General features: G+C 74.5%; 102 protein-coding genes, 7 tRNA genes and 1 riboswitch (1 of these 110 cut by a window edge). Of the genes, 68 read left to right on the top strand and 41 right to left on the bottom strand.

The genetic code is table 11. The features are described 5' to 3' along the window. The first annotated feature begins 169 nt into the window (after window positions 1-169). Window positions 170-2,092, top strand: a complete 1,923-nt coding sequence (gene dxs, locus BXA05_RS10750; RefSeq protein ID WP_076404952.1) for a 1-deoxy-D-xylulose-5-phosphate synthase — start codon at window positions 170-172, stop codon at window positions 2,090-2,092. 90 nt (window positions 2,093-2,182) lie between these two features. Here the strand turns inward: dxs and BXA05_RS10745 are convergent, their stop codons facing one another. Further along, a complete protein-coding gene (locus BXA05_RS10745) occupies window positions 2,183-3,280 on the bottom strand; it encodes a carboxylate-amine ligase (RefSeq protein WP_076404951.1) in 1,098 nt (365 codons plus the stop codon). A gap of 378 nt (window positions 3,281-3,658) precedes the next feature. On the opposite strand from BXA05_RS10745, the gene pflB reads away from it, so the two are divergent. From pflB to BXA05_RS10710, 7 genes are all read left to right on the top strand, one after another. Further along, window positions 3,659-5,974, top strand: a complete 2,316-nt coding sequence (gene pflB / locus BXA05_RS10740) for a formate C-acetyltransferase (RefSeq protein ID WP_061268197.1) — start codon at window positions 3,659-3,661, stop codon at window positions 5,972-5,974. 20 nt (window positions 5,975-5,994) lie between these two features. Beyond that, window positions 5,995-6,987, top strand: coding sequence for a pyruvate formate-lyase-activating protein (gene pflA / locus BXA05_RS10735; protein WP_083711793.1), 993 nt, complete (start codon window positions 5,995-5,997; stop codon window positions 6,985-6,987). 131 nt (window positions 6,988-7,118) lie between these two features. Beyond that, window positions 7,119-7,742 carry a GrpB family protein gene (locus BXA05_RS10730; RefSeq protein ID WP_076404950.1) on the top strand — a complete coding sequence of 208 codons (624 nt, stop codon included), beginning with the start codon at window positions 7,119-7,121 and terminating at the stop codon, window positions 7,740-7,742. A gap of 60 nt (window positions 7,743-7,802) precedes the next feature. Continuing rightward, on the top strand, window positions 7,803-8,000 hold the full coding sequence (locus tag BXA05_RS10725; protein ID WP_108047630.1) for a CopG family transcriptional regulator: 198 nt from the start codon (window positions 7,803-7,805) through the stop codon (window positions 7,998-8,000). Window positions 8,001-8,002: 2 nt separating this feature from the next. Continuing rightward, complete coding sequence (locus BXA05_RS10720) at window positions 8,003-8,389, top strand: type II toxin-antitoxin system death-on-curing family toxin (protein WP_076404949.1); 387 nt, start codon at window positions 8,003-8,005, stop codon at window positions 8,387-8,389. Next, window positions 8,386-10,599, top strand: a complete 2,214-nt coding sequence (locus tag BXA05_RS10715; RefSeq protein ID WP_076404948.1) for a DEAD/DEAH box helicase — start codon at window positions 8,386-8,388, stop codon at window positions 10,597-10,599. The genes BXA05_RS10720 and BXA05_RS10715 overlap by 4 nt, the downstream gene beginning before the upstream one ends. 60 nt (window positions 10,600-10,659) lie before the next feature. Then, complete coding sequence (locus BXA05_RS10710) at window positions 10,660-11,415, top strand: PIG-L deacetylase family protein (protein ID WP_076404947.1); 756 nt, start codon at window positions 10,660-10,662, stop codon at window positions 11,413-11,415. 97 nt (window positions 11,416-11,512) lie between these two features. Here BXA05_RS10710 and BXA05_RS10705 read toward each other — a convergent pair whose 3' ends face one another. The 5 genes from BXA05_RS10705 to BXA05_RS10685 form a co-directional block, all read right to left on the bottom strand. Beyond that, entirely contained in the window at window positions 11,513-13,675 is a 2,163-nt protein-coding gene (locus BXA05_RS10705) for a 3-hydroxyacyl-CoA dehydrogenase NAD-binding domain-containing protein (protein ID WP_076404946.1), read from the bottom strand. 2 nt (window positions 13,676-13,677) lie between these two features. Further along, the gene (locus tag BXA05_RS10700; RefSeq protein WP_051028501.1) at window positions 13,678-14,973 is read right to left on the bottom strand and encodes a thiolase family protein; all 1,296 of its coding nucleotides are present in this window, start codon (window positions 14,971-14,973) and stop codon (window positions 13,678-13,680) included. 189 nt (window positions 14,974-15,162) lie between these two features. Then, window positions 15,163-16,206, bottom strand: coding sequence for a lipid II:glycine glycyltransferase FemX (locus BXA05_RS10695; RefSeq protein WP_228485323.1), 1,044 nt, complete (start codon window positions 16,204-16,206; stop codon window positions 15,163-15,165). 21 nt (window positions 16,207-16,227) lie between these two features. Beyond that, window positions 16,228-17,502, bottom strand: a complete 1,275-nt coding sequence (locus BXA05_RS10690; RefSeq protein ID WP_061268193.1) for an HRDC domain-containing protein — start codon at window positions 17,500-17,502, stop codon at window positions 16,228-16,230. Then, window positions 17,499-18,119 carry a DUF3000 domain-containing protein gene (locus BXA05_RS10685; RefSeq protein WP_034655857.1) on the bottom strand — a complete coding sequence of 207 codons (621 nt, stop codon included), beginning with the start codon at window positions 18,117-18,119 and terminating at the stop codon, window positions 17,499-17,501. The genes BXA05_RS10690 and BXA05_RS10685 overlap by 4 nt, the downstream gene beginning before the upstream one ends. A gap of 258 nt (window positions 18,120-18,377) precedes the next feature. Here BXA05_RS10685 and gndA point away from each other — a divergent pair, with 258 nt between their 5' ends. Then, window positions 18,378-19,814, top strand: a complete 1,437-nt coding sequence (gene gndA / locus BXA05_RS10680) for an NADP-dependent phosphogluconate dehydrogenase (RefSeq protein ID WP_061268192.1) — start codon at window positions 18,378-18,380, stop codon at window positions 19,812-19,814. Between the two features lie 223 nt (window positions 19,815-20,037). Next, complete coding sequence (locus tag BXA05_RS10675; protein ID WP_076404945.1) at window positions 20,038-21,207, top strand: DegT/DnrJ/EryC1/StrS family aminotransferase; 1,170 nt, start codon at window positions 20,038-20,040, stop codon at window positions 21,205-21,207. 102 nt (window positions 21,208-21,309) lie between these two features. Here BXA05_RS10675 and BXA05_RS10670 read toward each other — a convergent pair whose 3' ends face one another. Then, window positions 21,310-22,542, bottom strand: coding sequence for a carboxylate--amine ligase (locus tag BXA05_RS10670; protein WP_076404944.1), 1,233 nt, complete (start codon window positions 22,540-22,542; stop codon window positions 21,310-21,312). 100 nt (window positions 22,543-22,642) lie between these two features. Here BXA05_RS10670 and cuyB point away from each other — a divergent pair, with 100 nt between their 5' ends. After that, window positions 22,643-23,383, top strand: coding sequence for a cysteate racemase (cuyB, locus tag BXA05_RS10665; protein WP_076404943.1), 741 nt, complete (start codon window positions 22,643-22,645; stop codon window positions 23,381-23,383). A gap of 61 nt (window positions 23,384-23,444) precedes the next feature. Here the strand turns inward: cuyB and BXA05_RS10660 are convergent, their stop codons facing one another. Both BXA05_RS10660 and BXA05_RS10655 read right to left on the bottom strand, forming a co-directional pair. After that, window positions 23,445-23,930, bottom strand: a complete 486-nt coding sequence (locus BXA05_RS10660) for a putative universal stress family protein (protein WP_061268189.1) — start codon at window positions 23,928-23,930, stop codon at window positions 23,445-23,447. Window positions 23,931-23,935: 5 nt separating this feature from the next. Continuing rightward, complete coding sequence (locus tag BXA05_RS10655; RefSeq protein WP_076404942.1) at window positions 23,936-24,787, bottom strand: dihydrofolate reductase family protein; 852 nt, start codon at window positions 24,785-24,787, stop codon at window positions 23,936-23,938. 37 nt (window positions 24,788-24,824) lie between these two features. Here BXA05_RS10655 and zapE point away from each other — a divergent pair, with 37 nt between their 5' ends. Beyond that, window positions 24,825-25,946, top strand: coding sequence for a cell division protein ZapE (zapE, locus tag BXA05_RS10650; RefSeq protein ID WP_061268187.1), 1,122 nt, complete (start codon window positions 24,825-24,827; stop codon window positions 25,944-25,946). A 3-nt stretch (window positions 25,947-25,949) separates the two neighbouring features. Here the strand turns inward: zapE and BXA05_RS10645 are convergent, their stop codons facing one another. The 4 genes from BXA05_RS10645 to glgX are packed head-to-tail and all read right to left on the bottom strand — an operon-like array spanning window position 25,950 to window position 33,599. Next, window positions 25,950-26,837, bottom strand: coding sequence for a polyphosphate kinase 2 family protein (locus BXA05_RS10645; protein ID WP_061268186.1), 888 nt, complete (start codon window positions 26,835-26,837; stop codon window positions 25,950-25,952). A gap of 14 nt (window positions 26,838-26,851) precedes the next feature. Further along, the gene (gene treZ / locus BXA05_RS10640; protein WP_076404941.1) at window positions 26,852-28,747 is read right to left on the bottom strand and encodes a malto-oligosyltrehalose trehalohydrolase; all 1,896 of its coding nucleotides are present in this window, start codon (window positions 28,745-28,747) and stop codon (window positions 26,852-26,854) included. Next, entirely contained in the window at window positions 28,744-31,395 is a 2,652-nt protein-coding gene (gene treY, locus BXA05_RS10635) for a malto-oligosyltrehalose synthase (RefSeq protein WP_076404940.1), read from the bottom strand. The genes treZ and treY overlap by 4 nt, the downstream gene beginning before the upstream one ends. After that, the gene (gene glgX / locus BXA05_RS10630) at window positions 31,392-33,599 is read right to left on the bottom strand and encodes a glycogen debranching protein GlgX (protein ID WP_076404939.1); all 2,208 of its coding nucleotides are present in this window, start codon (window positions 33,597-33,599) and stop codon (window positions 31,392-31,394) included. Before glgX ends, treY begins: the two co-directional genes overlap by 4 nt. A gap of 214 nt (window positions 33,600-33,813) precedes the next feature. Between glgX and BXA05_RS10625 the strand changes: the two genes are divergently transcribed. Continuing rightward, window positions 33,814-34,029, top strand: a complete 216-nt coding sequence (locus BXA05_RS10625; protein WP_021482368.1) for a hypothetical protein — start codon at window positions 33,814-33,816, stop codon at window positions 34,027-34,029. A gap of 19 nt (window positions 34,030-34,048) precedes the next feature. Here BXA05_RS10625 and BXA05_RS10620 read toward each other — a convergent pair whose 3' ends face one another. The 9 genes from BXA05_RS10620 to BXA05_RS10580 form a co-directional block, all read right to left on the bottom strand. Beyond that, complete coding sequence (locus BXA05_RS10620) at window positions 34,049-34,363, bottom strand: hypothetical protein (protein ID WP_306303318.1); 315 nt, start codon at window positions 34,361-34,363, stop codon at window positions 34,049-34,051. Window positions 34,364-34,419: 56 nt separating this feature from the next. Further along, entirely contained in the window at window positions 34,420-34,743 is a 324-nt protein-coding gene (locus tag BXA05_RS10615) for a DUF2277 domain-containing protein (RefSeq protein ID WP_034653086.1), read from the bottom strand. A 45-nt stretch (window positions 34,744-34,788) separates the two neighbouring features. Continuing rightward, a complete protein-coding gene (locus BXA05_RS20065) occupies window positions 34,789-35,673 on the bottom strand; it encodes a hypothetical protein (protein ID WP_076404938.1) in 885 nt (294 codons plus the stop codon). Between the two features lie 51 nt (window positions 35,674-35,724). Continuing rightward, a tRNA-Val gene (locus BXA05_RS10605) sits at window positions 35,725-35,799 on the bottom strand. Between the two features lie 14 nt (window positions 35,800-35,813). Continuing rightward, window positions 35,814-35,884, bottom strand: a tRNA-Cys gene (locus BXA05_RS10600). 54 nt (window positions 35,885-35,938) lie between these two features. Continuing rightward, window positions 35,939-36,011 (bottom strand) — tRNA-Gly (locus BXA05_RS10595). Between the two features lie 159 nt (window positions 36,012-36,170). Next, window positions 36,171-36,242 (bottom strand) — tRNA-Val (locus tag BXA05_RS10590). A gap of 21 nt (window positions 36,243-36,263) precedes the next feature. Beyond that, window positions 36,264-36,334: transfer RNA gene (locus BXA05_RS10585), tRNA-Cys, on the bottom strand. 48 nt (window positions 36,335-36,382) lie between these two features. Further along, a tRNA-Gly gene (locus tag BXA05_RS10580) sits at window positions 36,383-36,455 on the bottom strand. Between the two features lie 173 nt (window positions 36,456-36,628). On the opposite strand from BXA05_RS10580, the gene BXA05_RS10575 reads away from it, so the two are divergent. The 3 genes from BXA05_RS10575 (at window position 36,629) to BXA05_RS10565 (ending at window position 38,783) form a co-directional block, all read left to right on the top strand. Beyond that, window positions 36,629-37,738, top strand: coding sequence for a chorismate-binding protein (locus BXA05_RS10575; RefSeq protein ID WP_076404937.1), 1,110 nt, complete (start codon window positions 36,629-36,631; stop codon window positions 37,736-37,738). Continuing rightward, window positions 37,735-38,655 (top strand): aminotransferase class IV, encoded by a 921-nt coding sequence (locus BXA05_RS10570; protein WP_240949322.1) that lies wholly within the window; start codon window positions 37,735-37,737, stop codon window positions 38,653-38,655. Before BXA05_RS10575 ends, BXA05_RS10570 begins: the two co-directional genes overlap by 4 nt. 56 nt (window positions 38,656-38,711) lie before the next feature. Continuing rightward, window positions 38,712-38,783 (top strand) — tRNA-Val (locus tag BXA05_RS10565). A gap of 169 nt (window positions 38,784-38,952) precedes the next feature. On the opposite strand, the gene BXA05_RS10560 is transcribed toward BXA05_RS10565, so the two are convergent. Next, window positions 38,953-39,861: a hypothetical protein gene (locus BXA05_RS10560; RefSeq protein ID WP_076404935.1), complete on the bottom strand. Its 909-nt coding sequence runs from the start codon at window positions 39,859-39,861 to the stop codon at window positions 38,953-38,955. 139 nt (window positions 39,862-40,000) lie between these two features. Here BXA05_RS10560 and BXA05_RS10555 point away from each other — a divergent pair, with 139 nt between their 5' ends. Next, window positions 40,001-40,267 carry a helix-turn-helix domain-containing protein gene (locus BXA05_RS10555; protein WP_163187800.1) on the top strand — a complete coding sequence of 89 codons (267 nt, stop codon included), beginning with the start codon at window positions 40,001-40,003 and terminating at the stop codon, window positions 40,265-40,267. 355 nt (window positions 40,268-40,622) lie between these two features. On the opposite strand, the gene BXA05_RS10550 is transcribed toward BXA05_RS10555, so the two are convergent. Continuing rightward, window positions 40,623-41,168 carry an arsenate reductase/protein-tyrosine-phosphatase family protein gene (locus BXA05_RS10550; protein ID WP_076404934.1) on the bottom strand — a complete coding sequence of 182 codons (546 nt, stop codon included), beginning with the start codon at window positions 41,166-41,168 and terminating at the stop codon, window positions 40,623-40,625. Between the two features lie 238 nt (window positions 41,169-41,406). Here BXA05_RS10550 and BXA05_RS10545 point away from each other — a divergent pair, with 238 nt between their 5' ends. From BXA05_RS10545 to BXA05_RS10505, 9 genes are all read left to right on the top strand, one after another. Then, entirely contained in the window at window positions 41,407-43,155 is a 1,749-nt protein-coding gene (locus tag BXA05_RS10545; RefSeq protein ID WP_170963167.1) for a DUF4012 domain-containing protein, read from the top strand. Window positions 43,156-43,265: 110 nt separating this feature from the next. After that, window positions 43,266-43,844 (top strand): hypothetical protein, encoded by a 579-nt coding sequence (locus tag BXA05_RS10540; protein ID WP_061267232.1) that lies wholly within the window; start codon window positions 43,266-43,268, stop codon window positions 43,842-43,844. Window positions 43,845-44,040: 196 nt separating this feature from the next. Then, window positions 44,041-45,564: a sugar transferase gene (locus BXA05_RS10535; protein WP_083711792.1), complete on the top strand. Its 1,524-nt coding sequence runs from the start codon at window positions 44,041-44,043 to the stop codon at window positions 45,562-45,564. After that, the gene (locus tag BXA05_RS10530) at window positions 45,548-46,678 is read left to right on the top strand and encodes a glycosyltransferase (protein ID WP_076404932.1); all 1,131 of its coding nucleotides are present in this window, start codon (window positions 45,548-45,550) and stop codon (window positions 46,676-46,678) included. The genes BXA05_RS10535 and BXA05_RS10530 overlap by 17 nt, the downstream gene beginning before the upstream one ends. Beyond that, the gene (locus BXA05_RS10525; RefSeq protein ID WP_076404931.1) at window positions 46,675-47,778 is read left to right on the top strand and encodes a glycosyltransferase family 4 protein; all 1,104 of its coding nucleotides are present in this window, start codon (window positions 46,675-46,677) and stop codon (window positions 47,776-47,778) included. The genes BXA05_RS10530 and BXA05_RS10525 overlap by 4 nt, the downstream gene beginning before the upstream one ends. After that, complete coding sequence (locus BXA05_RS10520; protein ID WP_076404930.1) at window positions 47,775-48,716, top strand: polysaccharide pyruvyl transferase family protein; 942 nt, start codon at window positions 47,775-47,777, stop codon at window positions 48,714-48,716. Before BXA05_RS10525 ends, BXA05_RS10520 begins: the two co-directional genes overlap by 4 nt. Then, window positions 48,713-49,066, top strand: a complete 354-nt coding sequence (locus tag BXA05_RS10515) for a hypothetical protein (protein ID WP_061267236.1) — start codon at window positions 48,713-48,715, stop codon at window positions 49,064-49,066. Before BXA05_RS10520 ends, BXA05_RS10515 begins: the two co-directional genes overlap by 4 nt. Then, on the top strand, window positions 49,053-50,279 hold the full coding sequence (locus BXA05_RS10510) for a hypothetical protein (protein ID WP_143311122.1): 1,227 nt from the start codon (window positions 49,053-49,055) through the stop codon (window positions 50,277-50,279). The genes BXA05_RS10515 and BXA05_RS10510 overlap by 14 nt, the downstream gene beginning before the upstream one ends. Before the next feature lie 285 nt (window positions 50,280-50,564). Further along, window positions 50,565-51,893, top strand: coding sequence for an O-antigen ligase family protein (locus tag BXA05_RS10505; RefSeq protein ID WP_076404928.1), 1,329 nt, complete (start codon window positions 50,565-50,567; stop codon window positions 51,891-51,893). On the opposite strand, the gene BXA05_RS10500 is transcribed toward BXA05_RS10505, so the two are convergent. Further along, window positions 51,881-53,011 carry a glycosyltransferase gene (locus BXA05_RS10500; RefSeq protein ID WP_244550437.1) on the bottom strand — a complete coding sequence of 377 codons (1,131 nt, stop codon included), beginning with the start codon at window positions 53,009-53,011 and terminating at the stop codon, window positions 51,881-51,883. The genes BXA05_RS10505 and BXA05_RS10500 overlap by 13 nt on opposite strands. A gap of 1 nt (window position 53,012) precedes the next feature. Continuing rightward, window positions 53,013-53,486, bottom strand: coding sequence for an LbetaH domain-containing protein (locus BXA05_RS10495; protein ID WP_009863918.1), 474 nt, complete (start codon window positions 53,484-53,486; stop codon window positions 53,013-53,015). Window positions 53,487-53,623: 137 nt separating this feature from the next. Between BXA05_RS10495 and BXA05_RS10490 the strand changes: the two genes are divergently transcribed. The 6 genes from BXA05_RS10490 to BXA05_RS10465 all read left to right on the top strand — a co-directional run bounded on the left by BXA05_RS10490 (window position 53,624) and on the right by BXA05_RS10465 (window position 60,929). After that, window positions 53,624-55,075 (top strand): glycosyltransferase, encoded by a 1,452-nt coding sequence (locus BXA05_RS10490; protein WP_076404927.1) that lies wholly within the window; start codon window positions 53,624-53,626, stop codon window positions 55,073-55,075. A 41-nt stretch (window positions 55,076-55,116) separates the two neighbouring features. Continuing rightward, window positions 55,117-56,145 (top strand): GDP-mannose 4,6-dehydratase, encoded by a 1,029-nt coding sequence (gene gmd, locus BXA05_RS10485; RefSeq protein WP_076404926.1) that lies wholly within the window; start codon window positions 55,117-55,119, stop codon window positions 56,143-56,145. Continuing rightward, window positions 56,142-57,122: a GDP-L-fucose synthase family protein gene (locus BXA05_RS10480; protein ID WP_241005789.1), complete on the top strand. Its 981-nt coding sequence runs from the start codon at window positions 56,142-56,144 to the stop codon at window positions 57,120-57,122. The genes gmd and BXA05_RS10480 overlap by 4 nt, the downstream gene beginning before the upstream one ends. Window positions 57,123-57,216: 94 nt before the next feature. Next, on the top strand, window positions 57,217-58,926 hold the full coding sequence (locus tag BXA05_RS10475; protein WP_240696604.1) for a polysaccharide biosynthesis tyrosine autokinase: 1,710 nt from the start codon (window positions 57,217-57,219) through the stop codon (window positions 58,924-58,926). Window positions 58,927-59,010: 84 nt separating this feature from the next. Further along, a complete protein-coding gene (locus tag BXA05_RS10470) occupies window positions 59,011-60,327 on the top strand; it encodes a UDP-glucose dehydrogenase family protein (protein WP_061267319.1) in 1,317 nt (438 codons plus the stop codon). Between the two features lie 71 nt (window positions 60,328-60,398). After that, window positions 60,399-60,929 (top strand): CAP domain-containing protein, encoded by a 531-nt coding sequence (locus tag BXA05_RS10465; RefSeq protein WP_168945196.1) that lies wholly within the window; start codon window positions 60,399-60,401, stop codon window positions 60,927-60,929. Between the two features lie 135 nt (window positions 60,930-61,064). On the opposite strand, the gene BXA05_RS10460 is transcribed toward BXA05_RS10465, so the two are convergent. From BXA05_RS10460 to BXA05_RS10450, 3 genes are read right to left on the bottom strand one after another with little or no spacing between them, the layout of a single operon-like run. Continuing rightward, window positions 61,065-62,153 carry a hypothetical protein gene (locus tag BXA05_RS10460; protein ID WP_076404922.1) on the bottom strand — a complete coding sequence of 363 codons (1,089 nt, stop codon included), beginning with the start codon at window positions 62,151-62,153 and terminating at the stop codon, window positions 61,065-61,067. Next, window positions 62,150-62,560: a hypothetical protein gene (locus BXA05_RS10455; RefSeq protein WP_076404921.1), complete on the bottom strand. Its 411-nt coding sequence runs from the start codon at window positions 62,558-62,560 to the stop codon at window positions 62,150-62,152. Before BXA05_RS10455 ends, BXA05_RS10460 begins: the two co-directional genes overlap by 4 nt. Next, complete coding sequence (locus tag BXA05_RS10450; protein WP_061267245.1) at window positions 62,553-63,020, bottom strand: hypothetical protein; 468 nt, start codon at window positions 63,018-63,020, stop codon at window positions 62,553-62,555. Before BXA05_RS10450 ends, BXA05_RS10455 begins: the two co-directional genes overlap by 8 nt. 182 nt (window positions 63,021-63,202) lie before the next feature. Here BXA05_RS10450 and BXA05_RS10445 point away from each other — a divergent pair, with 182 nt between their 5' ends. The 9 genes from BXA05_RS10445 (at window position 63,203) to BXA05_RS10405 (ending at window position 71,480) form a co-directional block, all read left to right on the top strand. Further along, window positions 63,203-63,418 (top strand): hypothetical protein, encoded by a 216-nt coding sequence (locus BXA05_RS10445; RefSeq protein ID WP_031316353.1) that lies wholly within the window; start codon window positions 63,203-63,205, stop codon window positions 63,416-63,418. Window positions 63,419-63,545: 127 nt separating this feature from the next. Then, a complete protein-coding gene (thrS, locus tag BXA05_RS10440; protein ID WP_083711789.1) occupies window positions 63,546-65,576 on the top strand; it encodes a threonine--tRNA ligase in 2,031 nt (676 codons plus the stop codon). A 6-nt stretch (window positions 65,577-65,582) separates the two neighbouring features. Beyond that, complete coding sequence (locus BXA05_RS10435; RefSeq protein WP_425291921.1) at window positions 65,583-66,221, top strand: HIT family protein; 639 nt, start codon at window positions 65,583-65,585, stop codon at window positions 66,219-66,221. Further along, entirely contained in the window at window positions 66,221-66,889 is a 669-nt protein-coding gene (gene pgsA / locus BXA05_RS10430; protein ID WP_061267246.1) for a phosphatidylinositol phosphate synthase, read from the top strand. Before BXA05_RS10435 ends, pgsA begins: the two co-directional genes overlap by 1 nt. After that, window positions 66,889-67,869, top strand: coding sequence for a phosphatidylinositol mannoside acyltransferase (locus tag BXA05_RS10425; RefSeq protein ID WP_076404920.1), 981 nt, complete (start codon window positions 66,889-66,891; stop codon window positions 67,867-67,869). The genes pgsA and BXA05_RS10425 overlap by 1 nt, the downstream gene beginning before the upstream one ends. Before the next feature lie 2 nt (window positions 67,870-67,871). Next, entirely contained in the window at window positions 67,872-69,077 is a 1,206-nt protein-coding gene (locus tag BXA05_RS10420; protein ID WP_170963169.1) for a glycosyltransferase family 4 protein, read from the top strand. After that, a complete protein-coding gene (locus BXA05_RS10415; RefSeq protein WP_061267249.1) occupies window positions 69,074-69,724 on the top strand; it encodes a hypothetical protein in 651 nt (216 codons plus the stop codon). Before BXA05_RS10420 ends, BXA05_RS10415 begins: the two co-directional genes overlap by 4 nt. Before the next feature lie 191 nt (window positions 69,725-69,915). Beyond that, window positions 69,916-70,857, top strand: a complete 942-nt coding sequence (pdxS, locus tag BXA05_RS10410) for a pyridoxal 5'-phosphate synthase lyase subunit PdxS (RefSeq protein ID WP_076405046.1) — start codon at window positions 69,916-69,918, stop codon at window positions 70,855-70,857. Between the two features lie 59 nt (window positions 70,858-70,916). After that, window positions 70,917-71,480 carry an NUDIX hydrolase gene (locus BXA05_RS10405; protein WP_061267250.1) on the top strand — a complete coding sequence of 188 codons (564 nt, stop codon included), beginning with the start codon at window positions 70,917-70,919 and terminating at the stop codon, window positions 71,478-71,480. Window positions 71,481-71,484: 4 nt separating this feature from the next. On the opposite strand, the gene BXA05_RS10400 is transcribed toward BXA05_RS10405, so the two are convergent. Further along, entirely contained in the window at window positions 71,485-72,156 is a 672-nt protein-coding gene (locus tag BXA05_RS10400; RefSeq protein WP_076404918.1) for a hypothetical protein, read from the bottom strand. 83 nt (window positions 72,157-72,239) lie between these two features. Here BXA05_RS10400 and pdxT point away from each other — a divergent pair, with 83 nt between their 5' ends. The 11 genes from pdxT (at window position 72,240) to BXA05_RS10345 (ending at window position 84,417) form a co-directional block, all read left to right on the top strand. Continuing rightward, the gene (pdxT, locus tag BXA05_RS10395; protein WP_076404917.1) at window positions 72,240-72,902 is read left to right on the top strand and encodes a pyridoxal 5'-phosphate synthase glutaminase subunit PdxT; all 663 of its coding nucleotides are present in this window, start codon (window positions 72,240-72,242) and stop codon (window positions 72,900-72,902) included. Window positions 72,903-72,908: 6 nt separating this feature from the next. Further along, the gene (locus BXA05_RS10390; protein ID WP_034654766.1) at window positions 72,909-73,670 is read left to right on the top strand and encodes a YebC/PmpR family DNA-binding transcriptional regulator; all 762 of its coding nucleotides are present in this window, start codon (window positions 72,909-72,911) and stop codon (window positions 73,668-73,670) included. 223 nt (window positions 73,671-73,893) lie between these two features. Then, entirely contained in the window at window positions 73,894-74,463 is a 570-nt protein-coding gene (ruvC, locus tag BXA05_RS10385; protein ID WP_034654762.1) for a crossover junction endodeoxyribonuclease RuvC, read from the top strand. 198 nt (window positions 74,464-74,661) lie between these two features. Then, complete coding sequence (ruvA, locus tag BXA05_RS10380; protein ID WP_043651863.1) at window positions 74,662-75,297, top strand: Holliday junction branch migration protein RuvA; 636 nt, start codon at window positions 74,662-74,664, stop codon at window positions 75,295-75,297. A 2-nt stretch (window positions 75,298-75,299) separates the two neighbouring features. Beyond that, entirely contained in the window at window positions 75,300-76,376 is a 1,077-nt protein-coding gene (gene ruvB, locus BXA05_RS10375) for a Holliday junction branch migration DNA helicase RuvB (RefSeq protein WP_061267253.1), read from the top strand. 189 nt (window positions 76,377-76,565) lie between these two features. Further along, window positions 76,566-77,024, top strand: coding sequence for a preprotein translocase subunit YajC (gene yajC, locus BXA05_RS10370; protein ID WP_021483634.1), 459 nt, complete (start codon window positions 76,566-76,568; stop codon window positions 77,022-77,024). An 81-nt stretch (window positions 77,025-77,105) separates the two neighbouring features. Further along, window positions 77,106-79,103, top strand: a complete 1,998-nt coding sequence (gene secD, locus BXA05_RS10365; protein ID WP_076404916.1) for a protein translocase subunit SecD — start codon at window positions 77,106-77,108, stop codon at window positions 79,101-79,103. Next, window positions 79,103-80,221 carry a protein translocase subunit SecF gene (gene secF / locus BXA05_RS10360; RefSeq protein ID WP_034654760.1) on the top strand — a complete coding sequence of 373 codons (1,119 nt, stop codon included), beginning with the start codon at window positions 79,103-79,105 and terminating at the stop codon, window positions 80,219-80,221. The genes secD and secF overlap by 1 nt, the downstream gene beginning before the upstream one ends. Further along, the gene (locus BXA05_RS10355) at window positions 80,218-80,823 is read left to right on the top strand and encodes an adenine phosphoribosyltransferase (protein WP_081895974.1); all 606 of its coding nucleotides are present in this window, start codon (window positions 80,218-80,220) and stop codon (window positions 80,821-80,823) included. The genes secF and BXA05_RS10355 overlap by 4 nt, the downstream gene beginning before the upstream one ends. Before the next feature lie 74 nt (window positions 80,824-80,897). Beyond that, window positions 80,898-83,240, top strand: coding sequence for a RelA/SpoT family protein (locus tag BXA05_RS10350; RefSeq protein WP_043651895.1), 2,343 nt, complete (start codon window positions 80,898-80,900; stop codon window positions 83,238-83,240). Between the two features lie 70 nt (window positions 83,241-83,310). Beyond that, complete coding sequence (locus BXA05_RS10345) at window positions 83,311-84,417, top strand: ATP-dependent DNA ligase (RefSeq protein WP_076404915.1); 1,107 nt, start codon at window positions 83,311-83,313, stop codon at window positions 84,415-84,417. Between the two features lie 47 nt (window positions 84,418-84,464). Here BXA05_RS10345 and ligD read toward each other — a convergent pair whose 3' ends face one another. From ligD to BXA05_RS10325, 4 genes are all read right to left on the bottom strand, one after another. After that, window positions 84,465-85,541 (bottom strand): non-homologous end-joining DNA ligase, encoded by a 1,077-nt coding sequence (gene ligD, locus BXA05_RS10340; RefSeq protein ID WP_034654755.1) that lies wholly within the window; start codon window positions 85,539-85,541, stop codon window positions 84,465-84,467. Window positions 85,542-85,551: 10 nt separating this feature from the next. Continuing rightward, on the bottom strand, window positions 85,552-86,205 hold the full coding sequence (locus BXA05_RS10335; RefSeq protein ID WP_076404914.1) for a hypothetical protein: 654 nt from the start codon (window positions 86,203-86,205) through the stop codon (window positions 85,552-85,554). Between the two features lie 91 nt (window positions 86,206-86,296). Continuing rightward, complete coding sequence (locus tag BXA05_RS10330) at window positions 86,297-88,171, bottom strand: DUF349 domain-containing protein (RefSeq protein ID WP_244550436.1); 1,875 nt, start codon at window positions 88,169-88,171, stop codon at window positions 86,297-86,299. Then, window positions 88,168-88,917 (bottom strand): peptidylprolyl isomerase, encoded by a 750-nt coding sequence (locus tag BXA05_RS10325; protein WP_076404913.1) that lies wholly within the window; start codon window positions 88,915-88,917, stop codon window positions 88,168-88,170. Before BXA05_RS10325 ends, BXA05_RS10330 begins: the two co-directional genes overlap by 4 nt. 290 nt (window positions 88,918-89,207) lie before the next feature. Between BXA05_RS10325 and BXA05_RS10320 the strand changes: the two genes are divergently transcribed. The 3 genes from BXA05_RS10320 to BXA05_RS10310 all read left to right on the top strand — a co-directional run bounded on the left by BXA05_RS10320 (window position 89,208) and on the right by BXA05_RS10310 (window position 92,069). Beyond that, on the top strand, window positions 89,208-89,912 hold the full coding sequence (locus BXA05_RS10320; RefSeq protein ID WP_083711816.1) for an MBL fold metallo-hydrolase: 705 nt from the start codon (window positions 89,208-89,210) through the stop codon (window positions 89,910-89,912). A gap of 61 nt (window positions 89,913-89,973) precedes the next feature. Continuing rightward, entirely contained in the window at window positions 89,974-91,371 is a 1,398-nt protein-coding gene (gene hisS, locus BXA05_RS10315) for a histidine--tRNA ligase (RefSeq protein WP_076404911.1), read from the top strand. 29 nt (window positions 91,372-91,400) lie between these two features. Continuing rightward, window positions 91,401-92,069: a M23 family metallopeptidase gene (locus tag BXA05_RS10310; RefSeq protein WP_076404910.1), complete on the top strand. Its 669-nt coding sequence runs from the start codon at window positions 91,401-91,403 to the stop codon at window positions 92,067-92,069. A 17-nt stretch (window positions 92,070-92,086) separates the two neighbouring features. Here BXA05_RS10310 and BXA05_RS10305 read toward each other — a convergent pair whose 3' ends face one another. The 3 genes from BXA05_RS10305 to BXA05_RS10295 are packed head-to-tail and all read right to left on the bottom strand — an operon-like array spanning window position 92,087 to window position 95,434. Next, entirely contained in the window at window positions 92,087-92,875 is a 789-nt protein-coding gene (locus BXA05_RS10305) for an energy-coupling factor transporter transmembrane component T family protein (RefSeq protein WP_076404909.1), read from the bottom strand. Beyond that, window positions 92,872-94,728, bottom strand: coding sequence for an ABC transporter ATP-binding protein (locus tag BXA05_RS10300; protein ID WP_076404908.1), 1,857 nt, complete (start codon window positions 94,726-94,728; stop codon window positions 92,872-92,874). The genes BXA05_RS10305 and BXA05_RS10300 overlap by 4 nt, the downstream gene beginning before the upstream one ends. Beyond that, a complete protein-coding gene (locus BXA05_RS10295) occupies window positions 94,721-95,434 on the bottom strand; it encodes an ECF transporter S component (RefSeq protein ID WP_083711788.1) in 714 nt (237 codons plus the stop codon). The genes BXA05_RS10300 and BXA05_RS10295 overlap by 8 nt, the downstream gene beginning before the upstream one ends. Before the next feature lie 105 nt (window positions 95,435-95,539). After that, a riboswitch (TPP riboswitch) is annotated at window positions 95,540-95,659 on the bottom strand. A gap of 145 nt (window positions 95,660-95,804) precedes the next feature. Between BXA05_RS10295 and BXA05_RS10290 the strand changes: the two genes are divergently transcribed. Together BXA05_RS10290 and BXA05_RS10285 are read left to right on the top strand one after the other, a co-directional pair. After that, window positions 95,805-96,242: a hypothetical protein gene (locus tag BXA05_RS10290; protein ID WP_076404907.1), complete on the top strand. Its 438-nt coding sequence runs from the start codon at window positions 95,805-95,807 to the stop codon at window positions 96,240-96,242. A gap of 43 nt (window positions 96,243-96,285) precedes the next feature. Continuing rightward, entirely contained in the window at window positions 96,286-97,941 is a 1,656-nt protein-coding gene (locus BXA05_RS10285) for an Rv2578c family radical SAM protein (protein ID WP_076404906.1), read from the top strand. 6 nt (window positions 97,942-97,947) lie between these two features. Here BXA05_RS10285 and BXA05_RS10280 read toward each other — a convergent pair whose 3' ends face one another. Further along, window positions 97,948-98,415, bottom strand: coding sequence for a PPOX class F420-dependent oxidoreductase (locus BXA05_RS10280; protein WP_043660852.1), 468 nt, complete (start codon window positions 98,413-98,415; stop codon window positions 97,948-97,950). Window positions 98,416-98,696: 281 nt separating this feature from the next. Here BXA05_RS10280 and aspS point away from each other — a divergent pair, with 281 nt between their 5' ends. The 3 genes from aspS (at window position 98,697) to BXA05_RS10265 (ending at window position 102,628) form a co-directional block, all read left to right on the top strand. Further along, window positions 98,697-100,532, top strand: coding sequence for an aspartate--tRNA ligase (gene aspS / locus BXA05_RS10275; RefSeq protein ID WP_082774340.1), 1,836 nt, complete (start codon window positions 98,697-98,699; stop codon window positions 100,530-100,532). A 219-nt stretch (window positions 100,533-100,751) separates the two neighbouring features. Further along, window positions 100,752-102,239, top strand: a complete 1,488-nt coding sequence (locus BXA05_RS10270; protein WP_240949321.1) for a glycosyltransferase family 2 protein — start codon at window positions 100,752-100,754, stop codon at window positions 102,237-102,239. Then, window positions 102,236-102,628 (top strand): hypothetical protein, encoded by a 393-nt coding sequence (locus BXA05_RS10265; protein ID WP_076404904.1) that lies wholly within the window; start codon window positions 102,236-102,238, stop codon window positions 102,626-102,628. The genes BXA05_RS10270 and BXA05_RS10265 overlap by 4 nt, the downstream gene beginning before the upstream one ends. On the opposite strand, the gene BXA05_RS10260 is transcribed toward BXA05_RS10265, so the two are convergent. After that, complete coding sequence (locus BXA05_RS10260) at window positions 102,604-103,362, bottom strand: response regulator transcription factor (protein ID WP_076404903.1); 759 nt, start codon at window positions 103,360-103,362, stop codon at window positions 102,604-102,606. The two genes, BXA05_RS10265 and BXA05_RS10260, sit on opposite strands and share 25 nt — an antisense overlap. A gap of 90 nt (window positions 103,363-103,452) precedes the next feature. Further along, complete coding sequence (locus BXA05_RS10255) at window positions 103,453-105,711, bottom strand: MMPL family transporter (RefSeq protein ID WP_076404902.1); 2,259 nt, start codon at window positions 105,709-105,711, stop codon at window positions 103,453-103,455. A gap of 109 nt (window positions 105,712-105,820) precedes the next feature. On the opposite strand from BXA05_RS10255, the gene BXA05_RS10250 reads away from it, so the two are divergent. The 8 genes from BXA05_RS10250 to BXA05_RS10215 all read left to right on the top strand — a co-directional run bounded on the left by BXA05_RS10250 (window position 105,821) and on the right by BXA05_RS10215 (window position 114,459). Beyond that, entirely contained in the window at window positions 105,821-107,314 is a 1,494-nt protein-coding gene (locus BXA05_RS10250; RefSeq protein ID WP_061267269.1) for a replication-associated recombination protein A, read from the top strand. A 197-nt stretch (window positions 107,315-107,511) separates the two neighbouring features. Then, complete coding sequence (rpsD, locus tag BXA05_RS10245; protein ID WP_021483439.1) at window positions 107,512-108,138, top strand: 30S ribosomal protein S4; 627 nt, start codon at window positions 107,512-107,514, stop codon at window positions 108,136-108,138. A 247-nt stretch (window positions 108,139-108,385) separates the two neighbouring features. Continuing rightward, window positions 108,386-108,784, top strand: a complete 399-nt coding sequence (locus BXA05_RS10240) for a DUF948 domain-containing protein (RefSeq protein WP_076404901.1) — start codon at window positions 108,386-108,388, stop codon at window positions 108,782-108,784. Then, window positions 108,784-109,143, top strand: coding sequence for a hypothetical protein (locus BXA05_RS10235; RefSeq protein WP_076404900.1), 360 nt, complete (start codon window positions 108,784-108,786; stop codon window positions 109,141-109,143). The genes BXA05_RS10240 and BXA05_RS10235 overlap by 1 nt, the downstream gene beginning before the upstream one ends. A 66-nt stretch (window positions 109,144-109,209) precedes the next feature. Continuing rightward, window positions 109,210-111,897, top strand: a complete 2,688-nt coding sequence (gene alaS, locus BXA05_RS10230; protein ID WP_076404899.1) for an alanine--tRNA ligase — start codon at window positions 109,210-109,212, stop codon at window positions 111,895-111,897. Beyond that, complete coding sequence (gene ruvX / locus BXA05_RS10225) at window positions 111,894-112,430, top strand: Holliday junction resolvase RuvX (protein WP_228485331.1); 537 nt, start codon at window positions 111,894-111,896, stop codon at window positions 112,428-112,430. The genes alaS and ruvX overlap by 4 nt, the downstream gene beginning before the upstream one ends. After that, window positions 112,427-113,584, top strand: coding sequence for an endolytic transglycosylase MltG (gene mltG, locus BXA05_RS10220; RefSeq protein WP_076404898.1), 1,158 nt, complete (start codon window positions 112,427-112,429; stop codon window positions 113,582-113,584). Before ruvX ends, mltG begins: the two co-directional genes overlap by 4 nt. Further along, window positions 113,581-114,459, top strand: coding sequence for a shikimate dehydrogenase (locus tag BXA05_RS10215; protein ID WP_076404897.1), 879 nt, complete (start codon window positions 113,581-113,583; stop codon window positions 114,457-114,459). Before mltG ends, BXA05_RS10215 begins: the two co-directional genes overlap by 4 nt. Before the next feature lie 14 nt (window positions 114,460-114,473). Here the strand turns inward: BXA05_RS10215 and BXA05_RS10210 are convergent, their stop codons facing one another. Beyond that, a protein-coding gene (locus BXA05_RS10210) for a prepilin peptidase (RefSeq protein WP_170963166.1) crosses the window boundary here: on the bottom strand, window positions 114,474-114,747 show its 3' portion. The gene runs 437 nt beyond the window's last position; only the last 274 of its 711 coding nucleotides appear in the window; its start codon lies beyond the right edge, outside the window — the gene reads right to left on this strand; it ends in the stop codon at window positions 114,474-114,476.

The raw sequence follows: 114,747 nt of genomic DNA, 5'->3' as shown, positions 1-114,747 counted from the left end.
CCGCACTGCGGAAGGAGAATTCCACGAACGTCGCGTCCGTGCGTCCGCGGCGCGAGTGTGCGTCAATGACGTGAAGGTCCCGTCGCCCGGCGCACCGCGGCGCAGGTCATCGGCCCGGACGGCCTAGAGTTGTCGGGCTGGTCGCACGGGAACGGAACGGAGCATCTGCATGAGCCTGCTTGGCACGATCACCTCGCCCGAGGACGTGCAACGGCTGACCCCGGGGCAGGCGCGCGAGCTCGCCGCGGAGATCCGGGCGTTCCTCGTCGACTCCGTCTCCCGCACGGGCGGCCACCTCGGCCCGAACCTCGGGGTCGTGGAGCTGACCATCGCGATGCACCGCGTGTTCTCCTCGCCCACGGACACCTTCGTGTTCGACACGGGCCACCAGTCCTACGTGCACAAGCTCCTCACGGGGCGCCAGGACTTCTCTGCGCTGCGCAAGCAGGGCGGGCTGTCCGGGTACCCGTCGCGCGCCGAGTCCGAGCACGACGTCGTCGAGAACTCGCACGCGTCCACCGCGCTCTCGTGGGGCGACGGCATCGCGAAGGCGAACGTCGTGCGCGGCCTCACCGACCGGCACGTCGTCGCGGTCATCGGCGACGGCGCGCTCACCGGCGGCATGGCCTGGGAGGCGCTCAACAACATCGCGGAGAGCCAGGACCGCCGGCTCGTGGTCGTCGTCAACGACAACGGGCGCTCGTACTCGCCCACGATCGGCGGCCTCGCGCACCACCTGTCGACGCTGCGCACCACGCACGGCTACGAGAGCTTCCTGCAGTGGGGCAAGCGCACCCTCAACCGGTCCGGCGCGCCCGGGCGGTTCGCCTACGAGTGGCTGCACGGCCTGAAGAAGGGCCTCAAGGACGTCGTCGCGCCGCAGGGCATGTTCGAGGACCTCGGCATCAAGTACGTCGGGCCGGTCGACGGCCACGACGTCGAGGCCATGGAGCACGCGCTGCGCCGTGCGAAGGCGTACGGCGCGCCCGTGATCGTGCACGCGCTCACCGAGAAGGGCCGCGGCTACACGCCCGCCGAGCAGGACGTCGCCGACCGCTTCCACGCCGTGGGCAAGATCCACCCGGAGACCGGGCTCCCGGTCGCACCCTCGCGCTTCGGCTGGACGAGCGTCTTCGCCGACGAGATCGTCCAGATCGGGCGGCGGCGGTCCGACGTCGTCGCGATCACCGCGGCGATGCTCGAGCCGGTCGGTCTCAAGCCGTTCTCGCAGGCGTTCCCCGAGCGCACGTTCGACGTCGGGATCGCGGAGCAGCACGCCGCGACGTCCGCGGCCGGCATGGCGTTCGCCGGGCTGCACCCGGTGGTCGCGGTGTACGCGACGTTCCTCAACCGCGCGTTCGACCAGGTGCTCATGGACGTCGCGCTGCACAAGGCCGGCGTGACGTTCGTGCTCGACCGCGCGGGCATCACGGGCGACGACGGCGCGAGCCACAACGGCATGTGGGACATGGCGATGCTGCGCATCGTGCCGGGCCTGCGCCTGGCCGCGCCGCGCGACGAGGAGACCCTGCGGACCGCGCTGCGCGAGGCCGTCGACGTCGACGACGCCCCGACGGTCGTGCGGTACCCGAAGGGCGCGCTCTCGGACGCGCTGCCCTCCGTCGAGTCCGTCGACGGCGTGGACCTGCTCGCCGTGCCCGCGGTCGCGGGCGACGAGGCCGCCCCCGCCGCGGCGGCGCCGGGTGGTCCGCGCCGCGTCCTGCTCGTCGGCCTGGGCTCGATGGCCCGCGTCGCGCTCGACGCCGGGGAGTCGCTCACCGCGCACGGCGTCGACGTCACGGTCGCGTCGCCCACGTGGGTGCTCCCGATGCCGAGCGCGCTCGTCAAGCTCGCCGGGGAGCACGACCTCGTCGTGACGGTGGAGGACGGCGTCGCGGACGGCGGTGTCGGCGCGCTGCTGGCCCAGCGGGCGCTGGAGTCGGGCGTGCGCACGCCCGTGCACCCGATCGGTCTCCCGGCGCAGTTCCTCGACCACGCCACGCGCGACCAGGTCGTGTCCGCGTACCGCCTCACCGGGGCGGACGTCGCGCGCGACGTGCTGGACGCGCTCGCGGCGCTCGCACGCGGCTGACGACCCCTGCCGCGCACCCGGCTCCCGGGTGCGCGGCCCCGGACACGCGGACGGCCCGCGGCGCAGGTGCGCCGCGGGCCGTCGCGTCGGTCAGGAGTGGGTGACCTCGACCGCCTGCTCGACGACGGCGCGCAGGTCGCCGCCGGACGCCGCGTGCCACGCGCGCTGCCGGGCGGCACCGTTGCCCCCCGACCACAGGCGCCCGAGCAGCTCGGTCACCGCGTCCAGGTCACCGGCGTCGACGAGCGCGTCGCGCACGTGCGCGACGAGCTGGCCCACGACGTCGTGCGCGGGGGCCGGGCGCCAGGTGAGGGGCGAGACGAGGTCCTCCTCGAGGCCCGAGCGGCCGGCGCGCCAGGACGCGGTGCGCAGGATCTCGGGCCGCAGCTCGGGCGCGGGCGCGCCGTCGGCGGCCTCGCGGGCCGCCGTCTCGACGAGACCCCGGGCGAGCGCCGCGAGCAGCGTCGCGGTGTCCGGGTCGAGGCACACGTCCGCGACGCGGATCTCGACCGTGGGGTAGCGCGAGGACAGGCGGGCGTCGAAGTAGACCATGTTCTCGTCGAGGATCGTGCCGGTCGCGACGAGGCCGTCGACCGCCGCGCGGTACGCCTCGGGCGAGCCGAACGCGCGCGTCGGGCCCGAGGTGGGCCAGCGCGACCAGACCTGCGACCGGAAGCTCGCGTACCCGCTGTCCTGGCCCTGCCAGAAGGGCGAGTTCGTGCTCAGCGCGAGGAGCGTCGCGAGCCACGGCCCGATGCGGTCGAGCACCGCGACGCCCTCGGTGTCGTCCGCGACGGCGACGTGCACGTGGCAGCCGCTCGTGAGCTGCTCGCGCGCGGTGAGGCCGAACGCGGCGCGCGCCTCGAGGTAGCGCAGGCGCGACACGGTCGTGCCCTCGAACGGCAGGGGAGACGTCGAGAGCGCGGCGACCCGGGCCCCGACGCGGTCCGCGGCCTCCTGGGCGCGACGCCGGCCCTCGCGGATCTCGGTCGCGAGCTCGTCGATCTCGCGGCGCGGGTGCGTCGCGGTCTCGAGCTGCTCCTCCATGAACTCCGACTCCAGCGAGCCGGTGCCTCCGCCCTTGTCGTCGGTGCCGGAGGCCTCGAGGGCCTCGGCCGCGCGGGCGACGGGCTGCCCGTCGTCGCCGACGAGCAGGAACTCTTCCTCGACCCCTACGGTGCGTTTCACCCGGGCAGTCTCACACGGATGCGCGCGGCACGTCCGGCGAGCGTGTGACCCGCGCCCGTGTCGTGCGTCACGACGGCGGCGCGGGGTCCCCAGGGTGAGGGCCGGAGGGCTTGTGAAGGTCATCACAAGACCTCCTCGGCAGGGGTGTTGCGGGGGCGAGGAACCGCGGAATCTCGCCGTTCCTGCCGGGTCCCGCCCGCCTCGGGACCTAGGTCCCCAGGCGGTCCCGAACGCCTCCGCGGCGGGCTCCGGGAACCTAGCCTGGAGGTGGCGAAGGAGCCCGTCGGAACCTCGGCCGAGGGCCCCACCCGGGACCTCGCGAGGCCGGCGGGTCCGGCCGGCGCGCGGACCCGCGCGTCAGGCACGAGGGAGGTCCAGATGACCAGCGTTTCCGAGGCAACCGGCACGACGAGCGGCGGCCGCGCGACGGGGGCGGGCGCCGTCGACCCGCAGCGCGACACCGCGCACGTCCCTGCGTGGGAGGGCTTCACCGACGGCCCGTGGCGCGACACGGTCGACGTGCGCGACTTCATCCAGCGCAACTACCGCCCGTACACGGGCGACGCGTCGTTCCTCGCCGGCCCCACGGAACGCACGACGGGCATCTGGAGCACGCTGTCCGCCATGTTCCCGGAGGAGCGGGAGATGGGGATCTACGACGTGGACACCCGCACGCCCGCCGGCATCACGGCGCACGCGCCGGGCTACATCGACAAGGCGCACGAGGTGATCGTCGGTCTGCAGACCGACGCCCCGCTCAAGCGCGCGATCATGCCGAACGGCGGCTGGCGCATGGTCGAGGGCGCGCTGGAGACGTACGGCTACGAGGTCGACGAGACCCTGCGGAAGGTCTTCACCGAGTACCGCAAGACGCACAACCAGGGCGTGTTCGACGTCTACCCGCCGAACGTGCGCGCGGCCCGCAGCTCGCACATCATCACCGGCCTGCCCGACGCCTACGGCCGCGGCCGGATCATCGGCGACTACCGCCGCGTCGCGCTCTACGGCGTCGACGCCCTGATCGCCGCGAAGAAGCTCGACAAGCTCGGTCTCGACACGCAGCCCTTCAGCGAGAAGGTCGTGCGCGAGCGCGAGGAGCACGCGGAGCAGATCCGCGCGCTGGGCGAGCTCAAGGAGATGGCGGCCTCGTACGGCTACGACATCTCCGGCCCGGCGACGACGGCCCGCGAGGCCGTGCAGTGGCTCTACTTCGCCTACCTCGCCGCGGTGAAGGAGCAGAACGGCGCCGCGATGTCGCTCGGCCGCACGTCGACGTTCCTCGACGTGTTCATCGACCGCGACCTCGAGGCCGGCCGCATCACGGAGTCCGAGGCGCAGGAGATCATCGACGACTTCGTCATCAAGCTCCGCATCGTGCGGTTCCTGCGCACACCCGAGTACGACGCCCTGTTCTCCGGCGACCCGACGTGGGTCACCGAGACGATCGGCGGCATGGGCGAGGACGGGCGCCCGCTCGTCACGAAGAACTCGTTCCGGTTCCTCCAGACGCTCTACAACCTCGGGCCGGCCCCCGAGCCGAACATGACGGTCTTCTGGAGCCCGGAGCTGCCGCAGGGCTTCAAGGACTACTGCGCGCAGGTCTCGATCGACACCTCGGCCGTGCAGTACGAGTCGGACGAGCTCATCCGCCAGCACTGGGGCGACGACGCGGCGATCGCGTGCTGCGTGTCCCCGATGCGGGTCGGCAAGCAGATGCAGTTCTTCGGCGCTCGCGTGAACCTCGCCAAGACGCTGCTCTACGCGATCAACGGCGGCCGCGACGAGATCTCCGGCAAGCAGGTCTCGCCCGTGGCGGCGCCCGTCGAGGGCGACGTGCTCGACTTCGACGACGTCATGGCGAAGTTCGACGCGACGATGGACTGGCTGGCCGCGACGTACGTCGAGGCGCTCAACTGCATCCACTGGTCGCACGACAAGTACGCGTACGAGCGCATCGAGATGGCGCTGCACGACAAGGACGTGCTGCGGACCATGGCGTGCGGCATCGCGGGCCTGTCCGTCGCGGCGGACTCGCTGTCGGCGATCAAGCACGCGAAGGTCTCCGTCGTCCGCGACGAGCGCGGCCTCGTCGTCGACTACGTCACCGAGGGCGAGTACCCGACGTTCGGCAACGACGACGACCGGGCCGACGCGATCGCCGTCGACCTCGTCGAGCGGTTCATGGCGAAGGTCCGCACGCACCCGACGTACCGTGACGCGGTGCCCACGCAGTCGGTCCTGACGATCACGTCGAACGTCGTGTACGGGAAGGCGACGGGCAACACGCCTGACGGCCGCCGCGCCGGCGAGCCGTTCGCCCCGGGTGCCAACCCGATGAACGGGCGCGACACGCACGGCATGCTCGCCTCGGCGCTGTCGGTGGCCAAGCTGCCGTACGACGAGGCGCAGGACGGCATCTCGCTGACCAACACGGTCGTGCCGAGCGGCCTCGGGCGCACCAAGGAGGAGCAGGTCACCAACCTCGCCGGCCTCCTGGACGCCTACATCGGGTCCGAGGGGTACCACATGAACGTCAACGTGCTGAACCGCGAGACGCTCCTGGACGCCATGGACCACCCGGAGAACTACCCGCAGCTGACGATCCGCGTGTCCGGGTACGCGGTGAACTTCGTCCGCCTGACGCGCGAGCAGCAGCTGGACGTGCTCTCGCGCACCTTCCACGGCGCGCTCTGACGAGCGCTGAGGAGCCAGCCATGACCGTCACCCTTCCCGGCCCCGCCGTCCGCCCGTCGCGCGGGTGCGGCGTCGCCGGGGGCACCCTGCCCGACGACGCCACGCGCCTCGAGGTCCCGGGCGTCCCGACCTCCGCGGCCGAGCCCGCGGCGTCGGGCACGCCCGTGGGCCACGCGCGCCGGGCCGGCGCGGGCCTGGACGGGCTGACGGTCGCGGACGTGGACCGGGCCGACAAGCTCGCGGCGATGCGCGCGGGCGAGCTCGGCTCGGTCCACTCCTGGGAGCTCGTCACCGCCGTGGACGGGCCGGGGACCCGGCTCACCGTGTTCCTCAACGGGTGCCCGCTGCGGTGCCTGTACTGCCACAACCCCGACACGTTCGCGATGAAGGACGGCAGGCCCGTCACGGCGGACGAGCTCCTCGGGCGCGTCCGGCGCTACCTGCCCGTGTTCCGGGCGACGCACGGGGGGCTCACGCTCTCCGGCGGCGAGGTGCTCATGCAGCCCGCGTTCGCGGCGCGCGTCCTGCGCGGTGCGAAGGCGATGGGCGTGCACACCGCGCTCGACACGTCGGGCTTCCTCGGCGCCAACGCGACCGACGCGATGCTCGACGACACCGACCTCGTGCTGCTCGACGTGAAGTCCGGCGACCCGGAGACCTACACGAAGGTCACGAGCCGCGACCTCGAGCCGACCCTGCGGTTCGGGCGACGGATCGCCGAGCGCGGGCTCACTGGCCACGCGCCCGAGGTCTGGGTGCGCTTCGTGCTCGTCCCGGGCCTCACCGACGACCCGGACAACGTCGAGAAGGTCGCCGCGTACGCGGCGTCGCTCAACGCGATCCGGCCCGGCACGGTGACGCGCGTCGAGGTGCTGCCCTTCCACCAGATGGGCCGTGACAAGTGGGACGCGCTCGGGCGCACCTACGAGCTCGACGACACGCCTGCGCCGTCGGCCGAGCTCACCGAGCGCGTGCGCGGCCAGTTCCGCGCCCACGGCCTGACGACGTACTGACCCGACCCGCTGACGAGCGCCCGCTCGCCGAGACGTGAGAAGTGGCCCGGACCGCCGTGCTCCCGGGGCCACTTCTCCCGTCTCGGCGGGTGCGCGCTCCCCGGGGCGGGGTCGGGTCGTAGGGTGCGCGGGTGCCTGCAGCGACCGTCGACGCCCACGACCCCCGATGGACCGAATGCGGGAGGCGGTGGACCGAGCGCGCCGCCGGCGCGCTCGCCGACCTCGCGAGCCCCGACGGCACGAGCCCGGTCGTGGTCGAGCACATCGGGTCGACGGCGGTCCCCGGGCTCGCGGCGAAGCCGATCATCGACCTCCAGGTGCGCGTCGCGCCGCTGCCCTCCGAGGCGGAGCTCGACGCCGCGCTCGGGCCGCTCGGGTTCTCGATCGAGCGCGGCGCGCGCCCGGACTCGCCCGGCGTCTACCGGGACGTCCCGCGCCCGGGCGCCGACCCCGCCCCCGAGCTCTACGCCAAGCGACTGCTCACCCGCCCCGGCGACGAGGACGAGCCGCCCGTGATCCTGCACGTCCGCCGCCTCGACTCGCCGTTCGCGGCGTACGTCGTCGCGTTCCGCGACTGGCTGCGTGCCGTCCCCGCCGAGGCCGCGGCGTACGAGGCGACGAAGCGCGACCTCGCCGCGCGCCACGCGGACGCCGACGACTACGACGACTACACGCGCGACAAGACGGCGTTCCTCGACGCGGCGCAGTCCCGGATGGAGCGCTGGCTCGCCGAGCGCGCGAACGGTCCTGCCTGATCCCTGCACGGTGCCGCCCGAGCGCTGATACCGTGGTGGTACCAAACGAGAGGAGCTCACGTGGCTATGACCTTGCGGCTCGACGACGACGCGCAGGCGGCGCTGGAGCGTATCGCCCGCCGCGAGGGCGTCTCCGCGAACACAGCCGTCGCACGCGCCGTCGTGGAGTACGACGCGAAGCGGCGCGAGATGCGTGACCGGCTGCTCGCCGACATCGTGGCGGAGGACCAGGAGCTGCTCGACCGGCTCGCGCAGTAGCCGTGGTCGTCTACCTCGACGAGGACGACCTCGTCGCCGCCGCCACGGCGTTCCTCGGGCACCCGCCCGCCGTCCGCGACTTCGGGCTCCTGTCGTCCGCACTGGCGCGTCCGGCCGCGTCGATGTACGGCGTCGAGGCCTACCCCGCCCTCGACGAGAAGGCAGCGGCGCTGCTTCTCTCCGTCACGAAGAACCACGCGCTGATCGACGGGAACAAGCGACTGGGCTGGGTCGCGGTCAGACTCTTCTACGCGCTCAACGGGGTGCGGCTCGCCGTGCCGCAGGACACTGCGTACGCGCTCGTCGTCGGTGTCGCAGCCGGTGAGATCGACGACGTCGAGACCGTGGCGGGGAAGCTCGCGGAGCACGTCGTGCGCCGCGAGTCGTGACCGCCGCGAGCGGCGCGCTGCCCGACGTCGCCACCGCTCGGGCGGTCGTCGCGGACGCGGACGCCCTCGCCGCGCTGATCGCGACCCTCTCCGCCGCGCCCGGGACGGCCCGCGAGCAGGTGCGCGCCGCGTTCGGCGACAGCCGCGAGGAGAAGGTCCTGGCGCGCCTCGACACCGTCGACGTCGCGTCGCTGCGCGACGTCACGCGCGAGCGCCTGCGGCTCGGGGCGCTCGCGGACGCGGGCGTGCGGACGGTCGGCGAGGTCGCGCGGCTCGGGCGCGACGGGCTGGAGAAGCTCCCCGAGATCGGCCCCCAGACGGCGACGCACCTGCTCGCCGCCGCCGAGCAGGTGGCGCGCGCCGTGCGCGAGAGCCTGCGCTTCCGGATCGACCTCACGCCGACGGACCCGGTCGCGACCGCGCTCGTTCAGGCGCTGCACACGCTCGACCAGGCCGACGCCGCCGTCGCGCGCTACGGCGACCAGGTGCGGGCCGCGCTCGCGGAGCACGAGCGCGTGCGCGCCGACGCACTGGTCGCCGCGAGCGGGCCGCGCCGCCTGCTCGCGTGGGGCGGGCGGCGGCGTCGGGCCTCAGCCGCGATCACGGTGCTCGCCGCGGTCGTCGAGCGGGCGCGGGCCACCGGGCTCGCCGAGGAGGCGCGGCGCGTCGTCGGGCTGCTCGCCGAGCCCGCGCGCCCGTACGACGTCTGGGAGGACTTCCGGCGGCGGTCCGCGGCGTACTACGCGCTGCTCGACGGCGTCGCCCCCACGGGCCGCGACGTCGCCGCCGCGGCCGGGCACCTGCCCACCGAGCTCGTGGACCGCGTGCAGACGCAGGCGCTCGACGAGTCGCTGCTGACCGTCTCGCTGCGCGGGTACCAGGCGTTCGGGGCCCGCTTCGCGCTCGCCCAGCGCCGCGTCGTCCTGGGCGACGAGATGGGCCTGGGCAAGACGGTGCAGGCCGTCGCCGTCGTCGCGCACCTGGTCGCCCGCGGTGCGACCCACGCGCTCGTCGTGTGCCCGGCGAGCGTGCTGGAGAACTGGGTGCGCGAGCTGCGCGCGCACGCGAGCCTCCCGGTGCACGCCGTCCACGGCGAGGACCGGGAGGAGGCGGCCGCGGCGTGGCGCGCTGCGGGCGGTGTCGCCGTCGTGACCTTCGCGGGCCTGCGGCGCACGGGGACCGAGGCGTTCGCCGCGGCGGCGCCGGCGGTGCTCGTCGTGGACGAGGCGCACTACGTGAAGAACCCGCTCGCGAAGCGGTCCGTGGCCGTCGCGGCCCTCGCGCGGACGACCGAGCACGTGCTCCTGCTCACCGGCACACCCATGGAGAACCGGGTCGAGGAGTTCCGCACCCTGCTGGGCTACCTCCAGCCCGAGCTCGCGGCACGGCTGGACGCCGCGCACGGCGCCGCCGGCCCCGACGCGTTCCGGCACGCCGTCGCGCCCGCCTATCTGCGCCGCAACGCCGAGGACGTGCTCGAGGAGCTGCCCGAGCTCGTGCAGGTCGACGAGTGGGAGCGGCTCGGCACGGTCGACGGCGCCGCGTACCGGGAGGCGGTCGCGGCGGGGTCGTTCATGGCCATGCGGCGGGCGGCGTTCGCCGTCGAGCACCCCGAGGACTCGGCGAAGCTGCGCCGGCTCGTCGAGATCGCGCGCGAGGCGGCCGAGAACGGGCGCAAGGTCGTGGTGTTCTCGTATTTCCGGGACGTCGTGGACGTGGTCGTGCGCGCGCTCGGCGACCTCGCCCTCCCGCCCCTCACCGGCTCCGTGCCCGCCCGCACGCGCCAGACGATCGTCGACGACTTCACCGCGGCCGAGGACCCGCGCGTGCTCGTCAGCCAGATCGACGTCGGGGGAGTGGGTCTCAACCTCCAGGCGGCGTCCGTCGTGGTCCTGTGCGAGCCGCAGACCAAGCCGACGACCGAGGCGCAGGCCGTCGCGCGCGCCCACCGCATGGGGCAGGTCGAGACCGTCCAGGTGCACCGCCTGCTCACCGTCGACAGCGTCGACGAGCACCTCGTGCGCCTCCTCGGCACCAAGGCCCGGCTGTTCGACGCCTATGCGCGCCGCAGCGCGCTCGCCGAGGAGGTCGCGGGCGCGGTCGACGTGTCCGAGGCGTCGCTCGCGCGCGCGGTGGTCGACGCCGAGCGCGCCCGCCTGTTCGTCGACCCGGCCGTGACGTCGGTCGAGGACGCGCCCGTCGAGCGCTGACGGGGCCCGGGTCCGCGCCGTCGTCGCGCTCGGCGCCGGGACGCGGCATAGCGTGGCGTCATGACCGAGACGGAAACCTTGCCCCCGCTCACCCCGCTGCGAGAGGACTGGTCGACGGCGCTCGCGGTCGTCGCGCACCCGGACGACATGGAGTTCGGCGCGGCCGCCGCCGTCGCGCGGTGGACCGCGCAGGGCAAGCGGGTCGTGTACTGCATGGTCACGAGCGGCGAGGCGGGGATCGACGGGATGGACCCGGACGAGGCGCGCCGCGTGCGGGAGGCGGAGGAGGTCGAGTCGGCACGGATCGTCGGCGTCGACGAGGTCGAGTTCCTCGGGCTGCCCGACGGCGTCCTCGAGTACGGCCTGCCGCTGCGGCGCGCGATCGCGGGGGCGATCCGGCGCCACCGGCCCGACGTCGTGATCACCGGGAACTATCGCGAGACGTTCCCGGGCGGGATGCTCAACCAGGCGGACCACGTCGCGACGGGGCGGGCCGTCGTGGACGCCGTGCGCGACGCGGGGAACCGGTGGGTGTTCCGCGAGCAGGTCGAGTCGGACGGGATCGAGCCGTGGGGCGGCGTGCGCCAGGTGTGGGTCGCCGCGTCGCCCGACGCCCGGCACGGCGTGGACGTCAGCGCGACCTTCGACGCGGGCGTGGCGTCCCTGCGCGCGCACGCCGCCTACCTCGACGGCCTCGGCTGGGAGGACTTCGACCCGGCGGCGTTCCTCGCGTCGATGAGCGCCCCGACGGGCGAGCGGATGGGCGTGGCGCACGCCGTGGCGTTCGAGCTCCTGCTCATGAACGGAGAGGACTGACTCACCCCCTCCGACGGCCGCCGAGCAGGCGGTCGTGGCTCGTCCTGCACTCGGGACGGGCCACGACCACCTGCTCGGCGGAGGAGGAGGGGTTTGGTCAGACGCGCGATGTCGCCGGGACGTTCGCGACGCCGTCGGGCAGGAAGCGGCGGCCCAGGACCTTCTCGCTGTAGCCCGTGCGGTCGAGGTACGGCGTGATGCCGCCCAGGTGGAAGCCCCACCCCGCGCCGAGGATCATGCACAGGTCGATCTGCGACGGGCTCGCGACCACGCCCTCGTCGAGCATGAGCCCGATCTCCTGCGTGAGCGCCGTGAGCACGGAGTCGAGGACGCCGGCCTCGTCCAGCGCCCCGTCGCCGCCCGCCTCGCCCGTGCCGAAGACCCGCTGGATCGCGGGGTCGACGGGCTTGGGCAGGCCCTTCGGCGCGTCGAGGACGACGGGGATCTGCTCGTCCACGATGCGCTGCAGGCCGGGGGACTCGGGGAACCGGTCGCCCAGGTCCTCGCGCAGCGACGTGAGGACGTGCAGGCCGACGGCCGGGCCGACGAGGTCGAACAGCGCGAACGGCGGCATCGGCAGGCCGAGCGGTGCGACGGCGCGGTCCGCGACCTCGACCGACGTGCCGTTCTCGACCGCCTCGACGATCTTGCCCATGAGCAGGATGAGCAGGCGGTTGACGACGAACCCGGGGCGGTCGGCGACGAGCACGGCCGTCTTGCGGAGCTTCTTCGTCATGGCGAACGCGGTCGCGAGGGCCGCGTCGTCGGTCTTCGCCGCATGGATGATCTCGACGAGCGGCATCTGGGCGACGGGGTTGAAGAAGTGCATCCCGACGACGCGCTCGGGGTGCTGCAGGTCGGCCGCCATCTCGGTGATCGACAGCGCGGACGTGTTGGTCAGCAGCACGGCCTCGGGCGACAGGACGCCCTCGAGCTCGGCGAAGACCTTCTTCTTGAGCCCGAGGATCTCCGTGACTGCCTCGATCACGACGTCGCAGCCCGCGAAGTCGCCGAGCTCGGTCGTGCCGTGCACGGAGCCGACGATGCGCGCGCCGGTGTCGGCGGACATGCGGCCCGAGCGTACGAGCTTCTCGACGGTGGAGCGGACGTAGCCGAGGCCCTTGTCGACGCGCTCCTGGTCGAGGTCGCGCATGACGACCGGCACCTGGAGGCGCTGCGCGAACAGCAGCGCGATCTGCGCGGCCATGAGCCCAGCGCCCACGATCCCCACGCGGGTGACGGGGCGGGCGAGCTTCGCGTCCGGCGCGCCCTGGGGCCGCTTGCCCTTCGAGACGAGCTGGAACGCGTAGACGCTCGCGCGCATCTCGTCGCTCATGATGAGGTCCGCGAGGGCTTCGTCCTCGGCGGCGAACGCCTCCTCGCGCGACGCGGTGCGCGCGGCGGCGACGAGGTCGAGCGCGCGGTACGGGGCGGGGCGCGAGCCCGCGACCACGGCGTCGAGGCGCTGACGCGTCCCGGCGACGACGGCGTCCCACACGGGCTGCGGGTCGAGCTCGCGCCGCTCGACGACGATCTCGCCGCGCAGCACGGCCTCGGCCCAGCGCAGCGAGGACTCGAGGAAGTCGGGCGCCTCGAAGAGCGCGTCGACGAGCCCGATCTCGTACGCCTCCTTCGCCTTGAACGGCTTGTTCGCGGCCGGGCGGGCGAGGATGACGTCCATCGCCTTCTCGACGCCGAGCAGGCGCGGCACGAGGAAGGCGCCGCCCCAGCCGGGGACCAGGCCCAGGCCGACCTCGGGCAGTGCGAGCGCGCCGGCGTCGGACGCGACGGTGCGGTACGTGCAGTTCAGCGCGACCTCGAGGCCGCCGCCGAGCGCGACGCCGTTGACGAACGCGAACGTCGGCACGCCCATGTCCTGGAGCAGCGTGTACGCGGCGTGGCCGGCGCGCCCGAGGGCGAGCGCGTCGTCGCGCACCTGGACGGCCGCGGCCTGCGTGAGGTCCGCGCCGGCGGCGAGGAAGTACGGCTTGCCCGTGATCGCGACGGCGACGATCTCGCCGTCCGCGGCCCGGCGCCGCAGCGTCTCGAGGGCCGCGTGCAGCTCCGCGAGGCCCTCGGGGCCGAGCGTCGTCGGCTTGGTGTGGTCGAGCCCGTTGTCGAGCGTGACGAGGGCGAGCGTGCCAGTCCCGCCGGGGAGCGCGACGTCGCGCACGAGCGAGTGCGTGACGCGCTCCCCGCGCGCGGCGTCCTTCGTCGCGTCCGCGGAGGTGGTGGGCGTGGTGTCGGTCGGTGCGCTCATCGTCAGTTCTCCGCGGTCTCGAAGGTGTGGCCGGAGTAGTCGGCGTGGTGCGGGTTCTCCCAGATGACGGTCCCGCCCATGCCGAGGCCGACGCACATGGTCGTCAGGCCGTAGCGCACCTCGGGGTGCTGCTCGAACTGGCGCGCGAGCTGCGTCATGAGGCGCACGCCCGACGACGCGAGCGGGTGGCCCATGGCGATGGCGCCGCCGTACTGGTTGACGCGCTCGTCGTCGTCCGCGATGCCGAAGTGGTCGAGGAACGCGAGCACCTGGACCGCGAACGCCTCGTTGATCTCGAACAGGCCGATGTCGTCGATCGTCAGGCCCGCGGACGCGAGCGCGCGCTCGGTCGCGGGGACCGGCCCGATGCCCATGACCTCCGGGTCGACGCCCGCGTACGCGTACGCGACGAGGCGCATGCGCGCCGGGAGCCCGAGCTCGTCGGCGACGTCGCCCGCGGCGAGCAGGCACGCCGTCGCGCCGTCGGTCAGCGGCGAGGCGTTGCCCGCGGTGACCTTCCCGCCGGGGCGGAACGGGGTCTTGAGGTCGCGGATCGAGTCGACCGTGGTGCCGGGGCGGGGGAGCTCGTCGGCCGTGGCCAGGCCCCACCCGAGCTCGGTCGACCGGGTCGCGACCGGCACGAGGTCGGGGGAGATGTCGCCGTTCGCGAGGGCCTTGGCGTACTTGGCCTGGCTCGCGACGGCGTACGCGTCGGCACGCTCCTTGGTGAGGTGCGGGTACCGGTCGTGCAGGTTCTCGGCCGTCGCGCCCATGACGAGCGCGGAGGAGTCGACGAGGCGCTCGGCGACGAACCGCGGGTTCGGGTCCGACCCCTCGCCCATGGGGTGGTGGCCCATGTGCTCGACGCCGCCCGCGACGACGACGTCCTGCGCGCCCACGGCGACGTTCGCCGCGGTGGTCGTGACCGCGGTCATCGCACCCGCGCACATGCGGTCGATCGCGAAGCCGGGCACCGACTTGGGCAGCCCGGCCAGCACGGCGACGCTGCGGCCGAGGGTGAGGCCCTGGTCGCCGGTCTGCGTCGTCGCGGCGAGCGCGAGCTCGTCGATCCGCTCCACGGGCAGCTCGGGGCGGCGGCGCAGGAGCTCGCGGACCGTCTTCACGGCGAGGTCGTCCGCGCGGGTCTCGGCGTAGATCCCGTCGGGGCGTGCCTTGCCGAACGGGCTGCGGACGCCCTCGACGAAGACGACGTCGCGCACGGGGCGTCGGCGCGAGCGCTGGGTAGCCGCCTGGGTGGGTGCCGAGGTGGGAGAGGGGGCCTCGTTGGCCACGGTCATGGCATCTCCATCCGATGCAGATGGTCGGGACGGCGGTGTCCGGAGCGGCACCGCTCGGGGGTCGTACTGCGATACACGCTACCGCGGGTATCGGGAAAGCACGAGACCGATGCTACGACATGAAGAGACCCGGTATCGCATCGCGCGATACCGGGTCTCTCCGAGGTTCGGGGTGGTCGGGAGCCCGCGTCAGCGGCTCCCGCGGAGCTTGCGCACGACCTTCTTCGCGGTCGGCAGGCCCTTGTTCCACGCGGAGTACCACATCGAGAACGGCACGTCGACGCTGTGCACGAGCTCGTCGTCGTGCTGGGCGAAGCTGCGCTTGAACTCGCTGATCCCGTCGTTGAGCAGACCGTTCATGTCGTACCGGACCAGACCGGCCTGCTGCGCGAGGGTGATCGCGTGCCACTTCACCGGCGCGTTCGCGCGGAGCTTGCGGCCCGCGTCGTTGATGCCGCCGTAGAGCTCGAACGACGTCGTCGCCGACGACACGCACCACACGAACGACACCGGGGCGCCCTCGGAGAACGCGGCGACGAGCACCGAGTGCTCGCCGAGCTCGCGGTGGATCGCGAGGTAGTACTCGTCGTCGTGCAGCGCGAAGCCCGCTCGCTCGGCGGTCTCGTGGTAGACGTCGAGCACCTGGCGCACCTCGGCCTCGTCCGTCACGCGCCGCACCTCGAGGCCGGTGCGCGCCGCCTTGCGGATGTCGTACCGCGTCGACTTGCCCATGGCCTTCGTCAGCTCGTCCTCGGACTTCGTGAGATCGAGGATCAGGGTCACCGGGTAGAGGATCGGGTTCGCCGCGGGGCGGGCGTCGGGCAGCGCGAGGTGCGTCCCGACCGGCCAGTCGGGCTCGATCGTGACCCCCACGCCGCCCACCGTCGTCTTGCACCACGCGACGACCGCACGGGTCACGGCGTCGCGCGTCGCGTCGTCGCCCACGCCCGGGCCGGCGCCCCAGCCGTCTCCCGCCGGCGCGATCACGGGCCCACGGGGCACGTGGCACAGCGCCTTGAACTGCGCCGGGAGGGACCGCACGAGAACCTGCGCCAGGCCGCGGACGCGGCCGTCGCCGTCCACCGCCTCCACGCGGTGCGGGGTCCAGGCCCCCGTGGCCTTGACCTCGCCCCAGCCCCACAGCTGCAGGGGGTGGCCGCCGAGCTCGTTCACCCGGGCGTCCCAGGAGGCTCGGTCGGTGACTGTCCGGATCGTCAGGTTCGCGTCGTGCACGCGGACGACCCTACCCTCCCGCTACCGCTCGCCGGCGCGCTCGAACGCGTCCGCGAGGGGCTCCGCGACGAGCCCCACCTGCCACTCGCGCGCCCCGCGGCCGCGCAGGAACGCGGCGATCCCCGCCGCGTCGGCGGGCTCCGGCGGCGTCCAGCACAGGCGCCGCAGGGCGTCGGGCTGGAGCACGTTCTCGACGGGCAGCGCGTACCGCTCGGCGAGCTCCTGCACGACGCCGCGCGCCGCGTCGAGCCGTGCCGCGGCGCCCGGGTCGCGGTCCGCCCACGCGCGCGGCGGGGGCGGGGCGTCCGTGCGCGGCCCGCGCGTGGTCGGCAGCGCGCTCGCGGGCAGCGCGAGCGCCGCGTCGACGGCCCGCTGCCAGTACGCCGCGCGACGGCGCGTGCCCTTGCCCGCGAACGGCGGCAGCTCCACGAGCTGGCCGGCCGTGCGCGGCAGCGCCTCCGCCGCGGCGACGATCGCGCGGTCGGGCAGGACGCGCCCGGGAGCGATGTCCCGCGCCCGGGCGGTCGCGTCGCGGGCCTCCCACAGGCTGCGGACCACGGCCAGCCGCCGCGGGTCGCGCAGCGTGTGCGTGCCGGACGTCCGACGCCACGGCTCGGGCCGCGGGGCCGGCGGTCCCGCGGTGCGCACGGCCTCGAACTCCTGCGCCGCCCAGTCCGCCTTGCCCGCCTCGTCGAGCCGCTCCCCGAGCGCGCGGCGCAGCGGGACGAGCACCTCGACGTCGAGCGCCGCGTACCGCAGCCAGTCCTCGGGCAGGGGCCGCGTCGACCAGTCCACCGCCGAGTGCTCCTTGGCGAGGCCGAGCCCGAGCACCTCGGCGACCACCGCCGCGAGGCCGACGCGCTCCATCCCCAGCAGGCGGGCGGCGAGCTCGGTGTCGAACACGCTCGCCGGGACGACCCCGTGCTCCGCGAGCCCCGGCAGGTCCTGGGACGCGGCGTGCAGGACCCACTCGGCGTCCCCGACCGCCTCGCGCAGCGGCGACAGGTCGGGCACGGCGACCGGGTCGACGAGCGCGGTGCCCGCGCCCTCGCGGCGCACCTGCACGAGGTAGGTGCGCTGGCCGTACCGGTAGCCGGACGCGCGCTCGGCGTCGGCGGCCACGGGGCCGCTCGCAGCGGCGAACGCCTCGACGACGCGCGCGAACGCGGCGGGCGTGTCGACGACGGGGCCGACGCCGTCGGACGGCTCCGTCAGCGGGGTGACGACGGTCGGGGCGCGCTCCGCCCCGGGTGCCGGGTCGAGCGGAGGGGGAGCGGGTGCTGCGGTCGAGCTCATGAGCCCACGGTATTGCGTCGCGCGGGGGGTCGAGCACCGAGGGGGGTCACGCCCTCGGGGAGCGGCGGCAGCCCGGCGGCGGTGCACAAGAGCTGCGCCCACGCCGCGAGGTGGTCGCCGAGGTCGGCCGTGCCCGGGCCCGGCGCGACGGGCGTCCACGACGCGCGCATCTCGAGCTCGACGTCGTTGTGCTTGCCGGCCAGCGCCCCGAAGCTCTGGGACAGCACGCGCGTGACCGTGCCGCCCTCCGCGCGCACGACGGCGCCCGTGTCGTGCAGGGCGTCCTCGAGCCACGTCCACGCGACCTCGGCGAGCACGTCCTCCGCCGCCATCTCCGGCTCCAAAGTCGCGCGCACGAGCGTGACGACGCGGAACCGGCCCTCCCACGCCTCCTGGCCTGCCGGGTCGTAGAGGACGATGAAGCGCCCCGACGCGAGCTCGGGGTCGTCGGAGCGCGCCGCCTCGACCTCGCCCGTGAGCGCGACCGACCACGGCGCGATCCGGCGCGGGGCGGGGACTTCGCGCAGCGTCACCTCGGGCCGCAGCCGGCGCGCGCCCAGGGCGTCGAGGACGGCACGGAACTCCGGGGGAGCGTCGGTCCCGTGAGGGGTGGTCACCCCGGCACAGTACGAGCGCGAGGGGCGGGACGGACGCACGCCGCGCGGGTGTCATCGAATCGTGATCCCGACTTCGTCACGATCCCTGCGGGTGACCGGATCGTGGCACCCCCGGGGCTCGACGGCGCCCGAGGACTAGGCTGGCAGCGTATCCATCCCCGGTGCACCCGGCCGCGCGCCCGCGCCCGGCCCGGTTCCGCGCCCTCCCGCGCGCAGCCGTCGTGCGCCGGGACCGACCCTCGAGGAGCAGGGAAGCAGATGTCAGCACGCGCACAGATCGGTGTGACCGGACTCGCCGTCATGGGTCGCAACCTGGCCCGCAACTTCGCCCGGCACGGCTACACGGTCGCGGTGCACAACCGCTCGTACGCCAAGACCGAGTCCCTGATCGCCGAGGCGGGCACCGAGGGCGACTTCGTGCCGTCGGAGTCGATGGCGGACTTCGTGGCCTCGCTCGAGCGCCCGCGCAAGGTCGTCATCATGGTCAAGGCGGGCGCGGCGACCGACGCCGTCATCGACGAGCTCGTGCCGCTGCTGGAGGAGGGCGACATCGTCGTCGACGCCGGCAACGCGCACTTCCCCGACACGATCCGCCGGGAGAAGGCCCTCGCGGCGCTGGGCCTGCACTTCGTCGGCACGGGCGTCTCGGGCGGCGAGGAGGGCGCGCTCAACGGTCCGTCGATCATGCCGGGCGGCACGCGCGAGTCGTACCAGAGCCTCGGCCCGATCCTCGAGGACATCTCGGCGAAGGTCGACGGCGTGCCCTGCTGCACCTACGTCGGGCCCGACGGCGCCGGCCACTTCGTCAAGATGGTGCACAACGGCATCGAGTACGCCGACATGCAGCTCATCGCCGAGGCGTACGACCTGCTCAAGCAGGGGCTCGGCGCGTCCGCGCAGGAGATCGGCGAGATCTTCGCGCAGTGGAACACGGGCGACCTCGAGTCGTTCCTCATCGAGATCACCGCGGACGTGCTCCAGCACGTCGACGCGGAGACCGGCAAGGCGTTCGTCGACGTCGTTCTCGACCAGGCGGAGCAGAAGGGCACCGGCCGCTGGACGGTGCAGAACGGCCTCGACCTCGGCGTGCCGATCACGGGCATCGCCGAGGCGACGTTCGCGCGCGCGCTGTCCGGCTCGGTCCCGCAGCGCGAGGCCGGTCGCGCCGCGCTGCCCGCCGACGCCGCGGCGTGGGACGTGCAGGACCGCGACGCGTTCGTCGAGGACGTGCGCCTCGCGCTCTACGCGTCGAAGGTCGTCGCGTACTCCCAGGGCTTCGACCAGATCGCGGCCGCGTCGGCCGAGTACGGCTGGGACATCGACCGCGGCGCGATGGCCCGCATCTGGCGCGGCGGCTGCATCATCCGCGCGCGCTTCCTCAACCGCATCACCGAGGCGTACGAGCGCGACGCGCAGCTCCCGCTGCTCCTCGCCGACGAGTACTTCACCGGCGCGGTCGGCAACGGCCTCGCGGCGTGGCGTCGCGTGGTGGCGCAGGCCGCCCTCAACGGCGTGCCGACGCCCGCGTTCTCGTCGTCGCTCGCCTACTACGACGGCGTGCGGGCCGAGCGCCTGCCCGCCGCGCTCATCCAGGCGCAGCGCGACTTCTTCGGCGCGCACACCTACCGCCGCGTCGACAAGCCGGGCGTCTTCCACACCGAGTGGTCGGGCGACCGCACCGAGTCCGACGCCTGACGTTTCTCTCCGACGTCCCGACGGCGGTCGTCGCGCTCCGGCGCGGCGGCCGCCGTCGCGCGTCCCGGGCCCGTACCTCGTGTCGCCCGCACGTCCGGTCGCGCGCGGTCGGTCCCCGCGCGTGACGAGCGGCTCGGCCCGGCCGGCCCGCCGACGTGGCAGGCTAGGCGCGCGGGCCGCTGCGTCGGCCCCGACCCCCTGACGCCGGACGACACGGAGAACGATGAGCCGCCACCCGCAGGACGCGACCGCGACGAGGATGCTCGCCGACCGGACGGGCACCGACCCGGCCGACTGGTTCCTCGTCTTCAAGGCCCGCTACGGGATGGAGGTCGTGTTCCGCGCGCTCGCCGAGGCGCGGGGCCCGGGCGACGTGGTCACGCAGGTGTTCACGTGCTCGACGGCGGTCGACCCGGTGCTCGTGGCCGGGCTGCGGCCGGTCTACGCCGAGGTGTCCCCGGCGACGGTCGCGATCGACCCCGACCGGCTCGCCGTCGGCCCGGGCACGCGGGCGGTCGTGCTCCAGAACACGTTCGGGATCGTCGACGAGCCGGCCGCGCGGCGCCTGCGCGACGCCGCGCGCTCCGTCGGGGCGCTGCTCGTCGAGGACAGCGCGCACTGCGTGGGGCGCCTCGCGCGCGACGCCGACGGCACGCCCGTCGCCGACGTCTCGTTCCACTCGTTCGGCGTCGAGAAGCTGCTGCCCACGCGGTTCGGCGGGGCGGTGTGGGTGAGCCCCGCGCTCGACCCGGCGCTGCGCGCGGCGACGGTGGCGGCGCTCGACGCGCTCCCCGCCGTCGGGCCGCGGCTCGACCTCGCCGCGCGCAGCTTTCGCACCCAGGTGCGCGTGCTCAACCGCCTCCCCGGCGCGGCGGCGGGCAAGGTGCGTGGCGCGCTCACGGCCGTCGGGGCGTACGAGCCGGCGATCGCTCCCGTGGAGAACCGGGGCGGCCTCGCGCACCCGCCGCAGCGCCCGTCCGCGTGGGTCGTGGACCGCATGGTCGACGCGCTGCGGTCCAGCGGCGACACCGAGGCGCGCCGCGCCGACACGGTCGCGGAGTACGTGCGCGGGCTGTCGGGCGTCGTCGAGGTCCCGGCCGGGATCGGGGAGCGCGCGCCGCTCGTGCGGTTCCCGTTCTTCGCGCCCGACGCCGCGACCGCCGACCGCCTGGTCGCCGAGCTCACGGCCGCCGGGTTTTACGTCGGCAAGTGGTACCGGCCGGCGCTGTTCCCCGGTCCGGACGACCCCGCGGTCTACGGGTACACCCCGGGCGACCCCGCGCTCGCGACGACGGAGGACCTCGTCGCGCGCGTCGTCAACCTGCCGACCACGGTGGGCGTCGCGACGGCCCGCCGCCTCGTCGAGGCCGTCCGGTCCGCCCTGGGCGCCTGAGCCCCACGACCAGGCGGTCCGTGGCGGCCGACCAGGTGATCCCGGCGCGTCCGCGACACCGGACGGGCCACGACCACCTGGTCGGCGCCGCGACTCCCGCGGTTACGCCGACGGGCGCGAGCGCGCGAACTTCACGTAGTCGAGCGTGTGGTGCAGGTCCACGCGCCACACGTCGAGGCGGCGGCGCAGGCTGCGGTCGGGCGCGTACCGCAGGGTGTGCCACACGCCGTGCTTGCGGGCCTTCTTCACGCGGTGGCGCAGCGACACCGGGACGAGCGCCCGGACGACGGGGTAGGGCACGTTGACCCACAGGCGCGCGTCCGACGTGACCTGCTCGGGCAGCTCGCGCCCGTACACGAGGTCCTCGACGTAGCAGCGCGCGAGGTTGCCGCCGGCGGCCATCGTGTAGAAGCTCGCCGCGCCCTGGCGCAGGTTGACCTCGAGGATCTTGCTCGTGCCGGTGCGGCGGTCGTACATGACGTCCAGGTTCGCGGCGCCGACGTAGCCGAGGCTGTCGAGCAGGTGCCGGACGGACTCCGTGAGCCGGTCGTCCTTCATCGTCACGACGGCGTTGTAGTTCCCGACGAGCTTCGGGTCGTACTCGCCGAGCACGATCTGGGCCGCGGACAGGAACCGCAGGCGGCCGTGACGGTCGGAGTACGTGTTGACCACGCGCATGACCGACTCGTCGCCCGCGAGGTACTCCTGGACGATGAGGTCGTCCGTGTAGCCGGCGGCGTAGATGCGGCGGCCGACGTCGCGCAGCTCGGCCGCGTCCTGGACGAGGTACACCTTCTTCTTGCCCTCGAACCGCAGGCGCGGGTAGGTATCGGTGTCGGCCGGCTTGAGGATGAGCGGGTACGGGAAGGGCAGGTCCTCGCCGAAGCCGGGGGCGTCGACGTCGGCCGCCGTGGCGATCACCGTCTCCGGGTGCGGCACGCCGAGCTCCGCGCACGTGCGCGCGAAGTCCGTCTTGTTCATGAGGCGCGCGGCCAGGTCCTCGCCGACGAGCGGGATGACGTAGAGGTCCTCGAGCTCGGCCCGGTGGGCGACGACGACGTTCGTGTAGAACTCGATGTTCGCGATGAGCAGGCGCTTGCGGCCCGGGAACTCCTCGGCGAGCTCGCGCAGGACGGCGACGATGCGCTCCGGGTCGTCGAAGTCGCGGTAGGTGCGCACGTCGACGATGCGGGAGTCCGCCGTCTCGCGCAGGGGGAAGCGGCCCAGGGCCAGCGTGCGGACGCCGTACGCCTCGTGCAACGACCTCGCGATGTTGTAGGTGTTGAGGTTGGTCCCCAGGACGATGGGGAGGAACTCGGCGTTGCCGTACGTCATCGCGGAGGGTCGTCCGTTTCTCTGTCGGGTCGGCGGGCGTCCGCCATCCTACGGTCCGCACGGCCCGCTCCCCGGGACGCGGGCGCCGTAGGATCCACGGGTGACGTCGCGACCGGACCAGGACCACGCCCAGCCCCTCGTCGGAGTGCTCGGAGGTGTCGGGCCGCTCGCCACGGCCTACTTCCTCCAGCTCCTCGTCGCGCTCACGGAGGCCGAGCGCGACCAGGACCACGTCGACGCCGTCGTGCTCAACCACGCGACGATCCCCGACCGCACGGACTTCATCCTCGGGCGGTCGGACGCGGACCCGGGCCCGGTGCTCGCGCGGGACGCGGAGCGGCTCGAGCGCTTCGGCGCGGACTTCCTCGTCATGCCGTGCAACACCGCGCACTACTTCACGCAGCAGGTGCTCGACGCGATCAGCGTCCCGTTCGTCTCCATCATCGACACGACGGTCGACGCGGCGCGGGCGCGGGTCGACGACCTGCGCGCGGTGGGCCTGCTCGCGACGGCGGGGACCGCGGCGTCGGGCGTGTACCAGGACGCGTTCGCGCGCCACGGGATCGAGGCGCTCGTGCCCGACGACGCCGACCAGGCGCTCGTGTCGCAGATCATCTACGAGCAGGTGAAGGCGGGGCGGCCGGTCGACATCGAGACGTTCCGGGCCGTCGCGGGGCGGCTCGTCGAGCGCGGGGCCCAGGTCATCGTGCTGGGCTGCACGGAGCTGTCCGTGGTCGCCGTCGACCACGATCTGCTCGCCGACCCGCTCTACCTCGACTCGACCGACCAGCTCGCCCGCGCGACGATCCGCCGCGCCGGGCACCGCGTCCGCGGGGCGTGACCCCGCGGGTCCGCCGACCGCCGGACCGGCAGGCGTCCTCGCCGGCCGGACGCCGGGAGGGTCAGCCCAGCTCGCTCGTGCCCGAGTAGAGGTGCAGCACGGGGACGTGCAGCTCCTCGCGCGCGCGGGAGGCCCAGTCGGTGTGGAACGTGTCCTCGACCGCGTGCGGGTACGTCACGACGACGATCTCGCGCGCCCCGCCGGACGCGACGGCCGTGCGCAGCGCCGGCAGCGGGTCGTCGTCGACGACGACGCCGTCCGCCTCGCGGCCCGCCGCGCGGAGCTCGGCCACGCTGCGCTCGAGCTGCTCGCTCGCCTCCGCCTTCGCCGTCGTGGGCGAGGGCTCGCGGCCCAGGACCTCGTCCCACGCCTCCTTGAGCTCGCCCACGCTGAGGTGGTCGATGATCCCCGAGATGACGTTGCGCTCCGTGTCTGCCGGGACCAGCACCCGGTAGGCGAGCTGCTCGTCCTCGTGCAGCGACAGGATGTGCTGCACGTCGGCCGGGTTGAGCGTGTCTTCGGTCAGGACGAGGATCGTGTCGGTCACGCGGGTCAGCCTAGCGGGAGGAGCCAGCGCGCGGCGGTCGTACCGGCGGGCGACCCGGGCCGGTCCTCGGGGGCGTGCAGCAGGTGGGCGAGGCGTGCCCCGCGGGGGAGGGCCGTGGTCGTCCCCGGAGCCGGGGCGCCGCCCACGATCCGTCCCGGTCCGGGCCCCACGAGCGTCGGGGTGGTCGTCACGCACAGCTCGTCGACGAGGTCCGCGGCGAGGAGGTCCGCCAGCAGCGACGGGCCACCCTCGGTGAGCACGCGCGTGAGGCCCCGCCCGGCGAGCGCGGCCAGCCCCGTGGCGAGGTCGAGCGCGTCGTCCGCCGCGTCCTGCCCGACGACGAGCACCCGGTCCGCGGGCACGTCGCCCCGGGCGGTGGCGGCCCCGGCCGGGCCGGTCAGCACGAACGGCGGGCGGTCCGTCCCGGCGAGCGCCGGGGGCACGCGGCCGCTGCGGCTGACGACGGCGAGCTCGAGCGGGGCGTCGTGCAGGTGCCGCAGCCCGCGCGGCCGGCCGAGCGGGGTGTAGCCCTCGGCGCGCGCCGTGCCCGCCCCGACGAGCACCACGTCCGCCAGCGCCCGCAGGACGCGGAACACGCGCCAGTCCGCGTCGTCGTTGATCGACCCCGACCGCTCGTCGGGGCCCCACGCCGCCCCGTCGACGCTCGCGACCATGTTCGCGCGCACGACGCTCGCCCCGCGCACCGGGGACCCGTAGGCGTAGAGCGCGGCGAGCCGGTCCTCGCGCGGGTCGGGCGGGAGGTGCTCCGCGGCGGGCAGGAGCACGTCGAGCGCGGGGAGGTCGGTGCGCCCGCCGGGCGCGACGGGCCCGTCGGGCGGGGTGGTGGTCGAGGTCACAGCGGCCAGGCTAGCCGCAGGCGTAGGCTGGATCCTCGTGACTGCGCCTGCCTCCGGTGGTCCCTCGGCCCCGGCAGCCCTCCCCGGCACCGCCCGCGCGTCGGCCTCCTCGCCGACCCCCGGCGGGCCCGTCCGCGCCCTCGCCGACGTCCGGCCCTCCGTGCCTCCCGCCCGGCTCCTCGCCGACCTCGTGCCGCCGCGGCACTTCGCCGACGCGCGGTTCTCGACCTACCGCGCCAACGCCGCCTACCCCAGCCAGGCGCGCACCGTCGCGCGGCTCGAGGAGGTCGCGGCCGCCGTCGTGAAGCCCGCGCGCAAGGGGCTGTTCGGCGCCCGGAAGCAGACGGCGCCCGCGGTGTACATGGACGGCGGGTTCGGGGTCGGCAAGACGCACCTGCTCACGTCCCTCGCGCACGCGGTGGGCCTCGACGTCAGCGCGTACGGCACGTTCGTCGAGTACACGAACCTCGTCGGCGCGCTCGGCTTCCGGGCGACGGTGGACGCGCTCGCCACGAAGAAGCTCGTGTGCATCGACGAGTTCGAGCTCGACGACCCGGGCGACACCGTCCTCATGTCGCGGCTCCTGCGCGAGCTCGCGGACCGCGGCGTGGCGCTGGCCGCGACGTCGAACACGCTCCCCGAGGCGCTCGGCGAGGGCCGCTTCGCCGCCGAGGACTTCCTGCGCGAGATCCAGGCGCTCGCGGCCCGGTTCGAGGTGCTGCGCGTCGACGGCGAGGACTACCGGCACCGCGCGGTCGTCACGGACTCCGCGCCGCTTCCCGAGGCCGACGTGCGGGCGGCCGTCACCGGCCGGCCCGGCGCGACCCTCGACGTGTTCGACGACCTGCTCGCGCACCTGTCGCAGGTCCACCCCAGCCGGTACCGGGCGCTGCTCGACGGCGTCGAGGTCGTCGCGCTCACGGGCGTGCACCCCGTCACCGAGCAGTCCGCGGCGCTGCGCCTCGTCGTGCTCGTCGACCGCCTCTACGACCGCGACGTGCCCGTGCTCCTCGCCGGGACCGGCGCGTACACGGGGGAGCGGAGCCTGTTCACCGAGGAGATGCTGCGCGGCGGGTATCGCAAGAAGTACTACCGCGCGCTGTCGCGCCTCGGTGCGCTCGCGGAGGACGGCCGCACGGTCGCGCGCGGCGCGGCCTGAGCGTCACGTCGCGGCGAGGCGCGCCTTCTCGACCGCGACGTCGAAGTCGGCCGGGGGCCACCCGAGGTCGAGGCCGCGCAGCGCGTCGAGCAGGAGCTCGCTCACCGCGAGGCGCGCGAACCACTTCCGGTCGGCCGGGACCACGTGCCACGGCGCGACGTCGGTGCTCGTCCGGTCGAGGACGGCCTGGTACGCCTCCTGGTACGCAGGCCACTTCTGGCGCGAGTCGACGTCGTTCGGGTTGTACTTCCAGAACTTGTCCGGGCGCTCGAGCCGCTCCATGAGCCGCGCGCGCTGCTCCTCGTAGGAGACGAGCAGGGCGACCTTGACGATCGTGGTCCCCGCCGCGGCGACCTCGGCCTCGAAGCGGTTGATCTCGTCGTAGCGCGCCTCCCACACCGCGGGCGGCACGAGCGCGTCGACGCGCGCGACGAGCACGTCCTCGTAGTGCGACCGGTCGAAGACGCCGATGTACCCCGGCTCGGGCAGCGCGCGGCGGATCCGCCACAGGTAGTCGTGCCGCCGCTCCTCGGGCGTGGGCACCCCGAACGACCGGTGCGCGACGCCCTGCGGGTCGACGAGCCCGACGACGTGCCGCACGATCCCGCCCTTGCCGGCGGTGTCCATGCCCTGCAGGACGAGGAGCACCGACCGGGACCCGCCCGAGCGGCCCTCGGCGAACAGGCGCTCCTGCAGCTCGGACAGCTCGTCCGCGTGCTGCGCGACGAGGGCCTTCCCGGCGGCCTTGTCGCCCGTGAACCCCGGGGTCGACGCGCGGTCGAACGCCGCGAGGTCGAAGCCCTCCGGCACCCGCAGCGCCTGCTCCGGCGGGACCTCCCAGGCGCCCTCCGCGCCCTTGCCGTGCGTGGCCTTCGTCTTCGTCGTCGCCATGGGCGCGAGCGTAGTCACCCGCGCGCCAGGACGGCGACCGAACGCGCGGGCAGGTCGACGTGGTGCCGGCCTGCCCGGGTCGCCGGGTCCCAGGCGGCGAGCACGCGCGGCGTGCCGCCGAGCGCGAGCCGCAGGCGCCGCGGGGCGTCCCCGAGGTTCACCGCGACCGCGACGGTGCGCCGGTCCACGACGAACGCGGGCCCGCCGTGCGGGGCGGCGCCCGTCGTCTGCTCCTCGCCCGCCGCGTCGTCCTCCGGGCCGCCCGGGCCGTGGACGCGCACGAGCGAGAGGTCGCCCGAGCGCACGTCGGGCCGCGACCGCAGCGCCACCAGGTCCCGGTACCAGGCGAGCAGGCGCGCGTGCTCGCCGCGCTCCCGCTCGGACCAGTCGAGGACGCTCGCGTCCCGCGTCGAGCGGGCCTGCGGGTCGGGCACGGGGTCGCCGCCGCCCCACCCGTGGTCGGCGAACTCGGCCGCCCGGCCCGCGCGGACGGCCTCCGCGAGCTCCGGCTCCGCGTGGTCCGTGAAGAACTGCCACGGCGTGGACGCCCCCCACTCCTCGCCCATGAACAGCATCGGCGTGAACGGCGACACGAGCACGAGCGCCGCGGCCGTCGCGAGACCGCCGCCGTCGAGCGTCGCCGACGTGCGGTCGCCGTGCGCGCGGTTGCCGACCTGGTCGTGGTTCTGCGAGCTCACGACGAACGCGTGGCCGTCGGTCCCGGCGGGGACCGGGTGACCCCACTCGCGCTCCCGGAACGTCGAGTACGTGCCGTCGTGCACGAACACGCCCGTGAGCGCCTTGCGCAGCACCGCGACCGAGCCGAAGTCGACGTAGTAGCCCTGGCGCTCCCCGGTGAGCAGCGCGTGCACGGCGTGGTGGACGTCGTCCGCCCACTGCGCGCGCATCCCGCGCCCGCCCTGCTCCACGCCCGTCACGGTCGCCGGGTCGTTCTCGTCCGACTCGGCGACGAGCGTCAGCGGCCGCCCGAGCTCCTGCTCCACGCGGTCCACGCGCCGCGCCAGCTCCGCGAGGAGGTGCGTCGGGGAGTCGTCGACGAGGGCGTGCACCGCGTCGAGCCGCAGCGCGTCCACGTGGAACTCGACGAACCACCGCTCGGCGTTGTCGATCACCCACTCGCGCACCTCCCGGCTGCCCGGGCGGTCGAGGTTCACGGCCGAGCCCCACGGGGTCGTGTGCGCGTCCGTGAAGTACGGGCCGAACTCCGGCAGGTAGTTCCCCGACGGGCCGAGGTGGTTGTAGACGACGTCGAGCACCACCGCGAGCCCCCGGGCGTGCGCGGCGTCCACGAACCGCTGGAGGGCGCGCGGACCGCCGTACGGCTCGTGCACCGCGTACAGGTGCACGCCGTCGTAGCCCCAGCCCCGCTCGCCGCCGAACGCCGCGACCGGCAGGAGCTCGACCGCGCCGACGCCCAGCGCGACCAGGTGGTCGAGCCGGTCGATCGCCGCGTCGAGCGTGCCCTGCGGCGTGAACGTCCCGACGTGCAGCTCGTAGAGCACCTCGCCACGCACGTCGCGGCCCGGCCACGCGGCGTCCGTCCAGGCGAACGCCGGGTCGAACGTGCGGCTCGGCCCGTGCACCCCGTACGGCTGCCACGGGCTGCGCGGGTCCGGCCGGCCCGGACCGCCGTCGACGGAGTACCCGTAGTCCGTGCCCCACGGCAGCTCGTGGTCGTACCCCCACCAGCCCGGCACGTGCGCCCCCACGAGGCGCAGCGGGAGGCGCTCGGCGCCCTCGAACGTGCCCGAGCCCTGCTCCGGCAGCAGGAGCTCGACGCTGCGCGCCGTCGGCGCCCACACCACGGGCCGCGGCCCCGGCACGGCGAGGAGGGGCGTGGCCTGGGGTGCGGGGACGCGCGGGGGCGGGACCGGGGTGCCCGCCGTCATGATGCGCCCTCGCCCGTCGCCGCGGCGCTCGCGGAGGAGCCCGCCGCGACGAGCAGCGCGACCGGCAGCTCGGTGAGCAGGTCCGCGACGCGGACGGTCCCCGCCGGGTGCTCGCGCCCGGTGAGCACGTCGACCCACGTGCCCGTGCCCGCGGGGAGCGCGACGACGTGGTCGCGCCACCCGCCGAGGCGGTCGACCGTCCCGGCGAGCCGGGTCGCCACCGTGACGACGTGCGCGACGGCCGCGTCGTCCGGGCGGTCGCCACCGGACGCGTCGGCGGTCGCGGGGTCGCCCGTGGGGGTGCCGGCCGGGGCCGTGCGCGCGAACGCGAGCGCGCACGGCGTCGACGACGCGACGGGCGCGTACCCGGCGCCGTCGCCGACGAACGCGGCGGCGAGGGCGCGGCGCACGCGCAGGGCGCGCGCCGTGACGAGCAGCTTCTCGTCCGCGAGCGTCCGCGGGGGTGCCCCGCCGTCGAGCCGCGCGAGGCGCTCGGTGAGGTCGTCGACGTCCACGGGACGGCGGTTGTCCGGGTCGACGAGCGTGGGCGCGTACGACTCGGCGCCCTGGTAGACGTCCGCGACGCCCGGGGCCGTGAGCCGCGTGAGCGTGATCCCGAGGCTCGCGGCGCGCAGCTCCTCGCGGTGCTCGCGCGCCCACCGGGCGAACGCCCCGGTCACGGCGGGGTCGGCGAGCGCGCGGCGGGCGAGCTCGGCCACGGCCTCCTCGTACGCCTCGTCCGGGCTCGTCCACGACGTCGCGACCTTCGCCTCGCGCAGCGCCTTGCGCAGGTAGTCGACGAGCCGGTCGGGAGCGATCGCGGCCTCGGACGTGCCGTCGGTCGCGTCGTCCGGCGTGGTCGCGTCGGGGAGCCAGGTCCCGGCCACGGTCTGCCACAGCAGGTTCTCGGCGAGACCGTCGACGAGGACCCCGCGGTAGGGGGCGGTCGCCGCGCGCACCTCGTCGACGAGCCGCGACCACGCGCCCGCGTCCTCGGACAGCACGCCGAGGGCCGCGCGCGTGTCCTCGCCGCGCTTGGTGTCGTGCGTCGACCCGGCGGTGAGGGCGTGCGGGGTGAGCGCGGCGAACCGCTGCGCGAACGCGTGCCAGTCGTGCACGCCGAGGCTGAACCGGTCCGGCTCGCCCCCGACCTCGCACAGGCTCACGAGCTCGGTCCAGCGGTAGAACGCCGTGTCCTCGACGCCCTTCGCCGTCACGGCACCGCACACCTGCTGGAAGCGCACGACGAGCTCGTCGCGGCGCGCCTCGCGCCGTCGCCCCGCGCTGCCGACCTCGCGGCCGAGCACGAGGTCCACGACGACGGCGAGCGTCTCCGCGCGCTGCGGGTCGAGGTGCGCGCGGGCGCGCTCGGCCGCCTCCTCGACGGCCCGGACCGCCTCGTGCCGCGGCGGGGTGCCCGGCACCACGTACGCGCGGTAGCGGTCGAACGCGACGAGCAGCTCGCGCAGGCACTGGTGCAGGCCGCGCCACGTGTGGTCGCGCAGGCGCGGGTCGTCGTGGCAGACGGCGGCCGCCAGGTCCGTGAGCCGGTGCACCTCCGCGTAGAGGGGGCCGGCGACGACCTCGCGCTTCGCCTCCTCGACGAGCGCGCCGAGGCCGCCGGGAGGCGCGCCCGTGAGGCGCGTCATCACGGCGTCGAGGCCCGACCGGCCGCCCGGGTCGACGAAGAGCTGCTGCAGGCGCCACGCGACGTCGTAGCCGGTCGTCCCGACCGTCGCCCAGTCGGGCGGCACCTGCTCCTCGCCCGCGAGGATCTTCTCGACGACGACCCACGCGCCGTCGGTGCGGTCCGCGAGGCGCTGGAGGTACTGCGCCGGGTCCGCGAGGCCGTCGGGGTGGTCGATGCGCAGGCCGTCGACGACCCCGGACGTGACCAGGTCGAGCACGAGCGCGTGCGTCGCGTCGAACACCTCCTCGTCCTCGACCCGGACCGCGACGAGGGAGCCGACGTCGAAGAACCGGCGGTAGTTGAGCTCCTCGTCGCCTACGCGCCAGTAGGCCAGCCGGTAGTGCTGGCGCTCGACGAGCTCCGCGAGCGGCAGGTCCTCCGTCCCGGCCCGCACCGGGAACACGTGGTCGTAGTAGCGCAGGACGCGCCGGGGCCCGGGCGTGCCCGGGACCTCGACCTCGTCCAGCACGAGCTCGCCCGCCGCGAGCACGTCGCCGAGGCGCGCGCCGAGGACGGGCATGAGGACCGCGCCCTCGCCCGCCGACCAGTCGACGTCGAACCACCGGGCGTACGGGGAGTCGGAGCCCTCCTCCAGGACCGACCACAGCGCACGGTTGTGCCACGCGGGAGTGGGGACCGCCATGTGGTTCGGGACGACGTCGAGCACCATGCCCAGGCCCGCGTCGCGGGCCGCGGCGGCGAGCCGTCCGAGGCCCTCGCGCCCGCCGAGCTCGTCGCTGATCCGCGTGTGGTCGACGACGTCGTACCCGTGGGTCGACCCGGGCGCCGCCTGGAGCACCGGCGAGAGGTAGAGGTGCGTGACGCCGAGGCTCGCGAGGTACGGCACCTGGCGCGCGGCGTCGTCGAACGTGAGGTCGGGGCCGAGCTGGAGCCGGTACGTCGACACCGGGACGCGGGGCGGCGCGCCCGGCGTGCCGGCGGGGGAGACGGCGGTCATCGCAGCGGCGGGCGGGTCAGGACGATGACGCTGCGGCCCGTCACGGACACGGTCTCCCCGGGCTGCAGCACCTCGCCGACGTCGACCGTGCCGTCGGTGTCCAGCACGACGTCCCAGCTCTCCCCGTAGGCCGCCGGCGGCACGGTGAAGTCCAGCTCCTCGGAGTGCGCGTTGAGCAGCAGCAGGAACGAGTCGTCGACGATCGGCTCGCCGCGCCGGTCCTGCTCGGGGATCGCGTCGCCGTTGAGGAACACCATGACGGTGCGCGCGTAGGCGTGGTCCCAGTCCTGCTGGTCCATGCGCGAGCCGGTGATGTCGAGCCACTCGATGTCCGGGAGGTCGTCGGGACCCTCGGGCATGCCCGGCTCCGCGCCGTCCTGCCGGCCCACGAAGAAACGCCGCCGGTGCAGCACGGGGTGGTCGCGGCGCAGCCACACGACCCGGCGCGCGAAGTCGAGGAGCGCGGCCCGCTCGTCGTCGAGGCCCTCCTCGCCGCCCCAGTCCATCCAGGTGATCTCGTTGTCCTGGCAGTAGCCGTTGTTGTTGCCGCGCTGGGTGCGCGCGATCTCGTCGCCGTGCGCGAGCATGGGCACGCCCTGCGAGAGCAGCAGCGTGGCGAAGAAGTTCCGGCGCTGGCGCGCCCGCAGCGACCGCACGTCGGGGTCGTCCGTCGGGCCCTCGACCCCGCAGTTCCAGGACCGGTTGTGGCTCTCGCCGTCGTTGTTGTCCTCGCCGTTCGCCTCGTTGTGCTTCTCGTTGTACGACACGAGGTCGTTGAGCGTGAAGCCGTCGTGCGCGGTGACGAAGTTGATCGACGCGATGGGCTTGCGCCCGCCGTGCTCGTAGAGGTCGGACGAGCCCGTGAGCCGGCTCGCGAGCTCGGGCAGCGTCGAGGGCTCGCCGCGCCAGAAGTCGCGCACCGTGTCGCGGTAGCGCCCGTTCCACTCCGTCCACAGGGGCGGGAAGCCGCCCACCTGGTAGCCGCCGTCGCCGAGGTCCCACGGCTCGGCGATGAGCTTGACCTGGGAGATGACCGGGTCCTGCTGCACGATGTCGAAGAACGCCGAGAGGCGGTCGACCTCGTGGAACTGGCGCGCGAGCGTGGCCGCGAGGTCGAAGCGGAACCCGTCCACGTGCATCTCGGTCACCCAGTACCGCAGCGAGTCCATGATGAGCTGGAGCACGTGCGGCGAGCGCATGAGCAGCGAGTTGCCCGTGCCGGTCGTGTCGAAGTAGTGCGCCTCGTCGCCGTCCACGAGCCGGTAGTAGGCCTTGTTGTCGATGCCGCGGAAGCTCAGCGTCGGGCCGAGGTGGTTGCCCTCCGCGGTGTGGTTGTAGACCACGTCGAGGATGACCTCGATGCCGGCCTCGTGCAGAGCCTTGACCATGGTCTTGAACTCCATGACCTGCTGCCCGCGCGTCCCGTAGGCCGCGTACCCGTTGTGGGGCGCGAAGAACCCGATGGTGTTGTAACCCCAGTAGTTCGACAGCCCCTTCTCGACGAGCGTGGGGTCGTTGACGAACTGGTGCACCGGCATGAGCTCGACCGCCGTGACGCCCAGCGTCACGAGGTGCTCGATGACGGCCGGGTGCGCCATGCCCGCGTAGGTGCCGCGCAGCTCGTCGGGGACGTCCGGGTGGAGCATCGTCATGCCCTTGACGTGCGCCTCGTAGATGACGCTGTCGTGGTAGTCCCGGTTCGGCGGGCGGTCGTGGCCCCAGTCGAAGAACGGGTTGATGACGACCGACATCATCGTGTGCCCGGCCGAGTCGTCGTCGTTGAGCGGGGGAGCGGGCGGGGGTGCGTCGTCCTCCTCGCCCTCGGCGGGCTCGACCGCCTGCGCGACCTCGTCCGCGTCGGCGAAACGGTAGGAGAACAGCGACTCGTCGCCGTCGATCTGCCCCTCGATCGCCTTCGCGTACGGGTCGAGCAGGAGCTTCGCCGGGTTGCAGCGGTGGCCGTTCGCGGGGTCGTAGGGTCCGTGCACGCGGTAGCCGTAGCGCGTGCCGGGGCCCTTGCCCGGGAGGTAGACGTGCCAGACGTGCGCGTCGATCTCCTCGACGTCGACGCGGGTCTCGTTCCCGTCGTCGTCGAAGAGGCAGAGCTCGACGCGCTCGGCGATCTCGGAGAAGAGCGCGAAGTTGGTCCCCGTGCCGTCGTACGTGGCGCCGAGGGGGTAGGGGTGGCCTGGCCAGGTCTGCATGTCCCTGAGGATGTCACGGGGTCCTGTTCGCTGTCGTCGCAGGAGACCCCTCGGTGACGCGATCGGTCTCGACCGGGGTCTCCCGCCGCGATCAGGACAGTAATAGTGTGCCAAGCGGCGATAGCCCTGGTGGTCGCCCCGCCCGTGCGACGCACCGACCCGCCCGGAGGCGGACGGTCGTGCATCGCGCGGGCGGACCTGGTAGACCCGTGCCATGAGCACCCACGCACACCACCGCGACGACCTCAACCAGTCCGACATCGCGTCCGCCCGGCTGTCCCCGCGCCGCGAGGACGAGGGAGAGGGGTCCGGCGACGTGCTCACCGGGGGAGACGCGACGAAGGCGCCGCAGTCGCTCTCGGAGAACGAGCGCCGGCCCATCGACGGCGCGTCGTCGGGCACGTCCTGGGACGACCCGGACGAGCTCTAGGACGTTCGCGCCCGGCCCCTCAGTCGACGCGCGGCAGGCGGTCGGCGTCGACCGCGATGAGCCGTGGCATCCCCGCGGGGGCGACGGCGCTGAGGGCGAGGTAGCGGGCCTCGGCCCGGTGCAGGCGGATGTGCTCGTCGACGGTCCAGTCGGGACCGTTGGTGAGCGGCATGCCGCACGAGCAGTCGATGGTGACGCGCCCGGCGGCGTCCTCGCGGACCTGCCCGATCGTCACGTGCTCCGACCGCGCGTCCGCCTTGGCCCGGCGCATGGTCGCGCTCACGGGCTCGGGCCGGTGTGCCTGGGGCGGGGGCGAGGCAGGTGCGTCGGTCACGGGTTCCGAGCCTAGACGCCGTCGGGACCCCGCCGCACCCGCCGTGGCGGCGCGCCTCAGTGGGTGTGCGCGATCCCGAGCGCGTGCGCCCGCTCGTGCTCGCGCTCGGCGGCCTCGCGGGCGGCGATGCGCGCCCGGACCTCCTCGCGCCGCAGGGGCGGGACCGTCGTCGGCGGGTTGCGGCGCTCGGGCAGCTCGTCGAGCAGGCGCGCGACGATCGCGGTCACCTCGTCGACCGCGCGCTCGAACGGCTCCTCGGTCGCGGCGCTCGTGCGCTGGATGCCCGTGACCTTCCGGACGAACTGGCGCGCGGCCGCCTCGATCTCCTCGTCGGTCGCGGGCGGTTCGAGGCCGCGCAGGGTCGTGATGTTCCGGCACATGCCTCGACGCTACGTGTGTGTGAGGAGCGCCACAAGAGACCGGGGTCAGGCGAGCCGGGCCGTCACCGCGAGGTGCTCGCCCGCCTCGACCCGCACGTCCGCCACCCGCACCCCCGGTGGCAGGTCGGCCGCGAGGTCGACGTGGCGCCCCTCGACCTTCGCCAGCTCGCCGCGGGCCACCACGAGCAGCGCCGCGACGACGGGGTTGCGGCTCGACAGCTCGAGGTCGCGGACGGTGAGCACCATGCGCGCGTCGACCTCGGCGGTCCCGGTCGCGCGCACGCTCGCCGAGAGCAGTCCCTTGCGCACGCGGGCGAACGCCTGGAGCGACATCGTGCGCGGCCCTGTCGCGACGAGGTCGACGTCGAGCGAGGCCAGCGTGAGGCCGATGTTCTGCAGCTCGGTGGCGACGATTCTCCGGGCGGTGGCGAGGACCGCCTCGCGCGGTGCCGAGACGCGGACGTGCCCGCCGAGGGGCGCGGCGTCGTCGGGCTCCACGCCCTCGACGGCGAGCGACCCGTCGGCGCCCTCGACCCAGCGGAAGCGCAGCCCCTCGATCTCGGCCGTGACGTCCACGGGGACGTCGTCGACCAGGAGCGGGTGCGCGTCGACCCGGAGCCGGCGCACCACCGCGTCCTCGCGCGACCGGACGTGCTCGACGTCGACCGTCGGGGAGGTGCTGCGCCCGGACGAGGAGGCGGGGCGGTCCGCTCCGACCCGGACCCGGACGCCCGTGAGGTCGACGTCGAGGCGAGAGACGTCCGCACCCTCGAGGTCGGCGTCGAGCCGGACGGCCGCCGCGCCCTCGACCTCGGGGCCCAGGGCGTCGAGGACGGCCGGCCGCAGGCGTGCGAGCAGCTCGGGGGCGGTCGTGGGACGCGGGGCCGCGCCGAGCGGCAGGACGTCGTGGGCGGGGCGCTGGTCGGGCATGGGCCGAGAGTAGACGACGAAGGCCGCCCCGGCGCCGGGACGGCCTTCGAGTGGTGGGCGATACTGGGATCGAACCAGTGACCTCTTCCGTGTCAGGGAAGCGCGCTACCGCTGCGCCAATCGCCCGGGTGCTGCATACGAGGTGGAGATGGGATTCGAACCCACGTATACGGCTTTGCAGGCCGCTGCCTCGCCTCTCGGCCACTCCACCTTGAGACGCGTCCTCTCATGCTCCCGGGGGAGCGGGCCAGAGAGTGGGCCTCCGAGCGGATGACGGGACTCGAACCCGCGACCCTCACCTTGGCAAGGTGATGCTCTACCAACTGAGCCACATCCGCGCGGCCGGTCCGTCGAGGGCTCTCACGAGCCCCGTGGTGATCGGCGCGAAGCACATACTAGCCGACTTCCGCCCGGTCCCGTGCATCCGGTCCAGGTGATGGTCGGCGCGAGAAAGGCCGCTCCGGACGGTGCCGGGGCGGCCTCTCTCGTCGTGCTCGTGGGCGATACTGGGATCGAACCAGTGACCTCTTCCGTGTCAGGGAAGCGCGCTACCGCTGCGCCAATCGCCCCAGAGGGGTGGTGCTGTTGCGAGGTGGAGATGGGATTCGAACCCACGTATACGGCTTTGCAGGCCGCTGCCTCGCCTCTCGGCCACTCCACCGCGACCTGCCCTCCGCCACCACGAGGGCGGCAGGAGGGTGGGCCTCCGAGCGGATGACGGGACTCGAACCCGCGACCCTCACCTTGGCAAGGTGATGCTCTACCAACTGAGCCACATCCGCGCGGCCGGACCTTGGAGCTTCGGGGAGCGTTTCCCCCGGCCCTCCGGCGTTCCGGCGCGTCCCAGACATTAGTCCACGTTCGCGTCCGGCGTCCAACCGGCCCCGCCGAGCCCGCGGTCGGTGCTCGGGGGCCGGGGTCCGGGCGGAGGGTGCGCCGTGGGTAGCGTGGTCCCGTGCCAGGACCTGGGAGAACACCCACGCCGGGGTTCGCTCGCTTCGCCGGGCGCGCCGCGAGCGGCGTGCTCGAGTGCGTCGACCTCCGGCGCGAGCCGGAGCGGCTGGCCGACGACGGGCCGTGGTTCGTGGTCACCGACTTCGACGACCCCGCCCGCGGCGGCCGGGCACGCGCGTGGCGGTTCGCCGAGCGGCTCGCCCCGTCGGACCTGGACGCCGTCACGCCCGCGGGAGCAGAGGCCGACCCGTGGCGCGGGCCCGACCCGACCGCGTGGCGCAGCTCCCTGGACCGGGCCGGCTACGAGGCCGCCGTCGCGCACGTGCGCGACGAGGTCCGGGAGGGCGAGGTCTATCAGGCGAACGTCTGCCGTGTGCTGGCGGCCCCGCTCGTCGGCCCGGGTGGCGGCGAGCCCGACGCCCGGGCCCTCGCGCGTCGTCTCGCCCGGGGCAACCCCGCTCCGTACGGGGGCGTCCTGCACGTGCCGGCGGGGTCCGGCGTCGACCCGGTGTGGGTCGTCAGCGCCTCGCCCGAGCTGTACCTCCGGGTCGCGGGGGGCACGGTGACGTCCGGACCCATCAAGGGCACCGCGCCCACCCCCGCGGGGCTCACCGCCAAGGACCGGGCGGAGAACGTGATGATCACCGACCTCGTGCGCAACGACCTCCAGCGCGTGTGCGCCCCGGGGACCGTCGAGGTCACCGACCTGCTCGCGGTCGAGCAGCACCCCGGTCTGGTCCACCTCGTGAGCACGGTGACGGGACGCCTGCGCGCCGGGCTCGCAGGGTCGGCCGCGCTGTGGCCCGCGCTGCTCGAGGCCACCTTCCCGCCGGCGTCGGTCTCCGGGGCGCCCAAGTCGTCCGCGCTGCGGATCATCGACGCGCTGGAGCCCGTGCCGCGCGGCCCCTACTGCGGCGCCGTCGGCTGGGTCGACGGCGACGAGGCCGTGCTCGCCGTCGGGATCCGCACCTTCTGGTGGTCCGACGGCGTGCTGCGCTTCGGCACGGGCGCCGGGATCACCTGGGGGAGCGACCCCGCGCGCGAGTGGGAGGAGACCGAGCTCAAGGCGCGCCGCCTCGTCGGCCTCGCCTCGGGCACACTGGAGCCATGAGCACCCCTGCCGCCATGACACCGACGTCCGCGAGCACGACCGAGAACCTCGTGATCTGGGCCGACGGGCGCCTCGTGGCGCCCGGCGAGGTCGCGCTCAGCGCGGTCGACCACGGCGTGACCGTCGGGGACGGCGTGTTCGAGACGTGCGCCGTGTTCGAAGGGCGCGCCTTCGCGCTCACGCGCCACCTGCGCCGGCTCGCGCGGTCCGCCGCCGGGCTCGGCCTCGACGCGCCGGACGAGCGCCGCGTGCTCGACGGCGTCGAGGCGGTGCTCGCCGAGGCCGACGCGCGCACGCGCGCCGGCGCGGGGCCGGTGGGCCGGCTGCGCATCACGGTGACGGCCGGCGTCGGGCCGCTCGGGTCCGGGCGCACCCCCGGCGAGCAGACCGTCGTCGTCGCGGTCGGCCCGGCGGTCATCCGTCCCGCCGGCCGTGCGGTGCGGTCGCCCTGGACGCGGAACGAGCGCTCCGCCGTCGCCGGGCTCAAGACGACGTCGTACGCGGAGAACGTCGTGGCGCTCGCCGACGCCGTGCGCAAGGGCGGCGACGAGGCGCTCCTCGCGAACACGGCCGGCGACCTGTGCGAGGGCACCGGGGCGAACGTCTTCGTCGAGCGGGGGGGCGAGCTCGTCACCCCGCCCCTGTCCTCGGGCTGCCTCGCGGGCATCACGCGCGAGCTGCTGCTCGAGTGGGCGGCGGAGGACGGTCTGCCCGTGCGCGAGGCGCGTCCCGGCGAGCTCCCGTTCGCCGTGCTCGACGAGGTGACCGCGGGGGAGTCGGCGCTGCTGCTCACCGGCTCCGTGCGCAACGTCCAGCCGGTGACCTGGCTCGACGGCGCGGACGTGGCCGCAGGGGAGCTCTCCGTGGCGGCGCGAGACCTGTTCGAGCGGCGTCGTCGCGAGCGTCTCGACCCGTGAGGGCGGGGCCGGTTTTTCGATCCGGTCCGTTTCAGGCTAGTATCGACCACGCACTCGGGCGATTGGCGCAGTGGTAGCGCGCTTCGTTCACACCGAAGAGGTCACTGGTTCGAACCCAGTATCGCCCACCGAGCAGAGGCCGTCCCCGCACCCGCGGAGGCGGCCTCTTTCGTGTCCCGGGTGCGCCGGCGGCCCGAGGCGTCGGGACCCGTCCGCCCCCGCCGTGCTGCAGCGCCTCGGAAGGGTCGCCGCGTGCTGAGCCCTCGCGGGTCCCGGGCCGGCGGCGGTCGTCCGGAGTCAGCCGGTCGTGGCGTCCGGCTCGCTCGGTGACCCGACCTCCAGCCCGACGCCGGCTCCCGCGGCCTGGTCGGCCAGGTGCTGCCACGCGGCGGCGTCCGGGACGGCGCCGGGCGGCGGGGTGACGGTGATCGCGCGGTCCGTGACCTCGACGTCGTCCACGCCGAGCTCGAACGCCCCGCTGATCAACGGTGCCAGGACCGCCATGTCCGCGTCGGGCGAGAGGTCTGCCACCAGAGGTCTCGTCGCCGAGGTGCCCGGGTCGCGGTCCTCGTCCCACCACCCCACGTAACGGAGCGGCAGCGCCGCGCCCTCGTCGTGGAGCGCGCGGAGCGCGTCGAGCAGGCGGGCGCGCTCGGCGGACGTCGTCACGACGACGAGCGCGCGGTCGGGGTCGTCGGGGGAGGGCGCCGCTCCCGCCGTGAACCCCGGCGAGGAGAAGTCGCCGTCGTACCCCGGCAGCAGACGACCCATCGCGGTGCTCGCGGCGGCGAACCCGGCCACCGTCTCCTCGGCGAGGCACGCGCTGTCGTACGGCGCCGCGTTCTGGAGGGTCACCGACCCGGCCCCGTCGGTGTCCGGCGCCGCGGTGGTGAGCGTGAGGCGCGTGAGAGGTGCGTCGCGCGCGCAGCTCGCCTCGGCGATCCGGCGCACCTGCTCCACGTCGAGGTCGTCCTCGAGCCGGACGGTCATCTCGTGGTCGTCGGGTCCGACGAGCTGGTTGTCCCGGGACAGGTACTCCACCGACACGACGCCGTCGACGTCCTCCATCGCCTCCGCCCAGACGTCCTGGCCGGAGGAGCACCCGGCGAGGAGCCACGTCGTCGCCAGGCCGAGGGCCGCGAGCGTCGGCGCGGGGCGCCGTCGCGCGGTGGGGCGTCGTCCTCGGTTCGCGGGTGAGAGGTCCACGGTGTTCGTCCTCCGGCGTGCACGGTGCGGGTCCGGGCCCATCCTCGACCGGTTCGCGTTCGCGGGCCAGCACGGTAGCGCCGACGTCGAGGTCCCTCGCCCGGTGCGAGCCGGGACGATGCCTCCTAGGGTTCGAGGCATGTCGAGCAGGGGAACGTACGTCCTGGCCTCCGTGTCGCGTGCGGTGCGCACCGTCGAGCTGGTCGCCGCGGCGGGCGCGCTGCGCCTCGCCGAGCTGGCCGCGTCTCTCGGGGTGAGCCGTCCGGGCGCGTTCCGCATCGCCCAGACCTTGGTCGCCCACCGGTGGCTCGTGCAGGGTGAGGACCGCCGGTACCGGATAGGGCCCGCGGCGCGGGACCTCGCGGAGACCGCCGAGCCCGTGCGGGACGACACGAGGGGCGGGTGAAGCCCTGCCGGATCTCACTATGTGAGCGTTCCCATGGCACACGCGCACCGGATGAAACCGGACGAAGGGTGCTCGAAAAGCACGCATCCCGGTCCGAACCGCGCAAGCCGCCGGATCCTGGTCGAGCGTCCAGCCTGCACCGATCCCCGCAGCGGTGCACAGTGCTCGCGGGACCCGGTGCGGGCAGCGGCCCGCAGGCGTCCCCGCAGCAGCGACGGTGTCCTCGCCGGCAGCGCCCGGACCGCCTCGGCCGCGGTCGGCGAGGAACGGTCGTGGCGGTCGTCCCCACGGTGCTCCGGAGACCGTGAGGACGGACGGTCCTCCTCCGTGCGCAGGGGGCAAGGAGGAGGACCGGTCACCGCCGCAGCGCGGCGACGAGCCGGGCGATGTCCGCGCCGATGCGGTCCACGACCCGTCGGTGGACCTCCTCGGGGCGCCCGTACGGGTCTTCCACGTCGGGCGCCTCGCGCGTGAGGTCGACTCCCGCTCGTGCGCGCGGCGCGACGCCGAGCACCTCCGTGAGCCGCTCGGCGTCGTCCGCCCGGCCGGGCCACGGGCCCACGCGCTCCGCGAGCGCCGAGAGCTCCGTGAACAGCAGCGACCTGCGCAACGCCGACGGCGCCATTTCGAGCACGGCGGCCCGGTGACGGCGGGTCATCGCGAGCACCAGGTCCGCGGACGCCACCAGTGCGGTGTCGAGGGGGCGGGCCACGAACCCCGAGGGGTCCAGGCCACGGTCCTCCAACAGGCGCGCCACGGGAGGGGCGACCGGGGCACCGACGACCGCGGCGGTGCCGGCGCTGGCGACGTCGACGGAGCCGTCGAGCGCAGCGGTAAGCAGGAGCTGGGCCGCGGGAGACCGGCAGATGTTGCCGGTGCAGACGACGAGGACCGAGAGCACCGTTCATCCTTCCTGCGGTCGAGGGTCTGGGTAATGTAGCGCGGGCGACGGCCCCGTGACGGGGTCGTGTCATCGGGGGCGAGTCGCGGGGGGCGGCATGGTGCACGACGGGTGGGGCCCGGGCTGGTCCGGGGCGGCGACGGTGGTCGCGTCCGACGAGGCCCCGGTGGCCGAGCGCGGACGACCCGCGCGGCGGGCGTCGACCGGGCGACGGCCGTCCCGGCGGACCCGACGACGGGTGGCCGCGGTCGTGGCGCTCGTGGTGGTGCTGGTCCTCGTCTGGCTCGCCTGGCTCGTCGCGGACGTGTTGCGCGCCCGTGCCGCGCTCGAGGACGTCGCGGCCCGGCTCCCGGGTCTCCAGGAGCAGGTGCGCGCCGGGGAGGACGCCGGCCGGTCCGTCGACGAGGTGCGTCGGTCCGCGGCCGTCGCGGCCGCCGCGACGCACGGCCCACCCTGGGTGGTGGCGCGCGCCCTGCCGTTCGTCGGCGACGACGCGCGGGCCCTGGGGGACGTGACGAGCGCCGTCGACCGGGTCGCGCAGGACGCGCTGCCGCGGCTCGCCGACGCCGTGGCGATCGCGTCGCCTGCGGTCGTCGCGCCGTCGGGCGGTGCCGTCGACCTCGCCCCGCTCGTCGAGGCGCGCGACGGCGTCGTGGCGGCCGACCGGGCGGTCGCGGCGTCGTTCGCGAGCGTCGCGAGCATCGACACGTCGACGCTCGTGGGCCCGCTCGCGTCGGCCGTGGACGACCTCCGCGACGAGCTCGGGGACGTCGCCTCGCAGACGGCGACCGCCGCGCGCGCGGTCGAGCTCGTCCCGCCGATGCTCGGGGCCGACGGCGCCCGCGACTATCTCGTGCTCGTGCAGAACAACGCGGAACCGCGCGCGACCGGCGGGATCGCGGGCTCGGTGCTCCACCTCCGTGCGGAGTCGGGCGGCGTCGAGCTCGTGGACGTCCGTGCGGGGAGCGACCTCGGTACGGACCAGAGCGTCGTCGAGCTGAGCGGCGCGGAGGCGGCCCTGTTCGGCGACGACCTCGGCCGGTACATGCTCAACGTCACCTCGACGCCCGACTACCCCCGCGCGGCGCGCGTCGCGCGCGAGGCGTGGGCCCGCCACACCGGTGAGGACGTCGACGGCGTGCTGGCCGTCGACCCCGTCGCGCTCGCCGGGGTGCTGGGCGCGGTCGGGCCCGTCGCCGTCACGACGCCGGGGGGAGAGGAGCTGCGCCTCACGGGGGACGACGCCGCGGGCTACCTCCTCAACGGCGTCTACCGGGACTACGACGACCCGGCGGAGCAGGACCAGGTGCTGGGGCTCGTGGCGCGCCAGGTGTTCGCCGCGCTCACCGCGGGCACCGCAGACCCCGCGGGGGTCGTCGAGACGCTCGCGCAGTCGGCCCGGGAGGGTCGGCTGCTCGTCTGGTCCGCGCGCAGCCCGGAGCAGGAGCGTCTCTCGGGGACGGTGCTCTCCGGCGAGCTGCTGGGCCGGCGCCCCGCGGCCGGCGGCGAGCCGACCTCCCCGGTGGTGGGCGTCTACCTCAACGCGACGACGGCGTCGAAGACCGGGTACTACCTCGACTCGAGCGTCGCGCTCGACGACGTGACCTGCCGGCCCGACGGCTCCCAGGCGTTCACGCTCCGCGTCACGCTCACGTCGACCCTCTCCGCGGACGCGGCGGCCGAGCTCCCGGAGTACGTCCTGGGCGCGGGCGGCGACGGGACGATCCGCACCAACCTCCTCGTCTACGCGCCGGCCGGCGGAGGGATCCGCGGGTCGTCCGGCGCCGACGGCGACCCCGGGCTCTTCGCCCAGGTGCACGACGGCCTCGTGGTCGGAGGCCGGACCGTCGCGCTCGCCCCCGGGGGGTCGGCGACCTACGCGTACGAGGTCGTGAGCGGTCGGAACCAGCGCGGTGATGTTTCCGTGAGGAAAACTCCTGGTGCCAGGCATGAGACAACGGCCGTCTCCGCTACCGGGTGCCCGTGAGGTGTGTTCTTCTGGAGAGGCACACGGCGGGGGCCCGTGCGCACGGACGGCGCGGTGACGACGTCCACGTCGGGCTCCCGCACCAGTCGACAGGGCAGGGGGCCTCTGACATGAAGATCCGATACGCCGCGACCACGCTCGTCCTCGCCGCCGCGCTCGCCGCGGCTCCGGCCGTCGCGAACGCCTACGAGGCCGACGAGTACGAGGTGGGCGTCTCCACCACCACACCCGCCGTCGGGGAGTCGTTCACCGTCACGGTGGGCGGCCCGGCCGGGAACCCGACGATCACGCTGACGATCTCGTCGCCCGACGTCCCGGACGGCGCGATCACCATCGCGGGCACGAAGGCGCTCACGAAGAGCACCACCGACGGGTTCGCCTCCTTCGAGGTCACTCTGTCGCAGCCGGGCACCTACTCCCTCGTGGCGACCGACGCGGACGGCACGGTGCTCTCCAGCCAGCAGATCGTCGCCGTCCCGGCGGACGGCGCGGGCAGCGGGAGCGGCTCGGGCTCCGGCGCGGCCGGTGGCTCCGCGGGCAGCGGCTCCACCTCGGGGGGCGGCGGGCTCGCGCAGACCGGTTCCGACGACGTGCTGCTCCTCGGCGGAGCAGCGCTCCTCGTCGCCGGCGGCGCGACCGCGGTCGTCGTCGCGCGGAACCGCCGCCGGTCCACCGGCACCCAGGCCTGACGGGGGTGCCCGCTCCGGCGGGCACTCCCTCGGACCACCCCGGTCGTCCGACGACCGGCCGTCGCCGTGACGAAGACGTCCCGGTCCGCGACGGAGACACTCGCCAGGCCACCGCTTGGACGGTGGCGCGAGCGCGCCCCCGGGCAGCCGCGCCGTCGGACCTCGCGTGCGCCGCCAGGACGTCGCAGGGGGCACCATGACGTTGGAGAAGGACCACGAGATCGGCACGGTCGAGCGGGAGGGTGCGGGCACGCCCGCAGACGTGCCGGCGTTCGACACCGGGCAGCTCGTCCGGATCGCCCTGGGCGCGTACCGACGCCCGGGCTGGAAGGCGCGGCTGTCTCGCCGCGTGGCGGCGGTCGACGCGCTCGCCATCTCGGCGGCGATCGCGACCGCCTATCTCGTCCGGTTCGACGGGATCGACGGGACGGTGCTGGACCTCCGGTACCTCGCCATCTCGGTCGGCCTGCTGGTCGGCTGGTGGTGCGCGCTGCGGGCGGCGTTCTCCCGGGACAGCCGCAGCCTGGGCTCGGGGGCGCCGGAGTACGCGCGCGTCGTCAACACGACCGTCGCCGTGTTCGGAGTCGTCGCGATCGCGGCCTACCTGTTGCGCTACGACCTCGCTCGGGGCTACGTCGCGATCGCGCTCCCCGTCGGCCTGGTGCTCCTCGTGCTGGGCCGCTGGGCGGTACGGCGGCGGCTCGTGAGCCTGCGTCGGCGTGGCCGCTGCCGCTCCCGGAGCCTCGTGGTCGGTGGCCGCGACGGCGCCGCGCACCTCGTCGAGCGGCTGCGCGAGGCCGCGGACAGCGGGTACGAGGTCGTCGGCGCCTGCGTGCCCGGCGGACCCGTCGAGCCGCACGAGAGGGTGGCGGGCGTGCCCGTCGTCGGAGAGGTGTCCGACACCGCCCGTCTCGTCGAGCCGCTCCGTGCCGACACGGTCATGGTCACCGGGTCCGACCTCGTCACGCCCCGGACCGTCAAGCGCCTCTCGTGGGACCTCGAGCCCTGGGGTGCCGACCTCGTGCTCGCCCCCGCGCTCACGGACGTCGCAGGCCCGCGCATCCGGACGCGCCCCGTGGCGGGGCTTCCGCTGCTCCACGTCGAGGCGCCCGGATACTCCGGTCCGCAGCACGTGCTGAAGCGTGCTTTCGACGTGGTCGGGGCGCTCTGCCTCATTGTGCTGTTCTCCGTGCCGCTGCTCCTCACGGCGGTCGCGGTCCGGCTCACGAGCCGCGGCCCGGTGCTGTTCACCCAGGAGCGGGTCGGGCTGCGCGGCGAGCCCTTCACGGTGCTCAAGTTCCGCTCGATGGTCGTCGACGCCGAGGAGCACCTCGGGGACGTCCTCGGGGCCGACACGGTCGGGGTGTTCTACAAGCCCAGGCAGGACCCGCGCGTGACCCGGGTCGGCGCGTTCATCCGCCGCTACTCGATCGACGAGCTCCCGCAGCTGTTCAACGTGCTGGGCGGGTCCATGAGCCTCGTCGGACCGCGCCCGCAGATCGCGCTCGAGGTCGACCAGTACGACGACGAGATCGGCCGTCGGCTGCTGGTCAAGCCGGGGCTCACGGGTCTGTGGCAGGTGTCGGGGCGCAACAACCTCACGCTGGAGGAGAGCGTCCGGCTCGATCTCTACTACGTGGAGAACTGGACGGTGACGGGAGACCTGCTCATCCTGCTGCGGACGCTGCGAGCGGTGGTGGGTCGTGACGGCGCCTACTAGCCGGCGGGTCGTCATCACGCAGCCGTACGTCCCCGCCTACCGCGAGAGGCTGCTCGGCCTCGTGGTCGAGGGCCTCGCCGAGGTCCGGGTGGACACGCACGTCTTCTACGGCGGCGACGTCGAGCAGATGCGGCGCCGTCGGGAGCGCGGCGACCTGGTCGAGCCACCCTGGGCGACGGAGGTGCCGGTGCGCACCGTGCGGGTCGGGAGAGGCGGCCGGCATCTGCTCCGCCGTGTCGTCCCGCCGGGGTGGCGCGACGCCGTGCTCGTCACCGAGATGCAGGCGGGCAACCTGGACGCGCTCTCGGCGGCGCTCCGCGGGAGGCCGTACGTGACGTGGGGCCACGGCGCGTCCTACACGTCGGACGAGGTGGGCCTCGCGGAGCGCTGGGAGGCGTGGCTGAACCGCCGGGCGCGGCACGTGCTCACCTACACCGACGCGGGCAGGCGGCACGTCGTCGAGACGGCCCGCGTGCCGGCCGACCGGGTGACCTCGTTCGGGAACAGCACGGACACCCGGACCCTCCGCCGCGAGCGGGACGCGCTCGACGCGGGAGCGGTCGACGCGTACCGGGCGGCCGTGGGTCTGCCGACGGACGCGCGCGCCGCGCTCCTGCTCGGTGCGCTGAACGAGCACAAGCTGCCGGAGCTGGTCGTCCAGACCGCCCGGACCGTGCTCCGGCGCGACCCGGCAGCCTGGCTGCTCGTGGCCGGCGACGGGCCCGCCCGGGGCCTGTTCGAGGGCCTGGCCGCCGAGACCGGACGCGTCGTCCTGCTGGGGCAGGTCGACGCGCGGGGGACGGCGCGCGCGGCGGCCGTGTCGCGGGTGCTGCTCAACCCGGGACGGGTCGGGCTCGTCGCGGTCGACGCCCTGGTGCTGGGCCTGCCGGTGCTCACGAGCGACGCCGGGCGGCACGCACCGGAGATCGAGTACCTCACCGAGGGCTCCGACCTCTTCACGGTCCCCGCGACGCCCACCGACCTCGCGGACGCCTGGCTGCGTCTCACGGCACAGGACCGTCGCCCGCGCACCGACGGCGAGGTGCCGTCGACGGAGGCGGCGGCCGAGCGGATCGTCCGCGCGGTGCACGCGGTCGTGATGGAGGCGGCATGAGGGTCGTGCACTACTACGCCAGGTTCCTGGCCCACCCGTCGGGCGTGACCGAGTCGATCGAGAACTGGGTACGGCAGGCCCACCGGGCGGGCCGGGAGGCCGTGGTCCTGTGCGCGAGCGTCCCCGACCCGCGCGAGCTGCCCACCGACCTGCGGGGGTGCGTCCGGACCGTCTCCCACGTGGGGCGCGGACGCACGAGCTGGGTGCCGACCGGCCTCGCCGGCGAGGTCGGCGAGGGGGACGTCCTCTACCTCCACGAGGGCTGGGTCCTGAGCAACGTCGCGGCGGCGCGCAGCGCCCGGGCGCGCGGCGCCGTCGTCGTGCTCATGCCGCACGGCGTCTACGAGCCGGGCGTCACGACGCGCCTGCGCGACCTCGCCGGCGCGCGACGGGCCGCGGAGGCCTCCGTCGTGCGTCGGGCCGACTGGCTGCACGTCTTCTACGCGTCCGAGGGCCCGCTCGCGGACGGCGTGGCGGGCGGCCGGTCCGGGGACACTCTCGTGCTGCCCAACGGCGCACCGTCCCCGGCCGAGGTGCCCCGGTGGGTGGGCGGGGGCGACTACTTCTTCTGGATGGGACGGTACGACCCCGACCACAAGGGGATCGACAACCTCCTGCGCCGCTGGGCCGAGCTGCCCGCGCCGCGCCCGCGCCTCGTGCTCGCGGGCCCCGACTTCCGGGGCGGTCGTGAGCGGACCGCTCGACTGGTCCGCGACCTCGGGCTCGGTGACTGCGTGGAGCTGCGCGGGAACGCGCGGGGCGAGGAGAAGTGGCTCCTCGTCACGGGCTGCCGTGCGTACCTGCATCCGTCGCGCTGGGAGTCGTGCAGCATCACGGTGCTCGAGATGCTCGCCGCGGGGGTGCCCGTCGTGGTCTCGTCGACGATCCACGCGGCCGAGCCCTTGCGCGCTGCGGGCGTGGCCGTCGTCGCCCACGTCGACCGTCCTGGGGGCCTGCTGGGCCCGCTCCAGGAGGTCGACGAGAACCGGGACCTCGGCCGCCGCGCCCGGGAGTGGACCGAGCGCGCGGCGACGTGGGACCGCGTCGGTGCTCGGTACGGCGACTGGCTGAGCAGGGTCGAGGAGGGAGCGGTCCGATGATCGTGGTGGTGGACCCGGGAGCGGCGTCGACGAACGTCGGCGACCAGATCATCTCGGAGGCGGTCGACGCCGAGCTCGTGACGCCGCTGCGCGAGCAGGGCCACGAGGTCGAGCTCGTGCCCATGCACGGGCGGCTGACCACGACGCACCGGGCCGCCCTGCGGCACGCGCGCTCCGTGATCGCGTGCGGGACGAACCTCCTCTCCGACCACATGCGGTTCCGCCGCGCGTGGCATTGGCCGGCCGACGACGTCGACCTGTGCCGAGGTCGGCTGACGTTCCTCGGCGTCGGCTGGTGGCAGTACCAGCGGGCCGGGATCGACCCGGTCTCGGCCGCGTGGCTGCGCTCGCTCGCCGGCGACGTGCCGTGGGCGGTGCGCGACGAGTACTCGCTCGCCCGGCTCCGCCGCGCGCGCGTGCCCGCCGTCCACACCAGCTGTCCGACGCTCTGGGGCGTGGAGAAGCAGACGCTCCCGTCCGACGAGCGGCGGGTCGTGGTCACGTTCACCGACTACAGCCAGGACCCGCTGGCGGACAGGAGGCTGGTGCACGCGCTCGCCGAGCGGTTCGACGAGCTCCTCTTCTGGCCGCAGGGCCCGGGCGACCGCGAGTACGTGGACGGCGTCCGTGGCGGGACGGGCACGATGCTCGGCCCCCGCCTCGAGGACTTCGACGCGGTGCTCGACGAGCCGGGGACCGCGTACGTGGGCCTGCGGCTCCACGGCGGTATCCGGGCGATGCAGCGGGGCGTGCCCACGCTCGTCCTGTCCATCGACAACCGCGCACGGGAGATCGCGCGGTCCGTCGGGCTGCGCGCGCCGTCGCGGAACGCGGCGCGGCGCTACCGGGAGGACCTGCGGTCGGGCGAGGTGGTCCGCATCGACGTGCCACGGGACGCCGTCGACTCCTGGCGTGCACGATGGGGGATCGGGTCGTGACGGGGCGTCGGCCGGAGGCGACGGCCGTGCTGTCCGTCCCCGGGCACGCCGCCGCTCGCGCGGACCGTGCCGCCGACTACGTGCTCGTCACCGACGAGCAGGGGTGGCACGACGCGGTGGCCGCGGGCCTGGACCCCGTGGCCACGCACCTGCGGTTCAGCGTCACGGACCGCCGCTCCGACGCCGCGGCTCGGCTCGGGCGGCTCGTCATGCCGTGGCGGTGGCGGCGGACCGTCCTCAACACCGGGATCGGCGTCGTGTACTGGCGGCGCGGGGCCCCGCTCGCGCCGCGCCTCGGCGCGCTCCTCGCGGGGAGCAGGCTCGTGAGGCTGACGCATGACCCCTCCTGACGTGCTGCGCCGCTCGCTCGCGGCCCCGGCGACGGCCCTGACCCGCCCGCTCGTCCTCTCCCAGGCGGCGGCCAGCGCGGCGGGCGCGTTCGTCGTGCTCCTGGGCGCGTGGCACATGGAGCCCGCCGAGTTCGCGAGCTTCAGCCTCGCGCTGCTGGTGCTGAACGTCGGTACGGGCCTGGTGCGCAGCGGCCTCTTCCAGCCCGCGCTCATCGAGCGGCGCACGGACCCGCACGCCGTGGTCCCGGCCCGCTACGTCGTCGTCGCGGCGGGGGCGGTCGCGGTCCTGGTCGCCGCGGCGGACCTCGCCGTGACCGCGCTCGGTGCCGGCGGAGCGGTCGCGCTGGGGTCCCTCAGCGTCGCGCCCGTCGTGCAGGACTGGCTGCGCTTCCGGTGCATCGGTCAGGGCCGCAACGGCGCGGTCGCGCTCTCGGACGGGGTCCGTCTCCTGCTCGTGCCCGCGGTCCTCCTCGTCAGCGGCTCCTCGCAGCCGCTCGTGGCCTTCTACGCGGTGTGGTGCGCGGCCTACGCCGTCGCGACAGTCCCGCTCGCGCTGGCCGCCCGACGCGTGGACCGGTACTCGCGGTACGCGGGGTACGGGGCCCGGGCGCGCTCCCAGGCGTACGAGTTCCTCGTCGCGCAGCTCGCGACGACGGTGCCGCTCCTGGTGCTCGGGGCGCTCTCCGTGAGCGCGAGCATCGGTGCGTTCCGGCTCAGCCAGACGCTCTACGGTCCCGTGAACGTCCTCTTCGCCGCGGTCGCGCTGAACCTGCTCTCGGACGCGGTCGGCACGGCCGACCGGCCCGACGACGCCACGCTCGTCCGGCGCGCACGACGTCTCGGCCTCCTCTCCGCGGGGGGCGCGACGGTGCTCGGAGTCGCGCTGGTCGTCGTCGCCGCAGCCGGGGCGGTGCACCCGTCGGGCATCGAGCGCGGGGAGCTGGCCGTCGCGCTCGCTGCGGTGGGTTGCTTCGCGGCCTGCGGCGGCCTCGTCGGACCGCACCTCGTGGTCATGCGGATCTTCAAGGCGCAGTCCGTCGTGACCCGGGCACGGATGGGGATGGTGGCCGTGACATGGTGCGGGTTCGTGGTCGGATACCTGGCCGGAGGGCCTTTCTCGAGCCTCGCCCTCGGATTTGTCCTCGGGGGCGCGGGATACGTCGCGTTCTTCCTTCCCGCCGCGGTCCGGACGTACCGCGGGGTGGCGGTGTGAAGCGCGTTCCAGGGGGTGGCGAGAAGTCGATGCGCAGGTATTTGCCGGCCCGGCGGCGGAAATGCGTAAGAAGCGCTTCGACGCATTCTCGCGCGGGTGCGGAGTGCGAGGTTTCGGGACCTGTTTCCGAGAGCGGGACGGTACGCCGTCCGCACGCAGGAGAGGTCGCCCGCGGCCGCTTCGTGGGGCGCTCGGCGGGGCCGGTGCGGGACCTGACACGAGGACAGGTGATGGACTGTGCATGACCGTTCGATGGCTCGCGCTGTCCGGCCGCAAGGAGCCGCGGTGCGGCCTGGTCGCGTCGAGGACCGCGCCGGCGGCCGGGGCTCCTCCGGGCAGACGGGCGGATCCGGGCGCCCCGGCGGCAGCGTGGCGGAGAGCCGTGGGGGCTCGCGCGACCCCGTGCTGGCGCTGGCACGCGTGCTGCTGTACTGCGGGCTCGTCCTCGTCTCCCTGCTGGTCCTGCGGGTGGGCGTCGGAGTCACGGCGGGGGACGTCGTCCTGCTCGCGAGCCTCGCGCTGTGCCTTGCGGCGGTGGGGCGGCCGCCGACGCCTCATCCGTACGGCGCGTGGGCGCTGCCCGCGTGCCTCCTGCTCGTCGTCGGGGGCTGCCTCGCGACCGCGGGCTCGCCGGCGCCCGTGGAGAGCCTCGTCAGCCTGCTGCGGGTGCTCTACGTCGCCCTGGCGCTCCCGTGGCAGCTCGCGGTCCTGCTCGACGACGAGCGACGCCTGCGCCGCGGGCTCGTCGCGTTCGGCGTCGGAGCCGCTGTCTGCTCGCTCGGCACGCTCGTGCAGTACGCGCTCGGGCCCGGGGCGATCCCGGGCGGCGTCGTCACGACGGCCGGGCGCTACACGGGGTTCACCGGGCACGTGAGCGACACGGGTGCCGTCGCGTCGCTCGCCGTGGTGATCGGCCTGTCCGGGCTGACGCGCGGCCTGGGGCGCCTGCAACGGCTCCTGCTCGTGGGCGTGGCGCTCTCGGGGATCGTCGGGCTCGTCCTCAGCGGCAGCGTGAGCGGCATGCTGGCGGCCGTCCTCGGGAGCGCGACGCTCCTCGTCCTGCGCGGGATCCCGCTCGGACGGGTCGCCGTCGCTGCGGTCGTCGCGGGCGCGGCGCTGTGGTTGGCGGGTGGCGTCCTCGGGGAGACGCAGGGTGCGCTGCGCCCCGCCGAGCGTGTCAAGCAGGTGCTCGGGCTCTCCGGCGGGGATGCGTCGCTCAACACGTCCGCGTCGCGGTGGGACACCATCGTGCTCGGTTGGGGCGGCTTCCTGGAGGACCCGTTCACCGGAGCGGGCCTGGACGCGCGGTCCTCCCTGGTGGTCGAGACGCTCGGCGTGCACAGCCTGCCGGTCGCGGCGCTGTACCAGGGCGGCGCGGTCTTCGCCCTCGGACTGCTCGGCTGCCTCGTCGTCGCGGTCGTCAGGGCCGTGCGGGCCGTGCCTCGGACGCCGATCCAGGTCCGGGTCCTCGCGGTGGGGGTCACGGCGCTCGTCTTCAGCGCCACGGCCCCCAGCCTGTACAACCGCTACCTGTGGGTCCCGGTCGCCCTCGTCGCCGCGGCTGCCGTGCTCGCCCCGGGGGACCGCCCGGGTCGCGAGGCTCACCGCGTGTAGGCCTGCTCCAGCTCCTCGGCCACGGTCTCCATCGAGTAGTCCTCGCGGACGAGCTCGCGGGCCCGCACGCCCGTCGCCCGGCGGTGGGCCGGGTCCTCGAGGAACGCCGCCACCGCGGCGACGAGGTCGTCGACGTCCTCGCCGACGACCGCCCCGGCGCCCGCACGCTCGACGGGCGCCGCCAGACCGCACGACCGCGTGACGACGACCGGGACCCCGCACGACATCGCCTCGAGCACGCTCATGGGGAACGGCTCGTCGACCGACGGCAGGACGTACAGCGCGGACCGGGCGAGGCGTCGCGCCGTCCGCTCGGGGGGCAGCGCGCCCTCCCACGACACCCGGGCGCGAGCGTCGCCGGGCAGGTCGGCGATCCGCTCGCGCACCGCCGCGGCCTGACCCTCGTCGGGCCCGACGAGGGTGAACCGCGCCGTGGGAAAGCGGGCTGCGAGACGAGCCGCGGCCTCCACGAAGGCCAGGGGGCGCTTGCGCGCGTGCAGCCGCGCGAGGAACAGGACCTCCGGGTGGCGCGGGTCCGCGAGCGGCACCCCCTCGGCGGGCAGAGGCACTCCGTTGACGAGCCGACGCACGGTCGCCGCGCGGCCGAAGAGCGTGCGCAGGCCGGCTTCCTCGACGGGGGTGAGCGCGAAGCTCGTGGACGCCCTGGCGACGACGCGACGGGTGAGGACGGCGTCGAGGGGTGCGGCGAACGGGTGCCGGGACGGCATGACCATGCCGTGCGTCTGCGTCACGAACGGCTTGCCCGAGCGGCTCCAGGCAGCGGCCGCCGGCAGGGTGACGAGGTCGCGTGCGAGATGGACGTGGGCGACGTCGGCGCGCGCACCGTGGGTGCGGATCCACCGCACCATCGCCGGAGCGGCGAGCCCCGCGAAGCCGGTGCCCGGGACGGCCCGCACCGCGGGGAAGGTGACGACGGGCACGCCGTCCCACGTCGTCGGGAGGCGGTCGAAGCCGGACGCCGCGGCGACCAGGACCGCGTCGTGGCCCCGCGCGCGCAGGGAGCGGACCTGGTTCGTCGCGACGCGGACCGGGCCGCCGTAGGCGCCGTCGGGCGTCAGGAGCGTGGCGACGTGCAGGACGCGCAGGCGGGGCGGCACGTCAGAACCGTGTGCGGTCGGAGAGCGACCGCCCGTCCCAGACCCCGCCGTCGGGCACCTCGCCACGGACGACGGACCCCGGTGTGACGAGCGCGGAGCGCCCGATCCGCGTGCCTCCGAGGACGACGCACCGCGCCGTGACCCATGCGCCCGGACCGACGTGCACCGGGGCCGTCACCAGCCCCATGTCCGTCCGGTGTCGGTGGCTGCCGGTGGTGACGAGGGTGTCCTGGGACAGCACGGCGTCGTGCCCGATCCAGACGTCGTCCTGGTTGTGGATCCAGACACCTTCACCGATCCAACAATTTGCTCCGACATGAATCTTCCATGGGAATCGCACGCGCGTACGAGGGCGGAAGACGACCCCCTCGCCGATGTGGGCACCGAAGGCGCGCAGCACCGCGACGCGCAGGCGCGAGCTGATCTGCCACGGGTTCGAGACGAACAGCAGCTCGGCCGCACCCCAGAGATACACGAGCGCGCCCGGGCGACCCCAGGACGTCTTTTCCCCGGGTGCCTCCGAGAGCGGTACGACCCGAATTCCGTCGCGTTCTTCCTGTGCTGTCATCTGCCCCCCCAGCGAATGTGCCCGAACGTCGTTATCGTGAGTGCGTGAGCATCTCGGGAACGCGCATCCTGGTGATCGGCGCCAACTATGCCCCTGAACCTACCGGAAATGCGCCCTACACGTCGGCGCTGAGCCGTGCGCTCGTCGCGCGCGGCGCTCGGGTGCGCGTCGTGACGACCTACCCCCACTACCCGCAGTGGCGCGTGCGCGAGGGTGATCGAGGGTGGGCGCGCCGAGAGCGCATCGACGGCGTCGACGTGCTGCGCCTGCGGCACTACGTCCCGCGGTCGCCGACCTCGGCGCGCCGTCTGCTCGCCGAGCTGAGCTTCGGGGTGCGGTCTGCCGCGGTCCGCTGGCCCGACGCCGACGTCGTCCTGCTCGTCTCGCCCTCGCTGTTCGCGGCGGCCGTCGCGATGCTGCGCCTGCGGGCCGGCCGTGCCCTGGCCCCCCGCCGCGCGCGGAGGACGGCGCTCCCGGGGGCTGTCCTGTGGACCCAGGACCTCTACTCGCTCGGCGTCGCGGAGACCGGTACGGCCTCGGGTCTCGCTGCGCGGGCGGTGAGCGCCGTCGAGAGGTTCACCGCCCGCGGTGCGGACGGCGTGGTCGCCATCCACGAGAGCTTCGCGCGCCACCTCCGCGAGTCGCTCGGTGTCGACGCCGCTGCCCTGCGCGTCGTGCGCAACTGGACCCACCTCGCGGACGACGTGGAGCCCGCGGAGCGACCGGCCGTGCGCGCGGCCCACGGGTGGGCCCAGGACGAGACCGTCGTGCTGCACGCGGGGAACCAGGGGGTGAAGCAGGGGCTCGAGAACGTGGTCGAGGCGGCGCGCCGCGCCGACGCGCAGGGGGCTGCGGTGCGTTTCGTGCTCCTGGGGGACGGGAGCCGGCGGGCCGCCCTCGAGGCCGCCGGGGCAGGTGTCCGCAGCCTGCAGTTCCTCGACCCCCTGCCCGACACGCAGTTCCGTGCCGCGCTCCGTGCTGCGGACGTGCTGCTGGTCAACGAGCTCGCCGGGCTCGCGGAGATGTCCGTACCGAGCAAGCTCACGTCCTACTTCCACGCGGCGCGACCTGTGCTCGCCGCGTCGTCCGAGCGTTCGACGACCGCGGTGGAGCTGCGCGCGTCCGGCGGGGGCGTCCGGGTCGACCCGGAGGACCCGCAGGCGCTCCTCGACGCGGCGCTCGTGCTCGCGGCCGACCCAGCACGGCGGGACCGTCTCGGGGCCGCGGGTCGTCGATACCGCGACGAGAGGCTCACGGAGGGCGCGGCGGTCGACGCGTTCGCGGCGGTCCTCGCCGCGACCGCCCGCCGCCCGGTCCCGGAGCCGCGCACGAGCGCGGTCGCGACGGACGCGACGGCCACCGCTGCCCTCGCCACCGCGACGGCCACCGCTGCCCTCGCCACCGCGACGACCACCGCGACCGCGGGCACCGGGGCTCGCGGCACCGCACGGGCGGCCGACGGCGCTCCCCGTGCCCCGGACGTCGCCCGCACGTAGCCATCGGCCGCCGCGCCGCCGCACACCACACGGGGGGAACCATGAAGAAGGCACTCATCTCGGGCATCACCGGACAGGACGGCTCCTACCTGGCGGAGCTCCTGCTCCGCAAGGGCTACGAGGTGCACGGCCTGATCCGCCGCGCCTCGACGTTCAACACGGCACGGATCGACCACCTCTACCAGGACCCGCACGAGGAGGGCGCGCGCCTCTTCCTGCACTACGCGGACCTGTCCGACGGCGCCCGGCTCGTCACGCTCCTCTCCCAGATCCGTCCCGACGAGGTCTACAACCTCGCGGCGCAGTCCCACGTGCGGGTGTCGTTCGACGAGCCCGAGCACACCGCGGACACGACCGGGACGGGCGCGATCCGGCTGCTCGAGGCGGTGCGGCTCGCGGGCGTGGACACGCGCTACTACCAGGCGTCGTCGTCCGAGCTGTTCGGGTCCACCCCGCCGCCGCAGGGCGAGACGACGCCGTTCCACCCGCGGTCGCCGTACGCGGCGGCCAAGCTCTACGCCTACTGGATCACGAAGAACTACCGCGAGGCGTACGGCATGTTCGCGGTCAACGGGATCCTGTTCAACCACGAGTCCCCGCGTCGCGGCGAGACGTTCGTGACACGCAAGATCACTCGCGCGGTCGCCGCGATCAAGGCCGGCCGGGCGCAGCACCTGTACCTGGGCAACCTGGACGCGGTCCGCGACTGGGGGTACGCGGCCGAGTACGTCGAAGGCATGTGGCGCATGCTGCAGGCCGAGACGCCGGACGACTACGTGCTCGCCACGGGGACGGGCCTCACGGTGCGCGACTTCCTCGAGGAGTCGTTCTCGCACGCAGGTCTCGACTGGGAGCAGCACGTGCGGTTCGACGAGCGCTACCTCCGTCCGGCGGAGGTCGACGCGCTCGTCGGCGACCCGAGCAAGGCCCACGCCGACCTCGGGTGGAAGGCCACGGTCGACGGTCGCGAGCTCGCCCGGATCATGGTGGACGCCGACCTGCAGGCGCTCGACCACGCGGGCTCGCCGTGGATCGACGAGGTGGCGCTCGCGACGTGGGACGCCGCGTGAGCGCGCAGGACCCGGTGGCCTTCGAGCCCGGACCGCTCGACCGCGACGCGGTCTTCTACGTCGCGGGCCACCGTGGGCTCGTCGGCTCCGCCGTCTGGCGCCGCCTCGAGGCGGCGGGGTTCGGTCGGCTCGTGGGCCGCACGTCGGCGGAGCTGGACCTCACCGACCGCGACGCCGTCTTCGAGCTCTTCCGCGCCGAGCGGCCGCGCTACGTCGTGCTCGCGGCGGCGAAGGTGGGCGGGATCCTCGCGAACGCGACGCACCCGGTGGACTTCCTCTCCGAGAACGTCCGCATCCAGGTCAACGTCCTGGACGCCGCGCGCGCGGTCGGGGTGGAGCGGCTGCTCTTCCTCGGGTCGTCGTGCATCTACCCGCGCCTCGCGCCCCAGCCGATCGTCGAGGAGTCGCTGCTCACGGGGCACCTCGAGCCGACGAACGACGCGTACGCGATCGCGAAGATCGCGGGCATCCTGCACGTGCAGGCGGTGCGCCGCCAGGACGGCCTGCCCTGGATCTCCGCGATGCCGACGAACCTCTACGGGCCGGGTGACAACTTCTCCCCGCAGGGCTCCCACGTGCTGCCCGCGCTGATCCGGCGCTACGACGAGGCGGTGCGCAACGGCTCGCGCGTGGTGACGAACTGGGGGACGGGGACGCCCCGGCGCGAGCTCCTGCACAGCGACGACCTGGCCGACGCGTGCCTGCACCTCCTCGAGCACTACGACGGCGCCGAGCACGTCAACGTGGGTACCGGCCACGACGTGACGATCCGAGAGATCGCGGCAGCGGTCGCGGACGTCGTCGGCTACGACGGCGAGACCCGGTGGGACACGTCGAAGCCGGACGGCACGCCGCAGAAGCTGCTCGACGTGTCGCGCCTGCGCGCGACCGGCTGGGAGGCGCGCACCGGGCTGCGCGAGGGCCTCGAACGGACCGTGGCGTGGTACCGCGAGCGGGCCGGGCTGGTGCGCGGATGACCCGCGCCGGCGCGGGTGCGCCCAGGCTCGCGACGGGCGAGGGGCTGTGCGAGATTGGGGCGGTCGTGGGTCGACGCTCAGGGGGAGCGGGCCGGTGAGGGGGACGACGATGGAGCTCAAGGACTACCTGCTCCTGCTGCGCAGGCGGTGGGTCACGGTCGCCGTCGCGGCGGCGCTCGGACTGGTGCTCGCGGGTGCCTACTCGTTGCTGAGCACACCGACGTACTCCGCGCGGTCCCAGGTCTACGTGTCCGTGCAGGGCTCCGACTCGACGACGGACCTCCTCCAGGGCTCGAACTTCACGGTGCGCCAGGTGAAGTCGTACATCGAGCTCGTGACGAGCCCGCGCGTCCTGGACCCCGTCGTCGACGAGCTGGGGCTCGCGGACGACGCGGCGTCCCTCGCCCAGCGCGTGCAGGCGGACTCGCCGCTCGACACGGCGCTCGTCAACGTCACCGCGACCGACGAGTCGCCCCAGCTCGCGGCCGAGATCGCGAACGCGACCGCGCGCTCGCTCGCCTCGGTCGTCGCCGAGCTCGAGACGCCGGTCGGCGGCGGGGACTCGCCGGTGCAGATCAGCACGGTCAGGGCGGCGTCCGTGCCGACGGCGCCCGCGTCGCCGAACCTGCGGCTCAACCTCGTGCTGGGGCTCGTGATCGGCCTCGCGGTCGGGGTCGCGGTGGCCGTGGTCCGCGAGCTGCTCGACACGCGCGTCCGGTCCACCGCCGACGTCGAGGACGTGACGGACGCGCCGGTGCTCGGCGTCATCGGGTACGAGGCCGACGCGCCGGAGCACCCGCTCATCGTGCAGGAGTCGCCGCAGGCGGTACGTGCCGAGGCGTTCCGACGGCTGCGTACCAACCTGCAGTTCCTCGAGCTCGGACCGGCGGCGCGCACGTACGTCATGACGTCCGCGCTGCCCGGCGAGGGCAAGACCACCACGAGCGTCAACCTCGCGATCACCCTCGCGGACGCCGGCCAGCGCGTCGTGCTCGTCGACGCCGACCTGCGCCGTCCCGCGGTCGCCCGGTACCTGGGCATCGAGGGGTCGGTCGGGCTCACGACGATCCTCATCGGCAAGGTCGCCGTGGAGGACGCGGTCCAGCCGTGGGGCAACGGGAACCTCGACGTCATCGCGTCGGGCCAGATCCCGCCGAACCCGAGCGAGCTGCTCGGTGGCGAGTCCATGGCGCAGCTCCTGGAGCGGCTCCGGACGGAGTACGACGTGATCGTCGTCGACACGCCCCCGCTTCTCCCGGTCACGGACGCGGCCATCCTCGCGAAGGGGGTCGGGGGAGCGATCGTCGTCGTCGGCGCGGGCACGGTGCACCGGAACCAGCTCGAGACTGCGCTGTCGGCACTCGGCACGGTGGGTGTGCGGCCGCTGGGCATCGTGGTGAACCGCGTGCCGGTCAAGGGGCCGGGCGCGGGCCCGTACGAGTACGGCTACTACGAGTACACGGCGGACGCCGCGGGGGAGGCCTCGCAGGGTCGCTCCGCACGGCGGTCGGCCGTGCGGGGAAGCCGGCACGCTCGCGGCGCGGCACGGCAGGCGGCTCCCGCGACCGGCACGGGGCCGTGGGCACCCGTCGCCTCGGAGGGTCCGGCCGGCGGGGCTCCGGCCGCGGAGGCGACGCGCGGTGCGGTGCCCGCCCCACCGCCGACGGGCGTCGCGACCGCCGTCGACGGCGCGGAGGCCGACCTCGGCCCGGGGCGCCCCGGGAGCGAGGCGGCGGTGGCGGTCGGGTCGCGCCCGGCGACGGGGACCTTCGACGAGGTGGTGCTGCCGCGCGAGCGGCGGTGAGGTGCAGGCCGCGGGCCGTGGCCCGGTCGCCCGGCGGCGGGACGGACGCGCGCGGCCATCGGCGGGACGAGCAGGGGGGACGGCATGAGGATCTCGGTGATCGGTTGCGGGTACCTGGGCGCGGTGCACGCCGCCTGCATGGCCCGGCTGGGGCACGACGTGGTGGGGGTGGACGTCGACGCGCGGAAGGTCGCGTCGCTGCGCGAGGGGCGGGCGCCGTTCTACGAGCCCGCGCTCGACGAGCTGCTCGCGGAGGCGCGCGCGTCGGGGCGCCTGACCTTCACGACCGACGTGGCCGAGGCCACGGACGCGGAGGTGCACTTCGTGTGCGTCGGGACGCCGCAGCGGGCCGACTCCTACGCCGCCGACCTGTCGTACGTCGACACCGCCTTCCGCGCGCTGCTGCCGCACCTGGCCGCCGACGCGGTCGTGGTGGGCAAGTCCACGGTGCCCGTCGGCACCGCGACGCGCCTGGCGGCGGACCTCGCCGCGGCGGCGCCGGGCGCGACGCTCGTCTGGAACCCGGAGTTCCTGCGCGAGGGCTTCGCCGTCCAGGACACGCTGCGGCCGGACCGGCTCGTGTACGGCGTCCCCGACGACGCAGCGGGCGCACGGGCCGCGGAGGTGCTCGACGCCGTGTACGCCGCGGCGCTCGCGGACGGCACGCCGCGTCTCGTGGTGGACCGCGCGACGGCGGAGCTCGTCAAGGTCGCGGCGAACTCGTTCCTCGCCACGAAGATCTCGTTCATCAACGCGATGGCGGAGCTCTGCGAGGTCGCCGGGGGAGACGTCACCCTCCTCGCCGACGCGATCGGGCTCGACGAGCGCATCGGACGCCGGTTCCTCAACGCGGGCCTCGGCTTCGGCGGGGGCTGCCTGCCGAAGGACATCCGGGCGTTCATGGCGCGCGCCGAGGAGCTCCACGCCGACCCGGCGGTGAGCTTTCTGCGCGAGGTCGACTCGATCAACCTCCGGCGCCGCGAACGGATGGTCGACCTCACGGTCGGCGTCCTCGACGGCCGCCCGCTCGCGGGCGCGCGCATCGCGGTGCTGGGCGCGGCGTTCAAGCCCGACAGCGACGACGTGCGCGACTCGCCCGCGCTCGACGTGGCGGAGCGGCTCCACCAGCGCAGCGCGCGCGTCGTCGTCACGGACCCCCGCGCGCTCGCGAACGCGCGGGCCAAGGCGCCCGCCCTGGGCTTCGCGGAGACCGTCGAGGAGGCGGTGGACGGCGTGGACGCCGTGCTCGTCCTCACCGAGTGGCGCGAGTACCGCGAGCTGGACCCGGGAAAGCTGTTCGGCCTCGTCGCGGCTCCGCGCGTCGTCGACGGGCGCAACGCGCTCGACGCGAGGGCGTGGCGCGCCGCCGGCTGGACGTACCGCGCGCTCGGGCGGCAGTGAGCGCCGCGCGGCGTCCCCGGCGGCGCCCGTGGCTGCGCACCGCGCGGGGGGCCGCCCTCCTCGTCCTGGTGGTGACGCTCGGACCTCTGGCGGCGTGCTCGCCGGACGGCGACGCCGACCACCGGGAGAGCGGTGGTCCGGCGTCCGACCACCCGGCGACGGACGCGCCCGCCCAGGCCGCGCCCGGCGCCGTGCCTCCGTCGTCCGGTGCGTCGGGGGCGGCGGACCTCGACGAGTATGCCGCGGGCCTGCTGCGAGGGACGCAGGAGGTACGCCGGGACGAGGGGCTGCCCCCGCTCGACGAGAGCGCGTGCGCGATCTCCGCGGCTCGTTCGCGCGCCGCGGCGCTCGTCGGTGCGCCGCTGGAGCACGCGCCGCTCGACGAGGTCCTCGCCGCGTGCGACCCGCCGGCGGGGAGCGCGGCGGAGAACCTCAGCCGCACGGCCGCGGACCCCGCCGAGGTGGTGGACGCGTGGATGGCGTCGCACGGGCACCGGGCGAACCTGCTCGATCCGACGCTGACCTCGGTCGGCATCGCGTGCGCCGTCGACCCCGGCGCCGGGCCGGCGGAGGTCGTGTGCGCGCAGGTGTTCCTCGGTTGACGGCGCTGAACCGTTGAGATTTCAACTGTGAGGCACGTTGCGCCCCCGTGCGTCTGTCTGTAGGTTGAGCCCGCCCGCCGAGGCCCGGCGCGGGGGCAAGCGCGCAGGGGGAGCTTGGCGTCGGGCCCGGCGGGCTCAGACGCCCGCGAGGACGCGGGTCGTCCCTTCCGTGCTCGTCCGGTCGCGCAGCGCGCGGCCCAGCCGACGCAGCGCGTCGTCGTCCGCGAGCAGGTCGGACCAGTCGTCCGGGTCGACGCTCGGGGCGTCACCCCGGGCCCGCCGCGTCGCCGCGAGCTGGAGCTGGTAGGCGAGGATCACCTCGCGCGGGCTGCCGGGGACGGCGACGCGCACGTGGTCGACGTCGTCCCGACGCGAGTGCAGCGCGAGCGCGGCGAGGCCGTCGAAGATCTCGATGGTGCGGTGGTACTCGTCCACCGCCGCGCTGGACCCGGGGATGCCCCCGCCGCCCACGGTCGCCAGCACGAAGGCGTGCAGGTGCCCGAGATCGCGCCGGCGCTCGCGGGCGAACGCCGCCGACGACGCGAGCTGGCCCACGATGCCGACCGTCAGCAGGACGCTCGCCGCGAGCACGAGATACCGGGTGCGCACGCCGAGGACGAGGTACGGCTCGGCGCTGCCGGGCTCGTGCAGCAGCGCGGCCACGAAGCTGACGACGGCCCACACCATGGCGACGACCGCCCCGGCCGCCGCGACGTCCATGCCCCACCGCAGCCGCACGGGGCGGCGCGAGCGCGTGCGGACGCACGACACGGCGAACGTCGCGGTCGCCGCCACGAACGCGCCGTAGTACAGCGCGCGGTACACCCACATGAGCGGCCGGCCGGAGGCCTGGGCGTCGAGGTCGAGCGTCGTCCACGGTCCGCTCGCGACCGCGAGCGCGACCATCACTGCGCCGACGAGACCGGCCGCGAGGGCCACGTACCGCGTCCGTGGCGCGTGCCCGGTCGTCGTGCTGTACGCCCACACGCCGACGAAGAGGCACCCGGCGACGAGCGCGACGTGCTTGGCGACCTCGTGCGTGCCGCCGGGGGCGTGCGTCTTGAGGAGCTCGGCCACGGCCGGGACCCGCATCACGGACGCCACGGCGACGAATGCGAGGCCGAGCGGGAGAGCCGCGTCGGTGCCCCTGCGGGCACGCAGCGCCGTCCACGTCGCGGCGGTGGCGAACAGCGCCGTGGCGAGGAGGTCGAGCACCGGGCTCACCGGTAGAGCTCGAGGGACGTGAGGCGTGCGGCCGAGCTCCCGTGCGACGCGATGGAGATCATCAGCTCGCTCGCGAGGCGCTCGACCCGCTGCTCGGCGGGGTCGTCGTGCTCGTCGCGGCACCCGGCGGGGACCGGGCCCGGAGCGGGGCCGGGGCGGATCGAGTCGAGGACGTGCACGAGCTCGTGCGCGACGACGTGGTCGCGGTGCGGTCCGGGGAGCGTCTGGCGGGCGTCGACGAGGACGAGGTCGCGCTCGGGGAACGCGAGCCAGAGGCCGGTGACGCCGGGGCCGAGGTCGCCCTCGACGACCTCGAGCGGCTTGCCGCGGGCCGCGGCGACGAGGCGGCACGCCTCCTCGATGCTGCGGGCGCGGTCGAGGCCCGCGGCGCGCAGGAGGTTATCCACGGTCGGCCCCCGGTGCAGGAGGATGCCCGTTCGGCGTGCCGGGCGGTGCCACCGGAGGGAGGTGCTCGAGGCTGCGTACGCGGTCGACGATCTCGATGATGGCGCGGACGTTCTCGGGCGACAGCCCCTGGGCGCGCAGCGCGAACTGCTCCACGCCCTCGTCGGCGAGCGCGGCGCGCAGGCGGTCGTCGGGGCTCTCCTCGGGGTCGACGAGGCTCCCGGTGCTGACCCCGAAGAACGCGGCGATGCCCTCGACGACGCGCAGGCTGGGCGACGAGCGGTGCCCGCCGCGCAGGGCGCTGAGGTACGCCTCGTTGATCGAGTAGCCGCGCTCCGTCATCCAGTGGGCGGCCTCCCGGTTGGTCACGGGACGCCCGCCGCGGCCGCGCGCGAAGAGCTCGTTGAGCCGGTGCCGGAAGACGCGCGCGGTGCGCTCCCCGGGTGCCACGTCGTCGTCCATGGGCCGATTCTGGCAGGCCCGGACCGCGCGTGCGCCGGTCCGGGTCGGCGGGTCACGCGGGTCGTGGCCCCTGCCTGTGCCCCGTCGCGCGACGTGGTGCCGCCGGGTAGCGTTTCGTGCGGGCGCGGGACGGCCGCCGCCCGGCGCGGGACGCGCGCACCACGACCCCCGAGGGAGCCGGTATGAGCGAGCAGACACCGAAGGACCGGGGCGGACTCGGCGACCTCCTCGGCAAGGCCAAGGAGTTCATGACCGAGGAGCGCATCGACAAGGCCAAGGAGTTCATGACCGACGAGCGCATCGACGAGGTCGCGGGAAAGATCAAGTCGGTCGCCCCGGACTCCGTCGACCGGCACGTCGACACCCTCGCCGAGAAGGCGAAGAAGGCCAACGACTGACCTGCGGGTCGGTACGATCGAGGGGCGCCGTCCACGACGGCGCCCTTCGTGCTGTCGGGGACGCCCCGGCGCCGGGGGACCTGACCGGGCGCTGCGCGCGCCTCCCGCCACAGAACGGAGCACGGACGTGTCTGACGTCGTCTCGTCACCACTCACCATCACCCTCGACGCGGAGGAGACCACGGTGACGACGGGCACGACGGGCACGGACCTGTTCGCGTCGCGTCGCGACGTCGTCGTGATCCGCGTGAACGGGGAGCTCAAGGACCTCGACACGCCCGTCGCGGACGGCGACGTGGTCGAGGGCGTGACGATCGACTCGCCCGACGGCTTCGCGGTGCTGCGGCACTCGGCCGCGCACGTGCTCGCGCAGGCCGTCCAGCAGGTCAACCCGGACGCGAAGCTGGGCATCGGCCCGCCGATCACGGACGGGTTCTACTACGACTTCGACGTCGAGACGCCGTTCACCCCCGAGGACCTCAAGGCGCTCGACAAGGCGATGTCGCGCATCATCAAGGAGGGCCAGACCTTCCGCCGCCGCGTGGTCACCGAGGACGAGGCGCGCGCCGAGCTCGCGCACGAGCCGTACAAGCTCGAGCTCATCGGGCTCAAGGGCTCCGGCACCGCGGACGACACCGAGGGCGCGAACGTCGAGGTCGGCGGCGGCGAGCTGACGATCTACGACAACGTGCGCGGCGCCGGGCGCGAGAGCGAGACGGTGGTCTGGAAGGACCTGTGCCGTGGCCCGCACCTGCCGAGCACGCGCCTGATCGGCAACGGCTACCAGCTCATGCGCTCGGCCGCGGCCTACTGGCGCGGCAGCGAGAAGAACCCGCAGCTCCAGCGCATCTACGGCACGGCGTGGCCGACGAAGGACGAGCTCAAGGCGTACCTCGAGCGGCTCGCGGAGGCGGAGCGGCGCGACCACCGTCGGCTCGGCAACGAGCTCGACCTGTTCTCCTTCCCGGAGGAGATCGGCTCGGGCCTGCCCGTGTTCCACCCCAACGGCGCGACGATCCGCATGGAGATGGAGGAGTACTCGCGCAAGCGGCACGTCGAGGCCGGCTACTCGTTCGTCAGCACGCCGCACATCACCAAGGCGAACCTGTTCCAGACGTCGCGCCACCTCGACTGGTACGCCGACGGCATGTACCCGCCGATGCACCTGGACGAGGAGCTCGACGACGACGGCAACGTCAAGCGGGTGGGCCAGGACTACTACCTCAAGCCGATGAACTGCCCGATGCACAACCTCGTGTACCGCTCGCGCGGGCGGTCGTACCGCGAGCTGCCGCTGCGGCTGTTCGAGTTCGGCACGGTGTACCGCTACGAGAAGTCGGGCGTCGTGCACGGGCTCACGCGGGCGCGCGGCTTCACGCAGGACGACGCGCACATCTACACCACGCGCGAGCAGATGCGCGACGAGCTGGGCTCGCTGCTCTCCTTCGTGCTGGACCTCCTGCGCGACTACGGGCTCGACGACTTCTACCTCGAGCTGTCGACGCGCGACCCCGAGAAGTCGGTGGGCGACGACGCCACGTGGGAGGAGGCGACCGAGGTCCTGCGCCAGGTCGCGACGGAGTCGGGCCTCGAGCTCGTCGCCGACCCGGGCGGCGCGGCGTTCTACGGCCCCAAGATCTCGGTCCAGGCGAAGGACGCGATCGGCCGCACGTGGCAGCTCTCGACGATCCAGCTCGACTTCTTCGAGCCGGAGCTGTTCGAGCTCGAGTACACGGCGTCCGACGGCACGCGCCAGCGTCCCGTGATGATCCACCGCGCGCTGTTCGGCTCGATCGAGCGGTTCTTCGGCATCCTCGTCGAGCACTACGCCGGCGCGTTCCCCGCGTGGCTCGCGCCCGTCCAGGTCGTGGCGGTCCCCGTCGCGGAGCCGTTCAACGACTACGTGGCCGACGTCGTCGCGCAGCTCAGGGCGCAGGGGATCCGCGCGGAGGTCGACTACTCGGACGACCGGTTCGGCAAGAAGATCCGCAACGCCAGCACGCGCAAGGTCCCGTTCGTCCTCATCGCGGGCGGCGAGGACGCCGAGGCGGGCGCCGTGTCGTTCCGCTACCGGGACGGCCGCCAGGACAACGGCGTGCCCGTCGCCGAGGCCGTCGAGCGGATCGTCTCCGCCGTGCGCGACCGCGTCCAGGTCTGACGGCGCGTGAGCGACGAGCGCACGGGGGCACCCGGCGCGGCCGACGAGGCCGCGCCGGGCGCCGCACCCGACCCCGCGACCGGTGCGACGGTCGAGACGCCGGACGCGCACCCCCGGTTCGACGACGGCCTGGACCGGCTCTGGACGCCGCACCGCATGGTGTACATCGGCGGGCAGGACAAGCCCGCTGACGACTCGCGCGGCGAGTGCCCGTTCTGCCGCGTGCCGGACCGCACGGACGAGGACGGGCTGATCGTCGCGCGCGGCCGGACGGCGTACGTCGTGCTCAACCTCTACCCGTACAACCCGGGCCACCTCATGGTCGTGCCGTACCGGCACGTCTCCGACTACACGGACCTCACGGAGGCCGAGACGGTCGAGGTCGCGCACCTCACGCAGACGGCCATGCGGGTCGTGCGCGCGGTGTCCGCGCCCGACGGCTTCAACCTCGGCATGAACCAGGGCGCGGTCGCGGGCGCGGGCATCGCCGCGCACCTGCACCAGCACGTCGTGCCGCGCTGGGCGGGGGACGCGAACTTCCTGCCGATCGTCGCGCAGACGAAGGCCGTGCCCGAGCTGCTCTCCGACACGCGGGCGCGGCTCGCGGACGCGTGGCCGACCACCGGCGAGGGGGACGACGCCTGATGTTCGGTCGTCTGCGCGCGCTCACCACGCGCCTGTTCACGCCGCTCGCCGCGTTCCTCCTGCGCGTCGGGGTGAGCCCGGACGCGGTGACCGTCACCGGGACGCTCGGCGTCGTCGTCGGCGCGCTGTGGCTCTTCCCCACGGGCCACCTCTTCGCCGGGGTCATGGTCGTCATGGTCTGCGCCTTCGCCGACGTGCTCGACGGCGTCATGGCGCGCCGCGCCGGCCGGTCGGGCCCCTGGGGCGCGTTCCTCGACTCGACGCTCGACCGGCTCGCCGACGCCGCCGTGTTCGTCGGGCTCACGCTGTGGTTCGTCCGCGCCGACGACCCGCGCCTCACGCCCGACCTCGCCGCGTGGGGGACCGTCGTCGCGCTCGCGTGCCTCGCGCTCGGCGCCGTCGTGCCGTACGCGCGGGCCCGCGCCGAGAGCGTCGGCATGACCGCGCAGGTCGGGATCGCCGAGCGTGCCGACCGCCTCGTCGCGGCCCTCGTCGCCGCCGGGCTCGTCGGCCTCGGCCTGCCACCCGTCGTGCTCGTCGTGGTGCTCGGCCTGCTCGCGCTCGCGAGCGCGGTGACGGTCGTGCAGCGCGTCGCGACGGTGCGCCGCCAGGCGCTCGCCCTCTCCGCGAGCGCCTCCCGGACCGACGACACGGAGGACGGTCGCTGATGGCCCTCGACGCCGGCAAGGCGTTCACGTTCGCCTGGCGCAACGCGCGCAAGGTGCCCGACCCGCTGCTGCGCGGGCTCTTCGACGCGATCGCCGACGTGACGTGGCTCCTGCACGGCGGGGGAGTGCGCCAGTTCGAGCGCAACCTCGCGCGCGTCCGGCCCGGGCTCTCGCCGCGCGCCCTGCGCCGGCTCTCGCGCGCGGGCATGCGGTCGTACATGCGGTACTACCGGGAGGCCTTCACGCTCCCCGCCTGGACGCCGGAGCAGGTCGAGGCGCGCGTGCGGCTCGTCGGGTACGAGAACCTGGCTGAGCACCTCGACGGCGACCGGAGCCCGGTGCTCGCGCTGTCCCACCAGGGCAACTGGGACCTCGCGGGCGCGTACGCGACCCCGCACATCGCGCCCGTGCTCACGGTCGCGGAGCGGCTGAAGCCCGACGAGCTGTTCGAGGAGTTCCTCGCGTTCCGCACCGGGCTCGGGCTCGAGATCCTCGCGCTCGGCGACGGCGACGTCTTCCGCGACCTGGTGCGCGGCGCGAGCCGACCGGGGAAGATCATCCCGTTGCTCGCCGACCGCGACCTCACCCACCGCGGCGTCGAGGTCGACCTCTTCGGCCGGCGGGCGCGGGTCGCGGCGGGGCCCGCGGCGCTCGCCGTGAGCACGGGCGCGCCGCTCGTGCCGGCCGGCATCTTCTACGAGCGGCTGCGCGGGGCGCGGCGGCGGGCCGCGGGCTCGCCCTGGGGCCTGGTCATCCGCTTCTTCCCGCGCGTCGAGATCGCGACGGACCTCCCGCGCGCCCAGCGGGTGGCCGCGGCGACGCAGTCCTGGGTCGACGCGCTGAGCGTCGCGATCCGGGAGCACCCGCAGGACTGGCACATGCTCCAGAAGGTGTTCGTCGACGACCTCGACCCCGATCGCTACGCGCGCACGCGCGCCGCGGCGGGCGAGCCGGCCCCGGACGTGGAGCGTGCCGCATGAGCCTGCGCGTGGGCATCGTGTGCCCCTACTCGTTCGACGCCCCCGGCGGCGTGCAGTTCCACGTGCGCGACCTCGCCGAGGCGCTCATGGCGCGGGGCCACGAGGTCTCCGTGCTCGCCCCGGCCGACGACGACACGCCCGTCCCGGACTACCTCACCTCCGCCGGCGGTGCGGTGCCGGTGCGCTACAACGGCTCGGTCGCGCGGCTCACGTTCGGCCCGCGCACGGCGGGCCGCGTGCGCCGGTGGCTCGACGCCGGACGGTTCGACGTGCTGCACCTGCACGAGCCCGTGACGCCCTCGCTGAGCATGCTCGCGCTCTGGATCGCGCAGGGCCCGATCGTCGCGACGTTCCACACGTCGCTCGTGCGCTCGCGCGCGCTCCAGGTCGCCTACCCGCTCGTGCGGCAGAGCCTGGAGAAGATCGACGCGCGCATCGCGGTCTCGGAGGACGCGCGGCGCACGCTGGTGGACCACCTGGGCGGGGACGCCGTCGTCATCCCCAACGGCGTGTACGTCGACACGTTCGCCGACGCTGTGCCGAGCCCGGCCTGGCAGGGCAAGCCCGAGGCGCCGACGATCGCGTTCCTCGGGCGTCTCGACGAGCCGCGCAAGGGCCTGCCCGTCCTGACGGCCGCGATCCCGCGGATCCTCGAGCAGCTCCCCGGCGCGAGGTTCCTCGTCGCCGGGCGCGGCGACGACGGTCGGGACGCCGCGATCGAGGCGCTCGGCGCGCACGCGTCCTCCGTCGAGTTCCTCGGTGGTGTGAGCGACGAGGACAAGGCGAGCCTGCTCGCGTCGGTGGACCTCTACATCGCCCCGCAGACCGGGGGCGAGAGCTTCGGGATCGTCCTCGTGGAGGCGATGAGCGCCGGGGCGTGCGTCGTCGCGAGCGACCTCGGCGCGTTCCGCCGCGTGCTCGACGACGGCGCCGCGGGCGTGCTGTTCCCCGTCGGCGACCCCGAGGCGCTGGCCCGGGCGGTGGTCGACGTCCTCGCGGACCCCGACGCCCGTGCCGCGCACCGGGCGCGTGCGGCCGAGTTCGTGCGGCGGTTCGACTGGTCCGCGGTGACCGACCAGGTCTCCGCGGTGTACGACACGGTGCTCGCGGCGTCCGAGGCGGTCATCCCCGTGCACGAGGACCCGCGCTCGCGCCGCGGCGGGCGGTTGCTGGGCCGCGCCCGCGAGGAGGAGGTGGGTCGCCCGTGACCTGGTCCGAGACCGCCGTCCTCGTCCTCGTCGTCGCGGCCCTGGCCGCGTGGCTGCTGTGGGTCGCCGCGTCGCGGCTCGACCGCCTCCACCGCAAGGTCATGGCGTCGAGGCTCGCGCTGGACGCCCAGCTCGTGCGCCGCGCGTCGGCCGCCGTGGACCTCGCGGCGTCCGGCGAGCTCGACCCCGCGAGCTCCGTCCTCGTCGCCGAGGCGGCGCACGCCGTCCTCGACGACGACGCCGACGCGCGCCGGCTCCGCGAGCAGGTGCCCGGCCTCGTGCCGGCGGACGGCCCGCGGCCCCGGCGCCTGCTGGGCGGCATGGCGGAGTCGCGCGCCCTCGCGGAGAGCGACCTCACCGCGACGCTGCGCTCCGCGCTGGAGGACGCCGACGACCTCGCCGAGGTGCGGTCGGTCCCCGCCGGCGACGAGCTGCTCGCCACGCTGTCCGCCGCCTGGTACCGCGCCCAGCTCGCGCGCCGCTTCCACAACGAGGCCGTCGCCCAGGCGCTGCGCGTGCGCAGCAAGTGGTGGGTGCGTCTGTTCCACCTCGCGGGCCACGCGCCGATGCCCGTCACGGTCGAGCTCGACGACGCCGCGCCCGACGCGCTCGTGCGCCCTGTCGCCACCGCGGCCACGCCCGACTGAGCGTCGGCTCTCGCGGGTCGTACCGGGCTCGGCGGCCCGCTCCCGGCCGGTCCGGGGACCGGGGCCGTGGACGGCCCGACGTTAGGATGGGGAGCGCGTGGGAGCATGTGCCGTCGAGCCTGTTCGACGGCGTCCGCGCGCGATCGCGCGACGTTCCCCTGACCTGAAGGTGTGAGGTACCGGTGACCAACGTGGCCGACCAGAACGTCCCTGCCGAGAGCGCCCCGGGCGCCGCGACCGCGGAGGGTGCCGGCGCGGTCGGCACCGCGAGGGTCAAGCGGGGGATGGCGGAGATGCTCAAGGGCGGCGTCATCATGGACGTCGTCACGCCCGAGCAGGCGAAGATCGCCGAGGACGCCGGGGCCGTGGCGGTCATGGCGCTCGAGCGCGTTCCCGCTGACATCCGCGCGCAGGGCGGAGTCTCGCGCATGTCCGACCCGGACATGATCGACGGGATCATCGAGGCCGTCTCCATCCCCGTGATGGCCAAGGCGCGCATCGGCCACTTCGTCGAGGCGCAGGTGCTCCAGTCGCTCGGCGTGGACTACGTCGACGAGTCCGAGGTCCTCACGCCCGCGGACTACGCCAACCACATCGACAAGTGGCAGTTCACCGTCCCGTTCGTGTGCGGGGCGACCAACCTCGGCGAGGCGCTGCGCCGCATCACCGAGGGCGCCGCGATGATCCGCTCCAAGGGCGAGGCCGGCACGGGCGACGTCTCCAACGCGACCACGCACATGCGCACCATCCGCGGGGAGATCCGCCGCCTCACGTCGCTCCCCGAGGACGAGCTCTTCGTCGCTGCGAAGGAGCTCCAGGCGCCGTACGAGCTCGTCAAGGAGGTCGCCGCGACCGGCAAGCTCCCGGTCGTCATGTTCACCGCCGGTGGGATCGCGACCCCGGCCGACGCCGCGATGATGATGCAGCTCGGCGCCGAGGGCGTGTTCGTGGGATCGGGCATCTTCAAGTCCGGCAACCCTGCCCAGCGCGCGGCTGCCATCGTCAAGGCGACGACGTTCTACGACGACCCCGACGTGATCGCCAAGGTCTCGCGCGGTCTCGGCGAGGCGATGGTCGGCATCAACGTCGACGACATCCCCGTCCCGCACCGTCTGGCCGAGCGCGGCTGGTGACCGACCTCCGCGCGTCGCAGCCGTCCGTCGTCGTGCCGACGACGGACGGCTGACCCGTCGTGGCCGAGGCCGCCGGAGCGCCGTCGTCCCTGGGCCCCGACTGGGTGCTCGGGGACGACGGCCTGTACTTCCGCCGCGGCGCGCGCGTGCTGCTCCTCGACGACGCCGACCGGATCCTCCTCGCACGCGGGCACGACGTCGACCAGCCCGAGCGCTCGTGGTGGTTCACGATCGGCGGGGGAGTCGACCCGGGCGAGAGCGACGTCGACGCCGCGCTGCGCGAGGTCCGCGAGGAGACGGGCCTGCGTCTGGACCCGGGCGCGCTCGTCGGCCCGGTGTACACGCGCAGCGCGATCTTCGACTTCTACCGGCAGCACTGCCGCCAGGACGAGGTGCTGTTCCTCGCGCGGGTCACCGGGGCCGACCGCGACGGCGGGCTGAGCCGCGCCGGGTGGACCGACGTCGAGCTCGACGTCGTCGACGAGATGCGCTGGTGGGCGCTCGACGACCTGCGCGGCGTCCAGATCGAGGTCTTCCCCGAAGGGCTGCCCGACCTCGTCGCACCGCTGCTGCGCGGGTGGGACGGCGTGACGCGGCACCTCGGCACGGCGCGCGCGGACTGACCGGCTACGCCCGGCGGGCGATCACCCGCCACACGATCCCGCCGACGAGCAGTCCCGCGCCCAGCAGCCCGCCGCCGATCGCGACGAACCACAGCACGATCGTGCCGCCGAGCGTCGCGAAGAACGTGCCGAAGCGCCAGCCCTCGGTGACGACGAACGTCGTGCCCGCGGGCGCTGCGCCTTGCGCGACGGTCACCGTGCACGTCCCGGACGCCGGCGGCGTCGCCTCGGCCACCGTCGTCGCCTGGGAGGAGCCCAGGCCGGAGCTGCCGGACACCGACGGGGCGCTCACCGTGAGGTCGCCGTCGGCGCAGGTCACGGTCACGTCCTCGACGTCGAGGCCCGCGCCGTCCGAGGACCCCGCGCGGCCCACCGCCCAGATGCTGTACGGCTGGCCGCCCGTGACCTCGAGCTCCGCCTCGCCCGGCACGTCGCCCGACGCGAGCGCCGCCGACCCGGGCCGACCCGCGCCGTCGATCACGCCGGTCGGCAGCGCCCGGACGAACGTCGTGACGCCGAGGACCCCCGCCACGAGCGCGAGCACGAGCACGACGGCGCCGACCACGATCATCGTCGTGGCGCCGCGCGTGCTGCGCGGGGGCCGCGGCGCCGCCCCGGGGTACGGCGCCGGACCGGGCGCGGGGTAGGGCTGGCCGGGCGCGGGCGGGTACGTCACGACGGCGAGGCTAGCAACCGTGGGCGCGGCCGGAGGCCCACCGCGGGACAAGCGGCGGAGCCGCCGACGTATCATTCCCCTTCGTGACGATCACGATCGGTGTCCTCGCCCTCCAGGGCGACGTGCGCGAGCACCGCGCCGCGCTCGAGGCCGCGGGCGCCCGCACGGTCGGCGTCCGCCGCCCCGAGGAGCTCGCCGCGGTCGACGGGCTCGTGCTCCCGGGCGGCGAGTCGACGACCATCGACAAGCTCCTGCGCATCTTCGAGCTCGACGAGCCGCTGCGCGCGCGCATCGCCGAGGGCCTGCCCGTCTACGGCTCGTGCGCCGGCATGATCCTGCTCGCCGACCGCATCCTGGGCGGCACCGCCGACCAGCGCACCATCGGCGGGCTCGACGTGACGGTCCGGCGCAACGCGTTCGGCCGGCAGGTCGACTCGTTCGAGACCGACCTCGCGTTCGCGGGTCTGGCGCCGGCGGACGACGGGCGCGACGGCGCACCGAGACCGGGCCAGGACGAGGACGCGGTGCACGCCGTGTTCATCCGGGCGCCCTGGGTCGAGGAGGCCGGGCCCGGGGTCGAGGTGCTCGCACGGATCCCCGAGCACGGCGCACCCGGCATCCCGGCGGCTGCCGCCGGTAGGATCGTCGCAGTCCAGCAGGGATCGCTGCTCGCCACCTCGTTCCACCCGGAGATCTCCGGGGACGCGCGCGTGCACGAGCTGTTCGTCAGAATCGCGAAGGGGTAGGAACGCATGTCAGGGCACTCCAAGTGGGCCACGACCAAGCACAAGAAGGCGGCCATCGACGCCAAGCGCGGCAAGCTCTTCGCGAAGCTCATCAAGAACATCGAGGTCGCGGCGCGCACGGGCGGCGGTGACCCCGCGGGCAACCCGACGCTGTTCGACGCCATCCAGAAGGCGAAGAAGTCGTCGGTCCCCAACGACAACATCGACCGCGCCGTCAAGCGCGGCTCGGGCACCGGCGCCGACGCCGTCGACTACCAGACGATCATGTACGAGGGCTACGGCCCCAACGGCATCGCCGTCCTGGTCGAGTGCCTCACCGACAACAAGAACCGCGCGGCCTCCGAGGTCCGCCTCGCGTTCAGCCGCAACGGCGGCAACCTCGCCGACCCGGGCTCCGTGTCCTACCTCTTCGCGCGCAAGGGCCTCGTCGTCGTGCCGAAGGCGGAGGGCGTGACCGAGGACGACGTCATGCTCGCCGCGCTCGAGGCGGGGGCCGAGGAGGTCACCGACTCCGGCGACGTCATCGAGGTGCTGTCCGAGGCGAGCGACCTCGTCGCCGTGCGCAGCGCGATCCAGGAGGCGGGGATCGAGTACGACTCCGCCGACTCGATCTGGCACCCGTCGATGGAGGTCGAGGTCGACGCCGAGGGCGCGCGCAAGATCCTGCGCCTCATCGACGCGCTCGAGGACAGCGACGACGTGCAGAACGTCTACGCCAACTTCGACGCGTCGGACGAGGTCATGGCGGAGCTCGAGAACGACGACTGATCCCGTCGGCTCGGTCACCGAGACCGACGACGTGGTCCCCCTGGGGTGGCGGGGCGGGTGAGGCGCGCGCGGTCTACCATCCGCGGTGCTCGTCCCTCGCGCCGCTCCCGCCAGGCCCGCCACGACCGCGCGCACCTCACCCGCCCCGCCGGTGTCGGCTCGCCGTGGTCGGCGGCCCGCGAGGCGGACGGGTTCCGTGGTCGGGTCGTGGGAGGGTACTGGGGTGCGCGTTCTCGGAGTGGATCCTGGGCTGACCCGGTGCGGTGTCGGGGTGGTGGACTCCGCGCGGGGGCGGCGGGCCGAGCTCGTCGCGGTCGGGGTGATCCGGACGGACCCGGAGCTGAGCGTCGACCTGCGGCTGCTGCGGATCGCGGAGCGGCTCGACGCGTGGTTCGACGAGCACGTGCCCGACGTCGTGGCGGTCGAGCGCGTGTTCGCGCAGCACAACGTCGGGACGGTCATGGGGACCGCGCAGGCCGCGGGCATCGCGATGGTCGGGGCCGCGAAGCGGGGCGTCCCCGTCGCGCTGCACACGCCGTCGGAGGTCAAGGCCGCGGTCACGGGGAGCGGACGCGCCGGCAAGGAGCAGGTCCAGCGCATGGTCGCGGGGATCCTCGGCCTCGCGGAGCCGCCGAAGCCCGCGGACGCGGCCGACGCGCTCGCGCTCGCGATCTGCCACCTGTGGCGCCCCGCGGGCGCCCTGCAGGGCGGCGAGCGGCACGAGCTCACGGCCGCCCAGCGCGCCTGGGCGGCCGCCGAGCACGCGGCGAAGGGACGGCGCGCGCCGCGCTAGCGGCGACGCTGCCGCCGGTCGTGCCGGTGGGGGTGCCGGCGGTCCGTGTCGGTCGGTCGGCGGGTGGGCGGCCCTTGCTAGAGTGACCGCGGTCGTACGGGTGTTCGACGCGCCTCTCGGTGCGCGGCCCGACGGCGGTCCTCGGGGCCGGCGGACCATCGGACCAGGCCGGGGCTGCCGGCCGGGAGAGGAGCCTGCGTGATCGCGTCCCTGAGCGGTGTCGTGGCGAGCGTCCAGCTCGACCGCGCCGTGCTCGAGGTCGGAGGAGTGGGCTACCTCGTCCACGCCACGCCCGCCACGCTCGCCGGCCTGCGCGTCGGGGAGACGGCGCGCCTCGCGACGAGCCTCGTCGTGCGCGAGGACTCGTTCACGCTCTACGGCTTCGCCGACGACGACGAGCGCGCCGTCTTCGAGACCGTCCAGACCGTGAGCGGCGTCGGTCCGCGCCTCGCGCTCGCGATGCTCGCCGTGCACACGCCCGACGGCCTGCGTCGTGCGGTCGCGGGCGCCGACATCGCCGCGCTCGTGCGCGTCCCGGGCATCGGCAACAAGGGCGCGCAGCGGATCGCGCTCGAGCTCGGCGACAAGCTCGGCCCGCCCACGGGCGCCGACGCTCCCGAGGCGGGATCGACCGCCTCGGCGTCGGCGCCGCGTCCGGAGGACCGGCGCGACCAGGTGGTCGAGGCGCTCGTCGGGCTCGGCTGGAACCTCAAGGCCGCCGACGACGCGGTGTCCACCGTGCTCGCCGAGGCGGGCGTCGACGTCGTCGAGGCACCCGACGTGGCGGGCGCGCTGCGTGCCGCGCTGCGGGTCCTCGGCGGGCCGAGGAGCTGACGATGGCGACCTTCGACCAGGTGGGACTCGACGACCTCGGCGGGGACGGCACGTTCTCGTCCGAGCGCATCGTCGCGGCGGGTGCGGACGACCTCGAACGCGCGGCCGAGGCCGCGCTGCGGCCACGCCGGCTGGAGGAGTTCGTCGGCCAGGCCGTCGTCCGCGACCAGCTGTCGCTCGTGCTCCAGGCCGCGCTCGCGCGGGGGAGCGCGCCCGACCACGTGCTCCTGTCGGGTCCGCCCGGGCTCGGCAAGACGACGCTCGCCATGATCATCGCCGCGGAGCTCGGTACGTCGCTGCGCGTGACGTCGGGGCCCGCGATCCAGCACGCCGGCGACCTCGCGGCGGTGCTGTCCTCGCTCGAGGAGGGCGAGGTCCTGTTCATCGACGAGATCCACCGGCTCGCGCGACCGGCCGAGGAGCTCCTCTACATGGCGATGGAGGACTTCCGCGTCGACGTCGTCGTGGGCAAGGGGGCCGGGGCGAGCGCCATCCCGCTCTCGCTGCCGCCCTTCACGGCGGTCGGCGCGACGACGCGCGCCGGGCTCCTGCCCGCGCCGCTGCGCGACCGGTTCGGCTTCACCGGGCACCTGGACTTCTACTCGGGCGACGAGCTCGAGCGCGTGCTGACGCGCTCGGCCGGCCTGCTCGGCGTCGCGCTCGACCCCCAGGCCGCCCGCGAGATCGCCGGGCGTTCGCGCGGCACGCCCCGCATCGCGAACCGCCTCCTGCGGCGTGTGCGTGACTGGGCGCAGGTGCGCGGCGACGGGACCATGGACCTCGCGGCCGCGCGTGCGGCCCTTGAGGTCTACGAGGTGGACCCGATCGGCCTCGACCGGCTCGACCGCGCGGTGCTCACCGCGCTGTGCACGCGCTTCAACGGCGGTCCCGTGGGCCTGACGACGCTCGCGGTGACGGTGGGCGAGGAGGCGGAGACCGTCGAGACGGTCGCCGAGCCGTACCTCGTGCGCGAGGGCTTGATCGGGCGGACGCCGCGAGGCCGCGTCGCGACCCCGGCTGCCTGGGCGCACCTCGGGCTCACCCCGCCGCGGGAGGGCGGCACGCTCTTCGACGCCTGAGGCGACGCCGGAGGTCACGAGCGTGCGAGGATGCTCCGTGACGGCGGTCACAGGCGCTCCGCGGGTGGTCCTAGAATGGTCGGGACCCGGGCGGGCGGAACTCCGCGGCGAGACGGCTCGTTGGTGAACCGTGCGCGCACGCCTAGACTGCGCGCAGATCCCGCACAGAACAGGACACGAGACTCCGTCATGGATATCAGCTTCATCCTCATCCTCGCCCTCGCGGCGGGTGCGATGTTCCTCATGACCAGCCGCACCCGCAAGCAGCAGCGCGAGGCCCAGAACTTCCGGGCGACCCTCGCCCCCGGGCAGGAGGTGATGACGGGCTCCGGCATGTTCGGCACGGTCGTCGACGTCGACGACGAGGCCGACGTCATCACCATCGAGTCGACGCCGGGCAACCAGTCCCGGTGGCTGCGCGCCGCGATCGCCAAGCTCGTCGAGCCCCCGGTCGAGGAGACCGAGGAGACGACGGCGGACGACGCGTCCGAGGACGCGGCCGAGTACGGCACCGCCGGCGCCGACGCCGGGACCACCACGAAGGGCGACGTCGACGACCTCGTCGTGCCCGACGACCTCTCCGGTCTGACCGACGACCGGTCGGAGAAGGACCGCGGACGCCGGGACGACGGCACCGACATCAAGTGACCCTATGCCGGTCGCTGCCGCGACCGGCCTGACGCGGTGGGCCGCGAGGCCCACCGCACACGCACGAGAAGAGACGGACAGTTGGCCACCAGCAGCACACGAGCGAGGCCCGTACGGACCCTCGTCACCCTGGGAATCCTCATCGTCGTCCTCTTCGGGTCCCTCTTCGCGGGCACGAAGCTCGACCCGAAGACCGAGGACAACCCGGGCGGGGCGAGCCTCACCCCGGGCCTCGCGCTCGATCTCGAGGGTGGCACGCAGATCATCCTGGAGCCCGTCACCACCGACGGCTCGCAGCCGACGGCCGAGGACATCAACCAGGCGATCAACGTCATCCGCCAGCGCATCGACGCGCAGGGTGTCTCCGAGGCCGAGATCACGAGCCAGGGCCGCAACAACATCGTCGTCGGCATCCCGGGGCAGCCGTCCCAGGAGACCATCGACCTCGTCAGCACCTCGGCCCAGATGCGCTTCCGCCCCGTGCTCTCCGTGGGCATGCCGACGGCGACGCCCGCCGACGAGTCCACCGACCCGGCCGCGGGCGACGACGCCGCGGCCGAGGACGCCCCGGACGCGACGGAGTCCGCGGACGCCGCCACCGACGGCGCGACGGACCCCGCGGCCGAGGACGGCACGGACCCGGCGGCCGACGCAGCGACGGACGCTCCGGCGGACGACGCCACGACGGACCCGGCGCCGGAGACGACCCGCCCGGAGAACCCGAGCGACCTCGCGCAGATCACGCCGGAGCTGCAGGCGCAGTTCGACGCGCTCGACTGCACGCTCCCCGAGAACCTCGTGGGCGGCGACAGCGGCCCGACCGACAGCGCGTTCGTCTCGTGCGCCGACGACGGCACGGCCAAGTACATCCTCGGCCCGGTCGAGATCGAGGGCACCGACATCTCGAACGCGAGCTCCGGCCTGCGCGTCGGGCAGAACGGCGTCGTCACCAACGAGTGGGTCGTCAACATCGAGTTCGACTCCGAGGGCACCAAGGCCTTCCGTGACGTCACGACGCGTCTCACGTCGCTCCCGTCGCCGCAGAACCAGTTCGCGATGGTCCTCGACGGCCTCGTGATCTCCGCGCCCGTGTCGCAGACCCCGATCCCGGACGGCAAGGCCGAGATCTCGGGCAGCTTCACGCGCGACAGCGCGGCGACGCTCGCGAACCAGCTCAACTTCGGCTCGCTGCCCCTGACGTTCGAGGTGCAGAGCCAGGAGCAGATCTCCGCGACGCTCGGCTCCGAGCAGCTCGAGAAGGGTCTGCTCGCGGGCGCGATCGGCCTGCTGCTGGTCGTCATCTACTCGCTCTTCCAGTACCGCGTGCTCGGCCTGGTCACCGTCGCGTCGCTCGGCATCGCGGCCGTCGTGACGTTCGGCGTGATCTCGGTGCTCTCGTGGACCATCGGGTACCGCCTGTCGCTCGCCGGCGTCGCGGGGCTCATCGTCGCGATCGGTATCACCGCGGACTCGTTCATCGTGTACTTCGAGCGCATCCGCGACGAGCTGCGCGACGGCCGGACGCTGAACTCCGCGGTGGAGAAGGGCTGGCAGCGTGCCCGCCGCACGATCCTCGCCTCGGACGCGGTGAACTTCGTCGCCGCGGTGGTCCTGTACTACCTGGCGGTCGGCGGCGTGCGCGGCTTCGCGTTCACGCTGGGCCTGACCACCCTGGTCGACCTGATCGTTGTGTTCCTCTTCACGCACCCGCTCATGCAGCTCCTCGCCCGGACCAAGTTCTTCGCGAACGGCCACCCGGCGTCGGGCCTCGACCCGCGGCGCCTCGGGGTGCGCGGCACGCGGTATGCCGGTCGCGGCCGCGTCGTCGGGGCGACCTCGACGGCACCCGCGGACGGCGGTGACGTCGTCGAGGACGCGCCGGTGCAGGACGCCCCGGCGCGCGAGCGCACGGCGCCCGTCCGGGAGACGGTCGGTGCCGGCGTCGGCCGGTCAGACGGCCCGCGCATGACCATCGCCGAGCGCCGTGCCGCCGAGCGGCGGGCCGCCGCCTCCGCGGACGGCGACGAGGGGTCCCCGGCCGCTGACGCGGCGGGCGACGAGAACGAGGAGAAGCACTGATGGCCAGCGGTTTCGCCCAGTGGGGCAACGACCTGTACACGGGCCGCCGGTCCTACGCCATCGTCGCCAAGCGGCGCGCCTACTTCGTGGTGGCGCTCGTCCTGGTCGTCCTGTCCCTCGGCATCATCGGGGTCCGGATCGCCGGTGACGGGCTCAACCTCGGCATCGAGTTCCGCGGCGGGTCGGAGTTCACCGTCTCGGGCGTCTCGGACACCTCGCAGCAGCCGGCGCTCGACGCCGTCGCGGCGGTCGCCCCCGAGGAGGTGCCGCGCGTCACCTCGGTGGGCTCCAGCACCGTGCGGGTGCAGACGGCGGAGCTGAGCAACGCGCAGGTCGAGCAGGTCGCCGTCGAGCTCGCGAACGCGTACGACGTGTCCGAGGGGGAGGTCACGAGCTCGTACATCGGCCCCACCTGGGGCAAGGACGTCTCCCAGAAGGCAATCGTCGGCCTCGTCGTCTTCCTGCTCCTCGTGAGCCTGGTCATGACGATCTACTTCCGAAACTGGCGCATGGCGCTCGCCGCGGTCATCGCGCTGTTCCACGACCTCATCGTCACGGTGGGCATCTACGCGGCGATCGGCTGGGAGATCACGCCGGCGACGGTGATCGGCCTCCTGACGATCCTCGCGTACTCGATCTACGACACGGTCGTGGTCTTCGACAAGGTCCGCGAGAACACCGCGGGCGTCCTCGACCAGACGCGCAGCACCTACGCCGAGCGGGCCAACCTCGCGATCAACCAGACGCTCGTGCGCTCGATCAACACGTCCGTCGTCGCGCTGCTCCCCGTCGCGGGCATCCTCTTCATCGGGGCGTTCCTGCTGGGCGCCGGCACGCTGCGCGACATCGCGCTCGCGCTCTTCGTCGGCATGGCCGTCGGCGCCTACTCGTCGGTGTACCTCGCGACGCCGCTCGAGGTCGCGCTGCGCGAGCGGGAGAAGCCCATCCAGGAGCACACGGCCAAGGTCCTCGCGCTGCGCGCGGAGCGGGCCGAGGTCGCGGGCGACGAGGAGGACGCCGCGCTCGCGGCGGCCGGCGTCGGGGCAGGGCACCGCCAGCTCCAGCCGGGCGCGCACCAGGGCAACAAGGCGCAGCCGCGCCGCCGTCGTCCCCGATGACGGCACCCGGTCACGTGCCGGCCGGCGAGGCGGGCGGCCTGCGCGCCGTCCACCTCGCCGGGCTCGGCCCGGAGCGCGCCTCGCGCGTGCTCGAGCTCGTCCGTGCCGTCCCGGACTACCCGGGACCGGGGATCGTCTTCCGGGACATCACCGGCTTGCTGGCCGACGGCGACGCCTTCGGCCACGTCGTCGAGGCGCTCGGCGACGTCGCGCGCGCCGCGGGCGGGGTCGACCTCGTCGCGGGCATGGAGGCGCGGGGGTTCCTCATCGGGGCGCCGCTCGCGACGCACCTCGGCGTCGGGTTCGTGCCGCTGCGCAAGGCGGGCAAGCTCCCGCCGCCGACGGACACCGTCACCTACGACCTCGAGTACGGCACCGCGACCATCGAGCTCCGGTCGGGAACACTGCCCCCGGGTGCGCGTGTTCTCGTGGTGGACGACGTGCTCGCGACCGGGGGCACGGCGGCCGCGGGCGCCGAGCTCGTCGAGCGCGGGGGAGGCGTCGTGGTGGGCCTGGCGTTCCTCCTCGAGCTCGAGGGCCTGGGAGGCCGCGAGCGGCTCGCGGGCCGCGAGGTGGCCACGCTGGTCCACGTCGAGTCGTAGGATTGCCACTCCGGTCGTCTCGGCTGGTCGCCGGCATCGTGCCGGTGGCGGCCGCCCTGCGGAAGGAGGCGCGCATGAGCGAGAACACCCGGACGTCGCGCGCTCCTGAGCGCGCGGGCGCCCCGACCTCCGGCACCGGCGGCTCGGGCGGGCGCGGTGTGCGCTCGCGCCTGGTCCGCTTCGGCGCGCGCCCCAACGCGGGCAGCCCGGCGCTCGAGCCGGTGCTCCAGGCCGTCCGTACCAACCACCCGCGCACGGACCTGAGCGTCATCGAGCGCGCGTACGAGACCGCCGAGCGCGCCCACCGCGGCCAGCTGCGCAAGAGCGGCGACCCGTACATCACGCACCCCGTCGCGGTCGCGACGATCCTCGCCGAGCTCGGGTTCGACGGGTCGACGCTCGCCGCCGCGCTGCTGCACGACACGGTCGAGGACACCGACTACTCGCTCGCGCAGCTCACCGAGGAGTACGGCGAGGAGATCGCCATGCTCGTCGACGGCGTGACCAAGCTCGACAAGGTCACGTACGGCGACGCGGCGCAGGCCGAGACGGTGCGCAAGATGGTCGTCGCCATGGCGCGCGACATCCGCGTGCTCGTCATCAAGCTCGCCGACCGCCTGCACAACGCGCGCACCTGGAAGTACGTGTCGTCGTCGTCGGCGGGGCGCAAGGCGCGCGAGACCCTCGAGATCTACGCCCCGCTCGCCCACCGCCTCGGCATGAACACGATCAAGTGGGAGCTCGAGGACCTGTCGTTCCAGGCCCTGTACCCGAAGGTGTACGACGAGATCGTCCACCTCGTCGCCGAGCGCGCGCCGGCGCGCGAGGAGTACCTGGCCGTCGTGCGCGAGCAGGTCACGGCCGACCTGCGGAGCGCGAAGATCAAGGCGACCGTCACCGGCCGGCCGAAGCACTACTACTCGATCTACCAGAAGATGATCGTGCGCGGTCACGACTTCGCGGAGATCTACGACCTCGTCGGCGCGCGCGTCCTGGTGGACAGCGTCCGGGACTGCTACGCGGCGCTCGGTGCGCTGCACGCGCGGTGGAACCCCGTGCCGGGGCGGTTCAAGGACTACATCGCGATGCCGAAGTTCAACATGTACCAGTCGTTGCACACGACGGTCATCGGGCCGGGCGGCAAGCCGGTCGAGATCCAGATCCGCACGCACGAGATGCACCGGCGCGCGGAGTACGGCGTCGCGGCGCACTGGAAGTACAAGGAGACCGCGAAGTCGGGCGGCAAGACGGCGAAGGACGACGCCGCGGCCAACGACATGCGGTGGCTGCGCCAGCTCGTGGACTGGCAGCGTGAGACGGCCGACCCGGCCGAGTTCCTCGACTCGCTGCGCTTCGAGATCGGCGGCGCGGAGGTCTACGTCTTCACCCCCAAGGGCGACGTGATGGCGCTGCCGGCGGGCTCGACGCCGGTCGACTTCGCCTACGCGGTGCACACCGAGGTCGGGCACCGGACGATGGGCGCGCGCGTCAACGGGCGGCTCGTCCCGCTCGACTCGACGCTCGAGAACGGCGACTCGGTCGACGTCCTCACCTCGAAGTCCGAGAACGCGGGTCCGAGCCGTGACTGGCTCGCCTTCGTCAAGAGCCCGCGGGCGCGCAACAAGATCCGGCAGTGGTTCTCCAAGGAGCGCCGCGAGGAGGCCGTCGAGCACGGCAAGGACGCGATCGCCAAGGCGATGCGCAAGCAGAACCTGCCGATCCAGCGCCTGCTGTCGCACGAGTCGCTCGTCGCGCTCGCCAACGAGCTCCGCTTCGCGGACGTCACCGCGCTGTACGCGGCGATCGGCGAGGGCCAGGTGTCGGCGGCGAACGTCGTCTCCAAGCTCGTCCAGGCGATGGGGGGCGAGGAGGGCACGGTCGAGGACGTCGCCGAGACCGCGCGCCCCGGGAACACCGCGCGCCGCGTGCGCACGGGCGACCCTGGCGTCATGGTCAAGGGCGTCGACGACATCTGGGTCAAGCTGGCGAAGTGCTGCACCCCGGTCCCGGGCGACGAGATCATCGGCTTCGTCACGCGCGGGCAGGGCGTGAGCGTGCACCGCGCGGACTGCGCGAACGTCGTCGGGCTGCGCAACCAGCCCGAGCGGATCGTCGACGTCTCGTGGACCACGGGCAGCAACGCGATGTTCCTCGTGCAGATCCAGGTCGAGGCGCTCGACCGTGCGCGCCTGCTCTCCGACGTGACGCGCGTCCTGTCGGACAACCACGTGAACATCCTCTCGGCGACCGTCTCGACCTCGAACGACCGCGTGGCGATGTCGCGCTTCGTCTTCGAGATGGCGGAGCCCGCGCACCTCGCGCAGGTCCTCAGCGCCGTCCGCAAGGTCGACGGCGTGTTCGACGTCTACCGCATCACGGGGACGAAGGCCGCCGAGACGGCGCAGCTCCCCGCCTGAGCCGGGGACGGGAGGCGGCTCGGCGGCACCACGCCGCGCAGGGCGGCAGGCCCGGTGGCAGCATCGGCACATGGACCTGCCCGTCATGCCCCCCGTGCTGCCCATGCTCGCGAAGTCCGTGCCCGCCGTGCCCGAGCCCGACGCCGTCGACGGCGGGTACGTGTACGAGCCGAAGTGGGACGGCTTCCGCGCGATCGTGTACCGCGACGGCGACGAGGTGCGGCTCGACAGCAGGAACGCGCGCCCGATGGACCGCTACTTCCCCGAGGTCGTCGAAGCGGTGCGGGCGGCTCTGCCGCCCCGGTGCGTGGTCGACGGCGAGATCGTCGTCGCGCGGGACGGTCGCCTCGAGTTCGAGGTGCTCCAGCAGCGCATCCACCCCGCGGCGTCGCGCGTGCGTCTGCTCGCGGAGCAGACCCCCGCGGCCCTCGTCGTGTTCGACGTGCTCGCGCTCGGGGACGAGGACCTCACGCGCGCGCCGCTCGCGCGGCGGCAGGAGGTGCTCGACTCCCTGGGCCTCGACGGCCCGGCCGTGCACGCCACGCCCCGCACACGCGACGTCGCCGTGGCGCGGGAGTGGTTCGACACGTTCGAGGGGGCGGGCCTGGACGGCGTCGTCGCCAAGCCGCTCGACGGCACGTACCAGCCGAACAAGCGCGCGATGCTCAAGATCAAGCACGGCCGCGAGGCGGACGTCGTGCTCGCGGGGTACCGCCTGCACAAGACGTCGACCCCCGCGAAGCCGCGGCTCGGCTCGCTCCTGCTCGGCCTGTACGACGACGCGGGCCAGCTCCAGTTCGTCGGCGTCGCCGCGTCGTTCCCGACGGCGCGGCGCGCCGCGCTGGTCGAGGAGCTCGCGCCGCTCGTCGTCGAGCCGGGCACGCCGGACGCGGACGCGCACCCGTGGTCCGGGTGGGAGAACCCCGCCGGCGAGCGGATGCCGGGTGCGGTGTCGCGCTGGAGCTCGGGCAAGGACCTGTCGTTCACGCCGCTGCGCCCGGAGCGCGTGCTCGAGGTCGCCTACGACCACATGGAGGGCTCTCGGTTCCGGCACACCGCGCAGTTCCGGCGCTGGCGCGACGACCGGGACCCGGGGTCGTGCACCTATGAGCAGCTCGAGGAGCCGGTGCGCTACGACCTCATGGGCATCCTGCCCGGGGCGCCGGGCGTCGGCTGACGCGGCGAGCGCCCCGGGGGCACGCCATGTCAGTCCCGGGCGCCATGTCAGTCCCGGGCGCGGTCCCGGTCCTTGCTCGGCTGGACGCGCTTGGGCTCGCCGGGCATCTTCGGGTACTCGGGCGGGTAGGGGAGGTCCCCGAGCCCGTGCTCGGCCTCGTCGCGCCGGGACAGCTCCAGGGCGGGCTCGAGCGACGCGCCCGGGTCCTCCCGGTCGGCGCGCAGGGGTGCGAAGAGGTCGCCGACCGCGGCGAAGCGCGTGGGCATCGACAGCACGTCGAAGTCGTCGGGGTGGACGTCGCCGAGCTCCTCCCAGCGCAGGGGAGCGGACACCGTCGCGCGCTGGTTGGAGCGGATCGAGTAGGCCGAGGCGATCGTGCGGTCGCGCGCCATCTGGTTGTAGTCGACGAAGATCTTGGCGCCGCGCTCCTCCTTCCACCACTTCGTGGTGACCTGGTCCGGCAGGCGGCGTTCGAGCTCACGACCGATCGCGATCGTCGCGCGGCGCGCGGCGACGAAGTCCCACTCGGGCGCGACCGGGACGAACACGTGGATGCCGCGGCCGCCCGACGTCTTGGGGTAGCCGGGGAGGCCGAGCTCGTCGAGGATCTCGCGCAGGTGCGGTGCGACGCGCACCGCGTCGTCGAAGTCGGTGCCCGGCTGCGGGTCGAGGTCGATGCGGAGCTGGTCCACCGCCTCGACGTCGCCGCCGCGCACGGGCCACGGGTGGAACGTCAGGGTGCCGAGGTTGGCCGCCCAGGCGACGACGGCGAGCTCCGTGGGGCACACCTCGTCGGCCGTGCGCCCGCTCGGGAACGCGATGCGCGCGGTCTGCACCCACTCCGGGGCGCCCTTCGGGATGCGCTTCTGGTAGAACGCGTCGCCGGTGTTGTCCGTGCGCGTGCTCATGCGCGCGCCCTCGAACACGCCCTTGGGCCAGCGCTCGAGCGTCGTCGGGCGGTCGACCAGGGCGCCGAGGATGCCGTCGCCCACGTCGAGGAAGTACTGCACGACGTCGAGCTTGGTGAGCCCGCGCGCGGGGAAGACGACGCGGTCCGGGCTCGTGACGCGCACGGTCCGTCCTCGGACGTCGAGCTCCACGGGGGGAGTCGTGGCTGCGGCCATGCCGACCAACCTAGACCGGGTCGTCGGTCCCGGCGAGCAGGAGCGCGAGGGTGCGCCGCGCCTGCGCGCGGCCGGCCCACCGGTGGCGCAGCTCGAGCGACCGTGCCGCCGCACGGGCGTCGAGCCCGCACACCGCGTCCAGCCGGCGCAGGGTGCTCAGCGCCTGCACCGGCTCGCACCGGGTGGCGACGTCGAGCGCGGTCCGCAGCACCGACGTGACGAGCACGCCCGCGACGAGGGTCGTCTCGTCGCGCAGCACGTGCGCCTGCCGCGCGGCCCGGCCCTGCCGCGGCGGCGGACGGTGACGCCCGGGCGGGTGGACGACGTCGAGCACCCGGGGCGGCGCGGAGCCGCACAGCACCCACGCGGCGGCCGCGCCCGCGAGCACCGTGCCGCGCGGCACCTGGTCGCGGACGGCGAGCGCGCGCAGCGTGGGGGTGACGGGGACGCTCGCCGGAGCGGCGACGTCGCCCCACAGCCGACGCAGGGCGCCCGCGCGGACGAGCTCCTGGAAGGCCGCCGGCCCGCCGACCTCCTCCGGGACGACGAGGAGGCCGACCTCCGGTCCCGGCGGCGCGAGCAGGTGCGCGAGCGCGGCGGCGGGGACGTGCCCCGTGGCGCGGGCGGGTACGGCGTGGTCGGGCGCGGTCGTGGCTGCGGGCACGGCCCTACCGTGCCGCACGGCCGTGGGGACGCGGAAGGGCCGGCGCTCGTCTGTGGACGAGCGCCGGCCCTGCGACCGAACGGGACGTGGGTCAGCCGCGCGAGTCCTCCGCCGCGCGGACGACCTGCTCGAGCCAGGAGCGCCGCGCGGCGAGCGCCGTCTCGGCCTCCTTCACCGCGCGCGCGTCCCCGCGGCTCTGCGCGGCGGCGAGGTCGGCCTCGAGCGCCTCGATCGCGGCCTCGAGCTGTGCCGCCGCACCCTCCGCGCGGGCGCGCGTCTCGGGGTTGCTCCGCGTCCACTGCGCCTGCTCGGCGTCGCGGACCGCGTTCTCGACGGCACGCAGGCGGCCCTCGACGCGCTGCAGGTCGCCGCGCGGCACGCGGCCGGCCTCCTCCCAGCGCTCCTGGAGGTCGCGCAGCGCCGCCTTGGCCGCGGCGAGGTCCTTGACGGGCACGAGCGCCTCCGCCTCGGTGAGCAGCGCCTCCTTGACCTCGAGGTTCGCCGCGTACTCGGCGTCCGTCGCGGAGTTCACCGCGTCGCGCGCCTGGAAGAACGTGTCCTGGGCGGCGCGGAAGCGAGCCCACAGCGCGTCGTCGTCCTTGCGGCTCGCCCGGCCCGCGGCCTTCCAGCGCGCCATGAGGTCGCGGTACGCGCCCGCCGTCGGGCCCCAGTCGGTGCTCGACGACAGCGCCTCGGCCTCTGCGACCAGCTTCTCCTTCGCGGCCTTGGCGGAGGCGTTGCGCTGCTCGAGCTCGGCGAAGTAGTGCCGGCGCTCGCGGTCGAACGCGGTGCGCGCGTGGCTGAACCGCTTCCACAGCGCCTCCTCGCTCGCGCGGTCGATGCGCGGTCCCGAGCGCTGGGCCTCCTTCCAGCGCTCCAGCAGTCCGCGCAGCTCCTCGCCCGCGGGCCGCCACTGCATGCGGCTCGGGTCGGTCGCGGCGATCTTCTCCGCAGCCTCGATGATCTCTGTGCGGGCCTCGAGAGCCGCGGCCTTCGCCGCGGCGCGCTCCGCCTCGAGCTGTGCGCGACGCTCGGCAGCGGCGCCGCGCAGCGACTCGACCTGCGCCCGGAGCCCGTCGAGGTCGCCGACCGCGGAGGGCTCCGCGGTCTCCTCGGTGAGCCGGGCGATCGTCTGGTCGATCTCCTTGACCGACAGGTCTGTGCTCGTCAGCCGCGCCTCGAACAGCGCGACCTTCGCCTGGAGGTCGAGGTAGCGGCGCACGTACAGCGTGAGCGCCTCGTCGGCGCCGACGCCCGGGAACTGCCCGACGGAGCGCTCGCCCGCGCTCTCGCGGACGTACACCGTGCCGTCCTCGTCGACCCGACCGAACGCGGCGGCGGCCTTGGCGGCGGCCGAGTCGTCGGCCAGCGCCGGGACGGCCGGGACCTCCGGCACGACGGCCGCTGCGGCGGGAGCGCCCGCGGCCGGGGCGGCCGGCTTGCGCGGTGGGTGCGGGAGCGCCGACGGCTTGGGCCGCGGCCCGGGACGCGGGGCGGCGGGCCGGGGTGCCGCCCCGGCGGGTGCCGTCGTCTCAGCGGGTGCCGTCGCCCCGGTGGTGGGAGCTGCGTCGTCGGCTGCGTCGGCGGCAGGCGCCTCCGCTGCCGCGGCAGCGGGCGTGTCGGTCTCGGCCTCGGCGGCGGGAGCGTCGTCGGCCGCGGGGGCCCCGGTCTGCTCGGCCGCGGGGGCGGTCGCGGCCTCCGCTGCCGGTGCGTCGGTCGCCTCGGCCTCGGCGGCAGGCGTGGCCTCCACCTGCTCGGCCGGGGCGGCGACCTCGGCCGCGGCGGAGGCGGGACCCTCGTCGGTGGCCTCGGTGGCCTCGGTGGCCTCGGTGGCCTCGGTGGCCTCGGTGGCCGAGGTGGCCTCCGGCGTCGGCTCCACGTCTGTCGCGTCGACCCGTCCGGTCTCGCTCGCCTCCGCGGGCTCCGGTGCCGGTGCGCTCGCCTGGTTCTGGGCGGGATCGCTCACTGGGTCTCAACTCCTTCGATGGTGACCGGGGTGGCGGGGGACCCGTCGCCGGATCCGTCCTGCGTCCCCGCGTCAGCGACTGCCTGGACGACGTCCAGGCCGGACGTGATGGTGCCGAACACCGTGTAACCACCCGCCGCGTCGGACGGGATGGTCGAGTCCTCGTAGACGAGGAAGAACTGCGAGCCCATCGAGTCGCCGTCCCCGCCCTGGCGGGCCATCGCGACGGTCCCCGCGGGGTAGACGTCGTCGGTGGGGGCGTTCTCGACGGGGCCGAACTTGTAGCCCGGGTCGCCCGTGCCGGTGCCCGTCGGGTCGCCGCACTGGAGCACGTAGATGCCCGACGTCGTGAGGCGGTGGCACGACGTGCCGTCGAAGTACCCGGACTCGGCGAGGGCCACGAAGCTCGCGACCGCCTGCGGGGCGGCCGCGCCGTCGAGAGTGAGCGTGAGGTCGCCCGCGCTCGTGGTGAGCGTCGTGGTCCAGTCACGGCCCTCGGCGGCGGACGCGGGCGGCAGGGTGTGCTCGCCCGACGGCGCCGCGCCCGTGCCTCCGCCCGGGTCGGTGCCGGGATCCTGGGTGGCGGCGAGCGCCCACCAGACGGCGACGCCGATCACGACGAGCGCGACGACGACGCCCACGATCGACCACGTGCGCTGGCGCTTCGCCCGGAGCTGGGCCACGTGACGGTCCCACTTCTCCTCACGACGACGCGCCTGCTCGCGCTCGCGACTCTTCGTCGACACCCCAGCTCCTTCGTCCGGCGCCGCGACGGCGCGCACGGTCGACCCCGGTGCGGCCGTGGTCGGTACGGGACAGTCTAGGCACCGAGAACCCTGGTGGCGGGTGGATTTGCCGCGCGCAGGTCACGGTCCGGTATCGACGCCGCCGCCCGAAACCCGTCCTGCGCTCGCCCGGAGCCGCCCCGCCGCCCGTGCCGCGGGCTACCCTCGCCCTCGTGGACCGACCTCGTGGCACGACGCCGACTCCCTCTGCCGAGCACGGCCCGACCCCGCCCGGACCGGCCGTGCACGTGGTGGTGGCGCCCGTCTTCGGCACGAACTGCACGGTCGTGAGCGCCCCGGGCGGCGACTGCGTCGTGGTCGACGCGGGGGCGGGGGTCGCGGACGCCGTCGTCGGGCACGTCCGCTCCGCGGGCCTCGTGCCCCGCGCCGTCCTCGCGACGCACGGCCACGTGGACCACACGTGGGACGCCGCGGCGCTCGCCGACCGCTTCGGGGTGCCCGTCGTGCTGCACGCGGCCGACGCGTACCGGCTCGCGGACCCGTTCGGGAGCCTGGAGCACGGCGGGTCCGCCGCGAGCCGGCCGGGCGCCGTCGTGTCCGGCCCGCTCGGCGCGGCGCTCGCGGCGGCAGGCGCCGGGCCGCAGGATTACCGCGAGCCGGGCCGCGTCGAGACGTTCGACGTGCCCGCGGGCGGCGAGCGGGAGCTGCGCTGGGGCGGCGTCGCGCTGCGCGCGGTGGGCGCGCCCGGGCACACCGAGGGCTCCACGCTCTACCTGGTCGGCGAGCCGGGATCGGGCCTCGTGCTCAGCGGCGACGTCCTCTTCGCGGGCTCCGTCGGCCGCACCGACCTGCCGGGCGGGGACGGCGCGACGATGGCCCGCACCCTGCGCGACGTCGTCGCGCACCTGGACCCGGCCTGGGACGTGCTCCCGGGGCACGGCCCGGCGACGACGGTCGCGCGCGAGCTGGCGACGAACCCCTTCCTCGCCCGCTGAGCGCGGGTCCGGGGGCCGGACGATGCGGTCGCGGGTGCCGGCGTCTGGGAAGATCTGACCCATGGCCAGGCCCACACCCCTCTCCGGTTTCCCCGAATGGCTCCCCGACGGTCGCATCGTCGAGCAGCACGTCCTCGACACCCTGCGCCGGGTGTTCGAGCTGCACGGGTTCGCCGGGATCGAGACGCGCGCGGTCGAGCCGCTCGACCAGCTCCTGCGCAAGGGCGAGACGTCGAAGGAGGTCTACGTCCTGCGCAGGCTCCAGGAGGAGCCGCAGGACGACGCCGCGGCCGGGTCGGCCGCGAAGGGCGACAAGCAGCTCGGCCTGCACTTCGACCTGACCGTCCCCTTCGCGCGCTACGTGCTCGAGAACGCCGGGCACCTCGCGTTCCCGTTCAAGCGCTACCAGATCCAGAAGGTGTGGCGCGGCGAGCGCCCCCAGGACGGGCGCTTCCGCGAGTTCACCCAGGCCGACGTCGACGTCGTCGGCGCGGGCGAGCTGCCCTACCACTACGAAGTCGAGCTGCCGCTCGTCATGGCCGAGGCCCTGGGCGCGCTGCGCGACATCGGCGTGCCCGAGGTCCGCGTCCTCGTGAACAACCGCCGGGTCGCCGAGGGGTTCTACCGCGGACTCGGCATCGACGCGGTCGACGACGTCCTGCGCCAGATCGACAAGCTCGACAAGGTCGGCCCCGAAAAGGTCGCCGCGCTGCTCGAGTCCGAGGCCGGCACGACGCCCGAGCAGGCGCAGGCGTGCCTGGCGCTCGCGGGCATCAGCGGGAGCGACTCCGGCGTGGTCGACCGCGTGCGGGCGCTCGCGGCCGAGCACGGCGTGGAGAGCGAGCTGCTGGAGACCGGGCTCGGCGAGCTCGGCGCGCTGATCGAGGCCGCGAGCGTGCGCGCCCCGGGCGTCGTCGTCGCCGACCTCAAGATCGCGCGCGGCCTCGACTACTACACGGGATCTGTCTACGAGACCGTGCTCGTGGGCCACGAGCAGCTCGGCTCGATCTGCTCGGGGGGTCGCTACGACACCCTCGCGTCCGACGGCGCGAACACCTACCCCGGCGTCGGGCTGTCGATCGGCGTGTCCCGGCTCGTGTCGCGCCTGCTCTCCGCCGGCCTCGTGCGCGCGACGCGGTCGGTGCCGAGCGCCGTCGTCGTGGCCGTCACGAGCGAGGAGACGCGCGACGCCTCCGACGCGGTCGCGCACGCGCTGCGCGCCCGCGGGGTGCCAGTCGAGGTCGCACCCGCGGCCGCGAAGTTCGGCAAGCAGATCCGCTACGCCGACCGGCGCGGCATCCCGTTCGTCTGGTTCCCCGGGCGCGTCGAGGACGACGGCACGCGCTCGCCCGACCAGGTGAAGGACATCCGCTCGGGGGAGCAGGTCGACGCTGACGCGGCGACGTGGGAGCCGCCCGCCGAGGACCGCTTCCCGCGCGTCGTGCCCGCGGAGGGCTGACCCCGCCGCACCGGGGAGGGGAGGGCGCCGTGACGCGACCGGTCGAGCTCGCCCTGCCCTTCCAGGGGACGTGGCTCGTGCGCAACAGCCCGGCGCGCCGCGTGCCGAGCCACGGCACCGACCTCTTCGCGACGACGTACGCGATCGACTTCGTCGCCGTCCGAGGGCGGCGCACCGCCGCCGTGCGCGACTGGCGCACCGCGCTGAGCACCGAGCCGCCCGAACGGTTCGTCGCGTTCGGGCGGCCCGTGCTCGCCCCGGCGGCGGGCACCGTCGTCGCGGTGCACGACGGCGAGCCCGACCACGAGGCCCGCCGGTCGCCCATCGCGCTGCTCGGCTACGCGCTCACGCAGGCGGGGCGGGCGCGCGGTGGCGCCGCCGCGCTCGCGGGCAACCACGTGGTGCTCGCCCTGGACCCGCCCGGCACGTACGTCGTCCTCGCGCACCTGCGCGCCGGGTCCGTGGCCGTCGTGCCCGGCCGACGGGTCGAGGCGGGCGACGAGCTGGGCCGGTGCGGGAGCTCGGGGAACTCGACGCAGCCGCACGTGCACCTGCAGGTCATGGACGCGCCGGACGCGCTCGCCGCCCGCGGGCTGCCGCTCGTCTTCCGGGGCTTCCGCGAGCGGTCCCGCGACGGCTCGTCGCGCGTCGTGGACCTCGGCGTCCCGGCGGAGGGCGCGGTCGTCGAGCCTGCGTGACCGCGGTCCGGCAAGCCTCACGCCGTGAGCGCGCCCAGCCCCGTGACCCAGCCCGCACGGACCCCGACGACGACCACCGCCGCGGCGACGGCGAGCACGACGACCGCGGCGACGACGTCGGGCACGCCGAGCGGGACGGGCCGCGCCGTGGTGCGTGGACCGGAGCCCAGGCCGCGCGACTCGAGCGCCACGGTCAGGCGCTCGGACCGGCGCACGGCGCCGACGAGGAGGGCGAACGCGGCGGTCCCGAGCGCGCGGGGGGACCGGGGGAGCGTGCCGGGCCGCCGCCGCGGGTCGCGCACGGCCTGCGCGCAGCGGATCGTGTGCCAGGCGTCGGGCAGCTCGACGAGCAGCCGGTGGGCCGCGAGCACCGCGTACGTCCACGTCAGGGGCAGCCGCCCGTGCTGGTGGAGGCTCGTCATGAGGTGCACCGGGTCGGTCGTCACCGCGACCGTGAGCGAGAGGGCGCCGACGAGCAGCGTGCGCACGGCGAGCCCGGCGCCGATCGTCAGGCCGTCGGAGCCGACGGTGACCGGCCCCAGGTCGACCGGGTCGCCGCCGGGCCGGGTGGCGACGTTGACGACCAGCAGGCTCGTCGCGAACACGAGGAAGGGCACGTGCGCCAGGGCGAGCGTGCGCACGGGGACGCGTCCCGCGACCAGCAGCGCCGCGACCGTGAGCACCCACCCGATCGCGGGGGTGTACGGGTCGGTGACGAGCAGCGCACCCGTCGACACGACGAGGACGGTCGCGAGCTTGACCGTCGGGTTCCAGCGCCCGAGGGGCGTGCTGTGCGGAGCGGTCACGGGACGACCTCCGCGAGGGCTGCGGACGCGGTCTCTGCGGGGTCGGCTGCGACGGCGCCGACGGTGGCGTCGAGCGCCCGGACGAGCGCGCCCGGGTCCACGCCGTGGCGGCGGCCCGTGCGGGCCCACCACGCGAGCAGGGGAGGACGGCGCAGGCGGGCGCGCCGGCACAGCGCGTCGTCGGCCAGCACGGTGGCGGGCGGCCCCAGCGCCACGAGCCGGCCGCCGACGACGACGGCGACACGGTCGGCGAGGGCCGCGACGAGCGCGAGGTCGTGCGTGACGACGACCACCGCGCCGCCCGCGTCGGCGCGCTCGCGCAGCGCGTGGGCGACGGCGTCCGCCTGGGCGCGGTCGAGCCCCGACGTGGGCTCGTCGGCGAGGAGGACGGGCGGGTCGAGCACCGTCGCCGTCGCGAGGGAAAGGCGCCGCTGCTCGCCGCCGGAGAGCCGGTACGGGTTCGCGTCGGCGAGGTGCGCGAGGGCGAACGCGTCCAGGGTGCGCGCGACGCGTCCGTCGACGCCGTCGAGCCGCGCGAGCCGGGCCGACCAGGCGACCTCGTCGCGGACTGTGCGCGCGAGGAGCTGGTGCTCCGGGTCCTGGAACACCGTCGCGACGGGCGCGCCGGGCGCCGTCGTGACCTCGCCCGTGGTCCGTTCGAGTCCCGCCAGCCCACGCAGGAGGGTCGACTTGCCGCCGCCGTTCGGCCCCACCACCGCGAGCACCTCGCCCGCGCGCACGTCGAGGTCGACGTCGCGCACCACCGGCGTCTCGTCCCGCCCGCGCCGTCGGCGGCCTGTCGCGGCGCGGTGCACCGCGAGGCGACGGGCACGCAGGGCGACCGGGCGGTCAGGGGCGAGCGCCGCCGGGCCGGTGTCTGCGTCACGGGGGTCCGCGGCGCGGGGGTCGGCGGTGCGGGGGTCGGCGGAGCGCGCGAGGTTGACGAGCCAGGCGTCGGTCGCGGGTGCGCCGAGCGGGCCCGGGGCTCCGGCGTGCTCCAGCCGGATGTCGAGCGGCAGCCAGCACCCGAGCGCGGCGAGCGTGGCGGCGTGCGCGCGCAGGACGGCGGTCGTGGGGCCGTGCGCGACGACGCGACCGGTGTCGTCGAGCACGAGCGTCGCGGCCGGGAGTGTCCCGACGTCGTCGAGGCGGTGCTCGACGAGCACGACCGACCGGCCGGGGGTGTCGGGCGCGTCCCGTCCGGGCGCCCGGACGAGCCCGCCCACGAGCGTCCCGACCTCGTGCGCCGCCGCCGGGTCGAGGAACGCCGTCGCCTCGTCGAGGACCACGAGCTCGGGGTCGGCGACGAGCGCCGCCGCGAGGGCGACGCGCTGCGCCTCGCCCCCCGACAGCGCGTGGGTCGGCCGGTCGTGCAGGTGGTCCGCACCGACGGCGGCGAGCGCGGTGGCGGCGCGGGCGTCCATCGTGCGCGGGTCCGCCGCCCGGTTCTCGAGCGCGAACCGCAGCTCGTCGTCGACGCGGGCGAGGCAGAGCTGGTCGCCCGGCCGCTGCTGGACGAGGCCGACGCGCGCGGCGAGCGCCGCCGGGGTCGTGTCGCGCGGGTCGACGCCCGTCACGCGCAGGTCGCCCGTGACCGACCCCGGGAGCGTGTGGGGCACGACGCCGACGAGCGCACGCAGCAGCGTGGACTTCCCGCAGCCCGAGGGGCCGAGCACGAGCAGCCCGGTGCCCGCGGGGACGGTGAGCGTGAGGTCGTCGAGCACGCGCGTGCCGTCGTGGCCCACGGTGACGGTCAGACCGGCGGCGGCGACGGCGTCGGGCACGTCGCAGGGCACGTCGCCGGACACGGCGTCCGGCGTGACGTCCGGTGCGGCGGTCGGTGCCTCAGCCACGGCGGTCGGCCCCGATCGCGAAGGCGTCGAGCGCGCCGGTGCGGGCGAGGGCGTCGCCGAGGAGGCGCGCCGCGATCCCGCACAGCACGACGCACGAGACGACCTGCACGCCGAGCCGGAGCATCGCGTAGTCCTGCCCGAGCCAGCCGAACCGGACCGCGTTGAACGCGTACGTGACGAGCGCCGCGCTGACGCCCGACGCGACGAAGACCCACCAGCCGTAGCGGCGGTACCGGGTGAGGGCGAAGGGGATCTCGGCCCCAACGCCCTGGACGAGCCCGACGAGGACGAGCAGCGGGCCGGCGGGCGACGCGAGGAAGACCACCTCGACGAGCGCCGCGAGCGTCTCGGTGAGGATGCCGACGCCCGGCTTGCGCACGATGTACGTCGCGAGGGGGCCGACGACGATCCACGCGCCCGCGAGCACGTTGGCGGCGAGGTCCGCGAGCGGTCCCATGGCGAGCTGGAGCGGGGCCCAGAGCTGCACGAACGCCCAGTAGACGAACCCGAACACGACCCCCAGCACGGCGACGAGGACCGTCTCGTGGAGGGTGAGGCCGCGGCGACGGGCACGGCTCGGGGGAGCGGCGACGGCCTCGTGGAGACCAGGGGCGGGCCGCGCGCCGTCGGGCACGCCGTCGGGCGTGGCGCCGGGCGTGGGGGTGGGCGGGGTCGCCCGGGGCGGCGTGGTGCGGGGCTCGGTCATGCGGTTCCCTCCGTCGGGCCCCCGGGGCGAGGGGTGCACGACGGCGCGCCACCGCCGCCCCCGCGCGGACGGCACGCGCGGGGCGCGGGCACGAGCGCGCAGGGGACGGTGACGTCCGCCCTGCTCCCTTCGCTGGTACGAACCAGATCAGGTTCCACGGGTCTGCAGGGGGGACGGGTGTCCGGCCTGCACTCTCAGCGCTCGTGCGCTCCCCGGGGGCGTTCGGCCCGACCCTAGGGCCTGGACGGCCGCCGGACAATCCCGGCGTCTCACCCACCGGGACGCCCGGCCGCCGTGAGAAGGTGACGGCGACGAGGCGCCCGCGCGGACCCGGGTACGGGCTCCGACCACGAGGAACGAGGCAGTGCGCATGACCCGAGACAACGACCCCGCCGCGGTCGCAGAGCTGGACCGCCTCGACGAGGCCGTGCGGAGCGCGCCCGCGGGCGACACGTCAGCCCAGATCGCGCTGTGGCGGCAGACGGTGCGCCTCGGCACGTGGTTCTTCATCGCGCGGGGGTCCGAGGACCAGCCGCGTCCGTACGCCGTCGCCGCGGACCAGGGGCCCATGATCTGCCTCTACAGCAGCGCCGCGCGCGCGGACGAGGCGGCCCGGGCGCTCGGTCTGGCGGACGACGAGACAGGCTCCGTGCCGCTGCTCGGGGTACCCGTGCCGGCGGCGATCGACTACGTCGCGTCCTTCGGCGCGGCCGGGGTCGTCGGTGTCGCGCTGGACCACCCGCGCATCGGCCACCACATCCCCCTCGGGAACCTGGCGCTGCTCAAGGCGTGGTCCGCCGACGGCTGACCCGCCCTTGACAGCGCGTTCGAACGTTTGTTCGAATAGCGCGATGCGGTGGGACGGACAGGCGCTCGGCGCGGACGACGGCGCGCTCCCCGGGCTGGAGCGGGTCGGCCTCGTGCGCAGCGTGCGCACGCCCGAGTTCGCGGGCATCACGTTCCACGAGGTCACGGCCAAGAGCGCGCTGTCCAAGGTGCCGGCGATGTCGCGCATGCCGTTCCGCTGGACCGTCAACCCGTACCGCGGGTGCAGCCACGCGTGCTCCTACTGCCTCGCGCCCGCCACGCCCGTGCTGCTGGCCGACGGCACGCAACGGCCGATCGGCGAGCTGCGTGTCGGCGACGAGATCGTCGGCACCGCTCCGCACGGCGCGTACCGGCGCTACGTGCGCACCCGGGTGCTCGACCGCTGGACCACCCGCAAGCGCGCCTACCGCGTGACCCTCGCCGACGGCACGCGCCTCGTCGCGAGCGGCGACCACCGGTTCCTCACCGAGCGCGGGTGGCGGCACGTCGTCGGCGGCGCCGGGCACCGCGCCCGCCTGGCGCTCGGCGACGTGCTCGTCGGGCCGGGCGCCGCGGCGCTCGCGGACGGGCGGCCCGTCCTCGACGGCCAGGACGTCACCGGCGGCGAGGCGCTACGCGTCGACTCCCTGGAAGCACTCGACGGGCCGGGGGAGACGACGGAGCTGGTCGACATCACGACCGGCACGCGTGACTTCGTCGCCGCGGGGGTCGTGAGCCACAACTGTTTCGCCCGCCCCACGCACGAGTACCTCGACCTCGACGCGGGCGAGGACTTCGACCGGGAGGTCGTGGTCAAGGTCAACGTCGACGACGTGCTGCGCGCCGAGCTCGCCCGCCCGTCCTGGGCGCGCGAGGCCGTCGCGCTCGGCACCAACACCGACCCGTACCAGCGCGCCGAGGGTCGCTACCGCCTCATGCCCGGCATCATCGACGCGCTCGCCGGGTCGGGCACGCCGCTGTCCGTGCTGACCAAGGGCACGCTCCTGCGCCGCGACCTGCCGCTGCTCGTCGACGCCGCCTCGCGCGTCGAGGTCGGGATCGGCGTGTCCCTCGCGCTCCTGGACCCCGAGCTCCAGGCGAGCGTCGAGCCCGGCACGCCCTCGCCGCGCGCGCGGCTCGACCTCGTCCGCACGGTCCGGGAGGCCGGTCTGCCGTGCGGCGTCATGGTCGCTCCCGTGCTGCCGTGGCTCACCGACTCGACCCGCGCGCTCACCGAGCTGCTCGACGCCGTCAAGGACGCGGGCGCGACCGGCGTCACGGTGCTGCCCCTGCACCTCAAGCCCGGCACGCGCGAGTGGTACATGGGCTGGCTCGCGCGCGAGCACCCGCGCCTCGTCCCCGGGTACGAGCGCGTGTACGCCCGCGGCACGTACGCCTCGACGGCGTACCGGTCCTGGCTGTGGGACCGGGTGCGGCCGATGCTCGAGGCACGCGGGTTCGGGGTCGCGGGCCACCGCGGCCCCGCGGGCGTCGAGGGCCGGTTCCGCCGCGGCGAGCCCGGCGACCGGCACCGCCGGCCAGGGCCGCCGACGGACGGCGCCTACCCGGCAGGCAGCCTCGCCGTCGACCCGGCGCCGCAGGACGCGGGCGACGGCCACGGTGGTGCGCTCGCGGGCATGCCGGTGGACGGCGGCGGGCTCGACGTCGTCGGCGGGGGAGTGGAGCAGGTCCTGTTCTGACCTGTCTCAGGCGTCGGCGAGGCGCGCCGGGAAGCCGCCCGTCGCCACCGGTCCCCAGCGCGTGATCGTCAGCCGCACGAGCGACTTGCCCTGGGTGACCATCGCCGCGCGGTACTCGTCCCAGTCCGGGTGCTCGCCGCCGACGGCGCGGTAGTAGTCGACGAGCGGCTCGACCGACTCGGGCAGGTCGATCACCTCCGCCTCGCCGTCGACCTGCACCCACGGGTCGGAGAACCGCTCGCCCAGGGACAGCAGCGACGCGCGCGGGTCGCGGCGCACGTTGACCGCCTTGGCGCGCTCCGGGTACGTCGACACGACGACCCGACCCGCGTCGTCGACCCCGTACGTGACCGGGCTGAGCTGGGGACGGCCGTCGGCGCGGGTGGTGACGAGGACGCCGTCGTGCCGGGAGCGCAGGAACTCCTCGAGCTCGTCGCGCTCGACGCGCCGGTTCGTCGCGATGGTGCGTGCCACGGGTGACCCTCCTTCGTGCGGGCGGCGGGCCGGACGGCCCTGCCGCGGCCGGTCGGCCCGTGCGCCCGCGGGCGCGGCGCCGGTCCCGGCGGTGCCGCCACGGGACGTCGCGGCGGCACCGCCACGGTATCCGGTCGCCCCCGCCGGTCGAGAGCGGACCGTCGACCGCCTCCGGTCGGAGGTATCCGGTCGAGCCGCCCGCCCGCCCGCACTAGACTTCAGCGGACGCGCCCCCGCTCCGGGAGCGCGACCCCCCACCGCCCACCTGGAAGGAACCCTCCGTGCTGCGCACCCGAACGGCCGGCTCACTGCGGGCCGAGCACACCGGTCAGACCGTCACCCTCACGGGCTGGGTCGACCGTCGGCGCGATCACGGCGGCGTCGCCTTCATCGACCTGCGCGACGCCTCCGGCATCGCCCAGGTCGTCATCCGCGACGAGGCCGTCGCGCACCCGCTGCGCAACGAGTTCGTCCTCCAGGTCACGGGCGAGGTCTCGCGCCGCCCCGACGGGAACGAGAACCCGTCGCTGCCCACGGGCGAGATCGAGGTCGTCGCGACCGACGTCGTCGTGCTCAACACCTCCGAGGCCCTGCCGTTCCAGGTGTCGACGGCGCTCGCGGACACCGAGACGATCGGTGAGGAGGCGCGCCTCAAGCACCGCTACCTCGACCTGCGCCGGCCCGCCCCCGCGCACGCCCTGCGCCTGCGCGCCAAGGCGAACCAGGCCGCGCGCCGCGTGCTCGACGCCGAGGAGTTCGTCGAGATCGAGACCCCGACGCTCACCCGCTCGACGCCCGAGGGCGCGCGCGACTTCCTCGTGCCCGCGCGCCTCGCGCCCGGCTCCTGGTACGCGCTGCCGCAGTCGCCCCAGCTGTTCAAGCAGCTCCTCATGGTCGCGGGCATGGAGCGCTACTACCAGATCGCGCGCTGCTACCGCGACGAGGACTTCCGTGCGGACCGCCAGCCGGAGTTCACGCAGCTCGACGTCGAGATGAGCTTCGTCGAGCAGGACGACGTCATCGCGCTCGCCGAGAAGATCCTCGTCGCGCTGTGGGAGCTCATCGGGTACACGATCCCGACGCCCATCCCGCGCATGACCTTCCACGACGCCATGCGGCTCTACGGGTCCGACAAGCCCGACCTGCGGTTCGGCAACCCCCTCGTCGAGCTCACGGACTACTTCCGGAACACCCCGTTCCGGGTGTTCCAGGCCGAGTACGTCGGCGCCGTCGTCATGGCGGGCGGGGCCTCGCAGCCGCGCCGCCAGTTCGACGCGTGGCAGGAGTGGGCCAAGCAGCGCGGCGCTCGCGGCCTCGCGTACGTGACGTTCGGCGAGGACGGCACGCTCGGCGGCCCCGTGGCCAAGAACCTGTCCGACGCCGAGCGCGAGGGCCTGCGCGAGGCGACCGGCGCGCAGCCGGGGGACGCCGTGTTCTTCGCCGCGGGCAAGACGTCGGACTCGCGTGCCCTGCTCGGTGCCGCGCGCCAGGAGATCGCGAAGCGGACGGGTCAGATCGACGACGACGCATGGGCGTTCGTCTGGATCGTCGACGCGCCGCTGTTCAAGCCGACCGGCGAGGACGACGACGTCGACCTGGGCCACTCCGCCTGGACCGCCGTGCACCACGCGTTCACGTCGCCCACGCCGGACTGGGTCGACACGTTCGAGCAGAACCCGGGCGAGGCGCTCGCCTACGCCTACGACATCGTGTGCAACGGCAACGAGATCGGCGGCGGATCCATCCGTATCCACCGTCGCGACGTGCAGGAGCGCGTCTTCGACGTCATGGGGATCGGGCCCGAGGAGGCGCAGGAGAAGTTCGGCTTCCTGCTCGACGCCTTCAAGTTCGGCGCGCCCCCGCACGGCGGGATCGCGTTCGGCTGGGACCGCATCGTCGCGCTGCTGACGAAGTCGGACTCCATCCGCGACGTCATCGCGTTCCCCAAGTCGGGCGGCGGGTACGACCCGCTGACGCAGGCACCCGCCCCGATCACGCCCGAGCAGCGCAAGGAGGCGGGCGTCGACGCGAAGCCCGCCGCCCCGTCGCGCGACGGCGGCACCGAGGGCGGCGCGGACGGCGACACGGCCGGCGAGAGCGGGCGCACGGACGCCTGACCCCAGCACGCTCGACGCCGAGGGCGCGCCACCCCGCCGGGTGGCGCGCCCTCCGCGCGTCCGGGCCACGGGGACCGCTGCCGCGGTGCGGCACGAGGCCCGGACCCGGCGAGGACGAAGGCCTGAGCACGTCCCGCGCGCGGATCTTGAGCAGATCCTGAGGTTTCGCTGCGCCGACTCGGCGGGTGCCTCGCGCCGGGTCGCGCAGGATCGTGCTCGTTGAACCCCACGACGAACGAGGCACTCATGACCGCCCTGCTCACCGACCGCGACCCGGTCGACGTCGACGAGCCCGCGCCCTTCGGTACGGAGCTCGACCGCTACCAGTTCACGCCCGACGAGGTCGTGGTCCAGGAACCCGCCCGTCGTGCGACGATCGGCGCGATCATCCCTGCCTACAACGAGGGCTCGACGATCAAGTCCGTGCTCAAGGGCATCTTGCGGCAGACCCGCCTGCCGGACGTCGTGCACGTCGTGGTCAACAACACCAGCGACCGCACGTTCGCCAAGGCGTCCAAGCTCGCCGGCGAGCACACGACGCGCCGCCGCGGCGTCGAGCAGACCACGCGCGTGTACGTCCACGACCTGGGCGCCCTCGCGGACAAGAAGGTCGGCGCGCTCAACTACGGGTACCGCCTTGTGCGCGGCGCCGACTACCTCCTCGGCGTGGACGGCGACACCGTGCTGGCCAAGGACGCCGTGGAGCGGCTCGAGGCCGAGATGTCGTCCGACCCGCGCATCGGCGGGATCTCCGCGATCTACACGGTCGACAACGGCTCCCCGCGCGGACCCCTCGGCGGGTTCCTCCTCACCGGCCAGCGCGCCCAGTTCGCCGCGTTCAACATGCAGAACCTCCTGCGCGGGCGGAACATGGCCGTCCTCGGCGGCCAAGCCTCGCTGTTCCGGATGTCGGCGCTCGAGGCCGTCATGCTCGCGCACCACCAGCGCGACCCGTGGGTCTCCGACTCCGAGGTCGAGGACTCCCTCCTCAGCCTGCAGATCAAGTCGCTCGGCTACTCGACCAAGATCTCCGCGACCGCGCGCGCGACGGTCGGCGGCATGACGACGCTGCGTGCGCTCGACGGCCAGCAGGTCAAGTGGAACTACGGTGCGATCGACCTCATGTGGCCGGGTCAGCGTGGTGACACGCGAGGCCAGCCGTTCCACCCCAACCTGCGGCTGCGCTGGATGGAGAACGTGAGCATGCTCGTCAACGCCGCCACGCGCATCCTGTTCGGGCTGCTCGTCGCCGGCGCGCTGAGCCTTCACGCGTTCCGCTTCTCGCCCGTCTGGCTCGTGCCGCCCGCCGTCGCGGTCGCGCTCAACCTCCGGACGGCGCTCTCCATCAAGAGCCGTACCTGGCGCGACGTGCTCTTCGCCGCGACCCTCGTCCCGGCCGAGGCCTACATGTGGATCCGCATCGGGCACTTCGTGCGCGCGTGGTCCAAGTTCCTCTCCCGCTCGCGCACCGACAACTGGGCTGCGCAGGCCAAGGCCGAGCGGGGCACCGGATGGGCCTACCTCAGCCCGCTCCTCGTCGCTCTGGTCGCTCTCGCCGCCGTGGTGTGGGCATGGACGACGATGACGCCGGGAGCCCAGTCCGCCGTCCTGTCCCTCGGGTGGCCGGTGCTCGGCGTGGTGACGATCCTCCAGACGTTCTTCATGCTGCGCCGGCTCGTGCGCCGCCACCACGGCCTCCGCGCGTGAGAGAGGACCTGCGCCGGGCGTGGACGGCGCTCGAGGACGACCTGGACGGTGACGTGCAGGCCGTCCGGCGCTTCTTCGTCGCGTACCGGGACCTCGTCGTCCCACGCGTCGACGCGGCGGCGGTCGCGCTCGCCCGGGGCGACGACGAGGAGGCGCGCAGCACGCTGCTCACCGTGCGGTCGACGTCGCTCATGGTCGGGGCCGCGGAGGTCGGGGACGCCGCCTCCGCGCTGCTCGACCGGCATTTCGCCTCGCACCGTACGACCGCGGACGAGGCGCGCGCGCTCGGGACGCTGCGGGCCGTCGCGCGCAGCGCGTGCGACGAGGTGGCGCTGCTGCTCGGCGACCCGCCGCCCGCCGCCGGTCAGCCCTTGGGGTCGAACCGGTAGCCGACGCCGCGCACGGTGCGGATCCACCGGGGCGACGACGGACCGTCGCCGAGCTTGCGGCGCAGGTTCGCGATGTGCACCTCCACGCTGCGCCGGTCCGCGTCCGTGACGTACGTGCCGGCGTCGTACTCCTCGCCCCACAGGACGCGGACGAGCTCGTTGCGGCTGACGACGCGACCCGCCGCCTCGACGAGCGCTCCCAGGAGGTCGTACTCGCTGCGCGTGAGGTGGACGGCCTCGCCGTCGACCGTGGCGGTGCGGCGCGGGACGTCCAGCAGGAGCCCGTCCGACCCCACGAGGGTCGGCTCGTGGTCCGCCGGGGCGGGCCGGGCGGCGTCGGCGCCGTCCGACGGCAGGCCGCGTCGCGGGCGCCGCAGGAGGGCCTCGATGCGGGCGCGCAGCTCGCGCGGGCGGAACGGCTTCGTCTGGTAGTCGTCGGCACCGGCGTCCAGGCCCATGAGGGTGTCGATCTCGTCGGTGCGCGCGGTGAGCATCACGATGTAGGTGTCGGAGATCTGACGGATGCGCCGGCACACCTCGAACCCGTCGATGTCGGGCAGGCTCACGTCGAGGGTCGTCACGACCGGGTCGGTCCGCCGGACGAGCTCCACGCCCTCGACGCCGGTCGCGGCCGCCTCGGTGACGAAGCCTGCCTGACCGAGCACCGTCTGCAGGAGATCACGGATCTCCGCGTCGTCCTCGACGATGACTGCGGTGCGTGTGTTGTCCGCCATCCGTCTCCCCCCGTGCGACTGAGTCTGCCGCCTACCGTAGCCGCCCGCGGGAGTGCCCGCGCACGAACCGTCCTCGCCGGTCGGAGCGTCTCAGTGGGTGATCGCGAGCCGACGGTGCACCCGGCGCAGCGGCCCGGGTGCCCACCAGTTGTACCGCCCGAGCAGCGTCATCGTCGCGGGGACCAGCAGGAGGCGCACGATCGTCGCGTCGATGAGGACGGCGACGGCGAGCGCGAACCCGACCTCCTTGATGACGAGCAGGTCCCCGAACACGAAGCCTGCGAACACGACGACGATGATCGCCGCCGCCGACGTGATGATCCGCCCGGAGCGCTGCAGGCCCAGGCGGACCGCCTCGTCGTTGGAGAGCCCGGCGTCGTACAGCTCCTTGATGCGCGCGAGCAGGAACACCTCGTAGTCCATGGCGAGACCGAACGCGAACGCGACGACGAGCGCGACGACGTACGTCTCGATCCCGCCCACGGACGAGAAGTTCAGGAGCCCTTCGAGGTGGCCGTCCTGGAAGACCCACACAAGGACCCCGAGCGAGGCGGCGAGCGACAGCGCGTTCGTCAGGAGCGCCTTCACCGGCACGACGACGGAGCCGGTCATGAGAAACAGCAGCACGAGCGTCGCGCCGACGACGATCCCCACGGCCCACCACACGCGCTCGCCGAGCGCCTCGAGGAAGTCGACCTGTCCCGCCGCCTGACCGGTGACCCACACGTCGAAGCCCGGGTCCGTCGCACGGACCTCCCGCACGACCGACACGGCCTCCGGCCCGCCGGCGTCGTCGGTGTCGACGTGCACGCCCACGACGGCGTACGACCCCAGCGGGGCCGCCGGGTCGACGCTCTCGACCCCGTCGAGCGCCGCCACGTCGTCGGCCCACGCCTGGGCGTCCTCGACGCTCGCGTCCACGACGGCGACGACCTGGGCGCCCGCACTGGACGGGTACTGCGCGGCGAGCTCGTCCACGAACTCGCGCTGGGGAGAGCCCTGGGGGAGCAGCTCGATCCCGGAGTTCCGCAGCTGCAGCCCGAGCACCGGCAGCGCGAGGACCACGAGGAGCGCCGCGGTGGTGAGCAGCACCCACAGCGGGTGCCGCTGGACGCGCCCGGCGAGACGGGAGAACGCGCCCTCGTCCGACTGCACGTCCGCGGTCCGGGCGAGGACGCGGCGCAAGCCCGGAACCCGGCCGAGCAGCCCCGGGCGGGCGAGGCGGCGACCCGAGTACGCGAGCAGCGCCGGGACGAGGGTGAGCGCCGTCGCGACGGCCACGAGCACGACGCCGAGCCCGGCCGCCCCGACCGCGCGCAGGATGTCCGGGCGGAACACCATGAGCCCCGCGATGGAGATCGCGACCGTCAGCGCCGAGAACGCGACCGTGCGGCCCGCGGTCTCCATGGTGCGCACGAGCGCCGCGTGCACCACGCCGTCGCCGCGCCGCCGGCGCAGCGACGGGTCGTCGTCCGCCTCGATCAGCCGGTGCAGCTCCTCCCGGAACCGCGACACCACGAGCAGCCCGTAGTCGATGGACAGGCCCAGGCCGAGCAGGGTGACGACGTTGACGATGGAGGCGTCGACGTCGAGCACGTACGTCAGGCCCAGCAGCACCCCGAGACCGGCACCGATCGACGCGACGGCCCCGGCCATCGGCATGGCCGCGGCGAGGAAGCCGCCGAAGACGAGCACCATGATGAGCAGCGCCACGGGGAGGGCGACGGCCTCTCCCGTCGTGAGGTCCTCCTTCACCTGGCTCGTGATCGCCTCGACGATGAGCCCGTTCGACCCCACGAGGCCCGTCGCGTCGCCCGCCGCCTCCGGGGCGGCGTCCGCGAGCACGCCCGGCACGGCCTCGAGCTGCTCGACGACGCGGTCCGCGACCGCGTCGGTGCGTTCGGCGTCGAGGTCGGTGCGCAGCGTCACGACCGAGAGGAAGCCGCGCCCGTCCTGCGCGACGAGCGACTGCGCCGCCGGGTCCTCCACGCCGCCCGGGATCACGTACGGGTCGATGACCGTGTCCACGCCCTCGACGGCGACGAGGTCGGCATCGACCCCCGTCATCGCCTCCACGACCTGCGGGTCCGCCGGGTCGACGCCGGACACCAGGAGCGTGATCTCCGTCCCGCCCTCGTCGTTCTCCGCGAGGACCTGCGACGCCCGCTCGCTGTCCGAGCCCGGGATCGTCGGCGCGCCCGTCGTCACACGGTCGAACACGCTCTCCCCGTGGACGCCGAACAGCGCCAGCGCGAAGCCGAGCGCTGTCAGCAGGACCCACACGACGACGGTGAGACGCGGGTGGCGGGCGACACGACGACCGAGGCTCGAGAACACGAGCGCCAGCATCCCACCCGCCCGCGCCGCGTGTCAGATCCCCCGCGCCCCGGGGCCGGACGTTCACCCGACCTCCTCGACCCGGCACCGCCGCGTGGGCGGCGGTGCGTAGGCTCGAGCCATGTCCACCGGTGATCTCTTCGGCGGCGACCTCTTCGGTGCCGCCACGTCCGGCGCGCAGGGCACGCCGCGACCCGGACCGGGGGCCCCGCTCGCCGTGCGCATGCGCCCCGCCACCCTCGACGAGGTCGCGGGCCAGTCCCACCTCCTCGTGCCCGGCTCGCCCCTGCGGCGGCTCATCCGGTCCGGCAGCGAGAGCGACGCGTCCGGCGGCCGCGCCGCGCCCGGCTCCGTCATCCTCTGGGGCCCGCCCGGCACCGGGAAGACGACGCTCGCCTACCTCATCGCGACCGCCTCCGGCCGCCGCTTCGTCGAGCTCTCCGCCGTGACCGCGGGCGTCAAGGACGTGCGCACCGTCGTCGAGGACGCCCGGCGCCGCCTCGCCACCGGCGGCGAGGAGACCGTCCTCTTCATCGACGAGGTGCACCGCTTCTCCAAGTCCCAGCAGGACGCGCTCCTGCCCAGCGTCGAGAACCGTTGGGTCACGCTCGTCGCGGCGACCACGGAGAACCCGAGCTTCTCCGTGAACTCACCCCTGCTCTCCCGCTCGCTCCTGCTCACGCTCCAGCCCCTCGGGGACGACGACGTCCGCGCCCTCGTGCGGCGCGCCGTCGCCGACGAGCGAGGGCTGGGCGGCCTCGTCGCGCTCACCGACGAGGCCGAGGACCACCTCGTGCGCCTCGCGGGCGGCGACGCGCGCAAGGCGCTCACCGTGCTCGAGGCCGCCGCGGGCGCCGCGCTGTCCGACGCCCCGGTGCCCGTGCCCGCGACGGCCGTCCCTGCCGACGACGACGCCGCGCTCCCCGAGGGTGCGGGGAGCGGCACGCCCGACGCGGGCCCCCCGCCGGTGCCCGTCGACCTCGACGCGGTCGAGCGCGCCGTCGACGTCGCCGCCGTGCGGTACGACCGCGACGGCGACCAGCACTACGACGTCGTGTCCGCGTTCATCAAGTCGATGCGCGGCTCCGACGTCGACGCCTCGCTGCACTACCTCGCCCGCATGATCGCGGCGGGGGAGGACCCACGCTTCATCGCCCGCCGCATCGTCATCGCCGCCGCGGAGGACGTCGGCATGGCCGACCCCTCGGCGCTCCAGACCGCCGTCGCCGCCGCCCAGGCCGTCCAGCTCATCGGCATGCCCGAGGGACGCATCGTCCTCGCCGAGGCCGTCGTGCACCTCGCGACCGCGCCCAAGTCGAACGCCGCCTACCTCGGGATCGACGCAGCGCTCGCGGACGTGCGGGCCGGTCGGGCGGGGTCCGTCCCGCCGCACCTGCGTGACGCGCACTACCCGGGCGCCAAGCAGCTGGGGCACGGCGCGGGCTACCGGTACGCGCACGATGCGCCGCACGGTGTCGCGGCGCAGCAGTACCTGCCGGACTCTCTCGTGGGGTCGCGGTACTACACGCCGACGGACCGCGGGTACGAGCGGCAGGTCACGGAGCGCCTCGGGCGCATCCGCGACATCCTCGACCAGGACGGCCCCGCGCGCTGACGGGGCGGGGACCACGGCGCCCCGCGTGCGGTAGACTGCTCAGGTTGCCTTCGCGGCGACCACCTGGGACCTCGGCCCCGACCCCTCGCTCCTCCTCGCGGTGGAGCGTGCGGTCCATCGGCTGGTCCCGCACCCGGACCCGGTTCTCGGGACCAGGTGTGACGTCAGAACCCGAACGACAGGAATGAGATACCGCTGTGACGTCTGTCAAGCGCTCGCGCCGCCAGGTCCGCCTGAGCCGCGCCCTGGGCATCGCCCTCACCCCGAAGGCCGTCAAGCACTTCGAGAAGCGCCCGTACCCCCCGGGTGAGCACGGCCGCGCCCGCCGCCGCACCGAGTCGGACTACGCGGTCCGTCTCCGCGAGAAGCAGCGTCTGCGCGCCCAGTACATGCTCCGCGAGAAGCAGCTCGCGCGTGCGTACGAGGACGCCCGCAAGGACAAGGGCCTGACCGGTGAGGCGCTCGTCGAGAACCTCGAGATGCGTCTCGACGCCCTCGTGCTCCGCGCCGGCTTCGCCCGCACCATCCTGCAGGCGCGCCAGGCGGTCACGCACCGCCACATCCTCGTCGACGGCAAGATCGTGGACCGCCCGTCGTTCCGCGTGAAGCCCGGCCAGACCCTCCAGGTCAAGCCGAAGAGCCAGGCGACGACGCCGTTCCAGGTCGCGGCCGCGGGTGCGCACCGCGACGTGCTGCCGGCCGTCCCGGGCTACCTGGACGTCCAGCTCGAGAAGCTCAGCGCGGTGCTCACGCGTCGCCCGAAGCGCGCCGAGGTCCCCGTGCAGTGCGAGGTCCAGCTCGTCGTCGAGTACTACGCCCGCTGATTTCTGCCCCGGACGCCTCGCTCACCGCTTCGTCGGCGAGCGGGGCGTTCGTGCGTCCGGGCCGGCGCGTCGGCCCGCCCCCGCGAGGGCGCCGTCGCGCCGTGCCCGACGACGGTCCCCGCCCTGGTGCGGGTAGTGTTTCGCGGAGCCGTGGGTACGTCCGCGAGGAGCCCGCGGCGACGACCGTCCCGCGCGTACGGCGCACGGGTGCCGCGCCCGCGGCACCGTGACTGGCACTGGAGGAAGAATGTCCCTGGGAGATGTGGCCGGCCTCATCGCAGCCGTCGCGTTCGTGCTGCTCGTCGGCCTGCTCGCGGTGCCGCTCCTCAAGCTCGGCCGCGTGCTCGACGAGGCGCGCGCGAGCATCAAGGAGGTCACCGACCACTCGGTGCCGATCCTCGACGAGGCCGCGACGACCGTCGCCACGACGAACAGCCAGCTCGTCAAGGTCGACACCATCACCACGTCGGCCGCCCAGGTGAGCGAGAACGTCTCCGCGCTCACGGGCCTGTACGCCGCCACGTTCGGTGCGCCGCTGGTCAAGGTCGCCGCGTTCACGTACGGCGTGCGCCAGGCTGCCGCGCGCTCGTTCGGCCGCCGGCGGTCGTCGGGCAGCTCCGCGAGCCGCGCCGAGGGGTCGCGCTGATGCGCCGGGTCTTCTGGATCGGCGTGGGGGTCGCGATCACGGTCGTGGTCGTCGTGCGCGGCAAGAAGGTCCTCGCGCGCTACGCGCCGGCGTCGCTCGTGGACCAGGCGACGGAGCAGGTGAACGGCCTCGGCGAGAAGGTCGTCGAGATCGCCCGCGACTTCCGCACAGAGTTCGCGCTCGCGCGCGACGCCCGCGAGCAGGAGCTCATGGCGGCGCTGCTCGCCGAGGGCCAGGAGGACCCGGACGCCGTCCGCGCGCGTCGCGCGGCCGGACGCCACGCGCGTCCCGCCGCCGCCGACCGGGACGCGTTCGACGACACGGACGACGTCGAGGACCTGCTCGGCTACTCCTTCTAGGACGCCGAGCCCGCGGCGCCCACCGCACCACCCCGCACGACCACCGACCTCTTTCCGAAGGACATCATGCGCACCGCCGAGATTCGCAAGCGCTGGCTCGACTACTTCGCCGACCGCGACCACACCGTCGTGCCGTCGGCGTCGCTCGTCTCCCCGGACCCGTCCACGCTGTTCACCATCGCGGGCATGGTCCCGTTCATCCCGTACATGACGGGCGAGCAGACCCCGCCGTGGGACCGCGCGACGAGCGTCCAGAAGTGCGTGCGCACCCTCGACATCGACGAGGTCGGCAAGACGACGCGCCACGGCACGTTCTTCCAGATGAACGGCAACTTCTCGTTCGGGGACTACTTCAAGGAAGGCGCGATCACCTACGCCTGGGACCTGGTCACGGGCTCGCGCGACGAGGGCAAGTACGGGTTCGACCCGGAGACCGTCTGGGTCACCGTCTACCACGACGACGACGAGGCGCGGCAGCTCTGGAAGCGCATCGCCGGCCTGCCGGACGAGCGCATCCAGGCCCGCGGCAAGAAGGACAACTACTGGTCCACGGGCCAGCCCGGCCCCGCGGGCCCGTGCTCGGAGATCTACATCGACCGCGGTCCGGAGTTCGGCCAGGAGGGTGGCCCCGTCGTCGACGAGGACCGCTACCTGGAGATCTGGAACCTCGTCTTCATGCAGTACGCGATCGACGACGTGAAGTCCAAGGAGGAGTTCCGGATCGTCTCGGAGCTCGCGCGCAAGAACATCGACACGGGCATGGGCCTGGAGCGCGTCGCCTACCTGCTCCAGGGCAAGGACAACCTCTACGAGATCGACGAGGTGTTCCCCGTCATCACCGCGGCCGAGGCGCTCTCGGGCAAGCGCTACGGCGCGAACCACGAGGACGACGTCCGCATGCGCGTCGTGGCCGACCACGTCCGTTCGGCCCTCATGATCATGAGCGACGGCGTGCGCCCGTCCAACGAGGGCCGCGGCTACGTGCTGCGCCGTCTGCTGCGCCGCTCGGTGCGCGCGATGCGCCTGCTCGGCGTCGAGGACCGCGCCATGCCCGCGCTGCTCCCGGTGAGCCGCGACGCGATGGCGCCGTCGTACCCGGAGGTCGCGACGGACTTCGCACGCATCTCCGACGTCGCCTACACCGAGGAGGACGCGTTCCGTCGCACGCTCACGGCCGGCACGACGATCCTCGACACCGCCGTGTCGCGGGCGAAGGCCGCGGCCGGCTCGGGCGGGACGCCGCTGCTCGGCGGGGACCAGGCGTTCGCGCTGCACGACACGTACGGCTTCCCGATCGACCTCACGCTCGAGATGGCCGCCGAGCAGGGCGTCCAGGTCGACGAGAAGGCGTTCCGCGCGCTCATGACCGAGCAGCGCCAGCGCGCGCGCGCCGACGCGCTCGCGAAGCGTTCCGGCGGCGTCGACACGGCCGCGTACGAGTCGCTCGCGTCCGAGCTCGCGGCGCCCGTGGAGTTCCTCGGGTACACCGAGTCGTCCGCGGCGGTGCGCGTCGCCGGCCTGCTGGTCGACGGCGTCCCCGCCCCGGCCGCGACGGCCCCGGCGGACGTCGAGGTCGTGCTCGACCGCACCCCGTTCTACGCGGAGGCCGGCGGCCAGCTCGCCGACCACGGCACGATCGTGCTCGACGGCGGCGCGACCATCGAGGTCGACGACGTGCAGCGCCCGATCAAGGGCCTGTCGGTGCACCGCGGCCGCCTGGTCGAGGGCACCGCGGCGCTCAGCGACCCGGGCACGGCGACGATCGACCGCGACCGCCGCAAGGCGATCAGCCGTGCCCACTCGGCGACGCACATGATCCACAAGGCGCTCCAGGAGTCGCTCGGCAAGGACGCGACGCAGGCCGGGTCGGAGAACGCGCCCAGCCGCATCCGCTTCGACTTCCGCCGCTCGTCCGCCGTGCCCTCGGGCGCGCTCTCGGAGATCGAGGAGCGGGTCAACACGCAGCTCCAGGAGAACCTCGAGGTCACGGACCAGCTCATGCCGATCACCGAGGCGCGCGCCCTGGGGGCGATGGCGCTGTTCGGCGAGAAGTACGGCGACACCGTGCGCGTCGTCTCCATCGGCGGCGACTGGTCGCGCGAGCTCTGCGCCGGGACGCACGTGCAGCGCACGGGCCAGCTCGGTCTCGTCACGCTGCTCGGCGAGTCGTCGATCGGCTCGGGCGTGCGGCGCGTCGACGCGCTCGTCGGGGACGGCGCGTACGGGTTCCAGGCGAAGGAGCACGCGCTCGTGGGCCAGCTCACGGGTCTGCTCAACGTGCGCACGGAGGAGCTGCCCGACCGGGTGAGCACGCTCGTGTCGCGCCTGCGCGACGCCGAGAAGGAGCTCGCGCAGCTCCGGCAGGCGCAGCTCCTCGCGGCGGCCGGCACGCTCGCCGCCGGGGCGGAGCTCGTGGGCGGCACGCGCGTCGTCGTGCACGACGCCGGCGAGGTCGCGTCGGCGGACGACCTGCGCGCGCTGGCGCTCGACGTGCGCGGCCGGATCGGCGAGGCGGAGCCTGCGGTCGTCGCCGTCGGCGGCGTCTCCAAGGGCCGCCCGCAGGTCGTCGTCGTGACGAACGCCTCCGCGCGCGCGGCCGGGCTGCGTGCCGGCGTGCTCGCCAAGGCCGCGGCCCAGACGCTCGGCGGTGGGGGCGGCGGCAAGGACGACATGGCCCAGGGCGGCGGCACGGACGTGTCCGCGCTGCCCGCCGCCCTCCGGGGCGTGCGCGACGGCGCCGCGGCGGGCGCGTGACCGGCCTGCCCGTGCAGCCCGCCGACGACGGGCGCGCCCCCCTCCCGCGGGGGGCGCGCCTCGGCGTCGACGTGGGCAGCGTCCGCGTCGGCCTGGCCGCGAGCGACCCCGACGGGCTCGTCGCGACCCCCGTCGAGACCCTCGCGCGCGACACGCGCGGCGGCGCGGCGGTCCCCGCCGACGTCGCCCGCATCGCGGCCGAGGTCGAGGAGCGCAACGCCCAGGTCGTGTACGTGGGCCTGCCGCGTCACCTCTCGGGCGGGGAGGGGGCCGCCGCCCAGGGCGCGCGGGCGTACGCTGGTGCGGTGGCTCGCGTCGTCGCACCGGTGCCGGTGCACCTCGTCGACGAGCGGATGACGACCGTCAGCGCCCACCAGGCGCTGCACGCGTCGGGACGCGCCGGTCGCAAGCACCGGAGCGTCGTCGACCAGGCCGCCGCCGTTATCATTCTGCAATCCGCTCTCGAGGCCGAGCGGGGCGCGGGGGTGCGCGCCGGAGAACCTGTAGACCCGACAGGAGACCACCGACCGTGACCGACCTGTTCGAACGGCCCGCAGTCCAGGGCGAGCAGCAGCCCGCGCGCTCCTCGCGCGCCGAGCAGCGCGCGCGCCGGGCCGCGAAGAAGCGACGCCAGCGTCGGCGTCGCCGGGCCCTCGTGGTCCTGCTCGTCTCGCTCCTCGTGGTGGGCGGAGCGGGCTACCTCCTGCTCAACAACGCCTCGGACCTCTTCGGCTTCGCGAACCCGCTCGAGGCGAAGGACTTCGACGGCCCGGGGACCGAGCCCGTCGACGTCGTGATCGAGCCCGGTTCGACGGGCCGCGACATGGGGGCCGTGCTCACCGAGGCGGGCGTCGTCGCGAGCTCCGCGGCGTTCGCGAACGCGTTCGAGGAGAACCCGAACGCCGGCAAGATCCAGCCGGGCACGCACACGCTGCTCCTCGGCATGTCGGCGAAGGACGCCGTCGCACGTCTCGTGGCGAACGACTCGCGCGTCGAGACGAAGATCACGATCCCCGAGGGGAGCACGGTCTCGCAGATCCTCGAGAAGGCGTCCTCCGTGACCGACATCCCGGTCGCCGACTTCCAGGCGGCGATGGCGGACACCGCCGCGACCGGCCTCCCGGCCGAGGCGAACGGCAACTACGAGGGCTGGCTCTTCCCGACCACGTACGTCCTCGAGCCGCAGGACAAGAACGCGCTCGCGATCATCCAGGGGATGGTCAGCCAGACGGTGATGAAGCTGGACGAGCTGGGCGTCGCCCCCGAGAACCGGGAAGCGGTGCTCATCAAGGCGTCGCTCATCGAGCGCGAGGCCGGCCGGGACGAGGACCGTCCCAAGATGTCTCGCGCCATCGAGAACCGTCTGGCGACGGGTATGCCTCTGCAGATCGATGCGGCGGTGGCCTACGGGACGGGCAACCCGCCTGGATACCAGGTCAAGCCGGAGGACACGCGCGACGCCAGCAACCCGTACAACACGTACGCCCACAACGGTCTGCCCCCGGGGCCCATCGCCTCCCCGGGCGCGGCGTCCATGCAGGCGGTGCTCAACCCTGAGCCCGGTGAGTGGCTGTTCTGGACGACGGTCAACTACGACACGAAGGAGACCCGTTTCGCGGTCACCCTCGCGGAGCACAACCGGAACGTCGACGCGTTGAAGCAGTGGCTCGCGGAGAACGAGGGGTGAGCACGACGCGCCCGCCGCGACGTGCGGCCGTCCTCGGTCACCCCGTCGCTCACTCGCTGTCCCCGGTGCTGCACCGTGCCGCGTACGACGCGCTCGGGCTGGACGGGTGGTCGTACGAGGCGATCGACACGACCGAGGAGCAGCTCCCGGCCTTCGTCAACGGCCTCGACGCCTCGTGGGCGGGCCTGAGCCTGACCATGCCGCTCAAGCACGCGGTGATCCCGCTGCTGGACCACGTCGACCCGCTCGCGAACGTCGTCGGGGCGGTCAACACGCTCGTGGTGCAGCCCACGGGCGGGACGCGACCGACGTTCGTCGGGACGAACACCGACGTGCACGGCCTCGTCGCGGCGCTGCGCGAGGGACTGGGGGAGCGGGAGGTGCGCTCCGCCGTCGTGCTGGGCGCCGGGGCGACCGCCGCCTCGACGCTCGCCGCGCTCGCGCAGCTGGGCTGCACGGCGCCGACCGTCCTCGTACGCTCGCTCGGGCGCACGGGCAGCCTCCAGCGCGCCGCGCACCGGATGGGCGTCGAGCCGCGGTTCGAGGTGCTGGACGTGGCGTCGCCCGCGCTCGTCGACCGCCTCGCGCGCACGGACGCCGTCGTGGCCACCCTGCCGTCGCGTGCTGCCGACCCGGTGGCGGACGCGTTGTCACGGGCCGGGGCGACGCTCGGTGGAGTGCTCCTCGACGTCGTCTACGACCCCCGGCCCACCGCGCTGTCCGTCGCCTGGACCGCGGGCGGCGGAACCGTCGTCGGCGGCGAGCGGATGCTCCTGCACCAGGCGGCCGAGCAGGTGCGGCTCATGACGGGCAGGGCCGCGCCGCTGGCGACGATGGACCGCGCCCTCGGCTCCGCGCTCGGCGCCCCGGTCTGAGCCCGACGGCGCGCTCAGCCGCCGAGGACCGCGCCGGTCGTCGTCTGCCCCCAGCCGGCGGCGACGCCCGCGCCGAGCACCATGAAGGGGCCGAAGGCCACCGCGGTGTCGCGGCGAGCGCGCCGCGAGACCACCAGGCCGAGCGCCCACGCACCGCCGAGCAGGAACGGCAGGAGGAGCCCGGCGACGAGCTCGGCCCATCCGAGCCACGCGAGCGGGGTGCCGAGCGTCCCGGCGAGCTTCACGTCGCCGAACCCCAGCCCGGGCGGGTGCGCGAGCCGCAGCGCG

Origin of the sequence: Cellulosimicrobium funkei (assembly GCF_900155925.1) — a bacterium.
Taxonomy (GTDB): domain Bacteria; phylum Actinomycetota; class Actinomycetes; order Actinomycetales; family Cellulomonadaceae; genus Cellulosimicrobium; species Cellulosimicrobium funkei.
This window is presented reverse-complemented; position numbering and strand designations above follow the sequence as displayed.

Excerpts from the sequence above, each read along its gene's own strand:
- BXA05_RS10470 (WP_061267319.1), top strand. The coding sequence starts at position 59,011 with ATGAGGATCTCGGTGATCGGTTGCGGGTACCTGGGCGCGGTGCACGCC.
- BXA05_RS10645 (WP_061268186.1), bottom strand. The coding sequence starts at position 26,837 with ATGGCGACGACGAAGACGAAGGCCACGCACGGCAAGGGCGCGGAGGGC.
- BXA05_RS10675 (WP_076404945.1), top strand. The coding sequence starts at position 20,038 with ATGAGCCGCCACCCGCAGGACGCGACCGCGACGAGGATGCTCGCCGAC.
- BXA05_RS10445 (WP_031316353.1), top strand. The coding sequence starts at position 63,203 with ATGAGCGAGCAGACACCGAAGGACCGGGGCGGACTCGGCGACCTCCTC.
- BXA05_RS10350 (WP_043651895.1), top strand. The coding sequence starts at position 80,898 with ATGAGCGAGAACACCCGGACGTCGCGCGCTCCTGAGCGCGCGGGCGCC.
- glgX (WP_076404939.1), bottom strand. The coding sequence starts at position 33,599 with ATGCAGACCTGGCCAGGCCACCCCTACCCCCTCGGCGCCACGTACGAC.
- BXA05_RS10390 (WP_034654766.1), top strand. The coding sequence starts at position 72,909 with ATGTCAGGGCACTCCAAGTGGGCCACGACCAAGCACAAGAAGGCGGCC.
- BXA05_RS10705 (WP_076404946.1), bottom strand. The coding sequence starts at position 13,675 with ATGAGCGCACCGACCGACACCACGCCCACCACCTCCGCGGACGCGACG.
- BXA05_RS10510 (WP_143311122.1), top strand. The coding sequence starts at position 49,053 with ATGACCCCTCCTGACGTGCTGCGCCGCTCGCTCGCGGCCCCGGCGACG.
- treY (WP_076404940.1), bottom strand. The coding sequence starts at position 31,395 with ATGACCGCCGTCTCCCCCGCCGGCACGCCGGGCGCGCCGCCCCGCGTC.
- BXA05_RS10345 (WP_076404915.1), top strand. The coding sequence starts at position 83,311 with ATGGACCTGCCCGTCATGCCCCCCGTGCTGCCCATGCTCGCGAAGTCC.
- BXA05_RS10540 (WP_061267232.1), top strand. The coding sequence starts at position 43,266 with ATGAAGATCCGATACGCCGCGACCACGCTCGTCCTCGCCGCCGCGCTC.
- BXA05_RS10700 (WP_051028501.1), bottom strand. The coding sequence starts at position 14,973 with ATGACCGTGGCCAACGAGGCCCCCTCTCCCACCTCGGCACCCACCCAG.
- pflA (WP_083711793.1), top strand. The coding sequence starts at position 5,995 with ATGACCGTCACCCTTCCCGGCCCCGCCGTCCGCCCGTCGCGCGGGTGC.
- BXA05_RS10520 (WP_076404930.1), top strand. The coding sequence starts at position 47,775 with ATGATCGTGGTGGTGGACCCGGGAGCGGCGTCGACGAACGTCGGCGAC.
- BXA05_RS10295 (WP_083711788.1), bottom strand. The coding sequence starts at position 95,434 with ATGACCGAGCCCCGCACCACGCCGCCCCGGGCGACCCCGCCCACCCCC.
- treZ (WP_076404941.1), bottom strand. The coding sequence starts at position 28,747 with ATGACGGCGGGCACCCCGGTCCCGCCCCCGCGCGTCCCCGCACCCCAG.
- secF (WP_034654760.1), top strand. The coding sequence starts at position 79,103 with ATGGCCAGCGGTTTCGCCCAGTGGGGCAACGACCTGTACACGGGCCGC.
- dxs (WP_076404952.1), top strand. The coding sequence starts at position 170 with ATGAGCCTGCTTGGCACGATCACCTCGCCCGAGGACGTGCAACGGCTG.
- BXA05_RS10240 (WP_076404901.1), top strand. The coding sequence starts at position 108,386 with ATGTCCCTGGGAGATGTGGCCGGCCTCATCGCAGCCGTCGCGTTCGTG.
- BXA05_RS10625 (WP_021482368.1), top strand. The coding sequence starts at position 33,814 with ATGAGCACCCACGCACACCACCGCGACGACCTCAACCAGTCCGACATC.
- hisS (WP_076404911.1), top strand. The coding sequence starts at position 89,974 with ATGGCCAGGCCCACACCCCTCTCCGGTTTCCCCGAATGGCTCCCCGAC.
- BXA05_RS10355 (WP_081895974.1), top strand. The coding sequence starts at position 80,218 with ATGACGGCACCCGGTCACGTGCCGGCCGGCGAGGCGGGCGGCCTGCGC.
- ligD (WP_034654755.1), bottom strand. The coding sequence starts at position 85,541 with ATGGCCGCAGCCACGACTCCCCCCGTGGAGCTCGACGTCCGAGGACGG.
- BXA05_RS10570 (WP_240949322.1), top strand. The coding sequence starts at position 37,735 with ATGAGCACCCCTGCCGCCATGACACCGACGTCCGCGAGCACGACCGAG.
- alaS (WP_076404899.1), top strand. The coding sequence starts at position 109,210 with ATGCGCACCGCCGAGATTCGCAAGCGCTGGCTCGACTACTTCGCCGAC.
- BXA05_RS10710 (WP_076404947.1), top strand. The coding sequence starts at position 10,660 with ATGACCGAGACGGAAACCTTGCCCCCGCTCACCCCGCTGCGAGAGGAC.
- BXA05_RS10250 (WP_061267269.1), top strand. The coding sequence starts at position 105,821 with ATGTCCACCGGTGATCTCTTCGGCGGCGACCTCTTCGGTGCCGCCACG.
- pgsA (WP_061267246.1), top strand. The coding sequence starts at position 66,221 with ATGTTCGGTCGTCTGCGCGCGCTCACCACGCGCCTGTTCACGCCGCTC.
- BXA05_RS10285 (WP_076404906.1), top strand. The coding sequence starts at position 96,286 with ATGCGGTGGGACGGACAGGCGCTCGGCGCGGACGACGGCGCGCTCCCC.
- BXA05_RS10525 (WP_076404931.1), top strand. The coding sequence starts at position 46,675 with ATGAGGGTCGTGCACTACTACGCCAGGTTCCTGGCCCACCCGTCGGGC.
- BXA05_RS10425 (WP_076404920.1), top strand. The coding sequence starts at position 66,889 with ATGGCCCTCGACGCCGGCAAGGCGTTCACGTTCGCCTGGCGCAACGCG.
- gndA (WP_061268192.1), top strand. The coding sequence starts at position 18,378 with ATGTCAGCACGCGCACAGATCGGTGTGACCGGACTCGCCGTCATGGGT.
- BXA05_RS10690 (WP_061268193.1), bottom strand. The coding sequence starts at position 17,502 with ATGAGCTCGACCGCAGCACCCGCTCCCCCTCCGCTCGACCCGGCACCC.
- BXA05_RS10670 (WP_076404944.1), bottom strand. The coding sequence starts at position 22,542 with ATGACGTACGGCAACGCCGAGTTCCTCCCCATCGTCCTGGGGACCAAC.
- BXA05_RS10535 (WP_083711792.1), top strand. The coding sequence starts at position 44,041 with ATGACGTTGGAGAAGGACCACGAGATCGGCACGGTCGAGCGGGAGGGT.
- pflB (WP_061268197.1), top strand. The coding sequence starts at position 3,659 with ATGACCAGCGTTTCCGAGGCAACCGGCACGACGAGCGGCGGCCGCGCG.
- BXA05_RS10450 (WP_061267245.1), bottom strand. The coding sequence starts at position 63,020 with ATGGACGACGACGTGGCACCCGGGGAGCGCACCGCGCGCGTCTTCCGG.
- BXA05_RS20065 (WP_076404938.1), bottom strand. The coding sequence starts at position 35,673 with ATGCCCGACCAGCGCCCCGCCCACGACGTCCTGCCGCTCGGCGCGGCC.
- BXA05_RS10235 (WP_076404900.1), top strand. The coding sequence starts at position 108,784 with ATGCGCCGGGTCTTCTGGATCGGCGTGGGGGTCGCGATCACGGTCGTG.
- ruvB (WP_061267253.1), top strand. The coding sequence starts at position 75,300 with ATGGCGACCTTCGACCAGGTGGGACTCGACGACCTCGGCGGGGACGGC.
- BXA05_RS10255 (WP_076404902.1), bottom strand. The coding sequence starts at position 105,711 with ATGCTGGCGCTCGTGTTCTCGAGCCTCGGTCGTCGTGTCGCCCGCCAC.
- yajC (WP_021483634.1), top strand. The coding sequence starts at position 76,566 with ATGGATATCAGCTTCATCCTCATCCTCGCCCTCGCGGCGGGTGCGATG.
- BXA05_RS10615 (WP_034653086.1), bottom strand. The coding sequence starts at position 34,743 with ATGTGCCGGAACATCACGACCCTGCGCGGCCTCGAACCGCCCGCGACC.
- gmd (WP_076404926.1), top strand. The coding sequence starts at position 55,117 with ATGAAGAAGGCACTCATCTCGGGCATCACCGGACAGGACGGCTCCTAC.
- BXA05_RS10260 (WP_076404903.1), bottom strand. The coding sequence starts at position 103,362 with ATGGCGGACAACACACGCACCGCAGTCATCGTCGAGGACGACGCGGAG.
- BXA05_RS10555 (WP_163187800.1), top strand. The coding sequence starts at position 40,001 with ATGTCGAGCAGGGGAACGTACGTCCTGGCCTCCGTGTCGCGTGCGGTG.
- BXA05_RS10290 (WP_076404907.1), top strand. The coding sequence starts at position 95,805 with ATGACCCGAGACAACGACCCCGCCGCGGTCGCAGAGCTGGACCGCCTC.